At 56.2% G+C, this 91,829-nt stretch carries 79 protein-coding genes; 50 read left to right on the plus strand and 29 right to left on the minus strand.

Features of this window, described 5'->3' with window-relative positions; translation table 11 throughout:
* Positions 1–78, plus strand: a 78-nt coding sequence (locus AAFN83_RS22160) for an IS3 family transposase (RefSeq protein ID WP_481810534.1), incomplete at its 5' end; no start/stop codon positions are given.
* 83 nt (positions 79–161) lie between these two features.
* Here AAFN83_RS22160 and AAFN83_RS20110 read toward each other — a convergent pair.
* On the minus strand, positions 162–1,385 hold the full coding sequence (locus AAFN83_RS20110) for a beta propeller repeat protein (RefSeq protein WP_347772703.1): 1,224 nt from the start codon (positions 1,383–1,385) through the stop codon (positions 162–164).
* A gap of 208 nt (positions 1,386–1,593) precedes the next feature.
* Between AAFN83_RS20110 and AAFN83_RS20115 the strand changes: the two genes are divergently transcribed.
* Positions 1,594–2,427 carry an alpha/beta hydrolase gene (locus tag AAFN83_RS20115; protein ID WP_347772705.1) on the plus strand — a complete coding sequence of 278 codons (834 nt, stop codon included), beginning with the start codon at positions 1,594–1,596 and terminating at the stop codon, positions 2,425–2,427.
* An 87-nt stretch (positions 2,428–2,514) separates the two neighbouring features.
* Here AAFN83_RS20115 and AAFN83_RS20120 read toward each other — a convergent pair whose 3' ends face one another.
* Positions 2,515–2,991 (minus strand): SAM-dependent methyltransferase, encoded by a 477-nt coding sequence (locus tag AAFN83_RS20120; protein ID WP_347772707.1) that lies wholly within the window; start codon positions 2,989–2,991, stop codon positions 2,515–2,517.
* 248 nt (positions 2,992–3,239) lie between these two features.
* Here AAFN83_RS20120 and AAFN83_RS20125 point away from each other — a divergent pair, with 248 nt between their 5' ends.
* From AAFN83_RS20125 to AAFN83_RS20145, 5 genes are all read left to right on the plus strand, one after another.
* On the plus strand, positions 3,240–4,967 hold the full coding sequence (locus AAFN83_RS20125; RefSeq protein WP_347772709.1) for an alpha/beta hydrolase family protein: 1,728 nt from the start codon (positions 3,240–3,242) through the stop codon (positions 4,965–4,967).
* 253 nt (positions 4,968–5,220) lie between these two features.
* Entirely contained in the window at positions 5,221–5,892 is a 672-nt protein-coding gene (locus AAFN83_RS20130; RefSeq protein ID WP_347772711.1) for a FusB/FusC family EF-G-binding protein, read from the plus strand.
* A gap of 144 nt (positions 5,893–6,036) precedes the next feature.
* Entirely contained in the window at positions 6,037–6,264 is a 228-nt protein-coding gene (locus AAFN83_RS20135) for a heavy-metal-associated domain-containing protein (protein ID WP_347772713.1), read from the plus strand.
* Between the two features lie 12 nt (positions 6,265–6,276).
* A complete protein-coding gene (locus AAFN83_RS20140) occupies positions 6,277–8,178 on the plus strand; it encodes a heavy metal translocating P-type ATPase (protein WP_347772715.1) in 1,902 nt (633 codons plus the stop codon).
* A complete protein-coding gene (locus AAFN83_RS20145) occupies positions 8,175–8,891 on the plus strand; it encodes a Crp/Fnr family transcriptional regulator (RefSeq protein ID WP_347772717.1) in 717 nt (238 codons plus the stop codon). The genes AAFN83_RS20140 and AAFN83_RS20145 overlap by 4 nt, the downstream gene beginning before the upstream one ends.
* A gap of 166 nt (positions 8,892–9,057) precedes the next feature.
* Here the strand turns inward: AAFN83_RS20145 and AAFN83_RS20150 are convergent, their stop codons facing one another.
* Together AAFN83_RS20150 and AAFN83_RS20155 are read right to left on the minus strand one after the other, a co-directional pair.
* On the minus strand, positions 9,058–10,341 hold the full coding sequence (locus AAFN83_RS20150) for an ArnT family glycosyltransferase (protein WP_347772719.1): 1,284 nt from the start codon (positions 10,339–10,341) through the stop codon (positions 9,058–9,060).
* A gap of 146 nt (positions 10,342–10,487) precedes the next feature.
* Positions 10,488–11,543: a LuxR C-terminal-related transcriptional regulator gene (locus AAFN83_RS20155; protein ID WP_347772721.1), complete on the minus strand. Its 1,056-nt coding sequence runs from the start codon at positions 11,541–11,543 to the stop codon at positions 10,488–10,490.
* A 161-nt stretch (positions 11,544–11,704) separates the two neighbouring features.
* Between AAFN83_RS20155 and AAFN83_RS20160 the strand changes: the two genes are divergently transcribed.
* From AAFN83_RS20160 to pepF, 11 genes are all read left to right on the plus strand, one after another.
* Entirely contained in the window at positions 11,705–12,439 is a 735-nt protein-coding gene (locus AAFN83_RS20160) for a class I SAM-dependent methyltransferase (RefSeq protein ID WP_347772723.1), read from the plus strand.
* Positions 12,440–12,459: 20 nt separating this feature from the next.
* Positions 12,460–13,527 carry a saccharopine dehydrogenase family protein gene (locus tag AAFN83_RS20165; RefSeq protein ID WP_347772725.1) on the plus strand — a complete coding sequence of 356 codons (1,068 nt, stop codon included), beginning with the start codon at positions 12,460–12,462 and terminating at the stop codon, positions 13,525–13,527.
* 99 nt (positions 13,528–13,626) lie between these two features.
* Positions 13,627–15,321 (plus strand): M3 family oligoendopeptidase, encoded by a 1,695-nt coding sequence (locus AAFN83_RS20170; RefSeq protein WP_347772727.1) that lies wholly within the window; start codon positions 13,627–13,629, stop codon positions 15,319–15,321.
* Between the two features lie 160 nt (positions 15,322–15,481).
* The gene (locus AAFN83_RS20175; protein WP_347772729.1) at positions 15,482–16,165 is read left to right on the plus strand and encodes a winged helix-turn-helix domain-containing protein; all 684 of its coding nucleotides are present in this window, start codon (positions 15,482–15,484) and stop codon (positions 16,163–16,165) included.
* A gap of 1 nt (position 16,166) precedes the next feature.
* Complete coding sequence (locus AAFN83_RS20180; RefSeq protein WP_347772731.1) at positions 16,167–17,168, plus strand: sensor histidine kinase; 1,002 nt, start codon at positions 16,167–16,169, stop codon at positions 17,166–17,168.
* Between the two features lie 86 nt (positions 17,169–17,254).
* On the plus strand, positions 17,255–17,938 hold the full coding sequence (locus AAFN83_RS20185; protein WP_347772733.1) for an ABC transporter ATP-binding protein: 684 nt from the start codon (positions 17,255–17,257) through the stop codon (positions 17,936–17,938).
* On the plus strand, positions 17,935–20,571 hold the full coding sequence (locus tag AAFN83_RS20190) for an FtsX-like permease family protein (protein WP_347772735.1): 2,637 nt from the start codon (positions 17,935–17,937) through the stop codon (positions 20,569–20,571). Before AAFN83_RS20185 ends, AAFN83_RS20190 begins: the two co-directional genes overlap by 4 nt.
* A gap of 179 nt (positions 20,572–20,750) precedes the next feature.
* Complete coding sequence (locus AAFN83_RS20195; protein ID WP_347772737.1) at positions 20,751–21,785, plus strand: DUF7309 domain-containing protein; 1,035 nt, start codon at positions 20,751–20,753, stop codon at positions 21,783–21,785.
* Positions 21,786–22,041: 256 nt separating this feature from the next.
* On the plus strand, positions 22,042–22,722 hold the full coding sequence (gene sdaAB / locus AAFN83_RS20200; RefSeq protein WP_347772739.1) for an L-serine ammonia-lyase, iron-sulfur-dependent subunit beta: 681 nt from the start codon (positions 22,042–22,044) through the stop codon (positions 22,720–22,722).
* Positions 22,723–22,872: 150 nt separating this feature from the next.
* Positions 22,873–23,754 carry an L-serine ammonia-lyase, iron-sulfur-dependent, subunit alpha gene (gene sdaAA, locus AAFN83_RS20205; protein ID WP_347772741.1) on the plus strand — a complete coding sequence of 294 codons (882 nt, stop codon included), beginning with the start codon at positions 22,873–22,875 and terminating at the stop codon, positions 23,752–23,754.
* A 61-nt stretch (positions 23,755–23,815) separates the two neighbouring features.
* On the plus strand, positions 23,816–25,624 hold the full coding sequence (gene pepF / locus AAFN83_RS20210; protein WP_347772743.1) for an oligoendopeptidase F: 1,809 nt from the start codon (positions 23,816–23,818) through the stop codon (positions 25,622–25,624).
* 106 nt (positions 25,625–25,730) lie between these two features.
* On the opposite strand, the gene AAFN83_RS20215 is transcribed toward pepF, so the two are convergent.
* Positions 25,731–26,501, minus strand: a complete 771-nt coding sequence (locus tag AAFN83_RS20215) for an ANT(4')-I family aminoglycoside nucleotidyltransferase (RefSeq protein WP_347772745.1) — start codon at positions 26,499–26,501, stop codon at positions 25,731–25,733.
* Between the two features lie 255 nt (positions 26,502–26,756).
* On the opposite strand from AAFN83_RS20215, the gene AAFN83_RS20220 reads away from it, so the two are divergent.
* The gene (locus AAFN83_RS20220) at positions 26,757–27,395 is read left to right on the plus strand and encodes an NAD(P)-dependent oxidoreductase (protein ID WP_347772747.1); all 639 of its coding nucleotides are present in this window, start codon (positions 26,757–26,759) and stop codon (positions 27,393–27,395) included.
* A 313-nt stretch (positions 27,396–27,708) separates the two neighbouring features.
* Positions 27,709–28,500 carry a class I SAM-dependent methyltransferase gene (locus AAFN83_RS20225; protein WP_347772749.1) on the plus strand — a complete coding sequence of 264 codons (792 nt, stop codon included), beginning with the start codon at positions 27,709–27,711 and terminating at the stop codon, positions 28,498–28,500.
* A 94-nt stretch (positions 28,501–28,594) separates the two neighbouring features.
* Here the strand turns inward: AAFN83_RS20225 and AAFN83_RS20230 are convergent, their stop codons facing one another.
* The 5 genes from AAFN83_RS20230 to AAFN83_RS20250 form a co-directional block, all read right to left on the minus strand.
* Positions 28,595–30,079 carry a protein adenylyltransferase SelO gene (locus AAFN83_RS20230; protein ID WP_347772751.1) on the minus strand — a complete coding sequence of 495 codons (1,485 nt, stop codon included), beginning with the start codon at positions 30,077–30,079 and terminating at the stop codon, positions 28,595–28,597.
* Positions 30,080–30,197: 118 nt separating this feature from the next.
* Complete coding sequence (locus tag AAFN83_RS20235; protein ID WP_347772753.1) at positions 30,198–31,001, minus strand: VLRF1 family aeRF1-type release factor; 804 nt, start codon at positions 30,999–31,001, stop codon at positions 30,198–30,200.
* Between the two features lie 205 nt (positions 31,002–31,206).
* Positions 31,207–32,592 carry a sugar phosphate nucleotidyltransferase gene (locus AAFN83_RS20240; RefSeq protein WP_347772755.1) on the minus strand — a complete coding sequence of 462 codons (1,386 nt, stop codon included), beginning with the start codon at positions 32,590–32,592 and terminating at the stop codon, positions 31,207–31,209.
* A 181-nt stretch (positions 32,593–32,773) separates the two neighbouring features.
* On the minus strand, positions 32,774–33,913 hold the full coding sequence (locus AAFN83_RS20245) for a glycosyltransferase family 4 protein (protein ID WP_347772757.1): 1,140 nt from the start codon (positions 33,911–33,913) through the stop codon (positions 32,774–32,776).
* Positions 33,910–34,725 (minus strand): DUF6492 family protein, encoded by an 816-nt coding sequence (locus AAFN83_RS20250; protein WP_347772759.1) that lies wholly within the window; start codon positions 34,723–34,725, stop codon positions 33,910–33,912. Before AAFN83_RS20250 ends, AAFN83_RS20245 begins: the two co-directional genes overlap by 4 nt.
* A 270-nt stretch (positions 34,726–34,995) precedes the next feature.
* Between AAFN83_RS20250 and AAFN83_RS20255 the strand changes: the two genes are divergently transcribed.
* From AAFN83_RS20255 to AAFN83_RS20270, 4 genes are read left to right on the plus strand one after another with little or no spacing between them, the layout of a single operon-like run.
* Positions 34,996–36,021: a FecCD family ABC transporter permease gene (locus AAFN83_RS20255; RefSeq protein WP_347772855.1), complete on the plus strand. Its 1,026-nt coding sequence runs from the start codon at positions 34,996–34,998 to the stop codon at positions 36,019–36,021.
* A 5-nt stretch (positions 36,022–36,026) separates the two neighbouring features.
* The gene (locus tag AAFN83_RS20260; protein ID WP_347772761.1) at positions 36,027–36,788 is read left to right on the plus strand and encodes an ABC transporter ATP-binding protein; all 762 of its coding nucleotides are present in this window, start codon (positions 36,027–36,029) and stop codon (positions 36,786–36,788) included.
* A 20-nt stretch (positions 36,789–36,808) separates the two neighbouring features.
* Complete coding sequence (locus AAFN83_RS20265) at positions 36,809–37,885, plus strand: ABC transporter substrate-binding protein (protein ID WP_347772763.1); 1,077 nt, start codon at positions 36,809–36,811, stop codon at positions 37,883–37,885.
* A gap of 36 nt (positions 37,886–37,921) precedes the next feature.
* Entirely contained in the window at positions 37,922–39,637 is a 1,716-nt protein-coding gene (locus AAFN83_RS20270; protein WP_347772765.1) for an ABC transporter ATP-binding protein, read from the plus strand.
* Between the two features lie 156 nt (positions 39,638–39,793).
* Here the strand turns inward: AAFN83_RS20270 and qoxD are convergent, their stop codons facing one another.
* Genes qoxD through qoxA form a run of 4 tightly spaced genes read right to left on the minus strand, consistent with a single transcriptional unit; the run spans position 39,794 to position 43,660 of the window.
* The gene (gene qoxD / locus AAFN83_RS20275) at positions 39,794–40,087 is read right to left on the minus strand and encodes a cytochrome aa3 quinol oxidase subunit IV (protein ID WP_347772767.1); all 294 of its coding nucleotides are present in this window, start codon (positions 40,085–40,087) and stop codon (positions 39,794–39,796) included.
* 1 nt (position 40,088) lies between these two features.
* Positions 40,089–40,685, minus strand: a complete 597-nt coding sequence (gene qoxC / locus AAFN83_RS20280) for a cytochrome aa3 quinol oxidase subunit III (RefSeq protein WP_347772769.1) — start codon at positions 40,683–40,685, stop codon at positions 40,089–40,091.
* Positions 40,682–42,628: a cytochrome aa3 quinol oxidase subunit I gene (gene qoxB / locus AAFN83_RS20285; protein ID WP_347772771.1), complete on the minus strand. Its 1,947-nt coding sequence runs from the start codon at positions 42,626–42,628 to the stop codon at positions 40,682–40,684. Before qoxB ends, qoxC begins: the two co-directional genes overlap by 4 nt.
* A 39-nt stretch (positions 42,629–42,667) precedes the next feature.
* The gene (gene qoxA / locus AAFN83_RS20290; protein WP_347772773.1) at positions 42,668–43,660 is read right to left on the minus strand and encodes a cytochrome aa3 quinol oxidase subunit II; all 993 of its coding nucleotides are present in this window, start codon (positions 43,658–43,660) and stop codon (positions 42,668–42,670) included.
* Positions 43,661–44,222: 562 nt separating this feature from the next.
* Between qoxA and AAFN83_RS20295 the strand changes: the two genes are divergently transcribed.
* The 6 genes from AAFN83_RS20295 (at position 44,223) to AAFN83_RS20320 (ending at position 54,337) form a co-directional block, all read left to right on the plus strand.
* Positions 44,223–45,233 (plus strand): substrate-binding domain-containing protein, encoded by a 1,011-nt coding sequence (locus AAFN83_RS20295; protein WP_347772775.1) that lies wholly within the window; start codon positions 44,223–44,225, stop codon positions 45,231–45,233.
* A 432-nt stretch (positions 45,234–45,665) separates the two neighbouring features.
* A complete protein-coding gene (locus AAFN83_RS20300) occupies positions 45,666–46,679 on the plus strand; it encodes a glycoside hydrolase family 130 protein (protein WP_347772777.1) in 1,014 nt (337 codons plus the stop codon).
* A gap of 133 nt (positions 46,680–46,812) precedes the next feature.
* Positions 46,813–48,027, plus strand: coding sequence for a glycoside hydrolase family 130 protein (locus AAFN83_RS20305; protein WP_347772779.1), 1,215 nt, complete (start codon positions 46,813–46,815; stop codon positions 48,025–48,027).
* A gap of 250 nt (positions 48,028–48,277) precedes the next feature.
* Positions 48,278–50,650 carry a glycoside hydrolase family 95 protein gene (locus AAFN83_RS20310; RefSeq protein ID WP_347772781.1) on the plus strand — a complete coding sequence of 791 codons (2,373 nt, stop codon included), beginning with the start codon at positions 48,278–48,280 and terminating at the stop codon, positions 50,648–50,650.
* 230 nt (positions 50,651–50,880) lie between these two features.
* A complete protein-coding gene (locus tag AAFN83_RS20315) occupies positions 50,881–52,911 on the plus strand; it encodes a beta-galactosidase (protein ID WP_347772783.1) in 2,031 nt (676 codons plus the stop codon).
* A gap of 178 nt (positions 52,912–53,089) precedes the next feature.
* A complete protein-coding gene (locus AAFN83_RS20320; RefSeq protein WP_347772785.1) occupies positions 53,090–54,337 on the plus strand; it encodes an MFS transporter in 1,248 nt (415 codons plus the stop codon).
* A 42-nt stretch (positions 54,338–54,379) separates the two neighbouring features.
* Here the strand turns inward: AAFN83_RS20320 and AAFN83_RS20325 are convergent, their stop codons facing one another.
* Positions 54,380–55,234, minus strand: a complete 855-nt coding sequence (locus AAFN83_RS20325) for an SDR family oxidoreductase (protein ID WP_347772857.1) — start codon at positions 55,232–55,234, stop codon at positions 54,380–54,382.
* Between the two features lie 162 nt (positions 55,235–55,396).
* On the opposite strand from AAFN83_RS20325, the gene AAFN83_RS20330 reads away from it, so the two are divergent.
* The 11 genes from AAFN83_RS20330 to AAFN83_RS20380 all read left to right on the plus strand — a co-directional run bounded on the left by AAFN83_RS20330 (position 55,397) and on the right by AAFN83_RS20380 (position 66,222).
* A complete protein-coding gene (locus AAFN83_RS20330; protein WP_347772787.1) occupies positions 55,397–55,540 on the plus strand; it encodes a hypothetical protein in 144 nt (47 codons plus the stop codon).
* Positions 55,541–55,637: 97 nt separating this feature from the next.
* Positions 55,638–57,590, plus strand: coding sequence for a ribosomal protection-like ABC-F family protein (abc-f, locus tag AAFN83_RS20335; protein ID WP_347772789.1), 1,953 nt, complete (start codon positions 55,638–55,640; stop codon positions 57,588–57,590).
* Between the two features lie 104 nt (positions 57,591–57,694).
* A complete protein-coding gene (locus AAFN83_RS20340) occupies positions 57,695–58,591 on the plus strand; it encodes an ATP-grasp domain-containing protein (RefSeq protein WP_347772791.1) in 897 nt (298 codons plus the stop codon).
* 2 nt (positions 58,592–58,593) lie between these two features.
* Positions 58,594–59,517 carry an ATP-grasp domain-containing protein gene (locus AAFN83_RS20345; protein ID WP_347772793.1) on the plus strand — a complete coding sequence of 308 codons (924 nt, stop codon included), beginning with the start codon at positions 58,594–58,596 and terminating at the stop codon, positions 59,515–59,517.
* On the plus strand, positions 59,483–60,187 hold the full coding sequence (locus tag AAFN83_RS20350) for an ABC transporter ATP-binding protein (RefSeq protein ID WP_347772795.1): 705 nt from the start codon (positions 59,483–59,485) through the stop codon (positions 60,185–60,187). The genes AAFN83_RS20345 and AAFN83_RS20350 overlap by 35 nt, the downstream gene beginning before the upstream one ends.
* Positions 60,184–61,758, plus strand: a complete 1,575-nt coding sequence (locus AAFN83_RS20355) for a putative ABC exporter domain-containing protein (RefSeq protein ID WP_347772797.1) — start codon at positions 60,184–60,186, stop codon at positions 61,756–61,758. The genes AAFN83_RS20350 and AAFN83_RS20355 overlap by 4 nt, the downstream gene beginning before the upstream one ends.
* A 68-nt stretch (positions 61,759–61,826) precedes the next feature.
* Entirely contained in the window at positions 61,827–62,093 is a 267-nt protein-coding gene (locus AAFN83_RS20360) for a hypothetical protein (RefSeq protein ID WP_347772799.1), read from the plus strand.
* Positions 62,094–62,113: 20 nt separating this feature from the next.
* Positions 62,114–62,629: a DinB family protein gene (locus AAFN83_RS20365; protein ID WP_347772801.1), complete on the plus strand. Its 516-nt coding sequence runs from the start codon at positions 62,114–62,116 to the stop codon at positions 62,627–62,629.
* Between the two features lie 118 nt (positions 62,630–62,747).
* Positions 62,748–63,386 (plus strand): PAQR family membrane homeostasis protein TrhA, encoded by a 639-nt coding sequence (gene trhA, locus AAFN83_RS20370; protein ID WP_347772803.1) that lies wholly within the window; start codon positions 62,748–62,750, stop codon positions 63,384–63,386.
* 207 nt (positions 63,387–63,593) lie between these two features.
* Complete coding sequence (locus tag AAFN83_RS20375) at positions 63,594–63,971, plus strand: BlaI/MecI/CopY family transcriptional regulator (protein ID WP_347772805.1); 378 nt, start codon at positions 63,594–63,596, stop codon at positions 63,969–63,971.
* A 1-nt stretch (position 63,972) separates the two neighbouring features.
* On the plus strand, positions 63,973–66,222 hold the full coding sequence (locus tag AAFN83_RS20380; protein ID WP_347772807.1) for a M56 family metallopeptidase: 2,250 nt from the start codon (positions 63,973–63,975) through the stop codon (positions 66,220–66,222).
* A gap of 52 nt (positions 66,223–66,274) precedes the next feature.
* Here the strand turns inward: AAFN83_RS20380 and AAFN83_RS20385 are convergent, their stop codons facing one another.
* The 4 genes from AAFN83_RS20385 to AAFN83_RS20400 form a co-directional block, all read right to left on the minus strand.
* Complete coding sequence (locus AAFN83_RS20385; protein ID WP_347772809.1) at positions 66,275–66,436, minus strand: hypothetical protein; 162 nt, start codon at positions 66,434–66,436, stop codon at positions 66,275–66,277.
* Positions 66,437–66,513: 77 nt separating this feature from the next.
* The gene (locus AAFN83_RS20390; protein WP_347772811.1) at positions 66,514–68,244 is read right to left on the minus strand and encodes an ABC transporter ATP-binding protein; all 1,731 of its coding nucleotides are present in this window, start codon (positions 68,242–68,244) and stop codon (positions 66,514–66,516) included.
* Positions 68,237–68,548 carry a CXXX repeat peptide modification system protein gene (locus AAFN83_RS20395; RefSeq protein WP_347772813.1) on the minus strand — a complete coding sequence of 104 codons (312 nt, stop codon included), beginning with the start codon at positions 68,546–68,548 and terminating at the stop codon, positions 68,237–68,239. The genes AAFN83_RS20390 and AAFN83_RS20395 overlap by 8 nt, the downstream gene beginning before the upstream one ends.
* 33 nt (positions 68,549–68,581) lie before the next feature.
* On the minus strand, positions 68,582–70,744 hold the full coding sequence (locus tag AAFN83_RS20400; RefSeq protein WP_347772815.1) for a radical SAM peptide maturase, CXXX-repeat target family: 2,163 nt from the start codon (positions 70,742–70,744) through the stop codon (positions 68,582–68,584).
* A 233-nt stretch (positions 70,745–70,977) separates the two neighbouring features.
* Between AAFN83_RS20400 and AAFN83_RS20405 the strand changes: the two genes are divergently transcribed.
* From AAFN83_RS20405 to AAFN83_RS20415, 3 genes are read left to right on the plus strand one after another with little or no spacing between them, the layout of a single operon-like run.
* Positions 70,978–71,391: a BlaI/MecI/CopY family transcriptional regulator gene (locus AAFN83_RS20405; protein ID WP_347772817.1), complete on the plus strand. Its 414-nt coding sequence runs from the start codon at positions 70,978–70,980 to the stop codon at positions 71,389–71,391.
* A gap of 1 nt (position 71,392) precedes the next feature.
* The gene (locus AAFN83_RS20410; RefSeq protein WP_347772819.1) at positions 71,393–72,556 is read left to right on the plus strand and encodes a M56 family metallopeptidase; all 1,164 of its coding nucleotides are present in this window, start codon (positions 71,393–71,395) and stop codon (positions 72,554–72,556) included.
* The gene (locus tag AAFN83_RS20415; protein WP_347772821.1) at positions 72,540–72,797 is read left to right on the plus strand and encodes a hypothetical protein; all 258 of its coding nucleotides are present in this window, start codon (positions 72,540–72,542) and stop codon (positions 72,795–72,797) included. Before AAFN83_RS20410 ends, AAFN83_RS20415 begins: the two co-directional genes overlap by 17 nt.
* 109 nt (positions 72,798–72,906) lie before the next feature.
* Here the strand turns inward: AAFN83_RS20415 and AAFN83_RS20420 are convergent, their stop codons facing one another.
* From AAFN83_RS20420 to AAFN83_RS20455, 8 genes are read right to left on the minus strand one after another with little or no spacing between them, the layout of a single operon-like run.
* Complete coding sequence (locus AAFN83_RS20420; protein ID WP_347772823.1) at positions 72,907–75,921, minus strand: VWA domain-containing protein; 3,015 nt, start codon at positions 75,919–75,921, stop codon at positions 72,907–72,909.
* Complete coding sequence (locus AAFN83_RS20425) at positions 75,905–77,863, minus strand: vWA domain-containing protein (protein ID WP_347772825.1); 1,959 nt, start codon at positions 77,861–77,863, stop codon at positions 75,905–75,907. Before AAFN83_RS20425 ends, AAFN83_RS20420 begins: the two co-directional genes overlap by 17 nt.
* A gap of 25 nt (positions 77,864–77,888) precedes the next feature.
* Positions 77,889–78,917: a DUF58 domain-containing protein gene (locus AAFN83_RS20430; protein ID WP_347772827.1), complete on the minus strand. Its 1,029-nt coding sequence runs from the start codon at positions 78,915–78,917 to the stop codon at positions 77,889–77,891.
* Entirely contained in the window at positions 78,914–79,903 is a 990-nt protein-coding gene (locus tag AAFN83_RS20435; protein ID WP_347772829.1) for an AAA family ATPase, read from the minus strand. The genes AAFN83_RS20430 and AAFN83_RS20435 overlap by 4 nt, the downstream gene beginning before the upstream one ends.
* Positions 79,904–79,914: 11 nt before the next feature.
* Positions 79,915–81,840: a twin-arginine translocation signal domain-containing protein gene (locus tag AAFN83_RS20440; RefSeq protein ID WP_347772831.1), complete on the minus strand. Its 1,926-nt coding sequence runs from the start codon at positions 81,838–81,840 to the stop codon at positions 79,915–79,917.
* Positions 81,841–81,851: 11 nt separating this feature from the next.
* A complete protein-coding gene (locus tag AAFN83_RS20445; protein ID WP_347772833.1) occupies positions 81,852–82,763 on the minus strand; it encodes an ABC transporter permease in 912 nt (303 codons plus the stop codon).
* On the minus strand, positions 82,760–83,689 hold the full coding sequence (locus AAFN83_RS20450; protein ID WP_347772835.1) for an ABC transporter ATP-binding protein: 930 nt from the start codon (positions 83,687–83,689) through the stop codon (positions 82,760–82,762). Before AAFN83_RS20450 ends, AAFN83_RS20445 begins: the two co-directional genes overlap by 4 nt.
* Entirely contained in the window at positions 83,686–86,040 is a 2,355-nt protein-coding gene (locus AAFN83_RS20455) for a DUF7408 domain-containing protein (RefSeq protein ID WP_347772837.1), read from the minus strand. The genes AAFN83_RS20450 and AAFN83_RS20455 overlap by 4 nt, the downstream gene beginning before the upstream one ends.
* Positions 86,041–86,256: 216 nt before the next feature.
* Between AAFN83_RS20455 and fumC the strand changes: the two genes are divergently transcribed.
* Complete coding sequence (gene fumC, locus AAFN83_RS20460) at positions 86,257–87,645, plus strand: class II fumarate hydratase (RefSeq protein WP_347772839.1); 1,389 nt, start codon at positions 86,257–86,259, stop codon at positions 87,643–87,645.
* Positions 87,646–87,674: 29 nt separating this feature from the next.
* Here fumC and AAFN83_RS20465 read toward each other — a convergent pair whose 3' ends face one another.
* Both AAFN83_RS20465 and AAFN83_RS20470 read right to left on the minus strand, forming a co-directional pair.
* Positions 87,675–87,986: an AzlD domain-containing protein gene (locus tag AAFN83_RS20465; protein WP_347772841.1), complete on the minus strand. Its 312-nt coding sequence runs from the start codon at positions 87,984–87,986 to the stop codon at positions 87,675–87,677.
* Positions 87,983–88,741 carry an AzlC family ABC transporter permease gene (locus AAFN83_RS20470; protein ID WP_347772843.1) on the minus strand — a complete coding sequence of 253 codons (759 nt, stop codon included), beginning with the start codon at positions 88,739–88,741 and terminating at the stop codon, positions 87,983–87,985. The genes AAFN83_RS20465 and AAFN83_RS20470 overlap by 4 nt, the downstream gene beginning before the upstream one ends.
* Before the next feature lie 137 nt (positions 88,742–88,878).
* Here AAFN83_RS20470 and AAFN83_RS20475 point away from each other — a divergent pair, with 137 nt between their 5' ends.
* The 5 genes from AAFN83_RS20475 to AAFN83_RS20495 all read left to right on the plus strand — a co-directional run bounded on the left by AAFN83_RS20475 (position 88,879) and on the right by AAFN83_RS20495 (position 91,675).
* On the plus strand, positions 88,879–89,043 hold the full coding sequence (locus AAFN83_RS20475; protein ID WP_347772845.1) for a hypothetical protein: 165 nt from the start codon (positions 88,879–88,881) through the stop codon (positions 89,041–89,043).
* A gap of 179 nt (positions 89,044–89,222) precedes the next feature.
* Positions 89,223–89,801, plus strand: a complete 579-nt coding sequence (yyaC, locus tag AAFN83_RS20480; protein WP_347772847.1) for a spore protease YyaC — start codon at positions 89,223–89,225, stop codon at positions 89,799–89,801.
* A gap of 120 nt (positions 89,802–89,921) precedes the next feature.
* Entirely contained in the window at positions 89,922–90,227 is a 306-nt protein-coding gene (locus tag AAFN83_RS20485; protein WP_347772849.1) for a hypothetical protein, read from the plus strand.
* A 179-nt stretch (positions 90,228–90,406) separates the two neighbouring features.
* Positions 90,407–90,550 carry a hypothetical protein gene (locus tag AAFN83_RS20490; protein WP_347772851.1) on the plus strand — a complete coding sequence of 48 codons (144 nt, stop codon included), beginning with the start codon at positions 90,407–90,409 and terminating at the stop codon, positions 90,548–90,550.
* 195 nt (positions 90,551–90,745) lie between these two features.
* Positions 90,746–91,675, plus strand: a complete 930-nt coding sequence (locus AAFN83_RS20495; RefSeq protein ID WP_347772853.1) for a prenyltransferase — start codon at positions 90,746–90,748, stop codon at positions 91,673–91,675.
* Positions 91,676–91,829 lie beyond the last annotated feature (154 nt).

The following is a 91,829-nucleotide window of genomic DNA, read 5'->3' on the forward strand; positions in this document are numbered from 1 at the left end:
TACTTTTACAATAATGAACGGTTTCAGGCAAAACTAAACGGCCTCAGCCCCATGGAATTCAGGGTCAAGGCCGCTTAAGAATCTTTTATTTTTTGTACTGTCTATTTGACGGGGTGCAGTTCAACGGGGGACATCCCCTTTTTCCTAATTTGTCTTATGATTTACTTGATCTGCCTCCAGTGAACGCCGTCATCAGAGAGCATCAGCTTTCCATCCGTGAATGTAGGGTTCTCAACCGACAGAAATTGATTTCCGGAGGGGATTGCCCAGATGGTTTTGCTGGTGCTGACGACGGTTGACTTCCAATTCACCCGGTCCTTGGAGGTGAGCAGCTTGGTGCCGACTACGCCGGAGCGAATCCAGTACATCTGGAATACATAGTATTGATCGCCTTTCTTCATCATCGGGGTGCGACCATCTGTACTGTGGAGGATGGTAGGCTCCTTTTTCGAGGTGAAGGTTTTGCCATCTGTGGAGACGAGAAGATGCCCGTAAGGATCGAAGAAGGCAATCTGACCTGATGGCGCCCATTCTGGAGTCAGGAAATAATTGCGAGAAGGACCCCCCTGTACATAGAAGGTGTAGCTTACGTCGGATCGGATGCTTCCCGAATGCTGGGTCCATTGGGTCAAATCGGGAGAACTGAGCACCACCATCTCGCCGGTATCGCCGTTTCCCACTGAAAATTGATTGGGCAGCTTTGGATTTCCGGCGAGCTTATAGCCGCCCCCTACGGCGGTATATCGTTTACCGTTCCAGAACAGCTGTACGCGGTAGCCCAGTTGGAGCACTCCTTGGTAATCCCACGTCTTTCCATCCGTAGAGGTGAATAGATAGTTTTTCTTTTCTTCTCTGGCCTTGCCCCCAATGGCTTGCAGAACCAGCTTGCCGTTCAGGTAGTCGACTCCAGCCATGGACAAGGGCTCATCGTTCGGCCCCTTGAACACAAGCGTTGTCCATGTTTTTCCGTCTTTGGAGACATAATCGCTGAGATGACGAAGGAAATACAGGTTCTGGTAGGTTTCGATCGAGCCCTTTCCATTCGGAGGCAGCTTCCGTGCTTCCCAAGTCTTCCCGTTGTTGGCGGTGATGTTGAGGTATTTGCTTGATGTGGTCATGATGGTCCCTTTGCCATTCGTGGCTACACTGAGGATCTCATCCTTGGTTGCGCGCTGGAAGGCAACGGGAAATACGGTATCCACTGATTTTTGCTTGACCTGCTGAGCCGTATTGGGCTGCGCTGTCGTATCCTGAATTTCGTTGTTCTTTGGCGAGACGGACATTAGTTCGGCTTCCGCATGAGCGGGAACAGCCATTAAGGGAACAACCAGAAGAATACATAAGAATAGGGAGAGCATGCGGGCAGAAACGGAGGTACGGGTCATTAGAGGCTCCTAACTGAAACGTGGGTTATTTTGGAATACGAACTTTCTTATCGTAAGGGAGTATGGAGGTCTCTTCTATGACGAGGATCACAGGTAGGGACCAGAAGGAGTGCAGACAGAGAATTCGGGCGTGCGGTTCATGTGCAGGACGAACAGGAGGGAAATCGTCGAATTGCCACGAAATGTATATCCATGAGGAGGCGGCAACATGAATCAGAAGGAAACAGCAACGATCGAAATCGACGGCATTGTGCTGTCAAAAGCATGGGCGGGCTCCATCCCGGTCTTGTACATTGAACCTGATTTCGTACCCGAAAAAGGAAGGCGGCTGGCGATTTTTCTGACCGGCTTGGGCGGAACAAAAGAAAGGCAGGCCAAATTTCTCAAGGAACTGGCGGATCGGGGCTATGTGGCACTGGCCTTCGACAACGCCGGACACGGGGAACGGGGGAAGGAGACGAGCAGGGAGACTTTGGATCGAGTGTTCGCCAATCTCCGGAAAGAGGGCTGGAAGGTGCTGGGGCAGACCGTTCAGGATACTTCGGCAATTATCGATTGGGCTGTCGAAACGCTGGGTGTGCAGCCGGAGGTTTACATGGGCGGCATCTCCATGGGAGGGGACATCTCGATTGCGGCGGCGGGCGTTGATCGACGTATCGTGCGAATCGCGCCGATCATCACAACGCCGGATTGGCTTCGCCCGGGCATGAGGGAGATCTCCGACGAAGCGCCGCTCATGGATCCGGGTGTCCCTGACGAGGAAGCACAGGCGTTCTATGATCGGTTTAATCCGATCACCCATCTGGAGCGCTACCTCGACGGGCCGCCGATGCGACTTACACTTGGCGCGGAGGACCGCCACATCCCGCCAGAGAACGCAGAGCGCTTCAAACGGGAGTTGGCTGCGTTGTCGGAGGAAGCCGCCGCTCGCATCGAGATCGTGTATGTGCCGGGACCGGAAGCCGATCACCGGCACATCCTGGCCCGCAAGGACGAATGGTGGCCGCCCATGCTCGACTGGTGGTTGGGGCCGCAAGCGTAAAGCAGTGTGCATCTCTCCGCAATTGGATATCGATAGGAAACAAGCGGGCTTCTTGGAGAAGCCTGCTTGTTGTATAGGTTGCATTCGCTAGAAGGTGAAGACTTTACTCCAATCAAACTCTCCGGAGGCTTCTATGCTGGAGGGCCACTCAGAACACCATGCCGGTACGGCGGGATGCTCCACCCGATCCAGGCTGGGCGTGTACGGCTTGATGTCCAGCACGGGGGAGCCGTCTTCTGCGTCGAGGTAGTCCATTTCGATGATGCCCCTCTTCCCATCGAGCCTGCGGACGGCTGCGCAGGATAAGGCGATGGGGTTGGGCCGCTCTGGCGAACGGGTGGCAAAGGTGCCGAGTAGCTCTGGAGAGCTGTGATAGGGGCTGGATTCCAGCAGCTTGGACCGGGCTGCCGGATGATCGCATTGGTCAAACCACCAGAACACCAGAATGTGGCTGAATCCTTCCAGGCCTGTGAGTGCCGGGAGGTAAGCAGGAGCCAACTCGACCCGGCTGCCGTTGGCATCGGCTCGAACGGTTCCTATGGGGGTTACAGAGTACTGCTTCATGGTTTCGTCTCCATTCATTGGAATTCCGGCGCCGTTAGGTTCAGTGTACCAAGGATGAGCTACACTACAAGCCCTTTTTTGGATAACAGGGAAGCCCGTTTCCTCGTGAGTAAGAGGAAGAGAGTGTTGATTGGTTGATTGCCTCAACAAGTAAAAAAATACCAAATTTTTCTTGACGCAAAGATAGAATAGAGATAGACTTGAATTAGATATTTAGAAAACAATCTAAATAATAAGGAGGCTTTCACATGACTAACCATGAAGAGAGGGCCGGACGTGCATCTTCCAAGCCCAAGCGGGTTCTTGTTCTTACTCTGGCTGCTGCTCTGCTCGTTCCTGCGGGGAACACGTTGCTGCCTGCGACGGTGCAAGCAGAATCAGCTGTTCCTTCTGCAGGGAGCGCGGCTCCTGCAGAAGAGTCGTCGTCCTGGGTGCCGCTTCGAGTCATCGCTGAAGCATTGGGGGCTCGCGTCGATTGGGAGGGAGCAAGCCGCAAGGTCACGGTCTCTCGAGGAAAATCCGTTACGTCCGTATGGATTGATAAGGATCAAGCTTTCCTGAACGGAAAAGAATCCTCGCTGCCTGGCAAGGTTCGCTTGGAAAACGGCGCCACCCTGGTTCCGTTGGGCTTCCTGCGGGAGGCGCTGGGGGTGAACTTCGGGTGGAAGGGGAACGTCGTCATACCGGAAGCTCAAGATCTGGAAGCCAAGGCGGCGTTGTTTGTGAACGAGCTGATGCACGGCCGGAAGGATCATCTAACTGCAGCGAGCACGCCAGCATTGAACCAAGCCTTGACGCCGATGTACGCCGCTACCTGGTCGGCTCAACTGCTCCCGCTTTTGGGGGAGAAGACCCTGCTTTCGTCCTGGGAGACCCAGGAGAACAGCGTTCATACCAACCTGATCCTTCGTTATCAAACGGATCAGGTACCCTATCCTATTGAAGCCATTATCCGCTTTTCCAAGGCCGGCCTTGTGGATGATTTCTCCTTCAGCCAAGAGACAGCACCTTCCGCTCATAAGCCGGCAAGCTACGACCAATCGGATTCGTACACCGAACGCGAGGTCGTGATCGGCGAAGGAAGCCTGGCGCTTCCCGGCACGCTAACGGTTCCCAAAGGGGACGGGCCCTTCCCTGCGGTCGTACTTGTGCACGGCTCCGGACCGAACAACCGCGATGAAGAAGTCGGCGGCGCGAAGGTTTTCAAGGATTTGGCCGGTGGCTTGGCCTCCCGCGGCATTGCCGTTCTTCGCTATGAGAAGGTAACCCGGGAGCATCCCTTCAAGGCAGGGGCTCAGGAGAAGTTCTCGCTTTGGGAGGAGACAGGAGCGGACGCTTTGCAAGCGGCCTCCTTCCTGAGAGGTCAAAAGGAGGTGGACGCGAATCGAATCTTCCTCACGGGACACAGCCAAGGGGGCTATGCTGCCCCGCTGATCCTGGAGCGAGACGAGCAAAAGCTTTTCAAGGGCGCTGTCCTTCTCTCGGCGCCAAGCGGCAATCTCATGGATGTGGTCGTGGAGCAGCAGGAAGAAGCGCTTCGGCGTCTGACCGAGACGGGACAGCCGGAGTCGCTCCTTCAGCAGCAGGAGCAAGCGGTAGCAGCCTACAAAGCGATCCGGGAGCAATTCAAGAACCCCGCGTATTCCAAAGACCAACTGCCGGAGCAATTCCCGCTTGGCAGTCCCTACTGGTGGTTCGAGCAGCGGGACTATATGCCAGCCCAAAAAGCCAAGGCTCAGAGCGTGCAGATGCTGATCCTGGCAGGAGAGAACGACTGGCAGGTGACGCTTGCGCAGTACGAGGGCTGGAAAGAGGCATTGAAGAACCGAACGAATGTGGAGTACCGCTCGTACGCGAACGTCAACCACCTGCTGGCGGTTTACGATAAGCTGTCCACAGGACTCGAATACGGCCAGTCCTCCAACGTTTCCGCGGACATCGTCCGGGATGTGGCGGAATGGGTGAAAACCCATTAGGGTTCATTATAGTCATTCTTGGATTTGCGGCCTACCTGTGATCGTCCTATAATGGAACGAGGAAGGGGGTCGGTATCCATGGCAAATCACTTTGCTGGAATTCGCATCGGCTCATGCAAAGCCTGAAACCAGGGCGATCCTTTGCATGGGCAGACCTGACAGCTAGACGGTCGCCCTTATCGGGGAGCAGGGATTCCCTGCCATGGCTTTGCACCCAATGGACGAAATCAACCATCCAAAAGGAGCGAATCCCATGTGCGAACCATTCCTCAAGAACCACCAATACAATGCCCTCCGCAAGCAAGTAACGGCTCTTCATCGTGCCACGAGCACCGTTTCCGACCCGAAAGTGGTGGAATCCGTACGGCTCGGTGCCATAGCCTGGGTCCGTGAAGCTTTTCCGGAGGCAACCGCTGAGCAGCTTGAGCTCTTGCATGCTTTTACAAACATGACCCAGTCGGAGCAGTTTCAACAGTACCTGCTCACGCTGGATTCCTATCGCACGACCAGCCTTCAGGTGACGGAAAAGCAGATCGCCAAGCTGTATCCCAAGATCAAGAAGCTCAAGGTGCCGGACCTCCGTCTCATCGATACGCGCAAGCTGACGTATCTCGGCTGGACCGACATTGCGGCGAACCGCTTGTTCCTGGTTTATCGCCTGGACGGCGAGTTGGTCGGCATCGAAGGCCGCACGACTCCGGCCAACAAAAGTGTCTGCTTCCTCTGCAACCGGATTGAGAACGTGGGCTTGTTCACCACGGTCGCCAAGTACCGTCCGCCAGGCTCGTCCCCGGACTACTACAAGGCAATCGGCCAGTACATGTGCCTCGATCCCAACAGCTGCAACCACAACCTCACCGATGTGGCCCCTTTGGAAAGGTTTCTAAAGGAAGCGCTGAAGCCGCCGCAGGAAAAGACGATTTGACAAAAAACCAAAACAGCAAGCTCCGGCTTGGAAGGGCATCCGCTCCTCCGAGACCGGAGCTTTTTTTGCAAACTTGATCAAGGTCAAGGTTTCTTCAAAGCGTCTGCCTTACACTTAAAGCAACCTAAATGAGGAGTGAGATTCATGAAAAAAGCTGAATACCAACTGGAGACCTTGACCTGCCCCTCGTGCGTAAAGAAGATCGAAACGATACTGGGCGGAATGGATGGAGTGCAAACAGTCAAAGTGCTCTTTCATTCCAGCAAGGTGAAAGTCCAGTATGAGGAAGCTCAAATTCAAGCAGAGCGCATGAAGGAAGCTTTGGAGAAGCTAGGCTACCTCCTTCTGTCCACCAAGACGCTGGGAAGTTGAGGGGGCTGTTTCATGAACATACGCCGAAATGCAACCCTGTTAGGAGCAGGAAGTGCTCTTTTCCTTGGTTTTGCTCTGGGTCAAATTGGTTTTGAGGGAGCTCGAGAGGGTCTTCTTATCCTCGCTACTCTGGTTGCGGGCGCTCCGATTGCCAGAAAAGCCGTTCAGGCATTAAGAATGAGGGCATTCAGTATTGAACTGCTTGTCTCCATAGCCAGTATAGGCGCCCTATCCATTCGGGAGTATTCGGAATCGTCTGTTGTTACCTTCCTCTTTCTATTCGGAGCTTATTTGGAGGCCCGGACGCTGGAAAGAACGAGATCCTCTCTCAAGAAGCTGCTGGATCAAGCCCCTCGGGAAGCGGTTGTTTTTCGAAATGGAGAATGGGTAACCCTCGCCGTGGATAAGGTGGAAAAGGGGGACCGGATTCTCATAAAATCGGGAGGAACCATTCCAGTCGACGGAAAAATTCAATCCGGCCATGCCAGCATAATGGAGGCGGCGATTACGGGCGAGGCCATTCCCGTCTCCAAAAAGGCTCAGGACCACGTCTATAGTGCCACCCTTGTGGATCAAGGGATAATTGAAATCGAGGCAGAGAAGGTGGGGGCTGACTCCACCTATGCGAAAATCATAGAGCTGGTGGAAGAGGCTCAGGAGTCGAAATCAAGAACGGTCACCTTTTTGGATAAGTTCGCTGCCATCTACACGCCGACGATTGTAGGGGTCTCCTTGCTTGTTTATGCCAGTACGCGCAATCTTCACATGGCCATCACCTTTCTGGTCGTGGCATGTCCGGGTGCTCTAGTCATCGGGGCTCCTGTCTCGTATGTAGCCGGAATCGGAAATGGAGCCCGACACGGTGTTCTCATAAAAGGCGGCGAGGTAATGGAGAGACTGGCCAAGGCGAACCGAATCATGTTCGACAAAACCGGTACGCTGACGAAGGGAAGGCCTGCGGTGACGGATATCCAGGTCTTTTCCGATCTGGAACCCGACGATCTGTTGAAGGCAGCGGCAACGGCGGAATCCATCTCCGAGCACCATCTGGGCCATGCGATCGTCCGGGAAGCGGAGAGAAGAGGACTTCTGCTATCCAAGGAATCGATTCGAGGAGATGTGGTAAAAGGCGGCGGAATTCGCGCGATCATAGAGGGACGAAGAATCGTTCTCGGCAGCCGACGGTTTCTGCAGGAGGAACCGATCGCCATTTCGGAAGCGGCCCTTGCTTACGCGGACCAACGGGAAAAGGCAGGGAACACAGCAGTCTTTTTTGCAAGGGACGGACAATTTGCCGGAATTCTCTCCATCCAGGACCAGATTCGTCAGGAGGCAGCAAGTGCGATTGCGGAGATGAGGAGCTGCGGAATCAAGCGATTCATTCTGCTGACGGGCGACAACCGGCATACGGCACAATTGGTTGCGGAAGAGCTCGGCTTAGACGAGAGGCATGCCGAACTGCTGCCGGAGGACAAGGTTGCGTTTGTGAAGAAGGTTCAGGCGGAGGGACATGTGGTGGTGATGGCGGGAGATGGAATCAATGATGCTCCGGCGATCGCGGCAGCGGATGTGGGCGTTGCGATGGGCGAAGGGGGTACAGATGTTGCCATGGAAACCGCCGGCCTCGTCCTGATGGGAGATCGGCTGCTCCAGCTTTCCCATGCCTTTGGTTTGGCCAAAGCGACGGTTCGCAACATGAAGCAAAATACGTTTTTTGCCGTTGCCATGGTCATCTTTTTATTGGCTGGCGTGTTGACGGAGAACATCCACTTGGCATCCGGTATGTTCCTTCATGAGCTAAGTGTTCTGCTTGTGATCCTCAATGCCACGAGATTGGTTTATTATAGAGGGAGACAATCCGTAAGGCGGCAGAGTCAGAAGGTGACGAAGCCGATGGAAGGAGCTGTAGGATGAAGAAGGGCATCCCCCCTCACAACTGCCAAGAGCAATCAACCAAAGCCTGTGTCTTGCGTGTCCCCATCTTCAATCATCTGGAGCCCCATCAGCTGGACGAGATCATGAGTGCCACTCGGTCTGTTGGTTATACCAAAGGCGAGCTGATTAACCGTGCAGGGGACCCATCCGACATGCTGTCGATTGTGAATGCCGGTAAGGTGAAGATCTATCGGTTGTCCGAGTCAGGAAAGGAGCAGCTCGTGCGCATTTTGGCCCCGGGTGATTTTTCGGGGGAGCTGGCGCTGTTTCGGGAAAGTGTTCACGAATCCTATTCCGTCGCTATGGAAGATACGCAAATCTGCACGATAACCCGCCCGGATCTCCAGGCCTTCTTGCTGAAATACCCGACGATCGCCCTGAAAATCTTGGCGGAATTTTCGCGAAGGCTGGAAGCCTCGGAGAAGCAAACCACGCTGGTCTCCACCGAGAAGGTAGAGAAGAGGCTCGCGCTGTACCTTATCGAATGCTTGGAGCAAGAAGGAGCTGCCACGGAACTGACTCTGCCTATGAGCAAAAAAAACCTGGCTTCCTATTTGGGAACGACCCCGGAGACGATCAGCCGTAAGCTCGTAGAGTTTGAGAATGCCGGATTCATCCGCCAAAAGGCAAGGCGCAGGATTGAGATTCTCAATCTGGATGGGTTACGGGCGGGAATTACAATCCGTCTCTAGGAGAAATGAACCGGGACGAGTTCATTCTGGATGCTGACTACTGCCGCTCCATCGCCCCTTATCGGTTCCATAACTACGCAGAACGCACGTAGAAGCCGCGTTCTCCATAACGAGAAGCCCCGGGCGAAGAGAAACAACTCTCTTCGCCCGGGGCTTTTGCTTGCCTTTACACCGTTTCACTTCCACGTTTTCGACTCAGCCAGCTAACCCCCGTATGGGCTCCATAAGCGATAAGGGGCATCAGCATCAGCATGAGCGGGTATCCATAACGCGAGAACACGACAAACGGAATGTACACACCCATGAAATACCCGATCACAAGGTAGAGCGGCACAAGCCGCTTCCATTTGCCGGAGAAGAACGTATGGATCACCCCGATGAGGCCAAGCGCTACATAAAGATAATGATAGACGCGAACCGTCATCTTCGACAAGCCCAGAATGGGCTCCCAGTAAAAGGGCTTTCGGAAGAACTCAGCAGGCTTCTCGACCAGGTACCACAACAGGTACTTAAACGGTTGATGGGTGAAGCCGTAGCGGATGATGCGGATGGCCGTCTCCTGATTGGCACGGTCCGATTGGCTGACCAAGTTGTCCCGATACTGGGGATATTGCACGAAGAAACCTTCCGATGGCGCTCCGTAATAAATGAACGTGCCCAGCAGCAGCGGATTGCCGCTCGATTCTGTCAGGAGGATCGGCTCGCCAAAGGTGCGTTCGTTCCGAATCCACCAGGGAGAGAGCAGGAGGACGAAGATCATCGCCATCAGGACGCCGAACCGAAGCATGTCCCGCCAGGAATGGCGCGTCACCAGCCAGAGAATGAAGAGGATTGCCGGAAACAGCAGGCTTTGGGGTTTCAGGTAGGTCATGAATGCCCAGAGGACACCGATGATTCCATAGAGACTCCACTTTTTCGTCCGAACGGCTCCGACTGTCAGCAGCGTGCTGAGCAGAAGGAGGAAGGTGAAGGTCGTCTCCGTCAGCACCACAGCAGATGCATAGTAGCTGGGTACATAGAGAGCGGCGAGGACCGCTGCGATCATGGCCACTTTGCGGGAGAAAAATTGGCGGCTGAGCAGATAGATCAAGTAGACCGAACCCGCTTGCAGGACGCATTGAAACAACCGAAACGCCATCACCGCTTCGTCACGACCGAGAAAACTCCGAAAGAAGGCGACGAGAAGAGGAAGACCCGGCATGATGAAGGCGGTCGGCTGATCTGGGTTGTGATAGGTCAGCATTCCGTGGCTGAGGAGAATCTCCGCCGAACGAATGTATTTGACGTCGTCATTATTCATTTGAGCATAGTTGCCGAGCAAGAGGGAATCTCCATAAGCGAGACAGATGATGGCTCCAAGCACAAAAACAAAGGCGGCGAGCAGATGCAGGGTCGTACGCTGGGCTTTGCTTTCCTCGTGAAGAGAGAAGAGAGGAACATTGGATAGCATAAAATCCTCCTGGGTCTGTAACGTGATGGGTGAAAGCAGCGGTCACTCTTACAGACTGACGAGGGAGACAAAAGGTTGCCCATTCGTCAGCGGCTCCGGTGACACGCCCTTCCTACTTTACCCAATCCTCTCCTGCTTCTCAAGGGCTACCCCAAATGACGGCCGATAAGCTCACGTCTGCTGGATACTCCCGTTTTGAAGAAAATGGACTTTAAATGATCCTGCACCGTGTACGTCGAGATCCCCAGGCTGTGAGCGAGCTCCTTGGTGGAGCGGCCTTGAAGAACATGGCTGTACAGCTCCTTTTCGCGTGGGGTCAACCCATAGGCTTCACTCATGAATTGGATCCGGTCGCGAGCGGACATCTCCTCGAAATGCACGGCAATTGGCCCGCTCCCCGCTTTCCCCTCGAGCAGCGTTCCCCGGATGACAAGCAGCGTTCCATCGGGTGCCCGCAGACTAGCCTTGGCTTGTCCCTGCCCCGCTTCTCTGCTTAACGCGGCGCTTCCTACCGCCCGTACGGGACGCGGGAGCGCCGCGCCATCCAGCTGCTCTCGCTCCCTTAACGCGTTCAGCCAGCGGCCGCCCGCTTCATCCGCTGCCGTTAGGGAGAGCTCCTGGGTCAGGAGAACAAGCCCATAGCCAATCCCTGCGTTGGGTGATTGTCGAGCGGGCTGGCGAAGGCTCTCCTGTCGAACGCGAAGAGCGAGAGCAAGCGATATCGAAGCGATAAGCGCGCGTTCCTCCTCCTGAAAAGTCGGCTTCCCGTACCGCCGGAACAAGGTCAGGTATCCCCAGCAGGTGCCGTGCACCAGAAGGGCGGCCCGCAGTTCATCCTGAAAGCCGGAAGGACTCAGAATGCTGCGAAACCGAATGCTGGATTCCGCTTGTCCGTGTGTAGCCTCCGATAGCGTCGCCACCGGATGATCGGACGAGGCCAGATCCCGATACTTGTTCACATCCGACTCGCCGTATTCATTCGCGAAGAGCCGCGCGTGCATCGCTTCCACGGATTCGTCTGCAACGGCTCCTGTCGACAGCAGAGTAGAGGGATCCACGGCCGTCAAGCAAGCGGCATCAAAAGGCAATGCGCGTCGCAGCAGCTCGATGATCGCCGTCCGGTAATCGGAAGTGAGGGATGTCCTCTTCGAGAGAAGGGTTATCTTATTCTGCAGGGAGTGCAGAGTTGTATGAGTGGACATGTTACAGCCTCCTCCTTCACTAGGGATAACGGAAGACCCCCAGAAAGTTGGGATGGTTTCCTTCCGCGCAATCTCTATAATTGAGAATTATTATCATCTATTCTAACTCAGATCAGCATAGCTGGGAAGGAAGAAGAGAAACGGGAGCAGGAGGGACGGGCATGACCGTTGACCAAGAGCAGATGAGCTGGGACAACCCGGATGCGGGCCGATATACAAGCGTGATTTCGAGAAAAATACCGGGATACTACGGAATGTACGAAATGATGGAATGTTTCTTGGCGAGTCAGGTGGAGAAGCCTGGCGGACAGTCCTGCAAGCTGTTTGTGGCAGGAGCAGGCGGGGGGCAGGAATTGCTGACGCTGGGACTGCGGCACCCCGACTGGTCCTTTTTCGGGGTAGACCCATCCGCCTCCATGTTGAAGGCGGCCAGGGTGAGGGTGGAGGAGGCGGGCTTATCCGAGCGTGTCACTTTCCTCTGCGGAGAGGTGGAAGATCTTCCACAAGAAGTCCTCTACCACGGAGCAACCTGCATGCTGGTGCTTCATTTTGTTCGAGGCCGAGAGCAGAAAGTGAAGCTGCTGAGGGGGATTGCCGAACGGCTTGTGCCGGGAGCTCCTCTTGTTCTGTCCTCGATAAACGGCATCCCCTCAAGCCGGCAGTTTGCCATTCAGATGCAAGCCTGGCAGAGGCATATGATGCAGCAGGGGATTCCTCGGGAGGAATGGGATCGATTCGAGGCATCCTTTGGGCCGAACATCTTGCCGAAGGGCTCGGACCCTGTTTCCTCTGACGAGGTGCCAATGCTGCTTGAGGAAGCAGGATTCGCGGATGCAGTGAGGTTTTTTGGAGCTTTTCTAATCGAAGGGTATGCAGCCTTTCGCAAGAAGGCATGAATCGGTACAGGAGGGACAGCATGGATCGGATTGTTGTGGTTGGCGGATATGGGCAGGTGGGGCAAATGATCTGCCGCGAGCTGGGAGAACGATACCCCGGTCGCGTAGTGGCAGCAGGCAGGAGTCTGGAAAAGGCAGAGCGCTTCAGCCGTTCTACGAACGGCAAGGTGATGCCTATGCGTCTTGACGTGGGCGATGCCGTAGTCCCTGAAGCGATGAGGGATGTGAAGGTGATCATCATGTGTCTGGATCAGGCGGATGTGTCCTTTGTCCGATCCTGTATCCGATTGGGCATCGATTACCTGGATATCTCGGCGGATTACTCCTTCCTGTCTCGCCTGGAGGAGCTGCAGCCGGAAGCGGAAGCAAGCGGAGCGGTTGCTGTGCGAAGTGTGGGGCTTAGTCCCGGGCTGACCAACGTGCTGGCCCGCCATGCGGCTTCCATGCTGGATCGGACCGATAAGATCAACCTGTCCATCATGCTGGGATTGGGCGATCAGCATGGACAAGCCGCCATCGAGTGGACGGTTCGGAACCTGAACCGTTCCTACAAGGTTCTGCAGCATGGAAGAGAGGTTCTTGTCTCCAGCTTTACAGACGGGGCTGTCACGGATTTCGGAGACGGCCTGGGACGGAGGAAGGCGTACCGCTTCAATTTCGCCGATCAGCATGCGCTGGCCCGCACCCTGTCGGTCCCGGAGGTGGCTACCCGGCTTTGCTTCGATGGAAGAATCACAACCGGCCTGGTTCGCTTGCTGCGAGCTATCGGAGCACTGCATGTACTGAGATTCGATCCGGTGCAGCGTTTGGCGGTAAAGCTGTTTGGAGCAAACCTTCCGCTGGGGCGGGAGCTGTTCGCCGTGAAAGTGGATGCTTGGGGCATTCGAGATGGAGCACCGGCTTCTGTAGAATGTTTGGTCCGAGGAGAGCGAGAAGCGGAGGTCACAGCACGGGTAACCGCTGCGGCAGCAGGCCTTCTCCTTGATTTCAAGCGAAAGCCGGGTGTCTATCATTTGGAGCAAGTTTGCTCGCTTGAAGAGCTTCTTCCTTCTATCGAGCCTTTAATCACGCTGAAGACAAGCACATAACAATTCTTTCCGGGAAGGTTGGTGCGAATTTCCATGTGTACCCTCGGGAGTCGTGGTATAATAGGTGACATGTGAACCGGAAAGGATGGACAAACTGTCATGACATTCGCCGAATACCGTTATGAACGCCCCAATGCCGAGACCTTCAAGCAAGAAATGACGCGCTGGATCCAGCAGTTGGCCGAATCTGAGACGTTGGAAGGACAGACGGACGCCATCGCCTCTATCAACAAGCTTCGCAGCGAGCTGGACACGATGGCGACCTTGGCCAGCGTTCGTCACTCGATTAACACCGAGGACGAGTTCTACAAGGCCGAGCAGGACTACTTCGATGAGACCGGACCGATCCTGGAGGAGTACGTCACGAATTACTACCGGGCTCTTGTGAACTCCAAGTTCCGTGGGGAACTGGAAAAGCAGTTGGGAACCCAATTGTTCCAAATTGCGGACATTTCCCTCCGCACGTTCCACCCGGATGTGATTGAAGAGCTGCAGACCGAGAACAAGCTGAGCACGGAATATTCGAAGCTCATCGCAACGGCTCGCATCGAGTTCGAAGGCGAGAAACGTACGCTGCCGCAGCTCGTTCCGTTCGAGATGTCCACAGATCGCGACATGCGCAAGCGCGCGAGTGAAGCCCGTTATGGCTACATGACCGAGCACGAAGCGGAGCTGGATCGCCTGTATGACGAACTGGTCAAGGTTCGCACCACCATCGCGAAGAAGCTGGGCTACCCCAGCTTCGTCGAGCTGGGCTATGATCGCATGATGCGCACCGATTACAATGCCGCGATGGTCGAGAACTTCCGCAAGCAGGTGCTGGAGCACATCGTTCCGGTGGCGAACAGCTTGAAGGAACGCCAAGCGAAACGGATCGGCCTCGACAACCTGAAATACTACGACGAGACGATCAACTTCACGAGCGGCAATGCGGCTCCGAAGGGCGACCCGGATTGGATCGTGGCGAACGGGCGCAAGATGTATGCGGAGCTGTCGGAGGAAACGAACGAATTCTTCTCCTTCATGATCGACAACGGCCTCATTGATCTGGTCAGCAAACCAGGCAAGCGCGGCGGCGGGTATTGCACCTTCATCAGCGAATACAAGGCGCCGTTTGTGTTCTCGAATTTCAACGGTACCTCCAAGGATATCGACGTCTTGACCCACGAAATGGGTCATGCGTTTCAGGTCTATTCCAGCCGGAACCTCGGCATCCCGGAATATGCCTTCCCGACCTATGAAGCCTGTGAAATCCACTCAATGAGCATGGAGTTCATCACCTGGCCGTGGATGGAGCTGTTCTTCGAGGAAGACGCGGACAAATACCGCTTCGCCCATCTGGCCGATGCCCTCGAGTTTATCCCGTACGGAGTAGCCGTCGACGAGTTCCAGCATCTCGTCTACAGCCATCCGGAGGCTACGCCGGACGAGCGTAAGGGCTTCTGGCGCCAAGTCGAGAAGAAGTACTTGCCGCACCGCGACTTTGACGGCAATGCTTACCTGGAGCAAGGCGGCTTCTGGCAGAAGCAGGCTCACATCTACAACTCGCCCTTCTACTATATCGACTACACCCTCGCGCAGCTGTGTGCCTTCCAGTTCTGGAAGAAGACGCGCGAGAACCGCGAGACGGCATGGGCGGACTACCTCCGTGTCTGCAAGCCGGGCGGAAGCCTGTCGTTCCTGAAGCTGGTCGAGCTGGGCGGACTGAAGTCTCCGTTCGAGGACGGCTGCATCGAGTCGGTCATCGGCGAGATTTCGGGTTGGCTGAACGGAGTAGACGATACGGCACTGTAAGGTAAAGGGTTTGAATGGCCATATTCGAACCGGAATAGGCGTAATCAGGGAGCTTGGCAATGGATGCCAAGCTCCCTTTCTCATACATCCGGCTTTCCCCTCCAGGGAAGACTTGGGTATAATGAAGCCATCTTCTAATAAAGCGATGGTGAACCATCCTATGAACTTATTACTCGTGGAGGACGACGCCTCCATTGCGACCGGGCTGGACTATTCACTCAGCCAAGAAGGCTATTCCGTCACGATCTGCCCGACCTTGGAGAAGGCGAGACAAGCCCTTCCGAACGAGCACAACTTCGACCTGCTGCTGCTCGATCTGGCGCTGCCGGACGGCAGCGGCTACGAGCTGTGCCGCGAGGTGAAGGCGAGAAGTGACGTGCCGGTCATCTTCCTCACCGCTTGCGACGATGAAGGCAATGTCGTCATGGGTCTCGATATGGGGGCGGACGATTATATCACGAAGCCATTCCGGTTGAGGGAGCTCATGTCGCGCATTCAGACGGTATTGCGCCGCTACAGCAAGACAGGGGCGCAGGCGAAGCCCCTTTTGCAGATCGGGCCGGTTCGCATTCATCTTCTTGAGGCCAAGGTATTCAAGGATGAGCATGAGGTGATGTTGACTCCCCTCGAATACCGACTGCTTCTCACCTTGGCGAACCATCCGGGGCAAGTGCTTACCCGCAGCCAGCTGTTGGAGAGCATCTGGGATATCGCGGGAGACTTCGTGAATGATAACACCTTGACGGTCTACATCAAGCGGCTACGCGAGAAGCTGGAGAATGATCCGGGGAATCCGGCGATCATCCATACGGTACGCGGCCTCGGCTATAAGGCGGGTGACTAGCGTGCTGCGAAACCGGGAATGGGCAGGCTGGCTCCTGTCCTCTCTCTTGCTCACCTTTGCGGCAGCCTCCTGCGGGTATGTATGGATCAGCCCGGCCGCCGGGCTCCTGACGCTCGCAACCGGCCTCGCGCTATCGGCCCTTACTTTGTTCTTCACGCATCGGCGCTACCGGAGCATTCAGGAGCTGTCTCATGATCTTCGCTCCATCCGGGCTGGCTGTTATACCCTCGACATCCGCGATCATCGCGAAGGAGAGCTCAGCATCCTCCAGAGCGAGATCTACAAGCTGACGCTCATGCTTTCAGAGCAGGCGGAACTGCTCCGACGGGATAAGGCGTATCTGGCTGACTCGCTCTCCGATATCTCTCACCAGTTGAAAACACCCCTCACCTCCATGCTGGTCATGGTTGACCTGCTCGGCGACCCCAAGCTTCAGGAGGACAACCGCCGAACGTTTCTTCGCAGCATTCGCAATCAATTGGAGCGGATCGAATGGCTGGTGACCGCCCTGCTCAAGCTGTCCAAGATCGATGCGGGAGCCGTGCGCTTCAAGCGCGAACCATGCCGGGTGCAAGCCGTCCTCGACAAAGCCTCTGCCCCGCTTCTTCTTCCGATGGAGGTGAAGGAGCAGACGCTGACGATTGAAGGCAATCCAGAAGCAATGTTCATCGGCGATCACAACTGGACGGTGGAGGCGTTGCTCAATGTTCTCAAGAATGCAACGGAGCATAGTGGAGCAGGCGGACGGATTGAAGTTTCGTTTGACGAAAATCCGCTATATACCGAAATCCTGATCTCCGATAACGGCAACGGAATCGATCCAGTTGACCTTCCGCACGTGTTTGAGCGCTTCTACAAAGGGAAGTCTTCCAGTGCGGACAGTGTCGGCATCGGCCTCGCCATGGCCCGCTCCATCCTTCATCATCAGCAGGCAGACCTGTCCGTGAAGAGCGAGCTGGGACAAGGAACGACCTTTACCGTCCGCTTTCACAAGCCGATGTGACGAAATCGTCACCGACCCTGTCACCGGATCGTCACCTGCACGCGGTAAAGTGGAACCAACACGAATGCAGGAGGCGGAAGTGCGTAATGGATATTTTGCGAATCGAACACCTGTCGAAGGTGTACGGAAGCGGCGAAACAGCGGTCAAAGCGTTGGATGACGTATCCTTCACGGTGCAAAAAGGACAATTCGTCGCCATCATTGGCCCGTCCGGCTCAGGGAAATCGACGCTGCTGCACATCTTGGGCGGAGTGGATCGGCCCAGCTCAGGTAAACTCTATGTGGACAATACGGATGTTTACCAGATGGACGAGGAGCGACTTGCGATTTTTCGTAGGCGGCAGATCGGACTCATCTATCAATTCTACAACCTCATTCCGGTGCTGAACGTGGAAGAGAACCTCACGCTCCCCCTGCTGCTGGATCATCATAAGGTCGATCGAGAGTACCTGTCCGACATCGTCCAGGCCCTTCATCTGGAGAACCGCCTGGGTCACCTCCCAAACCAGCTGTCGGGCGGCCAGCAGCAGCGGGTGTCCATTGGACGAGCCCTCATCAACAATCCGGCCATCATCCTGGCGGATGAGCCGACCGGCAACCTGGACAGCAAGAACAGCGGCGAGATCATGGATCTGCTGCGCCTCTTCAACAAGAAATACAACCAGACGCTTCTCGTCATCACGCATGACGAACGGATCGCCCTTCAGGCGGATCGAATCCTGACCATTGCCGACGGACGCATCGCTCGTGATGAGGTGATCCGGCGATGAATGTCATGAATCGGCTGACCCTCCGTCAGCTACGCCTGAACAAGAAGCGCACGGGGGTCACCCTCATCGGCGTGATCATCTCCGTTGCGATGATCACAGCGGTAACGACGCTTGGCACCTCCTTCATGGACCTCATGCAGCGCAATGCCAAAGCCAGCAACGGGAATTGGCATGTGCTGTACCCGAATGTTACACCGGTGCAGGCTGAGAAATTGGCTGCCGATAAGAAGGTGGAGGCGGTCTCCCTCATTCATGAGAAGGGGTATGCGAGCCTTCCAACCAGCAGGAATCCCGACAAGCCCTATCTTTTCGTTAGAGAGTTTAATGCGGATGCCTTTGACCGGTTTCCCGTCCAAATCAAGGAAGGGCGGCTTCCGGCAACGGACAGCGAGCTAGCGCTCTCCGAGCATATGCTCACGAACGGGGGAGCGAAGGTTTCCATTGGCGATGAGCTGACCCTGGTGCTTGGCGAACGGCAAGTAGAAGGGGTTCCCTCGACGAAGCTGGGGCAGAATGAGCCGCTCCAAACGGACTCCTCGGGAGGAGCAGCCGAAAAGCTGGTCAGTCAGGAGCGCCATGTCTACAAAGTCGTAGGGATTATCAAGCGCCCCGTTTGGGAGCCAACCTGGGCACCGGGGTATACGGCGCTGTCTCATCTGGATCTCGCCAAGCTGAACCCAACCGAAACCGTCAGTGCATCAACCGCTTGGAAACATGTCACACGGGGAATCTTTGAGCAGGCACGCGAGCTTGGTGAGCAGTTGAAGATATCCGATGTGCAATTCAACAACCCCCTTCTCCGGTATTACGGGATTACAGGGACGGAATCCCTGCAAAGAACCCTCTACCTCTTTCTTGGAGTCGTTCTGACGATCATCGTCATCGGCTCCGTGTCGCTCGTCTACAATGCGTTTGCCATCTCCGTGGCAGAACGTTCCCGGCAGCTCGGCATGCTGTCCAGCATCGGCGCAACCCGCAAGCAGAAGCGGAAGTCGGTGATTTTTGAAGGAGCCGTCATCGGCTTGATCAGCATTCCCATCGGTCTCGCGGCGGGGCTTGCCGGAATGGCCATCACCTTTCTCTTCGTCAATCCGCTGCTGGCCAGTACCACAAACATAGCGGAAAAGCTGCTGGTGAAGGTCTCTCCCGCTTCTCTTCTTATGGCAGTTCTCGTCTCAGCCGCTACCCTCTTCATCTCCACATACAGCCCGGCACGAAGGGCATCGCGTATCTCTCCGATCGAGGCAATCCGGCAATCTCAGGAGATCAAGCTCACGAACAAGAACGTGAAGACATCCCGTCTTACCCGTAGACTGTTTGGGTTTGAGGCAGAGATCGGGCTGAAGAACCTGAAGCGCAATCGGCGCCGCTATCGGGCAACGGTCTTTTCTCTTATTGTCAGCCTTGTGTTGTTCCTGACGGTTTCCACGTTCACTTATTACATGGGCATTTCAGTGAACATGAGTCAGGACGACATCAATTATGACATGCAGGTGTCGCTGCGAACGAATTCAGGCAACGCTGAACAGGGCGCAGGCAAGGACTTCGCCTCGGACAAGATCGCACTCTTCAACAAAATTACCCAATTTGAAAAGGTCGAAGAAAGCTCGATCGTCTCCCAACTCTACGGCTTCTGGAAGGCAACCCCGGATCAAGAAATGACAAAACCGGAGAACGCTTCATCACCGGAAGGCGTGGATGGAAACCTGCACACGGTGCAGGTGATCGGGTTGACGGAGGCTACCTTCGCTCAGTATGCCTTAGAGGTCGGAGCAGCCCCCGCGAGCTTGACCGCCTCTGCGCAACCCGCCGCCATCGTCGTAGATCGGACATTCGGCCGAGTGAATGGGAAATTCGTTGAGATTCAGGCGGTACGCTTGAGCGTAGGGGAGAACTTGAGGCTGGTGAACCCGCCGGATGAAAAGCTGGACAAGCAGCAGGAACTGGGAGATGTCAAGGTTTCTTTCCTGACAAACAAAATGCCGCTCGGTGTGACGAATGCGGGCGGCGCTTCGTTTACCGTCGTTCTTCCCCTCAAGCAATGGGAGTCCTTTGCCCATCATCTGGCTAACACACACGTTCAGCCCAACGTATTGTTGTTTCTGAACAGCAAAGACCCCATCGGGTTGCAATCGGATATTGAAAAGTGGGAGCAGGACCGGGGAAGAAGCGAGCTGCAAATCTGGAATGTCTACAAAAACCGGCAGCAGAATCGCCAGCTCATGCAGATTTTAAACATCTTCTCCTTCGGGTTTGTCGCCTTGATCACGGCGATCGCCACCGCCAACATTTTCAATACGATTTCGACCAGCATTGCCCTTCGCAAAAGGGAGTTCGCCATGCTGCGATCGGTCGGCATGACCCCGCGAGGGTTCAACAAGATGATCCGGTTTGAGAGTCTCTTCTATGGAATCAAAACCTTGCTCTATGGTCTTCCGATCAGCTTTCTCATCATGCTGCTGCTCTTCGGCTCGCTCTCCGGCTCCTTCCGATTTGAGTTCGGCATTCCCTGGCACAGCGTGTTCATCTCCATCGGTGCCGTGTTCCTGATTGTGGGGTCGTCGATGCTCTATTCAGCAGCGAAAATCCGTAATGAGAACATTTTGGACGGCCTGCGCACCGAGAACCTGTAGTCTTCATCCAGGAAATGGACAGAACGCATTAGGCAGCGGATCATCTAAACCGGCATTCGGCACCACCCCGGCATTCGACAGCTCTCGGCAGCCTCTCTGCGGCTCCTCCGAAACTGGACATCCCCCTTCTCTTCATGAGACAATCGGGGATATCCTAATGAAGAGGAGTCGCTTTACTCATGCAACCAACGAACGATCAATGGACTTCCCTATATGACATGGCTGCGACCTTTAAAAAGCAAGGGAGCTGGGAATGGCTGTCGAACGGGCATCTCTTCGGCATCGAGCACCCGGATACGAAAGAGATCGGTTATATCAGCATCCTTGGGCAAGGTGGAGAAGCCTTCGGCCTATCGCTTTACTTGGGGACGCGCGGACTTTCCGTACTCATGGACATGTTGAATGGGGACGTGGATGAAGATCCTTTGTTCACCCAGCACTGTCTGCTCATGGCGCTGAACGACCGGGAAGACCTGCACCCGGAAGAACGGCGAAAGATCAAGGAGCTCGGGCTGACCTTCCGCGGCAAGAACGCCTGGCCTGCTTTTCTCTATTACGAGCCCGGGTATGTGCCCTCATCGCAGCTAACAGCCGAGCAGGTGGAGTATTTGACGCTGGCACTTCAACAAGGCATGCAGCTTGCGGAAGAGTACCGCACGAAGGCGGACGAGCTGCTACATGACGATCCCACGAAGATCTTAGTGCGCGTGCGCCGTTCGGACGCTTCGGACGGACAGGCTGCCGTCTGGGAGAACGAGTGGCGCTCTCTGCCGGTTCAGACGGAGGCGGTCCCGGACGAGACCATGGGCATCCGAGTGGACGAGCTCCATCTCGCACGCTTGAAGAAGGGTGAGTTGAGTCGGGAAGCCGTATGGGAAATCGACTGCACGTACATTCCAGTGCCGTTGATGGAAGGCGAGCGGGCCATCTTCCCGAAGCTGCTCCTGCTCGTGGATCAAGCCAGCGGCCAGATTCTGAAGGCTGGAATCAGCAGCCGGGAGATCATCGCCCAAGAGGCAGTCGACGGCTTCCTGGAGGCCATTGACAAGCAACAGGTAATCCCTTCACGGATCGAAGCCCTGACCGAGGAAGCTTACATGTACATCGGACCTATTCTGCAATACCTCGAAATTGAAGCCTACCTGGCGATGGAGCTTCCCGCTCTGGAGGAAGCGAAGGACAACATGATGATGGGCTTAACGGCAGGACGTTAGTCTACGGAGAGATCGGTGCAAATCGGTACAAATCGATACAGACCGGCCTCTGACTAGGAGTCTGTTCACTAAACCAATCAAGGGAGCCGCTTTGCGGCTCTCTTTTGCTGTGCTGCTCGAAAGTGGTAATGTTAGAAAACCTTCCACGAAATGCGTTCATGAGGTCACTTTCGGCTGTTAAGCTCCGCGTTCTCGTGCTACAATAAGTCGGATGCTTTTCAAGGACTTCAAGGATTTCAAGAAAAGAGGGCTTTCCATGCGATTCAAGGACGTGTTCTCTATCATCGGTCCGGCCATGGTCGGACCCTCCAGCTCCCATACAGCGGGGGCAGCCCGCATAGGACGCGCTGCTCGTCATCTGTACGGGCGAGATCGCCAGCCTGCCAAAGCAGAGATCGTCCTCTATGGGTCTTTTGCGGATACGTACAAAGGCCACGGTACCGATATGGCCATTGTCGGCGGCCTGCTCGATTACCCGACAGACGATGAACGGCTTCCCCAGGCGCAGGAGATCGCGCGTGCAAGCGGAACCGAGGTCGTATTCGTCCCAGGCAAGGGGATGCACCCGCACCCAAACACCGCCGTCATCAAGCTGTATGAGCAGGATGCCGAAGAGCCCGCTCTCTTCATGACCGGGACTTCCATCGGCGGGGGAAATATCGAAGTGGTGAACGTGAATGGCTTTAACGTTCGGTTCAGCGGCGTTTATCCCACTCTGGTGATCACCCACACGGATAGCCCGGGCGTCATTGCGGACATCACGCAGATTCTCAAACGGGAATGGGTCAACATCGGCTACATGTCGGTGGACCGCAAGAGCCGCGCCGGTGACGCGATGATGGTGCTGGAGCTGGATGCGGCGATCCCGTCGGCCCTCTTGGAGGAATTGTCCGGCTTTCCCTCCATACGCGAGCTTCGCGCAGTGGAATTGAGCTAGAGCAGGCAAGCCTCTTTTGGAGGAAGCAGCAGAACTCGTTTACCCTGGGGCTGGGAACAGCCTCTTATCCAAATTGCTAGCAACGCATAGCAAGGTAAAAAAGCAGGAATATGGTGCAGACACGGACAGTCGCAGGAGGAAGGGAACGACGTGAGGTTTCGGACATTAAAGGGATTGGCAGAGCTGTGCACAGCCGAAAAGCTGACGATTGGGGAAATGATGCGCAAGGAGCAATGCCAGGAATCCGGGCGGGACGCCGCGAGTGAGTTCGCCCAGATGGAGGCTTATTATCAGATCATGAAGGAAGCGGTTCACAAGGGACTCACCGAGGACACCCGGTCGCGCAGCGGGCTTACTGGACTCGACGCGCAGCGTGTGTCGGCTTACGCCGCAGCAGGTGAATCCTCGCTCGGGGACGGAGCGAGCCGGGCGATGGCCTATGCCCTTGCCGTCTCGGAGGTGAACGCCTCGATGGGGCGGATCATCGCGACACCGACGGCCGGCTCCTGCGGCATTATCCCCGGCGTGTTCGTCAGCTGCCAGGAGCGTTTCGGTTGGAGCGACGAGCAGATGACGAACGGCCTGTTCGCGGCCGGCGCCATCGGCTACGTCATCGCGAACAATTCCTTCATCTCCGGCGCAGAAGGCGGCTGCCAAGCCGAGGTTGGCTCTGCGATCGGAATGGCCGCCGGGGCTCTTGCCGAGCTGAAGGGCGGGACGCCGGAGCAGGCCGTTCATGCGGTCGGGCTCGCGCTGAAGAACACCCTCGGCTTGATCTGCGATCCGGTCGGCGGGCTGGTCGAAATCCCCTGCATCATCCGCAACGGCTTCGGTGCGGTGACGGCACTCGCGGCGGCGGACATGGCGCTGGCCGGTGTCCGAAGCGTCATCCCGAGCGACGAAGTGGTCGAGGTTATGCTGGAGGTTGGAGCTGCCATGCCGGAGAAGCATCGCGAAACGGCAAAAGGCGGACTGGCCCAGACGCCCACCGGCAAGGAAATCATGAAAAAGCTGGCTCACGACAGCGAATAAACCCAACACGAGGCTGCTTGTCGAGAAGACATGCGGCCTCATTGCATAGGAGGAGAACCCAATGAATGAACGATTGACGCGGACGGAAGTGCCGGTCGAGGCAACATGGGATTTGTCGGTTATTTTTGCTGGTTGGGAGGAGTGGGAAGCCGAGCTCCTCTCTCTTCGAGCAGACATAGAGGGCGTGACCCGGTATCGGGGCAAGCTCGCCGAGAGCGCGGAGATGCTTGCGGCCTGCCTTGATGCGCTCGAAGCGTATCAGATTCGGTTGCAGCAGGCTTCTGCTTATTCGCGCCTGCATCTTTCGGGAGAAGGCTCCAATTCCGACTATCAGGCGCGGTCCGCTGCGATGGGAGACCTCGGTGCGGAGGCAGCGGCAGAGCTGTCATTCGTCCGCTCCGAGCTGATGGATATCGCAGATGAGACGCTGGACGAGTGGATGGAGCGAAGCGAGGCGCTCGCGGCGTTTCGCATCATGCTGACCAATCTCCGGCGAGCCAAGCCGTATCGGCTGTCCGCGGAGACGGAAGCAGCCCTGGCGGGACTCAGCGAGGTGCTGGGGGCTCCGGAACGGATCTATTCGCGCAGCAAGCTGTCGGATATGAGCTTCGCCCCGGTTAAGGATGGACAAGGGCAGGAGCATCCGCTCTCCTTTGCCACCTTCGAGACAGGGTTGGAGCTGTCATCAGATCCGGTCTTGCGCCATAACGCCTACGCGTCCTTCTCGGCAACCCTGCGGCAGTACCGAAATACCTTTGCAGCCGTATATTCCACCGAGGTGAAACGGCAGGTCGTTCTGTCTCGCCTGCGCGGCTACGAGTCGGTGACGGACATGCTGCTTCTCCCTCAGCAGGTCACGAAGGACATGTACGCAGCCGTACTGGATACGCTCTTCCTCGAGCTCGCCCCTCATATGCGGCGTTATGCCCGCTTGAAGCAGCGGGTATTCGGCCTCCCGCGCATGACCTACGCGGATTTGCGGGCTCCGCTTGACCCGGATTACAGCCCGCTCGCAACCTACGAAGAAGCGGCGGAGATCGTCCGCAAAGCCCTCGGCGTCATGGGTGACGAGTACGGGGCTATCATCGACGACATGCTGACGAACCGGCGCATCGATTACGCCGATAATATCGGCAAATCGACGGGCGCATTCTGCTCCAGCACATTCGGACTCCCTTCGTTCATCCTCATGACCTGGGCCGGCAGCATTCGCAGCGCCTTCACGCTGGCGCATGAGCTGGGCCATGCCGGACACCTGACGCTGGCCGCTCGTTATCAGCGGGCCACCGATGCACGACCGACGCTGTATTTCATCGAAGCGCCGTCAACGATGAATGAGCTGCTCTTGACCGACTACCTGCGCGGTCAATCTGACGATCCGCGTTACCAACGTGTGGTGGTAGAGGGCTTGCTCAGCACCTATTACCACAACTTCGTCACGCATTTGCTCGAAGGAGTCTATCAGCGGCGGGTGTATGCAGCTGCCGAGGCCGGTGAAGCATTGACGGCAGCTAAGCTGTCGAGCCTGTTCGGCCAAGTGCTCGCCGAGTTCTGGGGCGACGCCGTTGAACTGGACGAAGACGCCAGCCTCACCTGGATGCGCCAGCCCCATTACTACCGCGGCCTCTACCCGTACACCTACGCGGCCGGCCTCACCGCTTCCACGGCGGTCGCCGCCATGATCCGCGAGGAGGGCCAACCGGCCGTCGACCGCTGGTTGACGGTGTTGAAGGCCGGGGGCTCGCTCTCCCCGCTGGAGCTGATGAAGCTCGCGGGCGTAAACATGGAGGACCCCGCTGCGATCCGCTCCGCTGCCGCCTATGTTGGCGACCTCGTGACGGAGCTAGAGCAAGGGTACGGCTCCGAATGAGAAGGAGTGCAGATGGAAGAGGTTGAAAGGTTCTCACAGCTAATACCCAACAAGCCCCCATCCCGTGAAATCGGGATGGGGGCTTGTTCCTTGAGGAGCTCATGCCTTAGAACGGAATCGCTTCACTCCCAATGCGATAGCCGCGGCTTGCGGCCCATTGCACAAGGCCGTTCCAGAACCGCTCGCAAGCAACCGCGATTCGCTTCGCATCAGATAGCTCCCCGTTCATGGCGAGCGCGGCGAGTTCTTTGAAGCCGTCTGGCTGATCCGGGAAGGCGCATGCCTCCGGCAGAACGAGCGCACCGGTGGTGAATAGCCTGCGGTGGTGCAGCCCCAAAAGCATGGCGCCATAATTCGCCATCTGCATGGCAAGGTACGGCAAGTACGTCACGGGACCGTTTCGCTCTACATTGCGCAGCTTGCCGATGAACTCGTACATCTCGCCCACCAGTACCTCATTTATCGCGCCGTGGAACGCTTCATCTGATGGAGATTCCACAGCTTCCTTCAGGCGTGCAAAGTACCCGCTCGGGTCATACAGCGGCCAAACGACATGCATCGAACCGTGCGTGAGCGGCCATCTTCCTTCGACGGTTGCCGCTTCTTGCAGCAGCTCGTTTGCCTCGCAGATATCCACTTCCGCTTTCCAGGGACCGCTCGACCACTCGTAGCAGGATACATCGGTTGAGCTGAGCTCGTGTACAACGGCCATCATTTCGATATCGGAATAAGGACCGTCCGTGCCGCGGGCAATGGAGCCGTACACGCCAATGGCAACAAGCCGGTCACCAAATCGATTTTGCAAGCGCTGGGCCAATACGGTACAGGTTTGGCGGCGCTCCTCGGGTGTTCTTTCCACAGGACCTAAGGTTGTCATACGCTTCACTTCTCCTCTTGTCGGATTTTGCGATCATTTCGAATCCATTTCCGAGACAAGGGGGAGGAGCACGGGCTTACCGAGGGACATGTTTCGGATGCATGTGGCTCTACCTCCTGGCAACAAGTTTTCGTTCAGTTTAGCGAGAATAACCGTTCTTTGCAAGGAAGAGGGAACTGACTTGACAATGAATCTCAATGTAACTAATATGGTTACAACGAGGTTTATTCTCTTACGCAGAAAGAGGTTGATTCTATGAAAATTGCAATTATTGGAGCCGCCGGTATGGCGGGGAAAGCCGCCTACCAGGAAGCCGTGGAACGCGGGCATGAAGTGGTTGGCATTGTGAGGAATGAGGAGAAGGGAAGAGCCGTGCTTGGCAGCGACGCCCGCTTGCTGGTGAAGGACGCCTTTGATCTGGAGAAATCTGACCTGAGCGGGTTCGATGTCATCATCAACGCTTTTGCAACCGCACCGGACAAGGCCTACCTGCATGTTGACCTCGCCGCGAAATTGGTCGCCCTGTTCCGCGAAACGTCTTCGCCGCGTTTGTTCTTTATTCTAGGGGCGGGCAGCTTGCTGGACCATAACGATCGTCTGTTTGTGGAAACGATCAAAACCATTCCCGGTGCCGACGCCTGGATTTCGATTCCGGTCAACCAGTACAAGCAGCTGGAGTTTCTGCGGCAGGTCGATAACGTGAACTGGGTTGGCGTTTCTCCTTCGGCCCAATTTGTGGAGGGGGAAAAGCACACCCCGGTGCTTGGCAAAACTCATCTCCTGACCGCAGCGGACGGCAAGTCGCATACCACGAGCGGAACGATGGCGGTGGCAATCTTGGATGAAATCGAGAAGCCTTCGGTTCATCAGGACCGCTTTACGGTGTCCGACTGATTTGACGATTGACAAAAATTTCCCGGTCTTGGTATACTAGCTCAAATAACAAAGCCAGTGACGAAGCCAGTACTTGTTTTGGGCGCGACAAAGCGAATCGGGGAGAGTGAAAGCCCGATGCCGCCCGGCAACGAATCCCCCTTCCGAGGCATGTGCCGGAACGCAAGGAAGGCGCATCGGGGACGATCCCCCGTTACGAACCCGAGGGCCTGCTTGGTGCAGGTCGAATGAGAGTGGTACCGCGAGCAAGCATCTCGCCTCTTTGGAGGCGGGGTGCTTTTTTATATTTCATCCGCAAAAAGGAGGAACCCCCATGAACCAAGTGATCGCTTATTACGATCAGATTGACGAAGATTCCCGGTTTACCCGCAAGTCGCGGAGGGTCGAGTACCTGACCACCCTCCATGTCCTGGACCCGCTGCTTCCCGCAGACGCCCGCATTCTGGAAGTTGGAGCGGGCGGAGGAGCCTATTCCTTCACTTATGCGGGGAGAGGGCATGAAGTAACGGCGGTTGATCTCACGCCGAAGCACATTGAGCTCATCCAAGCAAAGTCGCAGGAAACCGGAATTCCGCTCACCGCGGAAGTCGGGAACGCGCTCAATCTAAGCCGCTATGGGGAGGGAACCTTCGACGCGGTGTTGTGCCTCGGTCCGATGTATCACCTGACGGCGGAAGAAGATCGCGATCAATGTATAGAGGAATGCCTGCGTGTGCTGAAGCCGGGAGGTGTTCTGGCCATCGCCTACATCGGCAAATTTTCCGTCATGCCCATGCTGGCTTCCCGGCAGCGGGAGTTTCTCCGGGAGGATGTGATCCGGCAGGTGCTTGATAGAGGGATGACCCGCGCTGGAGAAGAAACCTGCTTCTGGACGGATGCCTGCTTCTTGAGTCCGCAGGAGATGGAGAACATGCTCGCCCGGTATGAAGTCGTTGAGGTCGATCACGCAGGCACGGACAGCATCTGCCATACCATTCAGGACGCAATCGACGGCATGACCGAGGAGGAGTACGGAACCTGGTTAAGCTACCATTATGAAACGTGCCGGGAGCCGAGCATTCGCGGAATGAGTACACATGGGCTCTATGTCTGCTGCAAAGCCTAATGCCGTTTCAAAAAAGGAAAGAAGGAACCTTCCCTCCCGCTCATCCAGCGGGAGGGAAGGTTCCTCTTCTTATTCGTGCGGTAAACTCCAGTCCTTAGGTGCCGCAGAACGTTCGATACGGAGCGTCTGAGCGGGTGACGGATGCGTATTCTTGTTGTTCCGGGGAATATGCGTACGGGTTCTCCAGAACATGCAGCAGTCGCTCTACCAAGGTAAGGTCTCCTGCTTCGGCTGCTTCAAGAGCTTCCTCAACCCGGTGGTTGCGCGGGATAACGGCGGGGTTGGAGCGGAGCATGAGCGCTTCACGCTGCTCGTCTGTCACTCCGGCTTCACGGTGTTGGCGAAGCTTCCATCGCTGCTTCCAATCGCCGAAAGCCGGGGTCAGGCAGAGCGCGTCTTCTCCCAGCTCCCCGAGGGTGAGGTTGCGAAACGTATTGGTGTAGTCTGCACGCTGCTCCTTCATGAGCGTAAGCAAGTCCTCGATGAGGGCTTCGTCGTCGTCCTCGGATTCTTCCAGAACGAGTCCGAGCTTCGCCCTCATCCCGGAGAGCCACTGCTCGCGGAACGGATCGGCGAAAGTGCCCACCGCCTCTTCCGCCAGGCGCACGGCTTCTTCCTCCTTCTCGTGAAGGAGGGGAAGCAGCGCTTCCGCCAGCCGCGCCAGGTTCCAGGCAGCAATGGACGGCTGGTTGCCAAAGGCGTAGCGCCCGTTTCGGTCGATGGAGCTGAACACCGTCGCGGGATCATAGGTGTCCAGGAAGGCACAAGGCCCGTAATCGATCGTTTCACCGCTTATGGTCATGTTATCGGTGTTCATCACGCCGTGTACGAATCCAACCAGCTGCCATTGGGCGATCAAGGACGCCTGCCGCTTGATGACCCCCTCTAAAAAGCGCAGATAGCGCTCCTCAGCGGGCAGCTCGGCGAGTCCCGGATCGTGCCGCTGGATAGCGTAATCGGCGAGGGCGGTGAGGTCGCTCTTGTCACCTCGCCCGGCTGCGAACTCGAACGTCCCGACGCGCAGATGGCTGGCGGCGATGCGGGTGAGGACTGCTCCGGGCAGCTCCCGCTCGCGTTGGACCGGCTGGCCGGTGGCCGTGACGGCCAGGCTCCGGGTGGTGGGAATGCCGAGGCCATTCATCGCCTCGCTGATCACATACTCCCGGAGCATGGGACCGAGCGCTGCCCGCCCGTCTCCCTGCCGAGAGAACGGCGTCCGGCCGGAGCCCTTCAATTGCACGTCCAGCCGCCCGCCCGAAGGCAGCAGCTGCTCGCCAAGCAGAACCGCTCGGCCATCTCCGAGCATCGTGAAATACCCGAACTGATGGCCGGCGTAGGCTTCCGCGATAGGGACACTCCCTTCGGGCAGCCGGTTTCCAGCCAGGGCGGCAACCCCTTCAGGACTGCGTAAGGCAGCGGGATCCAGGCCGAGTGCAGCCGCAAGCTTGTCGTTCACCAGAACAGAACTGGGGCTCCGAACCGGATTGGGGGCCTGCCTCACATAAAAGCTGTCAGGCAAGCGGGCGTAGCTGTTGTCCAGTCTCCAGCCGATGGGAGACAAGGGGGTGGATTCGTTCATGAGGCCTCCTTCAAGCAGCAGGCAGCGAAAGTGCCTAAGGTATGGAACAGGGAATGGAAATAGGGTATGTCAGGAGCGCGGGTTCCATACCGCCGACTGAGAGCGTAAGCCCGCCCGATCAATTCCCGTTTCGAACGGCATACACTTCATCCAGCACCGCATGCGGGGCCGCACCGTTTAAGTTTTTGCCAATCACCCGTTTCTCGGGGAAGCGGACTTGATCGGCGAGTTCCTGTGCTAACGATTTCTCCCCGACAAAGAGCATTTCCTGCCACCCTCTCTGCTGCTGGAAACGATTCAGTACCGGCAGAAGCCGCTGCATCCAGCGTTGGCGGTTTGCCTCCAGCCTGAGAAGAAATTGGTCGCGGTGAGTGCTGCTGGAGGCGGTTCGCCCAGGGCCGGCCAGGCCAACGTAGGGGCGCCAATCCTCACTCTCGGGATCCCATTCAAAGTTGTATTCCTGCCGGATCTCCCCCAGCACAGTGTCGAGCACCGTCACCGAATCGGCACCCACCTGAACGATTCCTGCAGCGGGGAAGCGGTCGATCACCCTTTCCATCTCCTCAAGGTGCGGGCGCTCTTCCCAGTAGAAAGCGTTCGGGAGCGGAGTCTGCATGATTTCAAAGAGATCGAGCTGACCGGATGTGCCAGCTACGACAAACAACCCGTTTTTCATCGCGGGCTGTTGACTTTCGGCTTCTTTTTCAATGCGCGTCTTCAGCTTCTCCAAGTGCTTCAAGCCGGCTTGATCGCCGCTCGCTTCGGTGTATTCCAGAAGCTTCTTGAGGCCGTTCTTCAAGTGAAGCGTCCATTCCGGGCGAGGGCCCGTGCTGCTTGGGGTATTCAGGTACACGGTCAAAAAGCGTTCCCCAGGCTCGGGCTTGTACGAGGATAGACGTTCCCATTGCTTCATAAAGGTCATGCTGGCATCACTCCTTCGATAAGTGGTGTCCTATCTCCTTACCCCAATCGGACCGAGAAGAACCCCTCTTGATGGATTTCAGATATGCAAAAGGCGAGCCGTCGCCTTTTCCTCGAAGGAGTAGACTTGAGGATGGACGAGGGCTCGCCGCGTTGGTTCGGCCTGGTGCAGGCGAGGGCGGGTGCCGTTTGGATGGATTCCCGCGCTAAGGCCGCTCTTCAGAACGGCTGACTTCAAAGTGGACTTCGATTCCTGTCAGAGCCGAATGAGCCTGAATGCGATGCGGGGTACCATGGGGGATAGGGAAAGCCGCCCCGGGGATAAGCGGAAGGACCTCTTCTCCTCGAAGAAGCTCTCCTTTTCCGGTCAAGACGATGAACAGCTCATCTCGATCCTGGTGAAGGTGAACCTCAGAGCCGCCGCCCGACTTCATCCAGATTTGGTGAAGCAGCGGTTCCGGCGTTGCCGACGAGAGGCTCCTATCCAGGGGAGGAAGGAGGTTGAGGGACGTTCGCCCGCCCCATCGCTTCTCCTCGCTTCGAATCCCATCCGAAGCGTTACTCAGCAGGGATTTAATGCGGCTTGCCTCTTCCTTGGCAGAGACGAGGATTCCGTCTGCACTCGCTGCGACGATGACATCGGACAGGCCGATCACTTGGATCGGGATGGCCGTCTCGTTCACGATGTGGGTATTCCGACAATCCTCGGTGATTCCACCTGCCCCTACCACCTTATGACCCAAATGAGGGGCAAAGGTTGCCCAGCTGCCCAAGTCTTCCCACGCATGAGAGTAGGGGAGCACGGCAATGGGGGCCGCCCGCTCGACGACCTCGTAATCGAAGCTTGCTTCCGGCAGCTCCGGGTAGACGGCGAGCAGGGCATCGTAATCGGTTGGAACTCCCCGTTCCTTCAGGCAGGAGAGCAAGAAGCCAAGCGAGAAGGCGAACACTCCGCAGTTCCATAACGCCCCTTGGGCGATAAGCTCCTCTGCACGTTTTGGGGAGGGCTTCTCGGCAAAAGAGGAGACGGGAACGGCCTGTCTTTGCCGGGAAGCCGCTTCGTTCTCGACTTCAAGTTCATGGGTTTCACTTTCGGATTTCTCCGGCAGAATGTATCCATATTGTGAGGAGGGGAAGGTCGGCTTCGTTCCGATCAGCACAAGCTGAGCTCCCGACTCCGCCAGAGCAGCAGGAGCGGCCAGGATGTGGTCGAAGAAGCCATCCTCCACATAGGAATCCACCGGAAGCACGCAAATCACCTCATCCAGCGAGAGCTGCAATCGGCTGTGATAGTAAGCGGCAGCAAGAGCGATGGCCGTAAAGGTTCCTCTCTTGAAGGGCTCACTTAGTACCGAAATGTCCTCTCCGACATGGGCACGGGTAATCTCTACCTGGCTTTCGTGCGTGAGGATCAGCGTCTCGTCCAGCAGCTTTGCCGCCTTCAGTTGGCGGCAGATCCGCTGGATCATGGATTCACGTGACACCTCGATTTCATCTGCAACCAACAGGCGCAAGAACGCCTTGGACCGGATTTCGTTGGATAACGGCCAGAGCCGCTTGCCCGATCCGCCTGACAGCAATACTACACGCAAGAAGGCACGCCCCTCTCCAGATCGAACGACCGGTTCGACTTCGATGGAATAAGGTATGACCGCTTCGAGGTGCAGGAGAGGGCCGTCCGGGACGGTTGACGCGGCAAGGCGCCGAAAATCCGCATCTGCTGGAGCTTTCGAGCGAGTTAGCCTATACTATCCTCCCTTGCCTCGCTTGGGGTCAGCTCCTGCGCTTGGCAGCGAGGGTAAGCTCAATGGCTTTCTTCAGCCAGCGGCCCGAGCGATCCCAGCTCCAGTGCTGCATGTCTGCTTTCCCCCGGGCGCCTTTGGCACGGCAGAGCCTCTTGCTGCGAAAGGCCTTGCGCATCTGCTTACGCAAATGAGCGAGGTCCGGCTCCGCCCAGCGCTGCCCCGAATGGGCAAACAGCCCGCGAAAGCGCGGAGCCAGCGCATGGGGGCTGTTCATCGAGCGGCTCGGCGGCTGAAGGGTATGGTTCACCAGGAAGCCGTTGCCCTCGTGAAGGAAATCGAGGTGGCCGCCCCAACCGGTGGCAATCACCGGCACCCCGCTCGCCAGAGCTTCCAGAAACGGCAGGCCAACGCCTTCGCCTCGGGTTGGCAAAACGAAAGCATTCGCTCGGGCATAGAGGGCCTGCAGCCCTTGCTCTGAGAGCCGCTGCCCCATAACGAGCACCTTCGCCGCATCCTGCGGACGGATGCCGAGCCGCGAACGGTAGGCTTCTATCTTCCGGCGAATGGACGTCTCGTCATCGCGTCCAAAGCCGCTCGTCTTGATGATGAGAACCACAGGGTCCCCTGCACGGAACTCCTCCCAGTAGGCACGGAGAAGCGTCTCGGGGTTTTTCCGATGCTGGAAGGTGAAGACGGAGAGAAATACAAATTTTCCTTTCACCCCAGGAAGAGAGAGAGGAGATGCTTTCGTTCGGTATCGGGCCGCATCTACCCCGTGGGGAACGAGGTAAATCGGCACCTTGACGCCGCTCTCACGAAAGGCCTGCTGATTCTGACGGGAGGGAACGCAGACGGCATCGAAGCGGTTGATTGCAGACACCCAGGCGCGAGGAAGGCGGCTCGTCTCCCAAACCGTATTGAGCACAAGACGGTCATAGTGGTTTCTTGCCTTGCCAAGCCGGATTGAATGGGGCGGATGATGGTAGACGAGCACGCTTTTCCCCGATCCTTTCCGGGCACCCTCACCCGCTGGAGATGACAGGCCAGCCTGGGTGATACGGACGGGCACCCCTTGCTTTCTCAGGGCTTGCACGTAGTGGCGGCTCGCCTCCCCATAGCCGGTGGGCTGCTTCACGGGTCCTTTCCAGAACACGCGATAGGAGGTCATCGGGTCGCCTTCTTTCCTTTAATCAGATAAGCTCCGCGTTTATGAAAGGAGACGGAGCGGTACCGAGCGGCAAGCTCCTTCCACTCTTTGGCTGTCACGCGCGAGGGGTAGCCGGACAACGCTTTGTTTAGTGTGGGGCGGCGAATCAGGGAGTTTGGAGAACGGGCATGCAGGTAGTGGCCGTACGTTTCAAATTCCGAGAAGCCGAACATCTTGGTTTTGTCGATTCGCTGCAGGATAGCCTGGACCCACGGGAGTCCAGTCTGCGCGGTGATGGCCTGCTTGAGTGCGGCCAGCCTGGTTTTGTCGAAGACCATGTAATGGGCGACAAAGGAGCCGGGAGCCTCAGGCTTCTTCCCGAGCAGTCGGCGGTACGCGTTCCGATATTCGGGCTGTGTCCAGCTGCGGCTGTAAAAAATTGCCTTTTTCCCTTCCGTGAAGGCATGCGGGCGCAAAAGGACCGTATCGGCGTCGATCACCAGGTAATGCCGGGAGCGGGATATACCGTCCCCCCCAAGCTTGAGCAACTGCTGGTAGAGCCAGCCAGAGCGCTCGAAGCGGGCGGAGCGGTACGAAATGTCCTTTTTGCGGATGGGGAGAACGGTGTTTTCATGGACAAAGCGGCAGCCGGAGGATTGGCAAAATGCCCGAATGCGCGGGCTGTCGGGCGATACGATATGGATGGCTCGAAGAGGATGGAGAACGTGCTTTCGGAGTGCAGCCACCACGTAAGGAAGCGTCGGCAAATCCTTCTCGATCGCAGGAATGATGACATCGAGAGCGGGAAGCGGGGAAGGGGAAGCTTGTTTCATTGGGCCTATCGACCTCCTGTAAAAAATCCTTGTTGGGAGTAACATATGCAAGGTTTGCCAAAGGGCATGGGCCAAGCGAGAACCCGGACCCATTTGGGAGTGGGGAAAAAAGGATTGCTCTTCATCAAAACTTCACGTAAGATAAGTAATTGATAATGATTATCAATATCATTATTTGGAATGATTCTCGATTACATAGGAGCAGGAGGTTTCGATTTGACCAGCAAGGATATCAGGCGTAGAGGAGCGAGCGGCTTCTATTTTGCGATCATGTTTCTCTTGATCGGCCTGATTCTCATATCCGCCGTATTTTCCGTCTCCATCGGACAAGTCCGGATTCCGTTCGGGCAGTCCATGGAGATCATGCTTCATACGCTGACGGGAGGTCACTTGGGCTCTCTGGAGCATGTGGAGAACCAGTCCTTTCTGACGATCATCAGTCAGGTGAGAATGCCGCGGGTGCTCTTCGCCCTTCTCATCGGCATGGGACTATCTCTATGCGGGGCCGTCATGCAAGCGGTCGTGCAAAATCCGCTGGCCGACCCTTACATTCTCGGCATCTCGTCGGGGGCTTCTCTCGGAGCTACGTTCGCGATCCTGGTGGGGTTCGGCGGCGGAGCATTCTTCTCCCAGATGGGTGTGGCCTTTGGCGCTTTTGCCGGTGCGATTATCACCTCCATCGCTGTGCTCGTTCTGTCCAGCATTGGGGGAAAAGCCACTTCGGTAAAGCTGGTCTTATCCGGGGTTGTCATCGGGGCATTGTGCGGGTCCTTTTCCAGTCTCGTGATCTACTTCGCGAACAATGCGGAAGGGATCAAATCAGTGACCTTCTGGGCGATGGGGAGCCTCGCCTCGTCAAGCTGGGATAAGGTGCCGATCCTGGCGGTAGTGGTTCTGCTCGGCTGCGCGCTGTTTCTCTTGCAATTCCGGGTGCTGAATACGATGCTGCTCGGCGATGAGTCGGCCGTTACCCTCGGGATCAACCTGAGTGTGTACCGTAAGCTCTATATGATTTTGACGGCTCTGATTACAGGCACGATGGTCGCTTATGCGGGGATGATCGGGTTTGTCGGGTTGATCGTCCCTCACCTGTGCAGAGGATTGTTCGGCTCCGACCACAAGCGGCTGATGCCGGCATCGCTGCTCGTCGGCGGGCTCTTCCTGCTCTGGTCCGATATCCTGTCTCGGACGCTGGTTCACAACGTGGATTTGCCCATCGGCATTATCACGTCGGTCATCGGTTCACCGTTGTTTATCTACATGATCGTCAAAAAAGGCTACCAGTTCGGAGGGTAACAACCATGGAATTGACCGCGCAAGGAATCGATATCCGGCTTGGAAAAAAGGACATCGTCAAGCAGGTTTCAGTCCAGGTGAAGGCCGGGCAGTTCGTCGGGCTGATCGGGCCGAACGGATGCGGGAAGTCGACGTTTTTGAAAGGGATTTACAAGAGTCTGGTCCCGCAAAAGGGCACGGTCTTTCTCGATGAGCTGGACGTGCTGAACACCACGGAGAAGAAGGTGTCCCAGCGGCTTGGCGTCGTGGGTCAGTTCAACGAAATGAGCTTTGATCTGACCGTTCATCAGATGGTGATGCTGGGAAGAACTCCGCACAAGAAGCTGCTGGAGGCGGACAAGCAGGAGGATTTCGCCATCGTGGACGAAGCGCTAGCCCGTACGAATCTCCTGGATTACAAGGACCGCAGCTACCAATCGCTGTCCGGCGGTGAAAAGCAGCGCGTGATCCTGGCTCGAACGATTGCCCAGCAGCCGGCCTTCATGATCCTGGACGAGCCGACGAATCATCTGGACATTCGCTATCAGCTGGAGATTCTGTCCTGCGTGAAGGGACTCCAGATCGGCGTGCTGGCGGCTTTGCATGACCTGGAGATGGCCGCTCATTACTGCGACTACCTTTATGCGGTAAAGGAAGGACAAGTCTTCGCCCATGGAACACCGGAAGAGGTGCTCACCAGCGGGACCATCGAAGCGCTCTACCACGTCAAATGCCAGACCTATCAAAATCCGGTGACCAACCGGTTGAGCTTTGCGTTTGGCCTATAGAAAAGGGGAGGTTTTTTACAATGAAAAAAGCATGGATGACGGTATCGGCCTTAACACTTATGGTGGCTTTGACCGCCTGCGGAAACACCACCAAATCGGGTTCTAGTGAACCGACGGCTACCTCGACGGCCACTGCCCAGGCAACCGCAGCCGCCACGACCGCTGCAACGACACCGGCCGAGACTGTCACCTATCCGGTGACGATCCCGAACTTCAAGAAAGCCGAGGGCGGAACGACCTGGGATGCCAAGGAGCAAGTCTTCGACAAGGCACCGGAACGCATCATGGCCAATACCCGACCTGCGGCGGAGCTGCTCTTGCGTCTGGGTCTTGGAGATAAGATCGTGGGTGTCGGCGCCAACTTTGGTGCACCGGACAAGGCCGTTGAAGCTGATTATGCCAAGTTGAACATTCTGAGCGATGATTATGTGGGTAAAGAAGTTACCTTGGGCACCAACCCGGATCTTGTCTTCGGCCGAGGCGGTCTGTACGATAATGCAGATTGGGGAGTCGGAACCGTCGATTCGCTCAACGGCATGGGGATCAAAACCTATGTGCTGGAATCCTCGATCCCTGGCGGAACGTATGCTTCCATCTACAAGGATATTGAAAATGTAGGCAAGATTTTTAATGTGAAAGAGAAGGCGGATGCGTTCATTCAGGAGCTCAAGACCCGGCAAGAAGCCATCGCAGCCAAATTGGCCGGGATCAAGGAGCAGAAGACTTTCGTTTATCTGCACATGAGCGACCCGAACCAGGTGTATGTGTATGCGGCTGGAACGGAATCGTTCTTCAATGATGTGTTCAAGATGGTCAAGCTGAACAATGCCTACGAAAATGTAGACGGAGAGGTCAGCGTAGAGAAGCTGATCGAAACGAATCCGGATGTTCTGATCATTCCGAATTGGGGATCGAGCCCAAGTCCTGAGGATATCAAGAAGGCCCTCTACGCCAATAAGCAACTGGCCGGCATGAAGGCGATTCAAACCAAGCAAATTTATGCTGTCGACTTCAACTACATGTTCGGCTATAGCTACAACACCATCGACGGGATGGAGCTTTTGGCCAAAGACATGTACCCCGACCTGTTCAACTAAGAAATCCTCAACTAGAGAAAGGAGTTGCCCCTTCCGTTGATCCGTAGATTTTTCGCCTATTATCGGCCTTATAAAGCGTTGTTCATGCTCGATTTCGGCTGTGCGATCATTACCGGTTTGCTGGAATTGGCCTTTCCAATTGCCGTAAATATGTTTGTCGATGACCTGCTGCCCGGCGGAAAATGGGACATGATTGTCTGGGCGTCCATCGGCCTCATCGCCCTGTATGCCCTGAGCGCGGTGCTGACCTATATCGTCAACTATTGGGGCCACATGCTGGGCATCAACATCGAGACGGACATGCGAAGCAAGCTGTTCGGGCATATTCAGAAGCTGTCGTTCCGGTTCTTTGACAACACGAAGACCGGTCATCTGATCGGCCGCTTGACGAACGATATGAACATGATCGGCGAGATGGCGCATCACGGGCCGGAGGACCTGTTTATCGCCGTGATGACGCTCGCCGGCTCCTTTGCCCTCATGGTGTCAATCAACTGGCAACTGGCGGTCATGACCTTCATCATCGTTCCGGCCATTCTCTGGCTCGTGATCTATTTCAATAAAAAGATGAGTAAGGCCATCCACCAGCTCTTTAGCGACGTAGGGGATTTCAACGCACGCATCGAGGACAGTGTGGGCGGCATCCGGGTCGTAAAAGCCTTTTCCAACGAGGCCCATGAAGAGGCGCAGTTTGCCGTGAACAACAGGCGCTTCCGCCTCACCAAGCTCGCTTCCTACAAGCTCATCGCACGGAACGGTTCGATCAGCTACGTGATGATGCGTTTTGTTACGGTGTTCGTCATGATCGGGGGCACTTGGTTTGTCATTCAGGATCAGCTTACTTACGGGGAGTTTATCGGCTTCCTGCTTCTGACGAATGTGTTCTTTCGGCCCATTGAGAAGATCAATGCCATCGTAGAGAGCTACCCGCAAGGCTTTGCCGGCTTCAAGCGCTATACCGAGCTCCTCGATACGGAGCCTGATGTAGAGGACACACCGCATGCGACGGTCATGAAGCCGTTCGAGCAGGAGATCCGGTACCAGAATGTTACCTTTGGCTACGAAGGGGAGAAAAAGGTACTGGACGGGGTGGACTTCACGATCCAGCGCGGAGAGACGGTCGCGTTCGTCGGCCCCTCCGGTGCCGGGAAAACCACGATGTGCAGCCTTCTGCCGCGTTTCTATGATGTAGACGGTGGAAGCATCACCATCGATGGCGTGGACATTCGAGAGGTCACGCAGGATTCGCTCCGCAGCCAGATCGGCATTGTCCAGCAGGATGTCTTCCTGTTCACCGGAACCATCCGCGAGAACATCCTATACGGCAAGCTGGGAGCAAGCGACGAGGAAGTCTGGGAAGCGGCGCGGCGTGCGCATCTGGAGGAGTTCATTCAGGCCCAGGAGAACGGGATGGAGACCGTCATCGGCGAACGTGGCGTGAAGCTGTCGGGCGGCCAGAAGCAGCGACTCGCCATCGCGCGCATGTTCCTGAAGAACCCGCCGATCCTGATTCTCGACGAAGCGACCTCCGCCCTCGACACGGAGACGGAGCTCGCGATTCAGCAATCGCTGAAGGAATTGTCCGAAGGGCGTACGACCCTCGTGATCGCCCACCGGTTGGCCACGATCAAGGAGGCGAACCGCATTGCGGTGGTCACCGAGCAGGGGATTACCGAGCAAGGGAAGCATGAGGAGCTGATTGCGGCAGGAGGCGTCTACAGCCGACTGCATTACGCCCAGTTCGGAATGTAAGGCAAGCCCAGAATACCTGTGCACCAAGCCGATTGAATAGACAAAAGGATCGCTCCACCAGGTTGTAATGCCTGGATGGAGCGATCCTTTTTGTGTTGCGAGCGTAGGGCGGGGACGTTATCCTCGACTGGCGTGGACAACGATCATCCCATACCGTTAGGAATACCAGCCCCACACGAAGATATACAGCGTGCCGAAGATCGTTACCAACCCGACGAAGAGGGCGTATGCGATGTTCAAGTAAAGCGTCGTCTTCGTCGTCTTTTCCTCACCGATGTGCATGAAGAGGAACAGTTGGAGCGAGGCTTGCAGTACGGCGGTCACGATCAGAATGCCCATGTCCACGCCGAACGGGAGATCGAACACCAATACGGACAGCGCGGCCGCAGTCAGAAGCAGCGAAGAGATAAACCCCACGACATGGCGGATCGGAAACAGTTCTTTCAACATGTCACATCAGTCCTTTCAAGTAGACGAAGCTGAAGATGAAGATCCAGACAACGTCGAGAAAGTGCCAATACAGGGAAAAGATGAACGACTTGTTGGCTGTCTCCGGCGTGAACCCGTGTCGGCTGAGCTGGATGAGGATAGCCGATCCCCAGAGAAGACCGAACGTCACGTGCGCCCCGTGGGTGCCGAGCAGGACGAACAAGCTCGACAGGAAGGCGCTGGTGGACAAGGTCGCTCCCTCATGGACGTAGGTGAAGAACTCCATGATCTCGATGCCGAGGAAGACTAGACCCAGCAATAAGGTGACGCCGATAAACACCATGGCGGCCTTCTTGTACTGATGCCGCATCGCATGAATGGCGAGTCCGATGGTGAAGCTGCTCGTTAGAAGAACGAACGTCTCGGCGAGCACCGGGCCGATCTCAAACAGCTCGGAGCCGCTTGGACCGCTGGCGAAACGGTTGACGAGCACGAAGTAGACCGTAAACAAGGTCGAGAAGAGCGCAATTTCGGCGCCGAGGAAGATCCAGAAGCCGAGAATCCGGTTCCGGTTCTCCTCCGTCGCATATTCAAGCGGACGGGAAGCGTCTAGTTTCATACCGGTTCACCCCGCAGTTTCTTTTCAGTTTCACGAATCTCTTCGACCGGAATGTGGAAGCCATGGTCGCGGTCGAAGGACATCGCCGCAAGTACCACGAGCACGCCAAGACCGGCGATGATGGCGGGTGTCCACCAGCTGAAGACGAGGAAGAAGCCCAGGAAGAAGAAGGCGATGCCGAGCACGAACGGCTTACCGGTGTTGTTCGGCAGGTGGATCGGTTCAAGCTTGCCTTCGAAGATCGGCATCTTCTTGTTGATCTTGGAGAACCAGAAGGCGTCGATCGTCTTGACGTTCGGCACTTCTGCAAAGTTATAGGCCGGAACCGGACTCGGCGTCGCCCATTCGAGCGTACGGGCATCCCACGGGTCGCCGTTCGTCTCACGCGGGCTGTGGCGGAAGCTCCAGTAGACGTTGTAGACGAGAACGACGAAGCCGGCAGCAAGGCCCAAGGCTCCCAGGAAGGAGAGGAAGTTGAGCGGACCGAAGCCCGTTTCGGCCGAGTAGGTGTACATCCGGCGCGTCATGCCCTTCAGACCAAGCAGGAACAGCGGGAAGAACGTGATGTTGAAGCAGACGGCAATGAGCCAGAATGCGATTTTGCCGAGCTTCTCGTTCAGACGGAAGCCGAATACCTTCGGGAACCAGTAGTGGAACCCGGCGATGACCGCAAACACGGCCCCCGGAATGAGCACATAGTGGAAGTGCGCCACGAGGAACATCGTGTTGTGGTAATGGTAGTCTGCGCTCGCCATGGCGAGCATGACACCCGTTACCCCGCCCAATGTGAAGATCGGGATGAAGGCCATCGCGTACAGCATCGGAGTCGTCAGGCTGATCTTGCCTCGGTGAAGCGTGAAGAGCCAGTTGAAGATTTTGACCCCGGTCGGAACGGCAATCGCCATCGTGGTGATGGAGAAGAAGCCGTTGACCATTGCGCCTTGACCCATCGTGTAGAAGTGGTGAGCCCAGACGAGGAAGGACAGAAGCGAGATGGCGACCATACTGATGACCATCGATTTGTAGCCGTACAGGTTTTTCTTCGCAAACGTCGAGATGATATCACTGTAGATCCCGAAGGCCGGAAGAATCACGATATAGACCTCGGGATGGCCCCATACCCAGAACAAGTTCGCCCAGAGCATATCCATCCCGCCGTTTGCCATTGTGAAGAATTGGCTTCCGAAAAGGCGGTCGAACATCATGAGCAGGAGTGCGATCGTCAGCACCGGGAAGGCAAAGGTGATGATGACGCTCGTGATCAGGGAGGACCAGGTGAACATCGGCATGCGCATCAGCTTGAGGCCGGGGGCGCGCATGCGGAGAATCGTGACGAGGAAGTTGATGCCCGTCATGAGTGTCCCGATCCCGGAGATTTGCAGTGCGATGGAGTAGTAGTTGTTGCCGACGGTCGGGCTAAACTCCTTGCTCGCCAGCGGGAAGTAAGCGGACCAGCCGGCATCCGGCGATCCCCCGATGACGAACGACAGGTTGAGCAGCATCGCTCCGGCGAAGAAGAGCCAGAAGCTGACCGCGTTCAGACGCGGGAAAGCCACGTCCCGCGCGCCGATCTGGAGCGGGATCACGACGTTCATGAGCCCGAAGATGAAGGGCATCGCCATGAACAGAATCATGATGAGGCCGTGGGTGGTAAAGACCTCGTTATAGTGTTGCGCATCGAGGAATTTCATATCAGGGGCGGCGGTTTGGGCACGCATCATAATGGCGTCCACGCCTCCACGGAAGAGCATGAGAAGGGCTGCGATGATGTACATGACCCCGATCTTCTTGTGGTCGACCGTTGTCAGCCACTCCCGCCAGAGGTAGCCCCATTTCTTGAAATAGGTCAAGCCTGCAACGATCCCGATGGACGCGAGCGCGATGGCGACCATCGCTCCGTAAATCATCGGTTCGCCGGTAACGAAAAATTCGTCCCATTTCATAAGGGTTGGTTCTCCTTTCGGATAATCTTGCTTAACGGATTAAGGTGTATGAGCATGGGAAGGCGACGGCGAGAGTGATTCCGGCGTTGGCGTCGGGCTGACGTCCGGGCTTCCATCGAATTCCGTGCGATCAGAGGGAGCAGGAGAAGGATGCAGGTTCTTGTGCTCCTCGTTTCCTCCAGAATCGTGCTGATGCCCGGCGTTCGCTCCTTCCGGAGGCGGGCTGAAGGTCAAGTGGGTGGTAGAGAAGCTCATCCGGCCAACGTGCGCGGTTTTGAGCAGCTCCTGGAACTTCGTTTCGGTTAGCTCCGGTTCATTGGCCTTCACCTTGGAAGCCCACTCGTCGAATTCCTTTTGACTCATGGCCTGCACTTCGAATTCCATATGCGCAAAGCCTTCTCCGCTAAAGTTGGAGTTTTTGCCCATGTAGGACCCGGGGACTTCCGCAACCAGGTTGATCTTGGTGATCATATCGCTCATGGCATACTTTTGCCCGGCCAGCTGAGGAACCCAGAAGCTCGTGATCGGTCCGAAGGAATACAAGCGGAACTCGATCGGACGGTTGGTCGGAATGTTGACGTAGTTGACCGTTTCCACGCCTTCCTCCGGGTAGCTGAAATGCCATTTCCAGTTGGAGGAAGAGGCATAGACGACGAGAGGCTTCTGGTTCTCATAGCCCACAGGTACGTTTTCCACTGCCTTGGTCGACCTCACGGTGACCACAGACAGGATGATGACGATGACGACAGGAATGGCCGTCCAGATAAACTCCAGCCATTTGTTGCCCTCGTCATGGGGAGGAATGTAGTCGTCACTCGATTTCTTCGCCCGGTACTTCACCAGCATGTAGGCATAGAGAATGTAGACAACAACCAGGATGCCGACCATCATGAGGATGGAAAAAATGATTGTGTCCGACAATGTCTTCGCCTGCGGCCCTTTTGGATCGAGTACGACAAACGAACTGCCGCAACCGGTCAGAAGGGTGGCAAGTGCGACAAACATCACGAACAATGGCCCTCTCTTTTTCATACGGGAGCCCCTTTCTCTAGTAATAAAAAGCAAAGGCTGCTGCTTGATTCCCCAGCATATCGCTACGTATATAGTAATCAAGCTGCAAATTGAACTCAAACTACACATGCTAACAACATTTCCATTAACAGGCAAAAATATGAACATATCATTACAAAATTGATAAAAAGGACGAAATAAAACGTTTACATGGAGTGCTCGGTGTGATTAAAGTCACTGATTTTGCTGGATAAATTGGACGTTCACAATTCGTACACAAAAGTAGGGTTGATTTGAAAAAGTTCATCAATTTGTAACATTTTAATTTATGAAACGTACCGCAATTCATTGTAGTTTATAAATTTGCGATTCAGAACCAAGAGCTGCAACAACTATCTGCAGGAAGAGAAAGCCGCTGGGACAAAGGGTTTCCTGCTGATTCGCTGTTGACAGAAATCCAGGGTGAATCGTAAGATGAACAAGAGTTATCGATTAGGTTACAGAATATTTATGCAACGAGGGCACCCTATTATCGAAATCGCGTGCAGCAAAGTGCTGACCTTGTCCGGCAAGGAGGGAAGGAATGAAACCGAACGTAACCATGCGGGATGTGGCCGATACTCTGGGTATCAGCAGCGTCACGGTCTCCAAAGCCCTTAATGATAAAGAGGGCGTCAGCGAAGAACTCAAGGAGAAGATCAAGCTGGTTGCGGCTGAAATGGGCTATCGCATGAACATGACCGCCAAATCCATGCGGGAAGGCTACACCTACAACGTGGGGGTAGTGGTGTCCGAGCGATTCACCAGCAAGTCGCATTCCTTCTATTTAAAGTTCTACGAGCAGATCTCCAAGGTGCTGGAGGAATCCAAGTATTCCGCCATTTTGCATATCCTGACGCCTACTGAAGAAGCAACGATTACGCTGCCGCGGATTTACCAGGAGCGGAAGGTGGACGGGCTGATTGTTTTGGGCCAGCTCTCCAAGGAATACATTGAGGCGTTGGCGGAGAGCGGGGTACCGCTTGCTTTCCTCGACTTTTACACGGAACAATCCGCTGTGGACTGTGTCATCACCGATAACTTCTACGGCATGTACGAGATGACCAACTACCTCATCCAGAACGGACATCGGAAGCTGGCCTTTGTCGGGAATCTGTATGCGACGAGCAGCATTCAGGACCGGTTTCTCGGGTTCTACAAGTCCCTTCTTGAACATCGCATTCCCTTCGTTCCGGAATCAATTATCAATGATCGGGATGAGTTGGGCTGGTGGGTGGATTTTGAATTGCCAGAAGAGCTTCCCACGGCTTTCGTATGTAACTGCGACGAAGTCGCGTATAACCTCATTCAATTCTTAAACAAAAGAGGGGTTCGCGTACCAGAGGATTGCTCGGTTGTCGGATTTGACAATGATCTCTTCTCTACGTTAGCCTCGCCGCAGTTGACGACTGTGGAGGTCAACATGACGGAGATGGCTCAAGCGGCGGCCCGCAGCATCATCCGAAAGATTCGCGGCAAAACGACCGGAGAGGGGCGAATCCTCGTAAGAGGACGGCTGCTCGTACGGGATTCAGTCCGCAAATGGGACGCCTAACAACAATTCGTCCATTCGGTTTGCACAGCCCTGTTTTTCGATGAAGCGTTAGTTCACGTTTGAGCGTGTTCCTTTCCTGTCGTCGCGGAGGGGGGATCTGCTTGATGGAAGCGAAAGAATGCTCTTCCACAGGCGAATTTCGCCAATGTTCGACGAGTATGCGGTGAGTGAATGCCTGAACTGGAAAGCGCTTTCCGAGGAGGGGGTTGTGTTTTTTTGTGGAAAGGAGGATCCTTTTGTTTTTTTTGTTAGTCCGTATTGACCTGCAAACGCTAACAAGGTACAATACACATGTTACTTAATCGATAACCTAATGCAAGACTGTCACATTGGCAGAGACCTTCCGACTGGTTTTTCAGCCGGAGGGCATGGAGATTGGATTTGCAGGATAGTCTAATCAAATGAATGAAACCATCGGGAGGGAAATTGAACATGTCAGTGAAAATGATTGGCGAAGCATTGCCTAACGTGCCATGGCAAGAACGTCCGGACAATTCGTCCGTTATCTGGAGATACTCCAACAATCCTATTATTCCTTGGAACCCCACGAAGAAATCGGCTCGTATCTATAACAGCGCTGTTCTTCCTTATGAAGGCGGCTTCATCGGCGTTTTCCGTGCCGACCATAAGAACGGTCGTCCGCAAATTCACTTGGGACGAAGCAATGACGGCTTCAACTGGGATATCGAAGATGAAGAAGTGCACTGGGTGGACGAAGAAGGCAACCCGTACCAACCGAACTATGCCTATGACCCGCGCCTCGTCAAGATTGAAGACACCTATTACATCGTATGGTGTACGGACTTCGGCGGCGCTGCTCTTGGCCTGGGCCGCACGACGGACTTCAAAACCTTCATTCGTATGGAAAACCCGTTCATTCCGTTTAACCGGAACGGCATCCTTTTCCCGAAGAAGATTCGCGACAAATACCTTCTGCTTAGCCGTCCGAGCGACAGCGGACATACGCCGTTCGGCGACATCTTCCTGAGCGAAAGCCCGGACCTTGTTCACTGGGGACGTCACCGTCGCGTGATGACTCGTGGCGGCAACGGCTGGTGGCAAGGCGTCAAAATCGGCGGCGGCCCTAACCCGATCGAAACAAACGAAGGCTGGCTGATGATTTTCCACGGCGTATCCGGAACTTGCAATGGCTTCGTATACAGCATGAGCGCAGCTCTTCTTGACCTGGAAGATCCTTCGAAGGTTCTGTACCGTTCCGGAGACTACCTGCTCACGCCGGAAGAATCCTACGAAACGACCGGCTTCGTTCCGAACGTCGCTTTCCCTTGCGCTACGCTGCATGACCCGGCTACCGGACGCATCGCCATCTACTACGGCGCAGCTGACACCCATGTAGCGGTTGCCTTTACCGAAGTGAACACGCTGGTTGACTGGATCAAGGAGCACAACGACCTGAACCCGGGAGACGCAGAAAGCTACCGTTAATCGCTTAGGAGATGCGAGGAAATTAGTGCCTGCTTTTGATGATAAAAGCTCCACGATTTTGGGAGCTTTGTCAACAAATTAGCGGTACTCGTTTCCTCGCCGTCTTAACGGTTACCTGAGAGGAGATATGGAAATGAACGATCAAACCTTCTTCTGGCAAAGGCTGAACCGCCTTTCCGCCGATTATGAAGAGCTGGTGACTCGACCGAACCCCCCGGAGGAGCTCGGCAACGGCATCTATGAACGCTACACGAATCCGGTTCTGACCGCGGAGCATGCTCCTCTCTACTGGCGTTACGATCTTAACCCGGAGACGAATCCGTACCTGATGGAGCGCAACGGCGTCAATGCCGCGTTCAATCCGGGTGCAATCGAACTGAACGGCAAGTTCTATCTGGTTGCTCGTGTGGAAGGAATGGACCGCAAATCGTTCTTCGCTGTTGCGGAGAGCGCAAACGGAGTGGACAACTTCCGCTTCTGGGACTTCCCGATCCAAATCCCGGAAACCGATGTTCCGGACACCAACATCTACGATATGCGCCTCGTGAAGCATGAAGACGGCTATATCTACGGCCTGTTCTGCACTGAGCGCAAGGACCCGAACGCTCCCTTCGGCGATACGTCGAGCGCGTATGCCCAATGCGGCATCGTGCGCACGACGGACCTGGTGAGCTGGGAGCGCCTTCCGGACTTGAAGACCCCTTCTCCGCAACAGCGGAACGTGGTGCTTCACCCGGAATTCGTAGACGGCAAGTACGCCTTCTACACCCGTCCGCAAGACGGCTTCATCGAAGCGGGCTCCGGCGGCGGAATCGGTTGGGGCCTGTCGGACAGCATAAATCCGGCTGTCGTCGATCACGAATCGATCGTGGACGAAAAGGTGTACCATACCATCAAGGAAGTCAAGAACGGCCAAGGCCCGGCTCCGATCAAGACCGAGCACGGCTGGCTGCATATCGCGCACGGTGTTCGCAACACCGCTGCAGGTCTGCGCTACGTGATCTACGCGTTCATGACCGACCTGAAGGAACCGAATCGCGTTACGCATTCCCCGGGCGGTTACCTGATCGCTCCGCAAGGAATCGAACGCATCGGCGACGTATCCAACGTCGTGTTCACCAACGGTCTCATCGCCCGTGAGAACGGAGATGTGTTCCTGTACTACGCTTCCTCGGATACTCGCTGCCATGTAGCGAAGACGACGGTTGCGCAGTTGGTTGACTACGTGAAGAATACGCCGGAGGACGGTCTCCGTTCCTACGCAAGCGTTGCAACGCGCAGTGAGCTGATCAAGGCAAACCTGGAGCTTCTCCAGAAGTCCGAATACGCCTTTCTTCGTAAAGGCTAATCAGTAAACCGATAACCGTTCCTTTCTAGGAGATGGAGGCTTCTCCACTACCTGAAGGGGACGGTTTTTTGTTGTTTCGGGCGATTTCGACCTCTAAGCTGCAAGCTTTGTGCAAGGAGTAAACAAATGTCGGTTTACGGGTAGTCATTGAACCGCTTCCATGGTAGGATAAGCCTGACTAGAGATACTTTCAAATTTGGTTCTTCGGCGTTGGTAAGTGCTGAGTTACCGGATGACAGGAGGTTCAAGTGTGAACGAAAAAGTTAACGATAACTCCCCGTGGATGCTGCGGTACAAACAGCCTGCCGTCGAGTGGGAAGAAGCATTGCCGATCGGCAACGGACGCATGGGGGGGATGGTGTTCGGAGGAGCGCTCAAGGAGCGTATTCAGCTGAATGAGGACACCCTCTGGAGCGGCTTTCCGCGAGACACGAATAACTATCAAGCGCTTCGCCATCTAAAGAAGGCTCAGGAGCTGATCCGGGAGGAGAAGTATTCCGAGGCGGAAGAGCTGATCATGACGAAAATGCAGGGCGTCACCAGCCAAGCTTACCAGCCGCTGGGCGACCTCTGGATTGAGCACCAAGGCGCAGAAGGGAAGAAACTCACTTCTTTTGAACGCACCCTGGATCTCGATCAAGGCGTGGCGGCTGTTTCGTTCCGTCTTGGGGATAGCGAGTTCCTTCGCGAAGTCTTTATCAGCGCAGCGGATCAAGTGCTCGGCATTCGCATTCGATCCTTGGGCCAAGCTCCTGTCGATATTCGAGTGTCGCTCAGCTCCAAGCTCCTTCATACGATTCATGCCGCTGACGGCGGGCTGCTTCTCACCGGGCAATGCCCGAGCCAGATCGCAGGCAATTATTTAGGCGATCATCCGCTGGGGGTTCTGTATGAGGAAGGTTTGGGTATTCATTTCGCAGGCCTTCTCCGCTCGAAGGCCGCTCATACGGAGATTCAGCAGAACGAAGCCGGAGTCCCTGTGCTCCTTGCCCGTGATCCCCAAGAGGTTACGCTGCTGTTTACAACTGAAACCAGCTTCCGCGGCTTTGCGGCTATGCCGGGAACCGATTACGCTGAGCTGCAGGAATTGTGCAACCGAAGGCTTGCGGAAGCCGGAACCTTTTCCATTGGGGAACTGCTTCAACGGCATCTGGAGGATCACCGCAGCCTTTTCCGAAGAATGGAGTTGTCCCTCGGGGGAGACGCGACCAAGAGCGTCTGGGCAACGGATGATCGGTTGGCTGCCTACAAGCAAGGCGAAGCCGATCCCGCTTTGGAAGCGCTCTACTTCCAATATGGACGCTACCTTCTGATTACCAGCTCGCGCCCAGGAACCCAACCGGCTAACCTGCAGGGCATCTGGAACGATCATGTCGAGCCGCCCTGGCATTCCAACTATACGACCAACATCAATACGGAGATGAACTACTGGATCGCTGAGACGGCGAACCTTAGCGAGTGTCACGAGCCGCTGTTTACCATGCTTGACGAGCTTAGCGTGACGGGGGCGCGAACAGCGCGCATTCATTACAACAGCCGCGGCTGGACGGCTCACCACAATGTGGACCTCTGGAGGATGTCCACTCCGGCTGAGGGCTCGCCCAGCTGGGCGTATTGGCCGATGGCCGGCACCTGGATGGTGCTCCACCTGTGGGAGCATTACCAATTCACGCGCGATGAGAGGTTCCTCCGCGAGCGAGCCTATCCGCTGATGAAGGGGGCTGCTCTCTTCGGTCTGGATCTGCTGCAGGAATCACCGGAGGGCTGGCTCGTAACCAACCCCTCGACGACACCGGAAAACCTCTTTCTCACGGAGGAAGGAAAGCCTTGCAGCGTCTCCATGGCCACGACCATGGACATGTCCCTCCTGCGCGAGCTGTTCGCTGCCGTTAGTGAGGCGGCGGGTAAGCTTGCGATCGATTCCTCCTTCGCAGAGGAACTCGACTGCGCATCCGAACGGCTGTATCCGTTCCAGGTAGACGAACAAGGGTGTCTGCGGGAGTGGTACCGTCCTTTCGCTGAGCACGAACCGGGACATCGCCATGTCTCTCACCTGTTCAGCCTCTACCCAGGACGGCAGATGAATGAGAAGGAACGGCCGGAGCTTGTTGCGGCTGCCAAGCAGACGCTCAAAAGCCGCCTGGTCAACGGCGGCGGGCATACCGGCTGGAGCTGCGCTTGGCTTATCAACCTCTACGCCCGTCTCCGCGACGGAGAGGAAGCTCATCACTTCATCCGCACGCTGCTCGCCCGTTCGTCTTATCCGAACCTGTTCGATGCTCATCCTCCGTTTCAGATTGACGGCAACTTTGGCGGAGCCGCCGGCATTGCCGAATGCCTCCTGCAAAGCCATCTCGGCGAGCTCGACCTGCTGCCGGCTCTTCCCGCCGAGTGGTCGACCGGATCGATCCGTGGCCTGAGGGCGCGCGGAGGCTTTGAGGTTTCCCTTGCCTGGGAGGATGGCAGCTTGACCGAAGCGAAGATCCTTTCCCTCGCGGGAGAGACGCTGCGAGTAGCCGATTCAGAGAAATGGTGCATCATCGGACCGACTGGAGCCGTGCCGTGCCCTCCCGAGGGGATCCGCACGGAAGCCGGCGTCGAATATTGTGTGCTTCCTGCGTGAACGAAGCGAGATAAGTTGAACGAAAAACGGCGAAGAAGCACGGAGGGAAAGGTTGCAGCAAGAGGAGCGAAGCGATCGCCTTTGTTTTTCAATTTCAACCCTACTATGAAAATCATATTTGAGAAATTGAAAAACAACAGCGACCGGAGGCTCGACCTCTTCTCGCAGTGCTCTTTCTGCAGATTTCACAAGTTCAACTAAATAATTGATTCTACAACGAGGTGAACATCATGATCCACGACAAGTTCCCAAAGATTTGGTACGGCGGGGACTACAACCCCGAGCAATGGGATGAAGCGACGATGGAAGAAGACCTGCGCATGTTTAAGCTCGCCGGCATCGATGTGGCGACGGTGAACGTTTTCTCCTGGGCGCGAATTCAACCGGACGAAGAGACCTATCACTTTGAATGGCTGGATAAGATCTTGAACCGCCTGGATGAGGAAGGCATCAAGGTATGCCTTGCAACCAGTACAGGAGCACATCCGGCTTGGATGGCTAGAAAGTACCCCGACATCCGGCGGGTGGATCATAACCTCCTGAAGCGCCAATTTGGGGGTCGGCACAACTCCTGTCCACACAGCCCGACCTACCGGAAATTTGCCGAATTGCTCGCGGACAAGCTGGCGGAGCGGTACAAGGATCATCCTGCTCTAGCCGCCTGGCACATCGCCAACGAGTATGGAGGCTATTGCTATTGCGAGAATTGCGCCGCCGCCTTCCGTGTGTGGCTGCAAAAGCGGTACGGTTCCATCGAGGCGTTGAACAAAGCGTGGTACACCTCCTTCTGGGGCCACACATTCTATGAGTGGGAGGATATCGTACCGCCGAGCGGCATGAGCGAAGAGTGGGGCGGCGGCCGTTCCAATTTCCAAAGCATCTCGCTCGATTACCGCCGCTTCCAATCGGAATCGCTGCTGGATTGCTACCGCCTGGAGTATGATGCGATCAAGAAGCACTCGGATGTTGCCATCACCACCAACCTGATGGGGACCTACCCGGAGCTTGATTATTTTGCATGGGCCAAGCATATGGACGTCGTCTCCTGGGACAGTTATCCGTCGCTCGACACCCCGGTCAGCATGACCGCCATGACCCATGACCTGATGCGCGGGCTGAAGGGCGGACAGCCGTTCATGCTGATGGAGCAGACCCCAAGCCAGCAGAATTGGCAGGCGTACAACTCGTTGAAGCGTCCCGGCGTCATGCGCCTGTGGAGCTACCAGGCTGTTGCGCATGGAGCCGACACGGTGATGTTCTTCCAGCTGCGGCGCTCCATCGGCGCCTGCGAGAAGTACCACGGCGCGGTCATCGAGCATGTCGGCCACGAGCACACCCGGGTCTTCCGCGAATGCGCGGAACTGGGTCAGGAGTTGGTGAAGCTCGAGGACAAGCTGCTGGATTCGCGCCTGACCTCCAAGGCAGCGATCTTGTACGACTGGGACAACCGATGGGCGATCGATCTGTCCAGCGGCCCGACGATTGCGCTGAATTATGTGGATCAGGTTCATCACTACTACAAAGCCTTGTACGACAATCACATTCAGACCGATCTGATCGGGCTTGAGGATGATTTTGATCGCTATGAGCTGATCATTGCCCCGGTCCTCTACATGATCAAGCCAGGAGTGGCCGAGAAGATCGACGCCTTCGTGAAGCGCGGCGGAACCTTCATCACCACCTTCTTCAGCGGCATTGTGAACGAGACCGATCTGGTTACGGTGGGCGGCTATCCCGGCAAGCTTCGTCCGATTCTTGGCGTGTGGGCGGAAGAGATCGACGCGCTCTTCCCGGATGCGAGCAACAGCATCGTGATGAAGCAGACGTATGGCGGCCTGACGGGAGAGTATTCCTGCAACCTGCTGTGCGACCTCATACATGCGGAAGGGGCAGAGGTGCTGGCGGAATACGGCAGCGACTTTTACAAAGGGATGCCCGTCCTCACCCGAAACCGGCATGGAGAGGGGGAAGCCTGGTACATCGCCTCGAACCCGGAGGAGAAGTTCCTGAAGAAGCTCATCGCCCAAATCTGCCAGGATAAAGGAATTAAGCCGCTGCTGAATGCTCCGGAAGGAGTAGAAGTGACCGAACGGAGCAAGGATGGCAAACGCTTCACCTTCCTGCTCAATCACAATGCGGAGGCAGCTCATGTGGAGCTTCCGGCAGCCCTTCACGGAGCCAAGGATCTTCTCAGCGGGCTCGGAATGAACGATGTCGCCGTTGTTCCTGGGCGCGGCGTACTGATTCTGGAACAAGTGTAAGAAACGAGCAAGCATGAAGCAGGGCCCCGAACGAATTCGGAGCCCTGTTTTTCGCTGTTTCCTTCCTCTCATGACGGATAGGATAGAATTTCCCGGGAAATGGATTTCCTTGTCGAAACCCTGCACAGAACGCGTTATACTGGGGAAGCATCTGCATTCCAACGCAAAAGGAGACGCTATGAACATTCCACTTCTGCATCGGTTGAAAGGTAATGCTAGAGGCTGTTTGAAGTATGAGCCTTTCTTCTTGATCCCTTACAGCATGTACAGCACTTATGCGACTCTTTACATGTACCAGCTTGGCGTCGATGAAACCGGAATCGGCCTTATCACTTCGCTGGGACTGGTGATGAGCATCGTCTCTTCCTTGATGAGCGGGTACCTGACAGACCGCATGGGAAGAAAGCGAGCGATCCTCTATTTCGACCTGCTCAGTTGGACGCTCGGAACCTTGATTTGGGCCTTTGCGCAAAACATCTGGTTCTTTGTTGCGGCGGCACTTGTCAACGGCTTTGCGAAGATCCCCAACACCGCATTCTATTGCCTTCTGGTAGAGGATACCCCGCCCAAGGAGCGAAGCTTTGTGTTCACGGTCCTGCAATTTGTCGGAGTAGTCGGCGGCTTGTTTGCTCCGCTCGGCGGATTGATCGTGAACCATTACACCCTTGTGCCTGGAATGCGCATTTTATACGGGATCGCCTGCGTCTTCATGACTTATCAGTTTATTGGCCGCCACTTTGAGACGCGGGAGACGGAGATGGGTTATCGCAAGATGGAGGAAACCCGGCAGCATTCTGCGGCGGGGCGCCAGGGCTGGATCGCGTACTTCCGCGAGGCTCGCCCCTTGTTCAGCAGCAAGCCGCTCTTGCTCCTGTTCGGCGTCTACATTCTGTTTAACTTTCAATCGACGTTGAAATCGACCTTCCTGTCGCTCTATATGGTGGAGTATCTTCACGTACGGGAGGAGATCATCTCGCTCTTCCCGGCACTCTCATCGATTGTCATGCTTCTCTTCCTGTGGCTCTTGCTGCCGCGTATTCCGGAGCGGGCTCTCCTTCCTGCTATGCAATGGGGGTTTGCCCTGTCTGTGCTCTCCACCGTTCTGCTTCTTCTGGCTCCGACCGGTGATATTGTGGTTCTGTCTCTCAGCACGGTGGTCGGAGCAGTCGGAACGCTGCTCACGGCTCCCTATCTCGAGACGGTGGTGGCCAATGCACTCGATGACAGCAATCGGGCGAATCTGTTCGCCATCCTGTCCGTCTTCATCCTGGTCTTCACATCGCCAGCCGGTGTGGTCGGGGGCTGGAGCTACAAGATGAACCCGATGATGCCTTTCTATTTGACGGTTGCAGCGTTTGCGCTATGTATGGTGCTTCTATTCCTTTATCAACGAATGGAAGGTCACGGGAACAGAACACCTCAGTAACCGTTTCGGGTCTGCCCGGAACTGCCCCTGCTTTACTCAGACCTATCTTACGGAAAAACGCAGCCCGACTTCCTGCTCGCTCCAAGTCCACAGTTCCCTCGCTAGAGCGGCATCCTCGGCGCGGACGGACACCGGAGCGGGCTTTTTTCGGTAGTAGTATTCGCCGCTTACACCGGCTGCCTCGTCGCTTGTTGCGAGATACAAGGCGGTCTCCGCCCCTTGCTCGGGAGTGAGAAAGAAGGGCCGCAAGAGCGCTAGAATTCGCTTCCCGAAGCCGGTCTTCCGATCCATGCCGATGTTGGTGGCGACGGCTCCGGGGTGAAGGGCATTCACGGTTACGTGAGTTCCCGCCAACCGTCTGGCCAGCTCTTTTGTAAACAAAATGTTGGCCAGCTTGGACTGGGCGTAGCCACGGATAACGTTGTACCCTCGAGTTAGATGCGGATTGGCAAAATCGATCCGCCCGATCTTATGGGCGCCGGAAGAAACATTGATGATGCGGGCCGACGGCGCCTTTTGGAGGGCGTCGAGGAGAAGGAGGGTCAGCAGAAAATGGCCGAGGTGATTGACGCCCAGCATGGCTTCAAAGCCTTCTTGCGTCGTCTCCCGTTTCAGGTTGACCACACCGGCGTTGTTGATTAACAGATCGATGACCGGGTGGCGGCCTGTTAACGTATCAGCGAAGGAGCGGATACTGGCAAGATCGCCAAGGTCGCAGAGGAAGAGTTCAATGGCGGTTGAGCCGCTTTGCCGGACGGCTTCTGCCCGAGCGGCTTCTCCGCGTTCTCGGGAGCGACAAGCCATGATGACCGTAGCCCCCTGTTTGGCCAGCTGGATCGTGGTGGCAAGCCCCATACCGGAATTGGCTCCGGTTACAACAGCGATTTTCTGACGCAGGTCCATGTCCATGCATCCTCCTTGTCAGATGGGATTCCATTCGGAACAACCGAATCCATTAAAAACCCTTTCGAGAACGGGTATCTAAATTCCTGCCACTTGCCGAATGATCCTGCTATCTGATAAAGTAGCTCTAGAATGAAAAAGGAGGTGAAGCGGGAGATGAATCTCGAACGGACGAATGATTTCGTAAGCCGGCTGCCGTTGGCAATGGCTGGCATCGTTCATGCCCAAGGACAATACGGGAGAAGTCTGTCCATTTTTGCTCATACGTATTGCCCATTCGAGAAGAATCTCCTGCCGTAGCCGCATCGGAATAAGATGAGGGCCGTGGGGATATTCCCCGCGGCTCTTTTCGTTTATCGCGGTATCCGAGACGGGAGATCCCAAGGAGGATCATTCCATGATTATGGCAAGCATGAATCAAGTATCCCATACGATCGGAGCCAATCCGGTCTTGAATCACGTTACCTTTGAGCTGCATGAAGGGGAAAAGGTCGGCTTGATCGGCCCGAACGGCGGTGGAAAATCGACCCTTCTCAGGCTGCTTGCCGGTTTGGAGCCGGTCGAGGAGGGCCAGTTCGCCTTGAAGCGGGGAGCCCGCGTGTCGTATCTGGCCCAAGTGCAGCTGGAAGCGGAGGGGAGCACCGGAACGTTGTACGATCGGCTCGCGCACGGGTTCCGGGAGGTGCGCGCCATCGGGGATAAGCTGACAGAAGCAGAACAACGCATGGCGGACCCGGCTGTTAACTCCGACCCGACCAAGCTCGATAAACTGCTCAAGCAGTATGCCGAATGGCAGGAAGCATACGAGCGGGGCGGCGGCTATGAAATGGAAGCCCGTATCCGGCAGGTTGCATCGGGCCTCGGCTTGAGCGAGCATCGGTTCGACAGCGCTTATGCCGAAATGTCGGGAGGCGAGAAGACGAAGGCCGCGCTTGCGTCCATCCTCATTGAACAACCGGAGCTCCTCCTGCTTGATGAGCCGACCAACCACCTGGACTTGGACGGGGTGGAGTGGCTGGAGCAGTACCTGATGAATTATCCGGGAACTTGCCTCCTCGTGTCCCACGACCGGTATTTTCTCGATCGGGTTGTGACGAAGGTGCTGGAGCTGGAGGATGGCGAGCTCTCCCTCTATCTCACCTCCTATTCCGGCTATGTCCAGGAGAAGCAGGAACGGCTTCTGCGGGAATTCGCGGAGTATCAGGATCAGCAAAAGGAAATTCGCCGCATGAAGGAGTCGATCCGCCAGCTTCAGGAGTGGGGAGGGATCGGCGGCGACAAGCGCTTCTTCACCCGAGCGGCCTCCATGCAGAAGGCGATTGATCGGATGGAGAAGAAGAAACGGCCCGTGCTGGAGCGCAAAACGGCAGATTTCGATTTGACGATGACGGAACGATCCGGGCGAAAAGCGCTCGTGATCGAGGAACTGACCAAAGGCTACGGAGAACGGACCCTGTTGAACCGGGTGAATGTCGAACTGGAGTATGGGGAGAAGATCGGCCTTGTCGGCACCAACGGTTCGGGAAAGACAACGCTGTTCCGCCTCGTACTGGGGCAGACGCCGCCGGATACCGGTCTGGTGCGGCTGGGCTCCCAGGTGGAGGTCGGTTACCTCGCTCAGGAGGCCGTGCCGGACGACCACAAGGAGAACGTGCTCGCCTTTTACCGCAAGGAGACGCAGATGGAGGAAGGGGCGGCAAGAAACAAGCTGGCGCGCTATCTCTTTTATGGGCAAGACGTCTTCAAGCCCGTCTCCGCTCTGTCAGGAGGGGAGTGGACCCGTCTCAGGCTGGCGCTCTTGGTGGAGCGGAAGCCGAACCTGCTCCTTCTCGATGAGCCGACGAACCATCTGGACATCCCTTCCCGTGAAGCGTTGGAGGAGATGCTGGAGGACTTTGCCGGAAGCATCCTCTTCATCTCGCATGACCGGTACTTGATCAACAAGCTGGCGCAAAAGGTGTGGGCATTGAAAGAGGGAAGCCTGACGACCTATTACGGAAACTACGACGCCTACAAAGAGAAGCTCAGCCAGCAGGAGCCGTCTCTCCATTCGGCTGAGCTTGCTTCGGCGGCGCGGATGGAGAAGGGAGCGAAGGCATCACAGGGTGCGTCCCCCCTTCGCTCTGAATCATCCACTCCGAGAACCGGTGTGGTTGCTCGAAGAGCGGAGGAATTGGAGCAGCAGTTGGCTCAGCACGAGCAGCAAGCCGAGCAGCTGGAACAGGTTCTGCATTCCGCCGCCTCGGAGCAAAGTCCGGATGAGCTGCAGCGACGATGGGAGGAGCTGGATGCTCTCCGTGCGCAAATCGACCTGCTTTATGCGGAATGGAGCCAGCTCTTGGACGCATAGGGGCAACCTTGCGAATCTGCGGCTCCAAACCGGTTCTGACTTTTTTCCATCCTTCGCCTATAATGAAGGCAGACCCGCAACCTAGCAAAAAGGATGAGACGTTTGTGAATCGATCAAGTTGTGCCATTGTATACAACGGAAACCTGGGCAGCGAGAAATTCCTCATTCAGGTCCGATGGCTGGAGCGCACCGCGCGCGAGCATGGGCTGCACGTTCAGGTGATCGGCAATCAGGAGCTGATTCCGGGCATTGTGGACGGCTCGCCGGTGATCAAGGGCCGCTATGAAGGCCAGGAGCCGGACTTTTTCCTCTTCTGGGATAAGGACATTCGCCTCGCGCGCCATCTGGAGAAGATGGGATTCCCCCTCTACAATCGGGCCTCCTGCATCGAGCTGTGCGACGACAAGATCAGAACCTACGAGCAGCTGCTGAATGAGGGGCTGCGTCTGCCCAAGACCCTGATTGCTCCGCTCATCTATGAAACCTGCGAAGGGATCGACGAACGTCCTTACGAAACCATCGTCCAGGAGCTTGGCTTCCCGATGGTGGTCAAGGAAGCGTTCGGCTCGTTTGGCGAGCAGGTACATCTGGTCCGAGGCTGGGAGGAGCTTCTTCCGCTGGTCCATCGGCTGAAGCATCGTCCCCACCTGTTTCAGGAGCTGGTGAAGTCGAGCTACGGCCGAGATATTCGGCTTCAGGTGGTAGGCGATAAGGTCGTCGCGGCCATGATGCGGAAGTCGGAGCATGACTTCCGTGCCAATGTGACAGCGGGAGGACGCATGGCTCCCTATGAGCCCAGTGAGCGGGAGCGAGAGGTTGCCGTGACCTGCGCTAGGCTGCTTGGTGCTGATTTCGCCGGGGTGGACTTGCTGTTTGGCGAAGATGGGGAGCCATATGTGTGCGAGGTTAATTCGAATGCGCACTTCAAGAACATCCACGATTGCACCGGCGTCGATGTGGCTGCCCGCATGCTGGAGCACATCATGAGCAAGGAGCGTTAACGATGCGAACAGGCTGGCTGATCTATAACGAAGCCGATGCGAGCCGCAACCGCAGCTACATTGACTGGTTCCTTGCGGAAGCACAGGAGCTTGCCATGGGGCTGGAGCTGGTCTACAAGGAGGAGCTTGGCATCGGCGTGACGGAGAGCAGGCTGTCTCTCTACCGCCGCGGGCAGCGGGTGAACGTACCGGATTACATCGTGATGCGCCATCGGGATGAGCGGTTGACCGCTCATCTGGAGGCGATGGGAGCACCGGTGTTCAACGGATCGTTCGTGTCCCGGACAGCGAACGACAAGGCTCGAACATCCCTTTACCTGGCCCAGCACGGGATTCCGATGCCGGACACGAGATTTCTCAGCAAGGAGGATTTCCGGGAGGCGAATGTCGCCGGCCTGCCGTTCCCGCAGGTTCTGAAAACGGTCGGCGGACACGGCGGCAGCGAGGTGTATCGAGTTCAGACGCCCTCCGAGGTGACCGAGCGGCTCGCGGCCTCGCCTCCTGGAAGCTCGTTCGTCCTTCAGGAAATGGTGACACCCGGCAAGGATGTCCGCGTCTTTGTGATCGGACGAACCATCGTGGGGGCCGTTTTGCGAGAATCGAGCTCAGACTTTCGGGCCAATCATTCGCTTGGCGGGGACTCCTCGCTTCATCTCTTGTCCGCAGAAGAGGAGGCGCTGGCTCTACGGATCGTGGAGCTCTTCGATTTTGGCCTTGCGGGAATTGATTTCATCTATGGGCGGGACGGCAAGGTTCTGCTCAACGAGATCGAGGATGTGGTCGGCAGCCGGACGCTGTCCCTGCATTCCGACATCAACCTGGTTCGACTGTACTTGAACCATATTCAGACAGTGCTTGATTCAACAATTCAGGGGAAGAAGGAGACCAACCATGCTTCAAGTAAGGGAACTCAGCAAGACGTATGACAAGACGCCTGCGGTGAGCGGCGTAAGCTTTGACGTGAAGGGCGGAGAGCTTGCGGTACTGCTCGGCCCGAACGGAGCAGGCAAGAGCACGACCATCAAGTGCATCATCGGCTTGCTGAACCATGAGGGCGAGGTGCGGATCGACGGGCATCCCGGCAAGAGCCTGGAAGCCAAGCGCAAATTCGGGTATGTCCCGGAGACGCCTGCGCTGTACGACATGCTGACGGTTTGGGAGCACCTTGAATTCATTGCTCATGCCTATAGCCTGAAGGATTGGAAGGAACGCGGAGAAGCGCTGCTCACGCGGCTGGATCTGTGGGACAAGAAGGATAAGCTCGGCAAAGAGCTGTCCAAAGGGATGCAGCAAAAGGTGAGCATCTGCTGTGCGCTCTTGCCTGAACCCCGGGTCATTTTCTTCGATGAACCGATGATCGGACTGGACCCGAAAGCGATCAAGGAGCTCAAGCTCATGTTTGCTGAGCTGAGAGAGTCCGGAGCCAGCCTCTTGGTCAGCACGCACATCATCGACAGCATGGAGGGCCTTTGGGACCGGGCGCTTGTGATGAAGGCGGGACACGTTCTCTTTTCCGGTACGCAAGGCGAGGTGGAGAGGAGCGAGGAGAAGCTGGAGGACATCTTCTTCCGCCTGACGGAGGGCGGCGTCCAATGAATCCTCTCTTATACATCATTAGAAGGACCTTGATCAATTCAATCAAGGAATTGAAGCGCAAGCCCGGCGTCCTTATCCTCTACCTCTTTTTGATTGTCATGTGCGGGCTGTTTCTCGTCCTGTCGTTTATTCCGAAGGAGCCGACCCTTATGGAAGCTGACCCCGCGGTTTATGGAATGATTGTCAGCGGCGTCATCTTGTTTATGGTTTATTCCTCGGTATCAAAGAGCATCAAATCCGGCACCAGCTTCTTTCGGATGGCGGATGTAAACCTTGCTTTTCCTGCCCCGATCTCCCCTAAGAAAATGCTGCTCTACGGTTTTCTTAAACAGATCTGGGTTTCTCTTCTCGGGGTCTTTGTCCTGATTTGGCAAATCCCGAACCTGCGCAATTATTACGAAATCAAAGGCTCCGGGGTATTCGTGCTCTTCTTTAGCTTCGTGGTCCTGTTGTTCTTCCTGCAGCTTCTTGGCCTCCTGATCTATTCGTGGACCTCCCGGTCGACGTCCGTTCGTTCTCGGGCATCCAAAGGCTGGAACTTCCTGCTCGGCTTATTCGGGCTTGCGATTCTGGTCAAGCTGATGGAGCTGAAGGATTTGTCGGCCGCATTAAGAGCCGTTCTGCATTCGAAGGCCTTCGAGACGATTCCGGTCATCGGCTGGTTCAAGACGATCTCGATGGAGCCGCTACTCGGCCCGTCCCCTCGCTTCTATCTGGCTGTCGCGCTTCTCGTGGCCGCAACCGTTCTGCTGATGGTGGTGTTCTTCTATCAAAAGTCGGATTACTACGAGGATGTGCTGGCCAACACGGAGCAAAAGGAGGCGCTCTTCGCCGCGAAGCGGTCCGGCAAGGCGATTCGGAATGGGAATGAGTCGCTCATCAAGCGCCGTCAAATCAAGGGATTGACGTTTCGCAGCGGGGCGGCGGCGATCTTTTCCCGCCAGATGCTGGAGTATCGGAAACGCGGATTCTTCCTCATCGATCGCTCGACCGTGGTCCTGGCCGTATTCGGCTTCGCTGCGCAGTACTACTTGCCGAATAACGACTTGACGCTCCTTCTCATGTTCTCTCTCTATTACCTGTTCCTTATGTCCTTCCAAGGAAGCTGGGCGCGAGAGCTGGAGAAGCCTTATGTCTATTTGATGCCTGCCCATTCGGGAGCCAAGCTGTTCTACGCAACTCTGGCAGATTTGGTGAAGGCCGGACTGGATGGCGTGGTTTTGTTCGGCTTTGCTGCTGGCTTCCTGCATGCCAATCCGGCTCTGGCTGTGCTGTGCGCCGTCGGATTTGTCACCTACAGCGCCGCCTTCACCTATTCGGACGTCCTGTTCCGGCGTCTGTTCGGCCCCCTTCATGGCAAGGTGGCGATGTTCTTCCTGCGGATCTTCCTGCTCCTCATCCTGATCGTGCCGGGCGTCGTCATCGGCTTGGTCGCTCGTTATGCGACAGGACTGGAGGGGCTTGCCGCTGATTTCACTTTCGTGGGCAGCATGATCGCGTGGAACCTGCTGCTGGTGGGAGGAATCTTCGCACTGGCCAAAGGGATCTTCGACCGGCTGGAGATGAAGTAAGAGACTGCGTACGGGCTAATTTGGTACAATAGGGAAAGCAGTGAAATTGGAGCAAAGGGGCTCGGACGATGCAACTCAAGGTACAAGGAGCGCGGATGGCGCATTCCAAGGAAGACGGCTATATGGGCTCCGTGGTGTTTTTGGTGGATGGCCACAAGGAAGCCTACGAGATCTTCCTGCAGAGCGATTCGGGGAACGATTGGAATTACAGCCTGCTCTTCCATGACGAACCGGGAGACGAAGAAGAAATTACGGCGGTAGAGGAGTGGCTGGAACAGGACGACGATGCCTTCGACGCTCTGCTGGAAGCAGCCGAGGAGGCTTTGGACGAATAGATAGAGGGGGAGGAATCGCGATGCTCACGAGACCGCAAAAGGATGAATACGGTGGTCACTTTTCGCACTACGTGGAACTGGTTCCGGAGGGTGATCTGCTGACGCTCCTGGAGGAGCAGAACAGAGAGGCGGCGCAGCTGTTCAGCACCTTCGCGGAAGAGCAGGCGAACGACAGCTACGCCCCGGGCAAATGGACGCTCAAGGAGCTGCTCAGCCATGCGATTGACACGGAGCGGATCATGACGGCAAGGCTGCACCGCATTGCGCGTGGGGATGAAGCGGAGCAGCCCGGCTTCAACCAGGATATCTATACGGCTCATGCGCACGCCAATCGGCTGTCCCTGTCCTTCCTGATCGACGAACTGGCGGCGGTGAGGAGCTCCACGCTCTTCCTGCTGCGGGGAATTCCCGAGGAAGAGTGGAAGCGAACCGCGCAGGTCAGCGGGTACCGCATCAGTGCGCGAGCGCTTGCCTATGTGGTACAGGGGCATTTGCTGCATCACTTGAATGTGGTCCGTGACCGCTATAGACTGTAAAGAAACTAGTCCGTTGACTATATCAGAATGAAGGGGAGCTCCGGGCAGGATCCGCTCTCTTCTTTCGCCTATAAGAATCCATATTGGCTTTGTTAGCATGAAAGGAGCGTGATTGGCTTTGGCAAACACGCACAGCTACACCCGTCGCGAGGAAGTTGCGAATTCCATTACCCATGGAATCGGAATGGGACTCAGCATCGCGGCGCTCGTCCTCTTGATCGTCTTTGCGAGCTTGCAAGGAAACGCCTGGCATGTGGTCAGCTTTACGATCTTTGGCGTGACGATGCTGCTCATGTATACCTCATCTACCCTCGTTCATGCCTTCCCGGAGGGGAAGGCCAAGGACGTGTTTACCGTATTCGACCATTCGTCGATCTACCTGTTTATCGCCGGGACCTACACACCGATTACCCTCAGTGTAATCCGCGGGCCTCTCGGCTGGACGCTGTTCGGCATCATCTGGGGCGTTGCAGCGGTCGGCGTGGTCTTCAAGGCATTTTTTGCGACGAAGTTCCTGTTCACCTCGACCCTCATCTACATCGTCATGGGCTGGGTCATCGTACTTGCCTGGAAGCCGCTCGTGGCCAACTTTCCGCATGATGCGCTGGTCATGCTGGTTATCGGGGGCGTTCTCTACACGGTCGGCACGATCTTCTACGTGTGGCGATCGTTTCCTTATCACCATGCAGTCTGGCACCTGTTCGTGCTGGGCGGATCGGTGATGCACTTCTTCTGCATTCTCGCTTCGCTTCCGTGAGGGAGAACCCGCCCATACGGAATTCATAGTCAGCAATCAGACCTCCTTTACAAGGATAGCTTGTTCCTTGCGAAGGAGTTTTTTTACTGTTCATGGAAAGTACATAAAATGGTAAATAACCCTTGAATTCCATAAATATGAATTGACAAGAATAAAGACAGATGTAGAATATAAAGGAAGACGAATGTAGAAAACGGAGGGTGAAGGATGAACATTTCGAGAAAGCTTCCTGATGCCGAATTTGAAGTGATGAAGGTGGTATGGGCGAACAAACCTCCGATTACAACCAACTTGATCATGGAGCAGGTCGGGAGGGAGAAGGAATGGAAGGCGCAAACAGTCCTGAGCTTACTGGCCCGACTGGTAGAACGAAAATTCCTTCGAACCGAGAAGAATAGCAAAGAACGAACCTACTTTCCACTGATCGGAAAAGAAGAGTATTTGAAGTTCGAAACCGGAGATTTCATGGAGAGATTCCACGGAAATTCCTTTACCAGTTTGGTTGCAACGCTCTATAACGATCGCAAATTGAAAAATAAGGATCTCGATGAGCTCGAACAGTGGCTAAAGGAAAGGAGGGGCTGAAGTGAACGTGCTTCTTGCCGCTATCGTTTCATGCTCCCTCACGATGGCACTGGTCAGCTTGGTCTATATGGCCTTGATGCCCTTGCTGTCCAAGAGATACGCTCCAAAATGGAGATACCGGATCTGGCTCGTCATCGTGCTCGGATGGATCATCCCCTTTCGACCGCAGATCGAGATCCCGTTCCTTTCCACCCAGGCTGCTCAGGACCCGATTACAACCCCCTTCACGGTGCCTCAAGTCGGCATAAGCCAGCCCGTTTCGCATCTTTCTCTGATGGATGGAACGGAAGCAGCCTCGGCAACGTTCTCCTTGTGGCCTTGGCTCACCCTGCTTTGGATCATCGGACTGGGAATCTCAATCGGAGTTCCGCTCTGGAACCACCGCCGGTTTGTTCGATTTGTCAATCGGTGGAGCGAGGGTGTTCATGATGAAGAGGTGATCGGGCGTTTTGAGAGACTGAAATCGGAGCTCGGGATAACGGCCAAGGTGGAGATCAAGTGCTGCCCTGGCATCAACAGTCCGATGCTAATCGGTTTTTTTCACCCCCTCATCTTACTCCCTCCTGTCCACATTCCGGTTCACGAGTTGGAGCTGATCCTTCGGCACGAATTGATTCATCTCAAGCGGCACGACATCTGGAGCAAGATGCTGGTCATGCTGGCCGTTGGCATCCACTGGTTTAACCCGGTCGTCTATCTGATGAGAAGAGCCGTCGCTACGCAATGTGAGATTTCCTGCGACTCCTTCGTACTGGCGGGAGCGGATTCCAAGCGCCGTCAACAGTATGGCGAGACCATTATCGATGTGATTCGAAGCGGAGGCAACCCTCGGACCGCATTATCCACAAACTTTTTGGATGGGAAAAAAGGGCTGAAAACCAGGCTAGCCTCCATCGTCGACACAAAGCCCAAAAAGACGGGAGTTACCCTTCTCTGTCTGTTCCTGCTGGCGATCGTGATCACGGGCGGTGCATGGGCGGCAACCAATAAGGAGGAGCCGCTGAAAGCCGATCCGTCTCCTTCCCCCCTTCAAGGCATAGAAGCCAAGTACAGCAAATTGCTGGACCTTCGATTTAACCGCTATGAGGAGATGACCGTAGCCGATTACAGGAGCAAGGCTTGGAAGGCAATCGGGCAGGAGGAAGCGGTATTTGGAGAACTGCTGAACGGCATTCCGGATACTTGGCATGAGAAGCGGCAATCCAATCGCGATATCCAATTCATTATGAATGTCTTGACCCCGATCCTCTCGGAAAAGTGGAAGTCCTGGAGCTTTGGGGGTACGAAACAGTGGGAATCCGGCATGCTGGAGTATGGAGCAAGCTATGATATTCTCGACGCGGATACGCTGAAAATGAAGGATCGGAACCAGGCGGTTGAGGGACTTCAAACGGAAGTAGCCCGTTTTATTGAGAGTAGGAGCAAGGATGAGCTGGCTGATGAAGCGGCTATGCAAGCGTTGCTGAAAACGGAGGGGAAAACCTGGGAGCAGAAGTACAGCACGTCGTCCCTGAAGGTGACGTTCTCGGTTCTCTCTTTCCGAGCAGAAGTGGGACCGGTGCCGCAAGCAACTCCTATCCAGGAAGCTCCCCAAGGAGAGGAACGGAATCCTGGATCGGCTACCAAGGAGGATGTCAGCCGCTTTCTAGCCTTTCAAACAGAGGGGTATTCCTCTTTATCCGTCGCGGAATTCAACCGATCCCTAATGGTGACGATGGAAGACGGAGGGGCCTATCCTCCAGACATGTGGGAGCGAATTGGGAATCAACTCCAGTCGGGTGGGGGATTGCTTGAGACCTTGACCCCGAAAGAGCTGCAGTTCCTGAGCATCACCTTGAACGCATCCCTCTCGGAGAATTCGGCCAAACACATGCAGGAGTACTCCAGTGAGGTGGAGCGCCCGTACCTCAAAGATCGAATTACAAGAGAGTTTGCGGGTTCGGAGGAAACCAGCCAGAAGCCTCTCTTCGAGGCGAACATCGAATACACCCTCTCGTATACCATCCCAAACGAAGAGACGCTCACCGTTTCCGAGCGGGATCAAGCCCTTATGGGGTTGATGAGCGGCGCGCGATCCTTCCTCAATCAGAGGAGCGTGGATGATCTGGTTAGCGGCAGGGCCGCCCTGGAATCGGAAATCGCCAAGCTGGAGAAGCAGTACAGCAGCAAGAAGATTCAGCTAACCGTAGAGAAGCTGATCTATCAGATTTATGACGAGCGGAATATGGAGTCGTTGCAGCCCCGGGAATAAAAACGAAAGGGGGCTGCTTCCGCAGCCCCTTTTCTATCCGTAAGGGTAAATCCTATTTCCGGCGAGAAGAGAATTTACAAGAGCCTGCGCAGTCACCGGAGCACGTTTTCTCACAGCCGCCGTAGCAGCCCGTGTAGCAGCTGCCGTAGCAGGTGGTGCAGCCAGCCATCGGTTGGACAGCACCAAATCCCGTGATCTTCTTGGAATATTCCATCGTGATCTCTCCTTTCCTTAGAATTTATTAGTCACTTAACAGAATTGTTAAGACTAATAGCATAGGGGGCATTCCCGTTACGCATGCTGCGCCAAAGCAGCTCGAAACAGATTGGAGAACAACACGTTGGTTTTCGAAAGAGTGTGGAAATCGCCCTGATCGACGATCCTGCCATCCTCCAACACAAAAATCCAGTCGCTGTCCACGATGGCATTCATTCGATGGCTGATGGACAGGACGATCCTGTCCCGGCTCAACTCTTTCATGATCTGGCACAGCTGCTTCTCGGACTTTCCATCCAGGTCGGAGGTGATTTCATCAAACAGCATGATCGCCGAGGGATGGAGGAGAGCCCGTGCAAAGCTCAGCTTTTGCAGCATGCCGCTGGAAAGAAGGTCACTGTCCTCAAAGAGCATGGTGTCGAGTTTATCGGGTAAGGAGAGAATAAATTCCTTTAAGCCGACCCTTTCGCAGACCTCCAAAACTTGGTCCTCCTCAAGAGCGGAGTACAACCGGATGTTTTCCAGAAGCGTATCATTGACCACAAAAGGATCCTTGTGAACATAGGTGATGAAGCTTCGGATGTAAGCGGAGGAGAGGTTTGGGTAGGGAGTATCGTTCAGCTTCAATTGACCGGACTGGGCTTGATAGAAGTCCATCATCAGCTTGAACAGGGTGGTCTTTCCCGAACCGTTCTCGCCGACGAGAGAGTAAAAGCCCTTGTCTTGAATCGTCAAGGACAAACCCTTGATGACCTCCAAATCGTCATAATGAAAAGAGAGATGATCCAGCTCCAGTTTTGTTTGGTGAGTGGCCAAATTTTGCCGGTTCCTGGAATAATCATCTTCCGGTGCTGCGAGCAACGAGGACAATCGGTCAAGGGCAACACGGACCGGCTGTTCGTCCAGCTTGATCTTTTGCAGGGTGGTTATGCTGCTGAACAAGCGATTGGTATAGATCGTGAACGACATCAAGACGCCGATCGAGAGCTCGTCATTCACGATCAGCCTTGCTGCCAAATAAAGCAGAACGAAGGAAAAGATATTTTGCGACAAGTCATTCAACATGCCCACGAAGGTATCCAGAATCGTCTTGTTTTTTTCTTTCTGGTAGGAGTCGTCCATTAATTCTTCAAAGTTGCCGCTGATTTTCTCCTCCAGCTTGTAAGCCTTGAAAGAGGGGATGTTCCGGATCGAGTTGCAGACAAAGGCATAGTATTTGTCATCCATCTCTCTGCTTTGCTTGAAAAACAGCTTCTTCTTGTTTTTGTGAGCGTAGTAGATGACCATCGTCACGGGGAGAAAGGCGATCGTAACCAGCGCCAACTTCCAATTAATCAGGAAGATGAAGAGGAGCGGAACGATGAAGTTGAGCGACATGAAGATAACCGTGGTGAGAAGCTCGATGTTATACCGCACAATGGTGGAGATGTCCGAAGTTAGATTGGAGACGAGAAGGCCAAATTCGAACTTCTCCACATGCGACATTTGAGTCTTCAGCAGCTTGCTGAAGCAGCGGGTTTGATGGTGGTTGATGATCCGGTTCCCGACGTTCACCGATACGACAGATTCCAGGGAAGAAAGAAGCACGATGGCAATGGTTATGGCAGCGAAGAACATCAGATGAACCGTCGTCTGTGAAAATTCCTTTGCCGTGATGGCATCGATTAATCTTCCATAGAGAATCGGAGACACGTTGTTAAGGGCTATGCCGATGATGATGACGATGAGAAGGAAGGCCAGCTTTCCCCGGAACCCGTGGAGATAAGCGAAGGCCTGTTTCATCGTACGGTTGTTTGGTTTAGGCATGTTCTGGACGCAGGGTAATCTTGCAGGTTTTGAAATCCAAGTGGAAGTAGTAGCCCTCTTCCTCGTGAATCCCGTATTTATCTGCAATATGGGTCCAATACGCTTGGTAGTCATGCTCCAGTTGGGCATAATCCTTCAAGAAACGCTGGTACAGTTCTTCATTTCGAATGAGCTCGTTGTTCTCGGAAATGTGAATCAAGTTGTGCAATGCGGCCCTTTTCTCATAGAGATCCTCGAAAACATGAACCTCATCGGTCGTGATCGACGCCTCTTTCACGGGAGTCATGGCTTGATGGGTGGACATGGGCAATTCCCCTTTCCTCATCATGGATTGAAATCAGAGAATGCTGAAACCCAACTTGGTCTGCGTGGCTTGCTCATAAGCTTCATAGGGAGAGCGATAGGGAAACGGGATCAGCTCTCTCATCGTGAGATGCGGATAAACTTGCAGAATTTGCTCTTTAAAGCTTGACGAGACGCGATATTCGGTGAGTGAAGGCTGACATTTGGAGCGAGGTGGAATGTTCACTTCTCCGGTGGTCTTCCGGTTATGGACGGAACACCTTGTGCAATGAGTGGCTGGGCATTGCTTGCATAGAGGGGAGTAATTCAACGAGTAGAGATGCTGGTTCTTCACGCTCACCTTATTCTCATGAACGGAGCCAATCGCTTTTCCTCCGGCGAGATATTCATGGGGGCAGACATAGAAGGCTCCATCGGGCGCGATAGCAAAATCGGTTTCTCCCGTTTTGCAGGACGTTTGGCTGGAGCTGAAGAGAACGTCTGTCAGTTTGTTGAACTCCTTTAATTTGTTATTCGCCCAGCAATCCACAAGATAAGCGGCAATCTTGTTCAATTCTCTCTCATAAGCGAGCAAGTCCATTTCGGGATGGACGTTCTGAAGGTTCAGATGAATGCGGTCCACTTTGTCGAACAGGGGGATGACAAAGTCCGAGAGCTGGCCGATCTCATCTCCGTTCACATTCAGAATCACATACTCCCGTTGGCCGCAATCGACAGCGAGGGTCTCCTTGTCAAAGACGAAGATGCAGTTCTTCTGATCCTTTACCAAATCGTAGAATTGGGCAGAGACGATGTGGGTAATGCGATGTTCATGAAATCCGCCGAACAGGGAGAGATCCAACTCGTGGTCACTGTGCAGGAAGACGGGAGTGAAGAAGTGATCGGCGCAATAATCAAGGGCGGCTTGAAGGGTAGGCTTGTCCATCCTGTTGCGCGGAGCAAGGAAATCACGGGAGCGGGATTCACAGAAATCCGTGAAGGCGGGGTCCAGAACAACATACATCTTCTTGTATTCGTTTCGGTAATCTTCACGTTCGATGTTCTTCTCGTTATAAAGCCGGTTGAAGTAATAGTTATTGGCGCGAACCCTTGCTTTATGCATCTTGCAAATGGCTTTGGACCGCTGGAAATTGGTAGGGGTGTCAGCAGAGTCATACGATTGGCCTTGGCAAAACATGCATCCGAGGGCAATCTCGCAATGCAGGCACTCCTCATCGCATTGCATGGGGTAGGTGGATACCCGGAAGCGGATGACCTTGTCGAAATCAATTCCACGCTCCACGTCGCCAATGGTGATCTCCTCTTTGTCGCTTTCCAGGGAGTAATCCTTATACCTCAAACAAGGGTAAATCTTGCCGGTCGGTCCGAGTGCGACCATCCTGCCGGCCCCGCATACCGGTCGGTTTAGCTGCTCGGCGGCCAAGGGCTTTCCAATCATGTCATCAAACAGCGTGACATAATTGTCCACGTACAGCTCTTGTTCGATAATGCAATCGGCGAGCTCCTTCAATTGGGATTCGAAGATCACATCATCCCCATCGTGCCAAACATCCTCGAACACGACATTGGCACTGACATCCTTAATGCCGATATTCCACAAGTGCAAGATGCTATCTTTCAACAGGGGCAAGTCGCTATGAGCAAACGTAACCTTCGTAGTGCCGGAGAATTGGGACAGATAAAGAGGCATATTTTGCTCGATAATATCGTAAGACCCGCTTCCATTCGGGAATACCCGCTGCATGTCATGCTTTTCCCTGGTCCCGTCAATGGTGATGGTAATCGAGAGCTTATCCTGATTTTTCTGAATGAATCGTTGCACCTCGGGGGAAGCGTAGTTGACGCCATTGGTCGTGATGCTGATCCGATAGTTCCACCACCATTCATGGCCCGAGTCATAGGCTTTCATCTTGTAATAGTCCATAATTTGATCGATGAGCTCCACTTCGAGGAAGGGCTCACCTCCAATAAAGCCGAGGATCACTCCAGGCTCTTTGGTAAACGTATCGGAGAATAAATAGTCGATAAAGGTTTTGGCTACTTCGAAGCTCATCACCTTGTCGGCTTTCTTGTGGCAGATGTAGCAATATTTGCAGCGAAGATTGCAATCTTCCGTAACGATGAAATCAATGCTTTGGGTATTTCCTCCGCCCCATTCGGGGGTTCTCGTTAGCGACAGGTCTTTGCATTCCTCCACAATAACCCTCCTAATCTGAATAAATCAGGAAAATACTGAGATAATATTCCATTTACAGTGTCATTAAAGCATATGACTTGTAATTTCGTCAATCCTATCTTTCAATTTGAAAAAAATGAAAATGATCGTTATATTGACAAACTAAGGAAACAAAGATAGTCTAAATCCAATGGTAGAATTGGAAATTATGTTCAGAAGCGTGTATGCAAACACGCTTTAGATCGGAGTGCCACATGTCGAAGGAAGATCTCCAACTGACCAACAAGGAGAAGGAAGTGTTGGGCATTCTTTGGTCGAGCGATGAACCCTTGATCGCATCTGATATTGCCAAAGCGGATGCTTCTTTAAACCTGAACACGGTCCAGGCTATCCTGCGTAAGCTGCTGAGCAAGGAGCTGATCGAGGTTGCAGACATTGTGTACAGCGGAACTGTCCTGACGAGGAGCTATCGGCCGCTGATCAACAAGAGAGAGCTGCTGCTGCAGCAATTTGTTGATCATTGGCGAAACCTCAGCATCAATAAAATCTCGATTCCTACGATTGTTACGACCTTGCTCGAGCATGAAAAGAACGAGGACCGGGTCATTTCGGAACTGGAAGAACTGCTTAAGGAGAGAAAGAAGCTTCTCGGGAAGAGGGAGGAGTAGAATGTTCTTTTCATTAACCGGCTTCTTAACGGTTCTATTCTTCAGTACCTTCATCATTCTCATTTTGTGGAAATGCCTCGAGAGCAACTGCCTGATCAAGCAGATCGGGATGGGCTCCTTGTTTGCCTTTACTTTTGTGGCGATGGCGAGGCTGCTGTTCCCAACCGAATTCGTTTTTGCCAACTCCTTCGGAATGAAACTCGTGATTCCTGGGATTGCGTCATTCTTGAGAATGACGGTCTTCGAGATTCGAACCTATCCCATAACAGTGGGAAGCGTCCTGTTGCTCCTATGGGCGATGGGGACTCTAGTTGTCGGGGGCAGAACCATTCACTCCTATTGTCGGTTTCAGAGGTTCCTGCGCACTCTCCCTGTTCTAAAAAGTGAAAATGTGCACAAGGCATTGGAATCGGTCGTTCAAAGGTACAAGCGCCCCGTCTCGTTCACGATCGTTCAAACCGGGATGATCACGACCCCTATGCTAACGGGTATTCGAAAGCCGACGATCCTTCTCCCCCTTATCGATCTGGAGGAGGAAGACTTGATCTTTATCTTCTCGCATGAGGTCGCCCACTACTATAACCACAATCTGATCATGAAGGTGTTCTCCGAGCTTCTGTCCTGTCTCTACTGGTGGAACCCGTTTGTCTATCTATTGAAAAAGCAAGTGGACAAGCTTCTGGAGCTCCATACCGACATAACCGTAACCCAAAGATTATCCCCCCAAGAGCAAGTCCAATACCTGGAGTGTTTACTGAAGGTAGCGAAACTAGCGTTTCAACCTTGTTCGGATCCATTGGCTCTGGCTTTTGACAGCAAGAGGTCCTCCGTTCTCCGGCAACGGTTTCAACTGGTTTTAGAAGATGCCGCCCCAATCAAGACGAAGAAAAAGAATGCCTTTCTCCAAGTGATTCCCTTACTCTGTCTGCTGCTCTTTTCCTTTACGGTCGTCATTGAGCCTTACCATATCGCTCCGCAGGATGAAGCAAGTACCGTGGAGTTGACCCATCAGAATTCCTACCTGATTAAGAAAGGCGATAGCGGATACGATGTGTATCTTGATCATAAATACTTTGCAACGGTGAGCAACATTCAAGAATCATTCGCAGATCTATCCGTCTATACCAGTGTGGAGGAGGCTCATATTCATGAAGAAAACCCTTAAAAAAGGGACAGCTCTATTTCTAGCGATTGGCATTTGCACGACCTTGCTGCCCATTGAGGCATCGGCACAACTTGCTGCGCCGGCAGCACCCGTTCCCCACATAAGTGGAACCACCAGCCAGACGATAACCCCTTTTGCGGATATCATCGGATGGAGATACAAGGCCGTTGACGGCAAAATGTTTCGAAGGCAATACAATTACTCCAGAAGCAAATGGCTTGGGGAATGGGAATTGTGTTAGGCCTGGGTTCCGGTAAGAGATAGAAAATGAAACAGCCCTCCCGGCTTCCTACTGGAAGCGGGAGGGCTGTTCTGTGTTTTGGAGTGTTCCGCATCGACAGGCTGACTCGTCAGCCTTTTCTGCGGTTTTTGGCGGCGAGGAGGCGGCTCATGGCGTCGCCGCCATCGCCCGTGCCTCCACCGGAGTCGCCCTTCTGCGGCGGGTCCGATGGCTTGGCGGCGGTCTCCGTCGCCTGCGTGAGCGGGCTTTTAGCGGCGGCCGAGCTGGTCTCCGCAGCGGGATGAGCGGCGGAGCGGCGATCAGCAGCCGGAGAAGCGGCCGGCGGCGAGGTGGGCGCCGCTGGTTTCCCCGCGGCTGCGGGGGTGCCCGCCGCCGGCTGCTCACGGCTCGCGGGCGCTTGCTGTGCCGCCGGGCCGCTTGGAGCGGCCGAGCCGCCGCCTGGGGAACCATCCGCGCCATAGAAGGCGCGGGTTTGTTCCTGGCGGCGCTTCAGCCGCTCCATGGCCGCGGAGCCAGCCGCGGTCGCCGCAGGCTGCGCCTGCCGGGCCGAGCGGAGCCGCAAGCGGCCGAGCGCTGCGGCGAGCTCCCGCCAAGGCAGCGCGAGCCGGCGGACCGCGATGTCGAGCGGCCAGAGGAGGAGCGCCAGGATCGTGAGCGCAAGGCGCAGATCCCGGCTGCGCTCTCCGGCGCGGATCGGGCCGCGGAAGACCTCCTCGGGGTGATCCAGCGAGAGCAGCTTGCCGCCGGTCATCTCCGCGATCGCCTTCAGCTTCTCGGTCGGATCAGCGACCGTGATCTTGTACTCAGGGGAGTACGGAACCACGAAGCCGGTCGAGCTGCTGCCCAGGGAGTTTCCGGCAGCGTCGGTCATCTCGACACGGGTGAGGTACGTTCCCGGTGTGAGGGCGCTGAGCTCGGTCTGGAACTGTCCCGGCGCGCTGGGCGAAGCCGTCAGCTTCCGCTCGCTCTGGTCGTCGCCGGTGATGGTGATGGCGGCGCCGGCGGCAGGCTCACCCGCCTGCGAGCTTACGGACAATTCGGTCTTCGCTCCCGTGGTGGAGGCCTCCATTTCGATTGGGGAAGCATCGAACTGCGGGAAGGTCCACTTGATGATCTGGCTGAACGTATCCGAGAATTGCGTCCAGCCGGTCCAATCCGGCGCCCATTTGCCGGTCACATCGCTCGTCCAGGCCACGGTTCTTCCCGAACCGTATTGCCAGCGGGCGAGAAGCGGATCGGGCTCGGGGCTGAGCAGGCTGACCTCGGCCAAATCCTTCGCCGTCGTGGCCACGTAGGCGTTGACGTTCGGCACCCCGCCCTGGAACAACCGGTTCCAGTCAGAGGCTTGGCCGAGCGCCGGGGTAAAGGGTTTGTCCACGATGTAGGAGCGGGACAGCAGCACCGTCTCCCGGCTGAAGATCGTCGGGATCGTACTTTGGTCGCTGGAGAAATAATAGCGTCCCTGCGCCAGCTCCGCGAGCCGCTTCAGAAGCTGCTGGTCCGCATCGTTCCCGACGGCTACGGTGGACATGGTCATGCCCTTCTCGATCATTTGCTGGGCAAGGGCCTCATAGCTTCCCCCTCCGGCGGATTGTCCGTCCGTGAGCAGGATGATGTGCTTGCGAGCGGCGGAGACATCGGAGAGCTTGCTCACCGCCTCCGCTGCGGCGGGGTAGATGTCCGTTCCGCCTTCGGGTTGGATGGAGCCGATTCGGTCGAGCACGTCCTCCTTGTCCGTAAGCGGGGTAGGCTCGACCACCCACCACTTGCTCGAATCGAAGGCGAGCACCCCGAGGGTATCCTTCTCCCGAAGCAGCTCCACCGTGCGCATGGCGGCTTCCTTGGCGAGCTCTATCTTATCGCCGGACATACTCCCCGAGCGGTCGATGACCAGGATGATGGCGAGCGGGGGAATCTCCCGCTTGCCTTCGAGCTCCATCTTCACCGGAAGTGCCTGCTCGATCGGGGTTTTAAAGTAACCGCCCATCCCGAAGCTTTCCTCACCGCCGGTCATGACAAGTCCCATTCCATAGTCGCGAACGGCTTGCTCGATCAGCTTCATCTTGGATTCGGGGATGCGGGTGGCGGACACGTTGTTTAGAATGAGGCTATCGTACGCTGCGTAATCAGCGAGCTCGCGGAACAACTCCTCGGGAGCGATAACATTTTGTCCGATTAATCCGGAATTCAAAACCGAGGTCAGGTTAGCGGATGTGCCGGGTGTCCCTTCGACGATGAGGACCTGAGGCGGTCCATTCACCCGACTGAAGGCATACCCGCTGTTGTTAGCACTCACCTCGTCTTCACCGAAGTAGATTTCAGCCCGGTATCGATGCAGCCCGGTGCTGGCAGCCAGCGCCTGGATCGCGAAGCGGTTCGCCCCTTTTTCCACACGCACGGAGGTCCGGGAGATCTCGCGGTTATCCTCGTATACCCTCAGCTCGCCGTCTGCGGCGAGGGTGCTCGTTAGCGCCACTTCGAGTGTATACTTTTCGGCCTGATACAGCGTGGCGGGGACTTTCACTGAATCGACGGCCACATCGGGCTTCCCGCTTCCCAGGACGGGAAGAACGTCGAGCCGAATGCCCCGATCTTTCAAAAAAGCGGCCTGCCGCGCGAGGTCACCGGCATTTTCTTGACCGTCCGTGATGAGGACGATGCGGGAATCCGCTTCCGTGGGCAGGAGCCCTCCGGCAAGCTGAAGCCCGGAGCCCGGGTTGGAAAACATCCGGTTGACCTGGGAAGCAAAGGTCCAAGCGTCCAGCGGCTCGGGTTGAAGGGTTCGATCGACAGCAGAGTCCAGCCCAGAGGCAATGACGCCGACCTGATCTCTCGGCGCCTTCGCTTCTGCCGAGCGACGTACCCAGTCTTCATAGGCCTTGGCTCTAGGCATGCTCTCGGAGCGGTCCGTCACGTAGAAGACGGAGCGTTCCTTGACGGGCAGCACCATTTCCGCTCCAGCAGCGGCACCGATCAGAGCCAGGATGATGAGAACCCGAAGCGTAAGGGAGAGGGTGCCCCGAAGCTTGCCGCGCTGAAACGGCGTGCGAACCGTCTGGAAGAAGAAGTAGAGGAGCGGCAGCACAAGGAGCAGGAGCCACGGGTAATCAAAGCGTATTCCCACGGCGGTACACCCCCCATTCCACAAAGATGATGAGCAGGGCAGCGAGGGCGAAGGCGGACAGGAGCGGAAGCGGGGAGCGGTTCGAGTCCTGAATGGGTGTTCCGTTCACGCCGGTATCCGTCTCTGTTCCTACCTCGGAGGAGGGAGAGCCGTTCGCCCCGGGAAGAAGGGGAGTCGGAATCGTTTGCAACGCTTCCGCGGAATCGGGTACGACCTCCAGATAAGTGTTGCGAACTTGCCCCTCTGCGTCGGTTTCTTCCAATCGGTATAAGCCTGGGTACGCTGGGGCGGTCTGCCCATTTGGCGTGATTCCGCCCGCTTCCCCTTCCGGCAGCATAGCACCGGAATCCTTGCTTTCCATGCGCACCCAGAGAGCGGATACGGTTTTGGCCGACAGGGCCAGATCGATCGGAGCCCCTGATAGGACCCGACCGAGCGACTGGTTGCCGGAAGCGCTGAGCCAGTCGGCAGCATTTTGCACGAGCACGGGGAACTCGGGACGCAGTGGAAGGTCGGACTCCTGCAGCGAGAAGGTGAACAGGAGCCGAGGCTGCCCGTTCTCCGTTCCGGCCAGGAGAAGCGGGGCACCTCCTGCTGTAATCAGCGGTTTGCTCCATGCGGGTGCGGCGGTCTCCCGTACGGCGGATACATGCGCTTCGGAGAAGCTAATGTGATCTGTGACGGGATGATCCACGACCTCCGGCGGCTCCGTCGTCAAGGAGGTCGGAGAACCGGTGGAGGAAGAAGGAAGGCTCCACACGGGCTTCGATGCAAGCAGGGAGGCCCACTCCGTGCGAGCGGGATCCGGCTTGAAGCCATCCAGAACGATGAAGTCGAGCTCGTCCTTCACGGTTGGCGGCGTATCGCCCGGAGCGGATTTCGTCACCTCGGCTCCTGTGAGCGCCAGGGCTTTTTCCAGGAAGAGATTGCCCTCGGTTACGAGCAGAACCTGTTTGCGGCCGCTCTTCTCGGGGAAGGCATACAGCGTGTTGTCGAGCGTGTAGTCGTCACCCGCACCGCTTCCGGCCACTTGAACCTTGTAGGTTTCGGCGGATGGCAGCCGATCGAAGGCGTACCCGCCTTGTTCACCAGGACCGAGCGTGTATTCACGAGAGTCGACGGGATCCTTCCCGGCGTAGACGGTCAGCGTAAATCGCCGCTCCGCTTGGGATTCGTTCCGAACCGAGGCAACCGCGCGGTAGGTACCGGCTTCCTCTTGCCCGGAGCTGGTGGCAATGCCGAATTGGGTGACAGCCAGGTTGCCGGAGGATGAGGATCCGATCTGCCGAAGCTGAACGGGTACGTGATAGGTCAGCCCCTCGATGGCCTCGGGCCACTGAGCGTCCGTATACACGATAATCTCTCCGTCTTTGTCATTCGCCGTCAAGGCAGCGGCGAGGGAGAGCGCCTCCCGGTATGCGGTTTTCCCATAGGAAGGGGAGAGGTTCCCAATCGCGTTACGGATGCGGGCCGGCTGCTTTTCTTCGGTGAGCAGCAGCTCCGGCTCCTCGCCCATGCCGATCAAGGTGATGCGGCTTGCTCCCGGATTCGCCCAGTCGGCGAGCGCTTGGCGCTTCGCTTCCTCAAGGCGGCTATCGGCTGGCTTGGCCGCTCCCTCCGCAGTTGCGGGGAGGTACGCCGTCATGCTGGCCGATAAGTCCATGACGAGGACGACGTGTCCCTTTGCCGTGCCGCGGACCAGTACGTAGGGCTGCATGGCGGCTAAGACCAACAGGGCAGCGGCAGCTAGCTGCAGCAGGAGCAGCAGGTTGCGGCGCAGGCGCTGCCAAGGGCGATTGGCCTCCGATTCGCGGAGCACCCGATTCCACAAGAGGTGACTGGATACCGGCGTATCGGTATAGCGCCGTTTCAGGATATAGAGAACGAGAATAGCGGGCAGGGTGAGGCCGAACCACAGGCTGGCCCATGATGCAAAATGCAAGGCGGATGCCTCCTTTCGGCCGGAATCAGCGGACCGTGCCGCTCGCGTGGAGCACGCGGCTTATGGTGTCGAGTGCGGGAACGTTCGTGAGGGCTACGGCATAGCCCATGCCGCGTTTCTGGCAATAGGCGGCAAGGTCAGTCGTATACTCGCGGACGGCCTCCCGATAGGCGCGGAGCACCTTGGGGCTTAGCGCGACCTCCTTGCCAGTTCCCGATTCGCTGTCGATCAGGCGCAGGTCGCCGATCAGCTCCGGGTCGATCTCCTCCGGAGCTAGCACCTGAACAACCTGGACCTCCTGCCGCGCGGCTTGCAGGTAGGTCAGCGCTTCCTCGACTCCCGACTCATAGAGGAAGTCCGAGAACACCCAGGCCATTCCCGGCTGCTTGGGCACCGAGAGGGGAGACATGATGGCGTTCGCGATGCTTCCCGTCGGCTCGGTTGCGGCCTCCTCCAGGAAGGCGAACAGCCGATGCGCCGAGCCTTTGCCGCGGACGAGCGGAAGCTCTCGGCTGATCCGTTCGCCGAAGAACCGGACGCCGGTCCGGTCATACCCGGAGAGCGCCATATAGCCGACGCAAGCAGCCAGTCGGCGGGCGTAGAGAAATTTAGAAATGCCACGCTCCTTGCCTGCGGCAGGTTTGTAAGCGGAGCTATCGCGTTCCTCAGCCGCGGCGGAAGTGGAGGGATGGGTGTTCCCGCCTCCATCCGCTCCGTTGCCGTATGCAGCCGAATCTCCGCTGGCCGCACCTTTTCCGCTGCCGAAATCCATGGAGCGCGAGCTGTCGATATACAGATGAACCTGAAGCTCCCGCTCATCCAGAAACTGCTTGATAAACGGCTTGCCGGTACGCCCGTAGACGTTCCAGTCAAGCTGGCGTGTGTCGTCACCGGGAGCATAGAGCCGGTAATCCGCAAATTCGAGCGAGGACCCGGCCTGCTTCGAGCGGCGACGCCCTTGAATGGTCCCGCGAATGCGGGATTTGGAGGAGAGCATCATCTGCTCCAGCCGGTGCAGGTCCTTCGGATTCGGGAACAGGAGAGAACCGCTCATCGGCCTTCGTCCGCTGCAGCCAGAATGTCCCGGATGATGGCATCCGTGGAGACACCGGTTGCTTGCCCTTCGAAGTTCAACAGAATCCGGTGCCGCAGCACGGGGAAGGCAACCTCTCGGATATCGCCCATGGAGACATGGAGCCTTCCTGCGCTCAAGGCGCGGATTTTGCCGACCGTGATGAGCGCTTGAATGCCGCGGGGACCAGAGCCGAAGCTGACGTACTGGCGGACGGATTGCGGTGCGCCTGCTTCCGTTGGATGGGAGAGCATCAGCACGCGCACGGCATAATCGAGCACCTCTTCCGCAACGAGGATATCCTTCGCGCCTTCCCGAATCTCCTCCAACACGGCGGCCGAGGCTACCTTCTCCGCTGCAAACACCTCGCTCGAGGTGGTTCTGCGTACGATTTCCTTCAATTCCTCGGGAGTCGGGTACGTGACGTGGATCTTGAGCAGGAAGCGGTCCAGCTGTGCTTCCGGCAGCGGATAGGTTCCTTCGTTCTCCAGCGGGTTCTGCGTCGCCAGAACAAAGAATGGCCGAGGCAGACGGTGGGTCTCAGACCCGACGGTGACGGTCTTCTCCTGCATCGCTTCCAGGAGCGCACTCTGGGTCTTTGGAGTGGCACGGTTGATTTCATCGGCCAATACGAGATTGCCGAAGATCGGACCCTGCTGGAATTGGTAGCTGGTTTCGCCGCGCACACCGAATTGGATGACATTCGTTCCGGTGATATCCGCCGGCATCAAATCAGGCGTAAATTGAATGCGGGAAAACTCGAGATCAAGCGCATCCGCAATGGTCCGGACGAGCATGGTCTTGCCAAGACCCGGAATGCCTTCGAGAAGGGCGTGCCCCCCGGTAAATATGCACCAGAGAAGCTGCTCCACGACTTCCTCCTGTCCGACGATCACCCGTCCGATCTGCTCGCGAACGCGAGCGAGCACCGATTGCCATTCCTGAAGCTGTTCTTTGGATTCGATCACAAGGCCACCTCTTAGTCCGGATTGATTTCTGTAAAATAATCACGTACGAGATTTTGCAGATTTTGCGGCAGCGGATTGCGCTCCAGCGAGCTCTTCGCCGCCGTCTCGTAATCGCGGTACACTTCTTGATAGGGGCGGGTGGTGCCGTCTATGGCTGGGGCGGAACCGCCTTTCTCGATCGGGCCTTGACCGGGTTTCGCAGGACCGCCGTCATTCGTGACGGGGCTGTTGCCTTGCATCGTGCGGGGAGTGCTGACCAAGTTGCGGGAACCCGCTCCCCAGCCGGCTCCGCTTCCTTGCCCTTGGCCGGAGCCGCTACCCGAACCGCTACCCGACCCCGAACCGTTCCCGCTTCCGTTGCCTTGGCCGTTTCCGTTTCCATTGCCTTGCCCCTGGCCGGAGCCGTTGCCATTGCCGTTGCTTTGGCCGTTTCCGGCGCTCGTGCCACTCCCGTCCCCAGGCGCAGGGCTGGCACCCGGAGAGGAGCCCGGCGACGAACTGCCGGTGCTGGGCTGACCGTTCGCCATCGCCTGAGCGGATCCTCCGGCGGCCCATGTCCCGCTGGCCGGACTACCGGAGGAAGCAGCCAGCCGTTCAGCGGCCGACAGGCCGAGCTCAGCCAGCTTCTTGCCCTCGGCGGCGGCCAACTGGCTGAGCTGATCATTCAGCTTGCCTTCCTCCATCGCCTCTTGCAGCGACGTCTCCAGCTGTTTCATCGCGTCGGCCAGCGCAGCCGAATTGGCCTCGCCGCTGCTGCTTTTCTGCAGCTCGGCGGCGGCTTTTTGCAGCGCCTCCTGAACGGCCTTGCTTGCTTCCCCCTGGGGCACCTGCTTGCTGAGGCGCTCCAGTTCACGAGCAAGAGCCTGCTTCTGCTCTTCGCTCATCTTGACTACATTCTGCTTCAGCTCGTTGCCCGCTTTCGCCAAATCCTGCTGCGATTGCTTCATCAGGCTTTCGCCAAGCGCCTTCAGGCTGGGATCCTTCTGTAGCTCTTCGGCGAACCGCTTGGCAGCCGCTTCCAGCTTTTTGGCTTCCTCCAGCTGCTTCTGCATGCTGGCGAGCGCTTTCTCCATCTCGGCCAGCGCTTCCTTTGGGTCCTTTGCCTCGCGGAGCCCTTCCTTCAAGGAAGCAAGCGCCTCGGCGAGCGGCCTCTTGGCCGCCTCCGGGAGCTCGGCTTTTTCGATGCGCTCGGCAATCTCCTCGACCTGCTTCTGGCCTTCCTGCACGAGCTGCCGTTCCTCGCGCAGCTTCTGAACGACGGCGTCCTGCGGATTGGGAAGAAGCAGCAGGCCGGCGAGCAGGCCTGCTGCTGTCGCCATAGCGACGAACCTGCGGCGCTCGTTCGGGAACCGAACGGCATCGCGAACGCGTGCATTCGCCGATTCGATCGCAGCGAGCCCTTCCACCCGCTGGAGGCGGGCAACCGGCTGTTCGCTGTTCCAGTAGGCGATCGCGGTAACGGCCGCGTTGCTCCCAGGTGTCAGCCGATCTGCGGCTGCAGCCGCTTCTTCATAGCGGACGGAACGGAAGAAGCCCCAGGCTACCCCGATGAGCCCTCCGCTTGCGAGAAGGGCCAGTGCAATCCAGCGATAATTTGGTATCGGCAGTAGGCGGGCCGTTAAGGCCAGCAGCACCGCGAAGAGGAGGCCTGCGGCGACGCCGGCAATGCCGGCCCGCAAGGTGCGAACGAAGCGTACCCTGCGCCGAAGGGGTTCCAGCTGCGAGAAGAGGAGCGGTTTGGCCGCTCCTTTTGGAATGGGGGTCATGGGACGGTTGTACGGAGACGTTGCCCCTGAGCCGGCTGGTTGACGAACAAGCCGGACAAGGCGAACAAAGCGGTCGGCCAAGCGTCGGATCCTTTGAGCCTGTCGGCGGCGAGGCGCCGGTGAGCCCGGCATCCCGGGAAGGCCGGGACGTTCTGTCGGAAGCTGCTCCATGGGGATTCCTCCTATTCTAGTGGTTTGACGTTCTTCGGCTTCTTGAGCACCGGACGAATGTAGCGGATGCTCAGGAGAACGGCTGCAACGGCAAGCACGCTCATGATGATGAGGAACAGGCCCCACAGCTCCATAGGGGCTTGGGATGTCCCCGATCCGGGAGAACGAAAGACTGATTCGGTGATGTCCTTTTCAAAAATGCTGAACAGCGCCGCAACGGGATTCAACCCAAGAAAATAGCCGGCCCAGTTGAAGATGTCAACGTTGGACGATCCGCCTTGCGCGTAAAAGGACCTTTGGATAAATTGTTGAGCGATCACATAAAGAACCGCCGTTCCCCCAAAGAGAAAGAGGCTCGTTCCATAGCTGAGAATGACAGAGGCAATCGTTCGCTTCAACAGGGTGGAGAACAACACCCCGAAGGCCCCGAGTACGAACATGACAAATACATAGAACAGGAAGACCAGGATGAGCTGCTTGGGCGAGATCCCGCCGTAGAGAAAGACGATGCCGTAGATAGGCATGGTGGAGACCACGATCAGCAGCATGAAGCTGAGAGAAGAGAACAGCTTGCTCAGGATGATGGTGGTGGAGCTCTGTTCGGTGGTCAGCAGCATGTTGAGCGTTTGCTTTTCCCGTTCGCTGCTAATTACGCCGGCTGTCAGACCCGGGGTCATGAAGCCGATCAGGCACAGCTGGACAACGCTGAGAATGTAGAACATATCGCGGCTCTGCGAGGGATTGAAGGAGCTTCCGTTCGTGAAGCCGCGGGTGACGTACAAATAACCGAAGGCGATGATACCGAACGCCAGCAGGTAGAAGAGAAGCGCCAGCGGAGAGCGAATCGTGCGCATGCGCAGCCGGAATTCTTTGCCGAGCACCGGGTTGACGATGCGTCCTTTTCGAAGAGTCGGGGCTTTCATTCAGCAGGCCCTCCTTTCGTGATCTCGAGGAACACATCCTCCAGGTTGGTCTGGGCCTCATTGAAGGCGATGACGCCGAAGCCTCGCGAGGCCATCTCCATGAGAAGCTCCGCCTGTTCCTGATCCTGGCCGGAAAAATGCACATGAATCCCGTCTTCCTGCACCAGCACGGAGCTGACAAAGGGACGATCCTGCAGGAAGGGGACCGCTTCCTCCACCGATCCGAGAAGCCGAATGTGCAGCACCCGCTTGACGCGCAGGCGGCCTTGAATGTCCTGCACCTTGCCTTGAGCAACCATCTGGCCGTTCTCAATAACCCCGATTTCATCGACCATCTCCGCCAGCTCCGGGAGAATGTGAGAGGAGATGATGATGGTTTTGCCCATCGACTTGAGCTCCTTCAGGATTTCCCGCATTTCGATGCGGGCCCGCGGATCGAGGCCGGAGGCCGGTTCATCCAGAATGAGCAGGTCCGGCTGATGAACGAGACAGCGTGCGAGACACAGACGCTGCTTCATCCCTCGGGAGAGGGAGTCCACATAGAAGTCTTTTTTCTCGGTGAGGTTGACCAGGTCCAGCAATTGCGGAATCAGCTTCTCGCGCTCTGCCCGGGGGATGCCGTAGCTGGCTCCGTAGAAATGCAGGTATTCCGTTGTCTTGAACCGGTCATACACTCCGAAGAAGTCGGGCATGTAGCCGATCTTGCGGCGGATTTCCTTCGGGTGCTCGACCACCTCGATGCCGTCAACTTTGGCGGAACCGGAGGTAGGGGCAAGCAGGGTAGCGAGAATGGACATCGTGGTCGACTTGCCCGCTCCGTTCGGACCGACAAAGCCGAAGACAGACCCTTTGGCAACGGTCATGTTTAGATCTCTCAAAGCGTAAAAGCTTCCGTATGTCTTGGTAAGATTGCGGATTTCAATCATGGAGCCACCGTCCCTTCGAGGCTGATAAGGGGCAGCCAGAAGCCGGTTTCACCGGAGATCGTCGCCTTCATTCGAATGACCTGGCTGGCGTTTACATACTCCGAGATATCGCCTTTTATTACATGCTGTGAATTGCTCACGGGCAGAGGCTCCCACAATGTCGTTTTGGCGTTCAGAATCTCCAGTTGGACGCTCGTGACCGGCTCCGTCTGAGAGATCGTCAAATCATGGTAACGGTACGTTTTCTGAGTTGGGGGGATGCGGTATTCAAATTCAAGGGTTCCGCTGCTTACCTGCATGTAACCAGGGTCCCCGTATTGGATCCCAGCCGTAGAGGAAGACAGTTGAGCCGGAATGACCCCCGTTGGATAGGTCAGCTTTCCTTGCTGTTCCTTCTCCACCGCAACCTTCTGAACCCACAGGTTCAGCCGATCGAAGCGAGAGACGCCCTTGGCCTTGAAATCAGGCTCCTTGTCCTTGCTCCAGCCGACGACCCAGGTATCGGACCGTTTCGAGATGTCCATCTCCGTAAAATAGGAAGAGATCATCTGCATTTGTCTCTCATAGGAAGGGGTAGAATGGTTGAACATGTTGTAGCCGATATCTCCGATGTAGGGGGTGGTGTTGGTTACACTGCCGCGGAACGTTTTGGTTTCCCCTTTGGCCAGATCTCCAACCGAGATCAGGTTTCCGCTGGACACCACATGGACATCCGTTAGCGGCTGTTCGGTTTCGTTGGTTACTTCCCCGATAATGTCGGTGCCCTCATAGCGGGCCTTCACCTGGAATTGACCGAGCTTTTCCTCACGCGGGTTCTCCCAGTGCGTCTTGCGAACCGACCAGAAGTCGACATTGCTCCATTCCACCCGCAGGCTGTCCGGGAGTTGGTGAAGCGAGGCTTCCGTGGTTCCGGCCAATTGGGCGTTGACGCCGCTTCCCATCTCGCTGCCAAAGGGCATGGCTTGAGCAGAAGCCGGAAGGTCCAGGCTGAATTTGCCGCCTTTGGAGACGAAGACAGCCGCATCCGAAATGCGCTTGCCTGACCCGCTTCCATCCAGCTCAAAACGGTTCAGCTCATGGACGAGGGAAGAGGTTTTATCCGAAGCGCCTACGTAATAGATGATGCCGGTTGATAGAATGGCGAACAAGGGGATGATCCCCCACGCCCACTCTCTGCGGTCCAGCTTTTTCAGCAGGAGGTAGAGGAGCGGTGCGACGAGCAGAACATAGCCGGCAAACAAGAGCCCGAGCAAGCCAAGCTTTGGCGAGTTGAGCGAAGGAAACTGATTCAAGGCGTTGTCGATCTGCCAAAATGAATTGGAGTAGATGAGCGGGCCTCCGTTGCGGTTCGCCGGGGTATCGAAAAAGGCCGGCCAGACGCCAGCGTTCCCGCTCCAGCCTGAAATGGCGGAATCCGCGAGATCGTACGCGAATGAATACACTCGTCCCAAGCCCACGTTGCGGGTCGAAATAATCGGAACTCCGGATTCGGTTGCGACGGAAACTCCGTCCGTCAAGCTTCCGGTTGCCAGCGTCAGCGGACTGGACAGCGTGAGCTCTTTCCCGCCAAACTGAGCGTAGTTGGGCATTTCGGTCAATTGGGTTGTACCGGTCGCTGCAAGCGGTGCCAGATCGGCGAAGGGTTTGGCCGATTTGGCATACTGAGCGCCGCCGGCCAAAAACAGCTTGCCGCCTGTCTTCACCCAGCTTCGAATGGCTTCCACCTGTTCCGGGCGGAGCGAGTCCGATGCGAAATCGTTCACCACAAGCGCCTTCAGCCCGGTCAAGTATCCGGGATCGTCCGGTATGTCGTCGGGAGTGAGCGGAATGGAGAGCAACGAGGGCAGCCGGATGGCGGATAGAAAATTCAACGTGTCGGGATCGCGGGTAAGCCCCCCGATGATTTGTTCGTCGATCATGTTGAGCTTCAGGTATTTCTGGCCGCTCAGTTCAACGGTCTTCCCATTCTCTTTATTCCGAAACTCAATCTTGCTGTTTTTGCTGGAGTAAGAGAATGCGGGTACCGAGAACCAGAGGGTCTTCGTGCTTCCCTTAGCCAGTTCCACCTCTTGGTTGTACGAAATGTCTTTGCCCCCGGCCGGGTTCACGGTGGTCACGACCAGGGTTCCGGCGAGATCCTCTCCCGGATTGGTCAGGATGATGCGAATGGGAACGCGCGTCCCGGCCTGACCTTGGCTTTCGTAGCCTTCGATGATTCGCGTCTCCAGCTTGGCGTCCTCCGCATGAGCAAGGGAAGCGGCAAGCGGCCCGTCCCAGGCAGAGCCGATGACCCCTACGCACAAGAGCGCGATGGCGATGCGGACGGCGACCGTCCGTAGCTTCGTGAGCAAGCGGCAAACTCCTCTCTTTTTGACAATCTCTATCTATATTTGACGGATGCAGGGAAGCGAAAGTTGCGAATGCGCTTTGCGTTTCCCCATAGACTAGACGAGAGAGAATCATGTTCCCCTGCAACCGATGGAAAACCAATACGGATTTCTATACAATGAAGCGAGAAGGATGACGTCGTGATGCTTTTCATCAATGGGAATGAGGGGGAATGTGAGATGGAATACCGGATCGAAAAGGATACAATGGGCGAAATCCAGGTGCCGAAGGACAGGCTGTGGGGAGCCCAAACCCAGCGCAGCAGCGAGAATTTCCGCATCGGTACCGAGCGGATGCCGCTTGCGCTCATCCATGCGTTCGCTCTGCTCAAAAAGGCGGCTGCTCGCGTTAACGAACAGCTGGGCAAGCTCACGGCGGATAAGGCCGATGCCATTTCCGCTAGCGCCGACGAGATTGCGGGAGGCCTCTGGGATGAGGAGTTTCCCCTTGTGGTGTGGCAGACGGGAAGCGGCACCCAGACGAACATGAACGTCAATGAGGTGATCGCGCACCGGGCCAATCAGCTTCTTGCCGAGAGAGGGAGCGCCGAGCGCGTTCACCCGAATGACGACGTGAACCGCTCCCAGAGCTCCAACGATACCTTTCCGACGGCCCTTCACGTGGCGGGAGTGCTTGCGGTGGAACGGCTGGTGCTGCCGGCGCTTGACCAACTGAAAGCCACGCTCGCTGCTAAGGAAGAAGCCTACCGCGAGATCGTGAAGATCGGCCGAACGCATCTGCAGGATGCGACTCCGCTCACGCTCGGTCAGGAATTCAGCGGCTGGCGGGCCATGCTCGACAAGACCGCTGCCATGCTGCGCCTCTCGCTGGACGGCATGAGGGAGCTTGCCATCGGGGGAACCGCGGTCGGCACCGGCTTGAACGCGCATCCGCTCTTCGGAGAGAAGGTGGCAGAGGAGCTTGCCGCCATGACCGGGACCTCCTTCCGATCGGCTGAGAATAAGTTCCATGCGCTAACGAGCCATGACGACGCGGTGTTCGTTCACGGGGCGCTCAAGGCGCTCGCCGCGGATCTGATGAAGATCGCGAACGACGTCCGCTGGCTCGCGAGCGGGCCGCGCTGCGGGCTGGGCGAGTTGCGCATTCCCGAGAACGAGCCGGGAAGCTCGATCATGCCCGGCAAGGTGAACCCGACCCAAGCCGAAGCGCTTACCATGGTCGCTGTTCAAGTCATGGGCAATGACGCGGCCATCGGCTTCGCTGCAAGCCAGGGCAATTTCGAGCTGAACGTGTTCAAGCCGGTCATTCTCTACAACTTCCTCCAATCGGCCCGGCTGCTTGCCGATGCGATGCGGTCGTTCGACGAGCATTGCGCCGTCGGCATCGAACCGGATTTGGCGGTGATCCGCCGCAACCTGGACGAATCGCTCATGCTCGTCACGGCGCTCAATCCGCACATCGGGTACGAGAATGCCGCTCGCATCGCCAAGCTGGCTCATCGGGAAGGGCTCTCCTTGAAGGAGGCCGCACTCAAGACCGGCCTGTTGACGGCCGAGCAATTCGACGCCTTCGTCCGCCCGGAAGAGATGATTCACCCGAAGGAATAGCCGGAGCCGCTGCGGGAACTTGCAGGAGCTTACAGGAGCCAGCCCGTCAGCATGGCCGCTCCGATTCCTCCGAAGACCACCACGATGATCGGCAGCCCGGCAAGCGAGAGCAGGAAGGCGGCCAATGCACCGGCCGTGCCGGTCCAAGCGTCTCCCGTCGAGGTAAAGATTGCGGGGAAGACGAGGGCGGAGAGAACGGCATAAGGCAGGTAGTCGAGAAAGAGCCGCAGCCTTCCGGTGACTTGAAACCGTTCGGTGAAGAGCAGCGGAAGCAAGCGCGGGATGTAGGTCACGACAGCCATGCCGAGGACAGCCAGTCCTGCCGATAGCATCGTGTTCATGAGGGAACCTCCTTGGTCAGCCAGGCTCCCGCTCCGGCTGCGATGAGGGTAGAGAGAATCACCCTGACGCTGCTGGACAGCGGAGCGAAGATCGGGATGTAGGTGAAGGCGCATTGCACGAGCGCGGCAAGGACGGCCACCATCAGGGCGGGGCGAGAGGTTTTGACGCCCGGAACAAGAAGCGCGAGAAACATCACATACAGGGAAATGCCCATGCTGCTCTTGACCAGCTCCGGCAGCCCGGAGGAGAGCAAGAGCCCCGCCCAGGTACCACAATTCCATGAGAGATAGGCGACGGCGTTGAGCCCGAGCAGATACGGGACGGACAAAGTCCGCGACGATCGATGCAGCGACGCCACAGCAAAGGTCTCATCCGTAATCCCAAAGGCGGTTATCGCCTTCACCCGACTCGCGAGAGTCGGGTTTATTTTTTGAGTAAGAGCGGAGGACATGAGAAAATGCCGGAAGTTCAAAATGAACGTCGTGAACACGATGGCGAGCGGTGCAGCTCCAGAGGCGAGCATGGTGACCCCTACGAATTGGGAAGCGCCTGCGTACACGATCAGGGACATGGCGACGGCGATCCAGGGAGAGAGTCCTGCTGTTTCCGCCAGCATGCCGAAGGTGATCGCGATGGGAAGGTAGCCGACGGCGACCGGAATGCCCGCTTTAACCCCCTCTCGCCAGGATTCCTCCTCATCGGCTACGGGCAAGCTGGAGGATACACGAGGATCGATTTGTTTTGTTTGCTCCATTCTGTATCTCCTTGTATTTATTTTAGATAAGCATGTTTCGCGGTCAGGCAGATGGGGTATAGAGGTAACAGGCCGTTCGGTTCAACGAACCGAATCAACAGGCGATGTTCCATAACGATCCGATCGGAGGGAGAGTCTTGTACCAGCTCAGTTATAAAGGAAAGCTCATGGGAGAACCCATGAATGAAGAACGGGCAAGGGCGATGGCGGTCTACCTGAAGCCGTGCTTTCAAAACCTGGAGGTCGTCAAGGCGCCTCAATCCGAAGGACACGAGCAAAAAAACGAACCGGCTTCGGCTTAATGCCGGATAGAGACCTAAGCAGCCGATAATCCAACAACCGAAGGACCGGTCCACTACCCAGCGCCGGTGGCAAACGCCCTCATTCTCGTATACAATGGCAGAAGATTCCCCAGCCCTTGTTCGCTGAAAGGAACGGCGAACACAGGGTTCTTTTGTTTGCGAGAGGAAGGAAACGAACGATGGCCCCTATTATCCGCAAGGGCGGTTTGGCCCAAGCTTTACGAGACGTTCAACAGGAGAGAAAGCTCCGGGATCCCGTCTATTTGGTCTGTGTGGGAACGGATTGCTCCACCGGAGATGCCTTCGGCCCTTTGGTCGGCAGTTTCCTTCGCGATGCGGGATATCCGTATGTGATCGGGACCTTGGATCGCCCCTGTGATTCGTCTACCTTGCAAGAACAGCTTCGCGAGCTGCCCGCGGATGGGTCGGTCCTGGCGGTCGACAGCGTCGTGGGCCGGTCCGTCGGTTATTTTCAACTGCTGCAGGAGCCGCTTGAGCCAGGCAAGTCCCTTGGCAAGCCGCTGCCGAAGGTCGGGGATGCCTCGCTTCTCGGCATCGTGTGCCCGAACCGTTCAAACCCTTACACCGCGCTTCAGAGCGCCTCGCTTCATCTGGTGCTCAGCATGGCCAAGGAAGCGGCGAGCGCCATTCTCTACACTTTCGGTTCCCCGGAGTATGCGGACGCCGCGCAGCGTCTGGACTCACAGCTGATCACGCAGGTATTACCCGCGCAGGCAGACAGGAACCGTCAAGAATAGTGCTTAGGCAGGGGCGCGTTTCGAGGGACTTCGCTTTTCGGCCGTTTTACAATGGAAGGACTTTGTTTCCTTTTTTGCAAAGCATCCTGCCAGCGATTTCCGAGCCAAGGAGTGATTTTCATGACGATGGTTTCTCATCGAAACGTAACCAATGAAGACCAAGAAGTATACTGCTGCCTTCGCAACAAGGTGGTGAAAGCGGACGCCTCCCACCTTGCCCAATATTGCAATGGCTGTCGGATGTTCCGCTCGTTTCTCCCGGAAGGCGGTATTGAATGCCAATGGGAGGATATGCGGGCTTCCTCTTTCGAAGTGACGGTCACTGATCCTTACGCGGAGTGGATGGACAATCAGCGAAAGGATGTTCGACACTCGTTTCCGCTGGACAGCGGCGGGGCAGAATCCGACGAAGCCCTCGCCGGTTAGCGAATCTAGCAAAACCGTTGATCCTTGCATTTCACGTTACCATTCCTATTTCCAGTATTCAAGGGGGCTTTCTGTGGTATAGAAGCTGTAACCCCTTTCATGTTTCACATATGGAAAATATGGGTAACCAAGAACAGAGCCCTTCGGAAGGCGATGATCTTGAAAAGGGAGTGGAATGCATGTCGATCGAACGGTTTATCCTTCGCAAGCTTAGCCGCTGCAAGCAGAAGGAGCTTCGGGCGAACCTGCTGCAGCTGCTCGTCATCCGTATTCAGAAGGCCCAGGAACAAGCGACGGCCGATTTGCCCAAACGGGCGGGATAGGATAATGGTCCATGTCTTCATTGACATGGCTGAGGCCCCTGGAAAGGGGCCTATTTGTTTGCATTCCGGCAGGTTTTGGTCGTGGACTTTGCCCATCTCGGCGCGTATACTCGGGAAAGAAACCTGCGTGCTCCGTTTCGGTGGCGGCTGCAGTTTTTTTGTTTTGCTTCTATTCATAGGAAAAGGGAGGCTATCATGAAGACGATTCGCGAATTTATCAAAGCTTCCCGCTTTTCGATCGTACCGGTCATGCTGATGCCGGTTCTTCTTGGCGCGCTCGGAGCTTATGCCTGGGAGGGAAGCTGGAATATCGGGCTTCTCCTGCTAACGGGAATCGGGGCAGGGGCCATGCACTTGTTCTCCAATATGATCAATGACCTTTGGGATTACCGCAACGAGACGGACGGCATGGCGGCACAAATGGAAGGCTCCATCCAGACGAATTCCCAGTTCCTCACGAATGGCATCTGGTCGGAGAAGAAGTTCGCTCGGTGGACCTGGTTGATGTTTGCGCTGGCTCTCGCTTGTGGAGTGGGGCTCGCGGTTTGGAGCGGCTACCCGGTTCTGATCTACGGGCTTCTGGGGGGGCTGATTGCTTATTTCTACGTGGCACCGCCTATTCAATTCGGTTACCGGGGAAAAGGGTACAGCGAGCTTGCCATCGTGATTGCATTTGGCGTTCTCCCGGTCGTTGGCAGCTACTATGTGCAAACCTCCTCGTTTCGTTGGGAGGCGATCTTGCTGTCGCTGCCCATCGGCTTGTTGACTACGCTGATTTTGTTTAATCATCATTTTCTCCATTGGCGAGCCGATCAGGCTGCCGGCAAACGCACCCTGGTCGTTGTGCTGGGGGAAAGACGGGCTTTGCGATTTTCCGCCATGCTGGTAGGCTTGTCCTATCTGTCTCTGATCGTTGCCGCCGTTGCGGGAGCCGTTCCGGTCTATTCCCTTCTGGCTCTGTTGACAGCCCTGCCGCTCGTGAAGGTCTACCGAACGCTGAAGGATGAGAATCCTTCTGCTGCTTACCTTCCGCTCATGCAGGCGTCTCTTCAGGCGAGCGTCCGCTGCGGGCTTGTGATGGCCGCGGCCTTGTTTGTCCAGGGGTTGCTCCGATTCGCCTTCTAAGAATTCTCCCCCTCTGGGACAAAAACGAAGACTGAAGTGCACCCCTTAGAATAGACATTGGAAAAACCCCCTGGGAAAATCCGATGAAAATCTAGGGGGTGCATTTTTTATGGCGAGAAAAGGACAGAAGTTCCAGTCGTATACGGAAGAATTG

This window comes from Gorillibacterium sp. CAU 1737, assembly GCF_039888655.1.
GTDB lineage: Bacteria > Bacillota > Bacilli > Paenibacillales > NBRC-103111 > Gorillibacterium.

What these genes read in the sequence shown, in the direction of transcription:
- AAFN83_RS20110 (WP_347772703.1), bottom strand. Translation starts at nt 1,385, where the DNA reads ATGACCCGTACCTCCGTTTCTGCCCGCATGCTCTCCCTATTCTTATGT.
- AAFN83_RS20115 (WP_347772705.1), top strand. Translation starts at nt 1,594, where the DNA reads ATGAATCAGAAGGAAACAGCAACGATCGAAATCGACGGCATTGTGCTG.
- AAFN83_RS20120 (WP_347772707.1), bottom strand. Translation starts at nt 2,991, where the DNA reads ATGAAGCAGTACTCTGTAACCCCCATAGGAACCGTTCGAGCCGATGCC.
- AAFN83_RS20125 (WP_347772709.1), top strand. Translation starts at nt 3,240, where the DNA reads ATGACTAACCATGAAGAGAGGGCCGGACGTGCATCTTCCAAGCCCAAG.
- AAFN83_RS20130 (WP_347772711.1), top strand. Translation starts at nt 5,221, where the DNA reads ATGTGCGAACCATTCCTCAAGAACCACCAATACAATGCCCTCCGCAAG.
- AAFN83_RS20135 (WP_347772713.1), top strand. Translation starts at nt 6,037, where the DNA reads ATGAAAAAAGCTGAATACCAACTGGAGACCTTGACCTGCCCCTCGTGC.
- AAFN83_RS20140 (WP_347772715.1), top strand. Translation starts at nt 6,277, where the DNA reads ATGAACATACGCCGAAATGCAACCCTGTTAGGAGCAGGAAGTGCTCTT.
- AAFN83_RS20145 (WP_347772717.1), top strand. Translation starts at nt 8,175, where the DNA reads ATGAAGAAGGGCATCCCCCCTCACAACTGCCAAGAGCAATCAACCAAA.
- AAFN83_RS20150 (WP_347772719.1), bottom strand. Translation starts at nt 10,341, where the DNA reads ATGCTATCCAATGTTCCTCTCTTCTCTCTTCACGAGGAAAGCAAAGCC.
- AAFN83_RS20155 (WP_347772721.1), bottom strand. Translation starts at nt 11,543, where the DNA reads ATGTCCACTCATACAACTCTGCACTCCCTGCAGAATAAGATAACCCTT.
- AAFN83_RS20160 (WP_347772723.1), top strand. Translation starts at nt 11,705, where the DNA reads ATGACCGTTGACCAAGAGCAGATGAGCTGGGACAACCCGGATGCGGGC.
- AAFN83_RS20165 (WP_347772725.1), top strand. Translation starts at nt 12,460, where the DNA reads ATGGATCGGATTGTTGTGGTTGGCGGATATGGGCAGGTGGGGCAAATG.
- AAFN83_RS20170 (WP_347772727.1), top strand. Translation starts at nt 13,627, where the DNA reads ATGACATTCGCCGAATACCGTTATGAACGCCCCAATGCCGAGACCTTC.
- AAFN83_RS20175 (WP_347772729.1), top strand. Translation starts at nt 15,482, where the DNA reads ATGAACTTATTACTCGTGGAGGACGACGCCTCCATTGCGACCGGGCTG.
- AAFN83_RS20185 (WP_347772733.1), top strand. Translation starts at nt 17,255, where the DNA reads ATGGATATTTTGCGAATCGAACACCTGTCGAAGGTGTACGGAAGCGGC.
- AAFN83_RS20190 (WP_347772735.1), top strand. Translation starts at nt 17,935, where the DNA reads ATGAATGTCATGAATCGGCTGACCCTCCGTCAGCTACGCCTGAACAAG.
- AAFN83_RS20195 (WP_347772737.1), top strand. Translation starts at nt 20,751, where the DNA reads ATGCAACCAACGAACGATCAATGGACTTCCCTATATGACATGGCTGCG.
- sdaAB (WP_347772739.1), top strand. Translation starts at nt 22,042, where the DNA reads ATGCGATTCAAGGACGTGTTCTCTATCATCGGTCCGGCCATGGTCGGA.
- pepF (WP_347772743.1), top strand. Translation starts at nt 23,816, where the DNA reads ATGAATGAACGATTGACGCGGACGGAAGTGCCGGTCGAGGCAACATGG.
- AAFN83_RS20215 (WP_347772745.1), bottom strand. Translation starts at nt 26,501, where the DNA reads ATGACAACCTTAGGTCCTGTGGAAAGAACACCCGAGGAGCGCCGCCAA.
- AAFN83_RS20220 (WP_347772747.1), top strand. Translation starts at nt 26,757, where the DNA reads ATGAAAATTGCAATTATTGGAGCCGCCGGTATGGCGGGGAAAGCCGCC.
- AAFN83_RS20225 (WP_347772749.1), top strand. Translation starts at nt 27,709, where the DNA reads ATGAACCAAGTGATCGCTTATTACGATCAGATTGACGAAGATTCCCGG.
- AAFN83_RS20230 (WP_347772751.1), bottom strand. Translation starts at nt 30,079, where the DNA reads ATGAACGAATCCACCCCCTTGTCTCCCATCGGCTGGAGACTGGACAAC.
- AAFN83_RS20235 (WP_347772753.1), bottom strand. Translation starts at nt 31,001, where the DNA reads ATGACCTTTATGAAGCAATGGGAACGTCTATCCTCGTACAAGCCCGAG.
- AAFN83_RS20245 (WP_347772757.1), bottom strand. Translation starts at nt 33,913, where the DNA reads ATGACCTCCTATCGCGTGTTCTGGAAAGGACCCGTGAAGCAGCCCACC.
- AAFN83_RS20250 (WP_347772759.1), bottom strand. Translation starts at nt 34,725, where the DNA reads ATGAAACAAGCTTCCCCTTCCCCGCTTCCCGCTCTCGATGTCATCATT.
- AAFN83_RS20255 (WP_347772855.1), top strand. Translation starts at nt 34,996, where the DNA reads ATGTTTCTCTTGATCGGCCTGATTCTCATATCCGCCGTATTTTCCGTC.
- AAFN83_RS20260 (WP_347772761.1), top strand. Translation starts at nt 36,027, where the DNA reads ATGGAATTGACCGCGCAAGGAATCGATATCCGGCTTGGAAAAAAGGAC.
- AAFN83_RS20265 (WP_347772763.1), top strand. Translation starts at nt 36,809, where the DNA reads ATGAAAAAAGCATGGATGACGGTATCGGCCTTAACACTTATGGTGGCT.
- qoxD (WP_347772767.1), bottom strand. Translation starts at nt 40,087, where the DNA reads ATGTTGAAAGAACTGTTTCCGATCCGCCATGTCGTGGGGTTTATCTCT.
- qoxC (WP_347772769.1), bottom strand. Translation starts at nt 40,685, where the DNA reads ATGAAACTAGACGCTTCCCGTCCGCTTGAATATGCGACGGAGGAGAAC.
- qoxB (WP_347772771.1), bottom strand. Translation starts at nt 42,628, where the DNA reads ATGAAATGGGACGAATTTTTCGTTACCGGCGAACCGATGATTTACGGA.
- qoxA (WP_347772773.1), bottom strand. Translation starts at nt 43,660, where the DNA reads ATGAAAAAGAGAGGGCCATTGTTCGTGATGTTTGTCGCACTTGCCACC.
- AAFN83_RS20295 (WP_347772775.1), top strand. Translation starts at nt 44,223, where the DNA reads ATGAAACCGAACGTAACCATGCGGGATGTGGCCGATACTCTGGGTATC.
- AAFN83_RS20300 (WP_347772777.1), top strand. Translation starts at nt 45,666, where the DNA reads ATGTCAGTGAAAATGATTGGCGAAGCATTGCCTAACGTGCCATGGCAA.
- AAFN83_RS20305 (WP_347772779.1), top strand. Translation starts at nt 46,813, where the DNA reads ATGAACGATCAAACCTTCTTCTGGCAAAGGCTGAACCGCCTTTCCGCC.
- AAFN83_RS20315 (WP_347772783.1), top strand. Translation starts at nt 50,881, where the DNA reads ATGATCCACGACAAGTTCCCAAAGATTTGGTACGGCGGGGACTACAAC.
- AAFN83_RS20320 (WP_347772785.1), top strand. Translation starts at nt 53,090, where the DNA reads ATGAACATTCCACTTCTGCATCGGTTGAAAGGTAATGCTAGAGGCTGT.
- AAFN83_RS20330 (WP_347772787.1), top strand. Translation starts at nt 55,397, where the DNA reads ATGAATCTCGAACGGACGAATGATTTCGTAAGCCGGCTGCCGTTGGCA.
- abc-f (WP_347772789.1), top strand. Translation starts at nt 55,638, where the DNA reads ATGATTATGGCAAGCATGAATCAAGTATCCCATACGATCGGAGCCAAT.
- AAFN83_RS20345 (WP_347772793.1), top strand. Translation starts at nt 58,594, where the DNA reads ATGCGAACAGGCTGGCTGATCTATAACGAAGCCGATGCGAGCCGCAAC.
- AAFN83_RS20350 (WP_347772795.1), top strand. Translation starts at nt 59,483, where the DNA reads ATGCTTCAAGTAAGGGAACTCAGCAAGACGTATGACAAGACGCCTGCG.
- AAFN83_RS20355 (WP_347772797.1), top strand. Translation starts at nt 60,184, where the DNA reads ATGAATCCTCTCTTATACATCATTAGAAGGACCTTGATCAATTCAATC.
- AAFN83_RS20360 (WP_347772799.1), top strand. Translation starts at nt 61,827, where the DNA reads ATGCAACTCAAGGTACAAGGAGCGCGGATGGCGCATTCCAAGGAAGAC.
- AAFN83_RS20365 (WP_347772801.1), top strand. Translation starts at nt 62,114, where the DNA reads ATGCTCACGAGACCGCAAAAGGATGAATACGGTGGTCACTTTTCGCAC.
- AAFN83_RS20375 (WP_347772805.1), top strand. Translation starts at nt 63,594, where the DNA reads ATGAACATTTCGAGAAAGCTTCCTGATGCCGAATTTGAAGTGATGAAG.
- AAFN83_RS20385 (WP_347772809.1), bottom strand. Translation starts at nt 66,436, where the DNA reads ATGGAATATTCCAAGAAGATCACGGGATTTGGTGCTGTCCAACCGATG.
- AAFN83_RS20390 (WP_347772811.1), bottom strand. Translation starts at nt 68,244, where the DNA reads ATGCCTAAACCAAACAACCGTACGATGAAACAGGCCTTCGCTTATCTC.
- AAFN83_RS20395 (WP_347772813.1), bottom strand. Translation starts at nt 68,548, where the DNA reads ATGTCCACCCATCAAGCCATGACTCCCGTGAAAGAGGCGTCGATCACG.
- AAFN83_RS20405 (WP_347772817.1), top strand. Translation starts at nt 70,978, where the DNA reads ATGTCGAAGGAAGATCTCCAACTGACCAACAAGGAGAAGGAAGTGTTG.
- AAFN83_RS20410 (WP_347772819.1), top strand. Translation starts at nt 71,393, where the DNA reads ATGTTCTTTTCATTAACCGGCTTCTTAACGGTTCTATTCTTCAGTACC.
- AAFN83_RS20415 (WP_347772821.1), top strand. Translation starts at nt 72,540, where the DNA reads ATGAAGAAAACCCTTAAAAAAGGGACAGCTCTATTTCTAGCGATTGGC.
- AAFN83_RS20430 (WP_347772827.1), bottom strand. Translation starts at nt 78,917, where the DNA reads ATGAGCGGTTCTCTCCTGTTCCCGAATCCGAAGGACCTGCACCGGCTG.
- AAFN83_RS20440 (WP_347772831.1), bottom strand. Translation starts at nt 81,840, where the DNA reads ATGGAGCAGCTTCCGACAGAACGTCCCGGCCTTCCCGGGATGCCGGGC.
- AAFN83_RS20445 (WP_347772833.1), bottom strand. Translation starts at nt 82,763, where the DNA reads ATGAAAGCCCCGACTCTTCGAAAAGGACGCATCGTCAACCCGGTGCTC.
- AAFN83_RS20450 (WP_347772835.1), bottom strand. Translation starts at nt 83,689, where the DNA reads ATGATTGAAATCCGCAATCTTACCAAGACATACGGAAGCTTTTACGCT.
- fumC (WP_347772839.1), top strand. Translation starts at nt 86,257, where the DNA reads ATGGAATACCGGATCGAAAAGGATACAATGGGCGAAATCCAGGTGCCG.
- AAFN83_RS20465 (WP_347772841.1), bottom strand. Translation starts at nt 87,986, where the DNA reads ATGAACACGATGCTATCGGCAGGACTGGCTGTCCTCGGCATGGCTGTC.
- AAFN83_RS20470 (WP_347772843.1), bottom strand. Translation starts at nt 88,741, where the DNA reads ATGGAGCAAACAAAACAAATCGATCCTCGTGTATCCTCCAGCTTGCCC.
- yyaC (WP_347772847.1), top strand. Translation starts at nt 89,223, where the DNA reads ATGGCCCCTATTATCCGCAAGGGCGGTTTGGCCCAAGCTTTACGAGAC.
- AAFN83_RS20485 (WP_347772849.1), top strand. Translation starts at nt 89,922, where the DNA reads ATGACGATGGTTTCTCATCGAAACGTAACCAATGAAGACCAAGAAGTA.
- AAFN83_RS20490 (WP_347772851.1), top strand. Translation starts at nt 90,407, where the DNA reads ATGTCGATCGAACGGTTTATCCTTCGCAAGCTTAGCCGCTGCAAGCAG.
- AAFN83_RS20495 (WP_347772853.1), top strand. Translation starts at nt 90,746, where the DNA reads ATGAAGACGATTCGCGAATTTATCAAAGCTTCCCGCTTTTCGATCGTA.